The 115,343-nt window shown below is 71.7% G+C and carries 93 protein-coding genes (1 of these 93 running past the window's edge); 63 read left to right on the top strand and 30 right to left on the bottom strand.

The genetic code is table 11. The features are described 5' to 3' along the window. A protein-coding gene (locus AWX74_RS06630; protein WP_226930852.1) for a FadD3 family acyl-CoA ligase crosses the window boundary here: on the top strand, nt 1–114 show its final stretch. Its footprint begins 1,647 nt before the window's first position; the window shows 114 of its 1,761 coding nt (coding positions 1,648–1,761); its start codon lies beyond the left edge, outside the window; its stop codon occupies nt 112–114. 16 nt (nt 115–130) lie between these two features. Here the strand turns inward: AWX74_RS06630 and AWX74_RS06625 are convergent, their stop codons facing one another. Further along, nucleotides 131–694 carry a P-loop NTPase family protein gene (locus tag AWX74_RS06625; protein ID WP_091272683.1) on the bottom strand — a complete coding sequence of 188 codons (564 nt, stop codon included), beginning with the start codon at nt 692–694 and terminating at the stop codon, nt 131–133. A 74-nt stretch (nt 695–768) separates the two neighbouring features. Beyond that, entirely contained in the window at nt 769–1,095 is a 327-nt protein-coding gene (locus AWX74_RS06620) for a hypothetical protein (RefSeq protein WP_091272682.1), read from the bottom strand. Between the two features lie 363 nt (nt 1,096–1,458). Here AWX74_RS06620 and AWX74_RS06615 point away from each other — a divergent pair, with 363 nt between their 5' ends. Continuing rightward, on the top strand, nt 1,459–2,880 hold the full coding sequence (locus AWX74_RS06615; protein ID WP_091272680.1) for a type I glutamate--ammonia ligase: 1,422 nt from the start codon (nt 1,459–1,461) through the stop codon (nt 2,878–2,880). 45 nt (nt 2,881–2,925) lie between these two features. Here the strand turns inward: AWX74_RS06615 and AWX74_RS06610 are convergent, their stop codons facing one another. The 4 genes from AWX74_RS06610 to AWX74_RS06595 all read right to left on the bottom strand — a co-directional run bounded on the left by AWX74_RS06610 (nt 2,926) and on the right by AWX74_RS06595 (nt 7,160). After that, nucleotides 2,926–4,122 (bottom strand): acyl-CoA dehydrogenase family protein, encoded by a 1,197-nt coding sequence (locus AWX74_RS06610; RefSeq protein WP_091272679.1) that lies wholly within the window; start codon nt 4,120–4,122, stop codon nt 2,926–2,928. A 63-nt stretch (nt 4,123–4,185) separates the two neighbouring features. Next, nucleotides 4,186–4,755, bottom strand: a complete 570-nt coding sequence (locus AWX74_RS06605; RefSeq protein ID WP_091272677.1) for a cysteine hydrolase family protein — start codon at nt 4,753–4,755, stop codon at nt 4,186–4,188. Between the two features lie 58 nt (nt 4,756–4,813). After that, on the bottom strand, nt 4,814–5,635 hold the full coding sequence (locus AWX74_RS06600; protein WP_091272675.1) for an SDR family oxidoreductase: 822 nt from the start codon (nt 5,633–5,635) through the stop codon (nt 4,814–4,816). Then, the gene (locus AWX74_RS06595; protein ID WP_165615489.1) at nt 5,613–7,160 is read right to left on the bottom strand and encodes an MFS transporter; all 1,548 of its coding nucleotides are present in this window, start codon (nt 7,158–7,160) and stop codon (nt 5,613–5,615) included. Before AWX74_RS06595 ends, AWX74_RS06600 begins: the two co-directional genes overlap by 23 nt. A gap of 160 nt (nt 7,161–7,320) precedes the next feature. Here AWX74_RS06595 and AWX74_RS06590 point away from each other — a divergent pair, with 160 nt between their 5' ends. Both AWX74_RS06590 and AWX74_RS06585 read left to right on the top strand, forming a co-directional pair. Next, complete coding sequence (locus AWX74_RS06590) at nt 7,321–7,935, top strand: TetR/AcrR family transcriptional regulator (RefSeq protein ID WP_091272671.1); 615 nt, start codon at nt 7,321–7,323, stop codon at nt 7,933–7,935. Nucleotides 7,936–8,185: 250 nt separating this feature from the next. Further along, nucleotides 8,186–9,232 (top strand): type 1 periplasmic-binding domain-containing protein, encoded by a 1,047-nt coding sequence (locus AWX74_RS06585; RefSeq protein ID WP_091272669.1) that lies wholly within the window; start codon nt 8,186–8,188, stop codon nt 9,230–9,232. On the opposite strand, the gene AWX74_RS06580 is transcribed toward AWX74_RS06585, so the two are convergent. Continuing rightward, the gene (locus AWX74_RS06580; RefSeq protein ID WP_091272668.1) at nt 9,233–10,021 is read right to left on the bottom strand and encodes a TetR/AcrR family transcriptional regulator; all 789 of its coding nucleotides are present in this window, start codon (nt 10,019–10,021) and stop codon (nt 9,233–9,235) included. It abuts the gene before it with no gap. Next, nucleotides 10,018–11,640 carry an MFS transporter gene (locus AWX74_RS06575; protein ID WP_226930853.1) on the bottom strand — a complete coding sequence of 541 codons (1,623 nt, stop codon included), beginning with the start codon at nt 11,638–11,640 and terminating at the stop codon, nt 10,018–10,020. Before AWX74_RS06575 ends, AWX74_RS06580 begins: the two co-directional genes overlap by 4 nt. 218 nt (nt 11,641–11,858) lie before the next feature. Here AWX74_RS06575 and AWX74_RS06570 point away from each other — a divergent pair, with 218 nt between their 5' ends. Together AWX74_RS06570 and AWX74_RS06565 are read left to right on the top strand one after the other, a co-directional pair. Continuing rightward, nucleotides 11,859–13,046 carry an ABC transporter substrate-binding protein gene (locus AWX74_RS06570; RefSeq protein WP_226930854.1) on the top strand — a complete coding sequence of 396 codons (1,188 nt, stop codon included), beginning with the start codon at nt 11,859–11,861 and terminating at the stop codon, nt 13,044–13,046. A gap of 39 nt (nt 13,047–13,085) precedes the next feature. Beyond that, entirely contained in the window at nt 13,086–13,988 is a 903-nt protein-coding gene (locus AWX74_RS06565; protein WP_091272662.1) for an LLM class flavin-dependent oxidoreductase, read from the top strand. A 61-nt stretch (nt 13,989–14,049) separates the two neighbouring features. Here the strand turns inward: AWX74_RS06565 and fxsT are convergent, their stop codons facing one another. Continuing rightward, the gene (fxsT, locus tag AWX74_RS06560; RefSeq protein ID WP_114476365.1) at nt 14,050–16,938 is read right to left on the bottom strand and encodes an FxSxx-COOH system tetratricopeptide repeat protein; all 2,889 of its coding nucleotides are present in this window, start codon (nt 16,936–16,938) and stop codon (nt 14,050–14,052) included. A gap of 176 nt (nt 16,939–17,114) precedes the next feature. Here fxsT and AWX74_RS39845 point away from each other — a divergent pair, with 176 nt between their 5' ends. Next, nucleotides 17,115–17,282 carry a hypothetical protein gene (locus AWX74_RS39845; RefSeq protein WP_165615488.1) on the top strand — a complete coding sequence of 56 codons (168 nt, stop codon included), beginning with the start codon at nt 17,115–17,117 and terminating at the stop codon, nt 17,280–17,282. Between the two features lie 67 nt (nt 17,283–17,349). Here the strand turns inward: AWX74_RS39845 and AWX74_RS06550 are convergent, their stop codons facing one another. Both AWX74_RS06550 and AWX74_RS06545 read right to left on the bottom strand, forming a co-directional pair. Continuing rightward, on the bottom strand, nt 17,350–18,915 hold the full coding sequence (locus tag AWX74_RS06550; protein ID WP_091272659.1) for a class I adenylate-forming enzyme family protein: 1,566 nt from the start codon (nt 18,913–18,915) through the stop codon (nt 17,350–17,352). After that, nucleotides 18,912–20,186: an amidohydrolase family protein gene (locus AWX74_RS06545; RefSeq protein WP_091272657.1), complete on the bottom strand. Its 1,275-nt coding sequence runs from the start codon at nt 20,184–20,186 to the stop codon at nt 18,912–18,914. The genes AWX74_RS06550 and AWX74_RS06545 overlap by 4 nt, the downstream gene beginning before the upstream one ends. A 181-nt stretch (nt 20,187–20,367) precedes the next feature. Between AWX74_RS06545 and AWX74_RS06540 the strand changes: the two genes are divergently transcribed. The 12 genes from AWX74_RS06540 (at nt 20,368) to AWX74_RS06485 (ending at nt 33,170) form a co-directional block, all read left to right on the top strand. After that, complete coding sequence (locus tag AWX74_RS06540; RefSeq protein WP_091272655.1) at nt 20,368–22,548, top strand: acetate--CoA ligase family protein; 2,181 nt, start codon at nt 20,368–20,370, stop codon at nt 22,546–22,548. A 98-nt stretch (nt 22,549–22,646) separates the two neighbouring features. Continuing rightward, a complete protein-coding gene (locus AWX74_RS06535; RefSeq protein ID WP_091272653.1) occupies nt 22,647–23,075 on the top strand; it encodes a MaoC family dehydratase in 429 nt (142 codons plus the stop codon). Beyond that, nucleotides 23,072–23,479, top strand: coding sequence for a Zn-ribbon domain-containing OB-fold protein (locus AWX74_RS06530; protein ID WP_091272652.1), 408 nt, complete (start codon nt 23,072–23,074; stop codon nt 23,477–23,479). Before AWX74_RS06535 ends, AWX74_RS06530 begins: the two co-directional genes overlap by 4 nt. A gap of 32 nt (nt 23,480–23,511) precedes the next feature. Beyond that, nucleotides 23,512–24,000, top strand: a complete 489-nt coding sequence (locus tag AWX74_RS06525) for an FAS1-like dehydratase domain-containing protein (protein WP_091272651.1) — start codon at nt 23,512–23,514, stop codon at nt 23,998–24,000. 94 nt (nt 24,001–24,094) lie between these two features. Continuing rightward, nucleotides 24,095–25,480 (top strand): ABC transporter substrate-binding protein, encoded by a 1,386-nt coding sequence (locus AWX74_RS06520; RefSeq protein ID WP_091272648.1) that lies wholly within the window; start codon nt 24,095–24,097, stop codon nt 25,478–25,480. Nucleotides 25,481–25,580: 100 nt separating this feature from the next. Next, entirely contained in the window at nt 25,581–26,270 is a 690-nt protein-coding gene (locus AWX74_RS06515; protein WP_091272646.1) for a TetR/AcrR family transcriptional regulator, read from the top strand. Between the two features lie 254 nt (nt 26,271–26,524). After that, nucleotides 26,525–27,886, top strand: coding sequence for a hotdog family protein (locus tag AWX74_RS06510; RefSeq protein WP_207550263.1), 1,362 nt, complete (start codon nt 26,525–26,527; stop codon nt 27,884–27,886). Further along, nucleotides 27,883–28,728, top strand: coding sequence for an enoyl-CoA hydratase/isomerase family protein (locus tag AWX74_RS06505; RefSeq protein ID WP_091272644.1), 846 nt, complete (start codon nt 27,883–27,885; stop codon nt 28,726–28,728). Before AWX74_RS06510 ends, AWX74_RS06505 begins: the two co-directional genes overlap by 4 nt. Before the next feature lie 106 nt (nt 28,729–28,834). Next, nucleotides 28,835–30,217 carry an acyl-CoA dehydrogenase family protein gene (locus AWX74_RS06500; RefSeq protein WP_207550261.1) on the top strand — a complete coding sequence of 461 codons (1,383 nt, stop codon included), beginning with the start codon at nt 28,835–28,837 and terminating at the stop codon, nt 30,215–30,217. 3 nt (nt 30,218–30,220) lie between these two features. Then, a complete protein-coding gene (locus AWX74_RS06495; protein ID WP_091272641.1) occupies nt 30,221–31,039 on the top strand; it encodes an enoyl-CoA hydratase/isomerase family protein in 819 nt (272 codons plus the stop codon). After that, entirely contained in the window at nt 31,036–31,863 is an 828-nt protein-coding gene (locus AWX74_RS06490) for an enoyl-CoA hydratase/isomerase family protein (protein ID WP_091272638.1), read from the top strand. The genes AWX74_RS06495 and AWX74_RS06490 overlap by 4 nt, the downstream gene beginning before the upstream one ends. A gap of 92 nt (nt 31,864–31,955) precedes the next feature. Next, the gene (locus AWX74_RS06485) at nt 31,956–33,170 is read left to right on the top strand and encodes an acetyl-CoA C-acetyltransferase (RefSeq protein ID WP_091272636.1); all 1,215 of its coding nucleotides are present in this window, start codon (nt 31,956–31,958) and stop codon (nt 33,168–33,170) included. A gap of 168 nt (nt 33,171–33,338) precedes the next feature. On the opposite strand, the gene AWX74_RS06480 is transcribed toward AWX74_RS06485, so the two are convergent. Continuing rightward, the gene (locus AWX74_RS06480; RefSeq protein ID WP_091272634.1) at nt 33,339–34,484 is read right to left on the bottom strand and encodes an acyl-CoA dehydrogenase family protein; all 1,146 of its coding nucleotides are present in this window, start codon (nt 34,482–34,484) and stop codon (nt 33,339–33,341) included. A gap of 155 nt (nt 34,485–34,639) precedes the next feature. Between AWX74_RS06480 and AWX74_RS06475 the strand changes: the two genes are divergently transcribed. Further along, complete coding sequence (locus AWX74_RS06475; protein WP_091272631.1) at nt 34,640–35,383, top strand: NIPSNAP family protein; 744 nt, start codon at nt 34,640–34,642, stop codon at nt 35,381–35,383. A gap of 125 nt (nt 35,384–35,508) precedes the next feature. Further along, on the top strand, nt 35,509–36,939 hold the full coding sequence (locus tag AWX74_RS06470; protein ID WP_091272628.1) for a hypothetical protein: 1,431 nt from the start codon (nt 35,509–35,511) through the stop codon (nt 36,937–36,939). Nucleotides 36,940–37,139: 200 nt separating this feature from the next. On the opposite strand, the gene AWX74_RS42410 is transcribed toward AWX74_RS06470, so the two are convergent. Continuing rightward, nucleotides 37,140–37,277 (bottom strand): MYXO-CTERM sorting domain-containing protein, encoded by a 138-nt coding sequence (locus AWX74_RS42410; RefSeq protein ID WP_397313019.1) that lies wholly within the window; start codon nt 37,275–37,277, stop codon nt 37,140–37,142. Here AWX74_RS42410 and AWX74_RS06465 point away from each other — a divergent pair. After that, the gene (locus tag AWX74_RS06465; RefSeq protein WP_091272954.1) at nt 37,237–37,896 is read left to right on the top strand and encodes a GntR family transcriptional regulator; all 660 of its coding nucleotides are present in this window, start codon (nt 37,237–37,239) and stop codon (nt 37,894–37,896) included. The two genes, AWX74_RS42410 and AWX74_RS06465, sit on opposite strands and share 41 nt — an antisense overlap. Nucleotides 37,897–37,981: 85 nt before the next feature. Here the strand turns inward: AWX74_RS06465 and AWX74_RS06460 are convergent, their stop codons facing one another. Then, nucleotides 37,982–38,767 (bottom strand): FadR/GntR family transcriptional regulator, encoded by a 786-nt coding sequence (locus AWX74_RS06460; RefSeq protein ID WP_054567526.1) that lies wholly within the window; start codon nt 38,765–38,767, stop codon nt 37,982–37,984. A 673-nt stretch (nt 38,768–39,440) separates the two neighbouring features. Between AWX74_RS06460 and AWX74_RS06455 the strand changes: the two genes are divergently transcribed. After that, nucleotides 39,441–40,445 (top strand): zinc-binding dehydrogenase, encoded by a 1,005-nt coding sequence (locus AWX74_RS06455; RefSeq protein ID WP_226931703.1) that lies wholly within the window; start codon nt 39,441–39,443, stop codon nt 40,443–40,445. A gap of 70 nt (nt 40,446–40,515) precedes the next feature. Here the strand turns inward: AWX74_RS06455 and AWX74_RS06450 are convergent, their stop codons facing one another. Then, nucleotides 40,516–43,476, bottom strand: coding sequence for an ATP-binding SpoIIE family protein phosphatase (locus AWX74_RS06450; RefSeq protein WP_226930857.1), 2,961 nt, complete (start codon nt 43,474–43,476; stop codon nt 40,516–40,518). A 285-nt stretch (nt 43,477–43,761) separates the two neighbouring features. Between AWX74_RS06450 and AWX74_RS06445 the strand changes: the two genes are divergently transcribed. The 16 genes from AWX74_RS06445 to AWX74_RS06370 all read left to right on the top strand — a co-directional run bounded on the left by AWX74_RS06445 (nt 43,762) and on the right by AWX74_RS06370 (nt 64,874). After that, on the top strand, nt 43,762–44,340 hold the full coding sequence (locus AWX74_RS06445; protein ID WP_091272622.1) for a VOC family protein: 579 nt from the start codon (nt 43,762–43,764) through the stop codon (nt 44,338–44,340). Nucleotides 44,341–44,387: 47 nt separating this feature from the next. Next, a complete protein-coding gene (locus tag AWX74_RS06440; RefSeq protein WP_207550260.1) occupies nt 44,388–44,849 on the top strand; it encodes a nuclear transport factor 2 family protein in 462 nt (153 codons plus the stop codon). A 149-nt stretch (nt 44,850–44,998) separates the two neighbouring features. Next, the gene (locus tag AWX74_RS06435) at nt 44,999–46,390 is read left to right on the top strand and encodes a PucR family transcriptional regulator (RefSeq protein ID WP_091272620.1); all 1,392 of its coding nucleotides are present in this window, start codon (nt 44,999–45,001) and stop codon (nt 46,388–46,390) included. A gap of 162 nt (nt 46,391–46,552) precedes the next feature. Then, nucleotides 46,553–47,128: a DUF1003 domain-containing protein gene (locus tag AWX74_RS06430; protein WP_091272617.1), complete on the top strand. Its 576-nt coding sequence runs from the start codon at nt 46,553–46,555 to the stop codon at nt 47,126–47,128. Nucleotides 47,129–47,418: 290 nt separating this feature from the next. Beyond that, complete coding sequence (locus AWX74_RS06425) at nt 47,419–47,703, top strand: hypothetical protein (RefSeq protein WP_091272950.1); 285 nt, start codon at nt 47,419–47,421, stop codon at nt 47,701–47,703. A 383-nt stretch (nt 47,704–48,086) separates the two neighbouring features. Further along, a complete protein-coding gene (locus AWX74_RS06420) occupies nt 48,087–49,130 on the top strand; it encodes an alcohol dehydrogenase catalytic domain-containing protein (RefSeq protein ID WP_091272614.1) in 1,044 nt (347 codons plus the stop codon). Continuing rightward, complete coding sequence (locus AWX74_RS06415; RefSeq protein ID WP_091272611.1) at nt 49,127–50,215, top strand: class I SAM-dependent methyltransferase; 1,089 nt, start codon at nt 49,127–49,129, stop codon at nt 50,213–50,215. Before AWX74_RS06420 ends, AWX74_RS06415 begins: the two co-directional genes overlap by 4 nt. Nucleotides 50,216–50,250: 35 nt before the next feature. Next, nucleotides 50,251–51,708, top strand: coding sequence for an amidohydrolase family protein (locus tag AWX74_RS06410; RefSeq protein WP_091272948.1), 1,458 nt, complete (start codon nt 50,251–50,253; stop codon nt 51,706–51,708). A gap of 49 nt (nt 51,709–51,757) precedes the next feature. Next, nucleotides 51,758–52,981, top strand: coding sequence for an aromatic ring-hydroxylating oxygenase subunit alpha (locus AWX74_RS06405; protein ID WP_226930859.1), 1,224 nt, complete (start codon nt 51,758–51,760; stop codon nt 52,979–52,981). Beyond that, entirely contained in the window at nt 52,978–54,108 is a 1,131-nt protein-coding gene (locus AWX74_RS06400) for an acetamidase/formamidase family protein (RefSeq protein ID WP_091272608.1), read from the top strand. Before AWX74_RS06405 ends, AWX74_RS06400 begins: the two co-directional genes overlap by 4 nt. A gap of 180 nt (nt 54,109–54,288) precedes the next feature. Next, entirely contained in the window at nt 54,289–55,395 is a 1,107-nt protein-coding gene (locus AWX74_RS06395) for a class I SAM-dependent methyltransferase (protein WP_242666108.1), read from the top strand. Nucleotides 55,396–55,445: 50 nt separating this feature from the next. Next, entirely contained in the window at nt 55,446–56,705 is a 1,260-nt protein-coding gene (locus AWX74_RS06390; protein ID WP_091272602.1) for a CdaR family protein, read from the top strand. A gap of 140 nt (nt 56,706–56,845) precedes the next feature. Further along, nucleotides 56,846–57,853, top strand: a complete 1,008-nt coding sequence (locus AWX74_RS06385) for a helix-turn-helix domain-containing protein (protein WP_165615487.1) — start codon at nt 56,846–56,848, stop codon at nt 57,851–57,853. A gap of 226 nt (nt 57,854–58,079) precedes the next feature. After that, nucleotides 58,080–60,044 carry a hypothetical protein gene (locus AWX74_RS06380; protein ID WP_091272599.1) on the top strand — a complete coding sequence of 655 codons (1,965 nt, stop codon included), beginning with the start codon at nt 58,080–58,082 and terminating at the stop codon, nt 60,042–60,044. A 9-nt stretch (nt 60,045–60,053) separates the two neighbouring features. Further along, complete coding sequence (locus AWX74_RS06375) at nt 60,054–63,074, top strand: helicase HerA domain-containing protein (RefSeq protein ID WP_091272597.1); 3,021 nt, start codon at nt 60,054–60,056, stop codon at nt 63,072–63,074. Between the two features lie 3 nt (nt 63,075–63,077). Then, nucleotides 63,078–64,874, top strand: coding sequence for a hypothetical protein (locus tag AWX74_RS06370; RefSeq protein ID WP_131799413.1), 1,797 nt, complete (start codon nt 63,078–63,080; stop codon nt 64,872–64,874). Nucleotides 64,875–65,336: 462 nt separating this feature from the next. Here the strand turns inward: AWX74_RS06370 and AWX74_RS06365 are convergent, their stop codons facing one another. Both AWX74_RS06365 and AWX74_RS06360 read right to left on the bottom strand, forming a co-directional pair. Further along, on the bottom strand, nt 65,337–66,977 hold the full coding sequence (locus AWX74_RS06365; RefSeq protein WP_242666107.1) for a GGDEF domain-containing protein: 1,641 nt from the start codon (nt 66,975–66,977) through the stop codon (nt 65,337–65,339). Between the two features lie 268 nt (nt 66,978–67,245). Then, entirely contained in the window at nt 67,246–67,788 is a 543-nt protein-coding gene (locus tag AWX74_RS06360; RefSeq protein WP_091272592.1) for a MarR family winged helix-turn-helix transcriptional regulator, read from the bottom strand. 183 nt (nt 67,789–67,971) lie between these two features. On the opposite strand from AWX74_RS06360, the gene AWX74_RS06355 reads away from it, so the two are divergent. Both AWX74_RS06355 and AWX74_RS06350 read left to right on the top strand, forming a co-directional pair. Beyond that, complete coding sequence (locus AWX74_RS06355) at nt 67,972–69,042, top strand: alkene reductase (protein ID WP_091272591.1); 1,071 nt, start codon at nt 67,972–67,974, stop codon at nt 69,040–69,042. Between the two features lie 104 nt (nt 69,043–69,146). Beyond that, on the top strand, nt 69,147–69,845 hold the full coding sequence (locus AWX74_RS06350) for a TIGR00266 family protein (RefSeq protein WP_091272588.1): 699 nt from the start codon (nt 69,147–69,149) through the stop codon (nt 69,843–69,845). A 76-nt stretch (nt 69,846–69,921) separates the two neighbouring features. Here the strand turns inward: AWX74_RS06350 and AWX74_RS06345 are convergent, their stop codons facing one another. From AWX74_RS06345 to AWX74_RS06315, 7 genes are all read right to left on the bottom strand, one after another. After that, nucleotides 69,922–70,914, bottom strand: coding sequence for an LLM class flavin-dependent oxidoreductase (locus AWX74_RS06345; RefSeq protein ID WP_091272585.1), 993 nt, complete (start codon nt 70,912–70,914; stop codon nt 69,922–69,924). Beyond that, nucleotides 70,914–71,762 (bottom strand): mycofactocin-coupled SDR family oxidoreductase, encoded by an 849-nt coding sequence (locus AWX74_RS06340; protein ID WP_091272583.1) that lies wholly within the window; start codon nt 71,760–71,762, stop codon nt 70,914–70,916. The genes AWX74_RS06345 and AWX74_RS06340 overlap by 1 nt, the downstream gene beginning before the upstream one ends. Nucleotides 71,763–71,838: 76 nt before the next feature. Then, nucleotides 71,839–72,732, bottom strand: a complete 894-nt coding sequence (locus tag AWX74_RS06335) for an SDR family oxidoreductase (RefSeq protein WP_091272581.1) — start codon at nt 72,730–72,732, stop codon at nt 71,839–71,841. Continuing rightward, nucleotides 72,733–73,938: a cytochrome P450 gene (locus AWX74_RS06330; RefSeq protein WP_091272579.1), complete on the bottom strand. Its 1,206-nt coding sequence runs from the start codon at nt 73,936–73,938 to the stop codon at nt 72,733–72,735. A 120-nt stretch (nt 73,939–74,058) separates the two neighbouring features. Continuing rightward, entirely contained in the window at nt 74,059–75,414 is a 1,356-nt protein-coding gene (locus AWX74_RS06325) for an ABC transporter substrate-binding protein (protein ID WP_091272576.1), read from the bottom strand. Between the two features lie 740 nt (nt 75,415–76,154). Next, nucleotides 76,155–76,997: a TetR/AcrR family transcriptional regulator gene (locus AWX74_RS06320; RefSeq protein ID WP_242666106.1), complete on the bottom strand. Its 843-nt coding sequence runs from the start codon at nt 76,995–76,997 to the stop codon at nt 76,155–76,157. 79 nt (nt 76,998–77,076) lie between these two features. Further along, a complete protein-coding gene (locus AWX74_RS06315; RefSeq protein WP_091272572.1) occupies nt 77,077–77,436 on the bottom strand; it encodes a winged helix-turn-helix transcriptional regulator in 360 nt (119 codons plus the stop codon). 141 nt (nt 77,437–77,577) lie between these two features. Here AWX74_RS06315 and AWX74_RS06310 point away from each other — a divergent pair, with 141 nt between their 5' ends. From AWX74_RS06310 to AWX74_RS06235, 16 genes are all read left to right on the top strand, one after another. After that, the gene (locus tag AWX74_RS06310; protein ID WP_091272570.1) at nt 77,578–78,471 is read left to right on the top strand and encodes an NAD(P)-dependent oxidoreductase; all 894 of its coding nucleotides are present in this window, start codon (nt 77,578–77,580) and stop codon (nt 78,469–78,471) included. Nucleotides 78,472–78,551: 80 nt separating this feature from the next. Then, nucleotides 78,552–79,517 (top strand): acyl-CoA thioesterase, encoded by a 966-nt coding sequence (locus AWX74_RS06305; protein WP_091272568.1) that lies wholly within the window; start codon nt 78,552–78,554, stop codon nt 79,515–79,517. Then, nucleotides 79,514–80,119, top strand: a complete 606-nt coding sequence (locus AWX74_RS06300; RefSeq protein ID WP_091272566.1) for a VOC family protein — start codon at nt 79,514–79,516, stop codon at nt 80,117–80,119. Before AWX74_RS06305 ends, AWX74_RS06300 begins: the two co-directional genes overlap by 4 nt. A 10-nt stretch (nt 80,120–80,129) precedes the next feature. Then, nucleotides 80,130–81,077, top strand: coding sequence for a LysR family transcriptional regulator (locus AWX74_RS06295; RefSeq protein ID WP_091272565.1), 948 nt, complete (start codon nt 80,130–80,132; stop codon nt 81,075–81,077). A 178-nt stretch (nt 81,078–81,255) separates the two neighbouring features. Then, on the top strand, nt 81,256–82,641 hold the full coding sequence (locus tag AWX74_RS06290; protein ID WP_242666105.1) for an amidohydrolase family protein: 1,386 nt from the start codon (nt 81,256–81,258) through the stop codon (nt 82,639–82,641). Nucleotides 82,642–82,723: 82 nt separating this feature from the next. Continuing rightward, a complete protein-coding gene (locus AWX74_RS06285) occupies nt 82,724–83,806 on the top strand; it encodes a TauD/TfdA family dioxygenase (protein ID WP_091272561.1) in 1,083 nt (360 codons plus the stop codon). A 486-nt stretch (nt 83,807–84,292) separates the two neighbouring features. After that, a complete protein-coding gene (locus tag AWX74_RS06280; RefSeq protein WP_091272559.1) occupies nt 84,293–85,402 on the top strand; it encodes a BMP family ABC transporter substrate-binding protein in 1,110 nt (369 codons plus the stop codon). A gap of 60 nt (nt 85,403–85,462) precedes the next feature. Beyond that, complete coding sequence (locus AWX74_RS06275) at nt 85,463–87,388, top strand: ABC transporter ATP-binding protein (RefSeq protein WP_091272557.1); 1,926 nt, start codon at nt 85,463–85,465, stop codon at nt 87,386–87,388. Next, nucleotides 87,385–88,674 carry an ABC transporter permease gene (locus AWX74_RS06270; protein WP_091272555.1) on the top strand — a complete coding sequence of 430 codons (1,290 nt, stop codon included), beginning with the start codon at nt 87,385–87,387 and terminating at the stop codon, nt 88,672–88,674. The genes AWX74_RS06275 and AWX74_RS06270 overlap by 4 nt, the downstream gene beginning before the upstream one ends. Beyond that, nucleotides 88,671–89,582: an ABC transporter permease gene (locus tag AWX74_RS06265; RefSeq protein ID WP_054567495.1), complete on the top strand. Its 912-nt coding sequence runs from the start codon at nt 88,671–88,673 to the stop codon at nt 89,580–89,582. Before AWX74_RS06270 ends, AWX74_RS06265 begins: the two co-directional genes overlap by 4 nt. A 445-nt stretch (nt 89,583–90,027) precedes the next feature. Next, nucleotides 90,028–92,052, top strand: a complete 2,025-nt coding sequence (locus tag AWX74_RS06260) for a fatty acyl-AMP ligase (RefSeq protein ID WP_165615486.1) — start codon at nt 90,028–90,030, stop codon at nt 92,050–92,052. Continuing rightward, a complete protein-coding gene (locus tag AWX74_RS06255; RefSeq protein WP_091272552.1) occupies nt 92,049–99,932 on the top strand; it encodes a type I polyketide synthase in 7,884 nt (2,627 codons plus the stop codon). The genes AWX74_RS06260 and AWX74_RS06255 overlap by 4 nt, the downstream gene beginning before the upstream one ends. Continuing rightward, a complete protein-coding gene (locus AWX74_RS06250; protein WP_091272551.1) occupies nt 99,929–101,536 on the top strand; it encodes an acyl-CoA carboxylase subunit beta in 1,608 nt (535 codons plus the stop codon). Before AWX74_RS06255 ends, AWX74_RS06250 begins: the two co-directional genes overlap by 4 nt. Nucleotides 101,537–101,710: 174 nt before the next feature. Continuing rightward, a complete protein-coding gene (locus tag AWX74_RS06245) occupies nt 101,711–102,982 on the top strand; it encodes an alpha/beta hydrolase (protein ID WP_226930861.1) in 1,272 nt (423 codons plus the stop codon). Nucleotides 102,983–103,205: 223 nt separating this feature from the next. Next, entirely contained in the window at nt 103,206–104,714 is a 1,509-nt protein-coding gene (locus AWX74_RS06240; protein WP_242666104.1) for an MFS transporter, read from the top strand. Between the two features lie 282 nt (nt 104,715–104,996). Then, nucleotides 104,997–106,199 carry an ABC transporter substrate-binding protein gene (locus tag AWX74_RS06235; protein ID WP_091272549.1) on the top strand — a complete coding sequence of 401 codons (1,203 nt, stop codon included), beginning with the start codon at nt 104,997–104,999 and terminating at the stop codon, nt 106,197–106,199. A 66-nt stretch (nt 106,200–106,265) separates the two neighbouring features. On the opposite strand, the gene AWX74_RS06230 is transcribed toward AWX74_RS06235, so the two are convergent. From AWX74_RS06230 to AWX74_RS06210, 5 genes are all read right to left on the bottom strand, one after another. Then, entirely contained in the window at nt 106,266–107,264 is a 999-nt protein-coding gene (locus AWX74_RS06230) for an SMP-30/gluconolactonase/LRE family protein (RefSeq protein ID WP_091272548.1), read from the bottom strand. Nucleotides 107,265–107,287: 23 nt separating this feature from the next. After that, the gene (locus AWX74_RS06225) at nt 107,288–108,619 is read right to left on the bottom strand and encodes a PucR family transcriptional regulator (protein ID WP_091272547.1); all 1,332 of its coding nucleotides are present in this window, start codon (nt 108,617–108,619) and stop codon (nt 107,288–107,290) included. Then, entirely contained in the window at nt 108,603–108,782 is a 180-nt protein-coding gene (locus tag AWX74_RS42815; RefSeq protein WP_091272546.1) for a hypothetical protein, read from the bottom strand. Before AWX74_RS42815 ends, AWX74_RS06225 begins: the two co-directional genes overlap by 17 nt. 158 nt (nt 108,783–108,940) lie before the next feature. Next, nucleotides 108,941–109,441 (bottom strand): GNAT family N-acetyltransferase, encoded by a 501-nt coding sequence (locus AWX74_RS06215; protein ID WP_091272545.1) that lies wholly within the window; start codon nt 109,439–109,441, stop codon nt 108,941–108,943. Further along, the gene (locus AWX74_RS06210) at nt 109,438–110,043 is read right to left on the bottom strand and encodes an SRPBCC domain-containing protein (RefSeq protein WP_242666103.1); all 606 of its coding nucleotides are present in this window, start codon (nt 110,041–110,043) and stop codon (nt 109,438–109,440) included. Before AWX74_RS06210 ends, AWX74_RS06215 begins: the two co-directional genes overlap by 4 nt. Nucleotides 110,044–110,262: 219 nt before the next feature. Between AWX74_RS06210 and AWX74_RS06205 the strand changes: the two genes are divergently transcribed. From AWX74_RS06205 to AWX74_RS06180, 6 genes are all read left to right on the top strand, one after another. Beyond that, nucleotides 110,263–110,799: a hypothetical protein gene (locus tag AWX74_RS06205; RefSeq protein ID WP_091272543.1), complete on the top strand. Its 537-nt coding sequence runs from the start codon at nt 110,263–110,265 to the stop codon at nt 110,797–110,799. Nucleotides 110,800–110,924: 125 nt separating this feature from the next. Then, nucleotides 110,925–111,440, top strand: coding sequence for a GNAT family N-acetyltransferase (locus AWX74_RS06200; protein WP_091272541.1), 516 nt, complete (start codon nt 110,925–110,927; stop codon nt 111,438–111,440). Between the two features lie 304 nt (nt 111,441–111,744). Further along, nucleotides 111,745–112,431, top strand: a complete 687-nt coding sequence (locus AWX74_RS06195; protein ID WP_242666102.1) for a hypothetical protein — start codon at nt 111,745–111,747, stop codon at nt 112,429–112,431. A 125-nt stretch (nt 112,432–112,556) separates the two neighbouring features. Beyond that, nucleotides 112,557–113,354 carry a hypothetical protein gene (locus tag AWX74_RS06190; protein ID WP_091272937.1) on the top strand — a complete coding sequence of 266 codons (798 nt, stop codon included), beginning with the start codon at nt 112,557–112,559 and terminating at the stop codon, nt 113,352–113,354. A gap of 210 nt (nt 113,355–113,564) precedes the next feature. After that, nucleotides 113,565–114,134, top strand: coding sequence for a DUF6232 family protein (locus AWX74_RS06185; protein WP_091272535.1), 570 nt, complete (start codon nt 113,565–113,567; stop codon nt 114,132–114,134). Between the two features lie 36 nt (nt 114,135–114,170). Beyond that, on the top strand, nt 114,171–114,524 hold the full coding sequence (locus tag AWX74_RS06180; protein ID WP_165615485.1) for a hypothetical protein: 354 nt from the start codon (nt 114,171–114,173) through the stop codon (nt 114,522–114,524). A 64-nt stretch (nt 114,525–114,588) separates the two neighbouring features. Here AWX74_RS06180 and AWX74_RS06175 read toward each other — a convergent pair whose 3' ends face one another. Then, a complete protein-coding gene (locus tag AWX74_RS06175) occupies nt 114,589–115,260 on the bottom strand; it encodes a copper resistance CopC family protein (RefSeq protein ID WP_165615484.1) in 672 nt (223 codons plus the stop codon). Between the last annotated feature and the right edge of the window lie 83 nt (nt 115,261–115,343).

Here is a 115,343-nt window from a genome sequence, read left to right as displayed (position 1 = left end):
GTCGAGGTCGTGGACGCCCTCCCGCTGAACGCCACCGGCAAGATCGTCAAATACGAGCTGCGTGACCGGGTCCGCGCGGCGGAGCAGCAGGCCGGGGCCGATCAGGTCGGCTAGATCGGCGCCGCGCGGGTCAACGCCGGTCCTGGCGGTCCTGGCGGTCCTGGCGGTCCTGGCGGTCCTGTTGGGCCTCCAGCGCCAGCCACCGGCGCACCTGGCGTGGGCTGCGCAGCCGGACCACGCGTGACCAGACGTCAGCCTCGGTGATCGCGGTGACGAGGCGGACCCGTCCGCTTCGGGGGTAGGTCCACAGCCAGGCCAGGAACTCCCCGGTGACGTGCTCGGGGCAGCCTGGCCGCACGTCCGGGCGAGTCCGGCCGTGCCATCTGATCCGCCGCCACATAACCCGTGGGACGGTGACGCGACGTGGCAGGTCGAGGAAGAGAATCAGGTCGGCGGCGGGGAGCCGGAGGTCCAGCGTGCCGGCGTAGTTGCCGTCCATGATCCACTGTGGTGCGCCGAGGAGCCGCGTGACGACCTCGCGCCAGGCGTCGTCGGGCATCTCGACCCATCCCGGGCTCCAGAAATGCTGGTCGAGATGGACCACTGGAAGCTCCCAGAGCTCACCGAGCCGTCGGCTCAGTGTGCTCTTTCCCGCCCCGCCGCTACCGACAACCAGAACCCGCTGGGCGTCCATTCGGCAATGGTCCCGCCTGGAGCCGGCGACCGGGTGTGGAATCCCCCGATGGCCGGCAGGGGATCCGGCGAGATCTACGTCCGGTTCCGCCGGTCCCACTCCCGCATGCGTCGGGGATAGCCGACAACCGACGCGTCGTACACGGGCAGCGCGAGATCGCGGGCGAGCCGGCGGGCGACGGCAGGCCCGCCCACCCGGCGCCGGATCCAGGCGCCGTCACTGTCGACGGCCACGACGGTCGCGTCGGTGGCGGTCGTCTCCGGTTCCGCGTAGAACTCGACTCCGAGCCGCTCGCATGCGAAGCGGCGCAGGTCCGCGAGGTCACCGATGGTCGCCTCGCGATCCAGGACGGTTCGCCGTTCGGCGTGCCGCCACAGCAGCCAACGGTCCCTGATACCCACACCGGCTCCTGTCCCCGCATGGCCGCCGAGCGACCGTCGTCCCCGTCGTCCCAGCAAAGGCCCGCACCCCTAACGGGAGCTTAAGGAACATGCAGAAGAACCTGGGAAACGCGGATAAGCCTGCTGCCTGCCGTGGTTCGGCCCGCGCAGCCGGTGCTCCGGATCGCCGAGGCCGAGACTGCCCACCATCTGTCCAGAAATCGGGCACGGAAGTCCGCCGGCAGTCGGGTCCGGCCGTGACATGGTTCGGAGCAGGCAAAGAACACTCGGCGTCACGGTAGGATCACCGGATCCCGTCGCCGCCTTGTGTCAGCCGCGGGATGCGGAATCTGGATTCGCGCCACGACCTGGGCTGGAGGCGATGTGCGGTCGGAATCTGGGCGTCCGGGTGGGCTGGCCGATCCGGTTCCGGGCGGCCGCCCCGGCGACGTCGAACTCGCCGAAGAACTGTCCGCCCGGCTGGCCGGTGCCGGCGTAAAAGGGATCGCCTTCTGCTATGTCGACACCGCGGGAATAACCCGGGTGAAAGGGGTTGCCACGGCCGCGCTGGCAGCGGCGGCGAAGTGGGGTGTCGGCATGTCCCCGATCTTCGACATCATGCTCGCGGACGGGTCGATCCCGCCGGCGGATCGCCTTGGTGGGCCGGTCGGGGATCTCCGGCTCTATCCGGACCTCGGCCAGCTCACTGCGCTGGCAGGCCAGCCGGGATGGGCGTGGGCTCCCCTCGACCGGATCGAGCAGGGCGGCTCCGTTCATCCCGGGTGCAGCCGAACGCTGCTGCGGCACCTCCAGTCCCGCCTGCAGGACGAAGGCCTGGACTTCCAGGCCGCCATCGAGATCGAGTTCGTGCTCGCCCGCGGCGACACGCCGGCCGACGAATTCGTCCCCGCCTGTGGCGGACCCGCGTACGGAATGACGCGGATGATCGAGATGACCGCGTTCACCGAGGACCTGTTGGCCGCCCTCGCCACGCAGGGAACAGAGGTGCACCAGCTGCACCCGGAATATGCACCGGGGCAGTTCGAACTGTCGGTGGGAGCACTCGACCCGGTGCGCGCCGCGGATCGCAGCGTCCTCGTCCGGCAGACTGTCCGGGCCATCGCCGGCCGGCATGCGCTGCGTGTTTCCTTCGCTCCGTCGGTGGTGGCCGGTGAGGTCGGAAACGGCGGGCATGTTCACCTCTCCGCGTGGCGCGACGGGGTCAACCTGTTCGCGGGCGGAAGCGGCAGGTACGGCCTGACCGGCGCGGGGGAAGGAATGGCCGCGGGTGTTCTCGAGGCATTGCCGGCGCTGGCCGTTCTCGCCACGCCGAGCCCGTCCAGCTTTCTGCGCCTGGGCCCCACCCGCTGGTCGGGCGCCTACGGCTGTTGGGGCTATGAGAACCGGGAGGCCGCGCTCCGCCTGGTCCGCGGGAGCATCGGGCAGCAGGCCGACGCGGCGAACATCGAGGTGAAGTGCGCCGATCTCGCGGCCAATCCGTATCTGCTGCTGGCGGGGCTGCTGTTCGCCGCCCGCGACGGCCTGACCCGAGGACTGAACCTGCCGGCGGAGGTCACCGTCGACCCTGCCAGCCTGAGTCACGAAGAGCTGGCCCGCGACGAGATCCGCCGCCTTCCGACCACGATGACGCAGGCGCTGGACGAGTTCGCCCGCCGCCCCGACCTGCAGGCCTGCCTCGGCCCGACTCTGACCGAGGCGATCATCGCGGTCCGCCGCGGCGAGGCGGCCCGGATGGCGGACGCCGAACCCGCCGCGGTGGCAGCGGCCTACAGATGGGTCTACTGAGGCGCGACGGGTTCGCCGAACCGTGGGAGACGGCCCGCCGTCCGCTCAGCGGAGCTGGTAGTCCTTGAGCAGGGCGCGGCCGATGATCATCTTCTGGATGTCGCTGGTGCCCTCGCCGATGAGCATGAACTTGACCTCGCGCATGAGACGCTCGATCTCGTACTCCTTGGAGTAGCCGTAGCCGCCGTGGATCCGGAAGGAGTCCTCGACGACCTCGTTGGCGTACTCCGAGGCCACCATCTTCGCCATTCCGGCCTCGACGTCCATGCGCCGGCCGGTCTCCTTCAGCCGCGCGGCGCGCACCATCATCGTGTGCGCGGTCTCGACCTTGGTGGCCATGTCCGCGATCCGGAACAACACCGCCTGATGGTCGGCGATGACCTTGCCGAACGTCCTGCGCTGCTGGGCGTAGGCGACGGCCAGCTCGAAACCGCGCCAGGCCAGGCCGCAGGCCCGGGCGGCCACGTTGACCCGGCCGACCTCGACCCCGTCCATCACGTGGAAGAAGCCCTTGCCGGGCTGCCCGCCCAGGATCTGCTCGGCCGCGATCTGGTGGCCATCCAGGAGGAGCTCGGTCGTCTCGACGCCCTTGTAGCCCATCTTGTCGATCTTGCCGGGCACGGTGACGCCCTGCGCGGTCTCGCCGAACCCGGCCTCCTTCTCGAGGAGGAACGTCGTCATGTTCTTGTAGACCGACTCCGCGCCCTCGTCGGTCTTGCACAGCAACGCCACCAGCGTCGAGGTGGCGCCGTTGGTCAGCCACATCTTCTGGCCGGTGATCGAGTACGACCCGTCGGCCTGCTTCGTCGCCTTGGTCGAGACCGCCGACACGTCGGAGCCCAGGCCCGGCTCGGACATCGAGAAGGCACCGCGGACCTCGCCGGTCGCCATCCGCGGGAGGTACTTCTGCTTCTGCTCCGGGGTGCCGTGCTGCATGAGCATGTAGGCCATGATGAAGTGGGTGTTGATCACGCCCGACACGCTCATCCAGCCGCGCGCGATCTCCTCCACACACAGCGCGTAGGTCAGCAGTGACTCACCCAGGCCGCCGTACTCCTCGGGGATCATCAGCCCGAACACGCCGAGCTCCTTGAGCCCGTCGACGATCTCCTGCGGGTACTCGTCCGCGTGCTCCAGCTCCTGGGCGACCGGGATGATCTGCTCGTCCACGAAGGTCCGCACGGTCTTCAGGATCTCGATCTGGTCCTCGGTGAGTCCCTCGGTCTGGCACAGTCGCGACATCGCTTCCCTCTCTGGTGGCGTCGAAGGCTAATAATGCTGGAGAACGCCTGGCGCGGGTGGTCGTCAGCCGGTGCGGGCCCAGTCGTCGACCGTGGTGACCAGGGCCTGCGGGGGGAAGACCTTCTCGGTCAGGAAGCCGTGCACCTGCGGGTCGGGGTCCGCGCAGGCATCGGCGAGGACGACCAGCCGGTAGTCGAGGTCGGCGGCCTGGCGCACGGTGGAGAGGACCACGCCGCTGGTGGAAATGCCGGCCAGGACCAGCGTGTCGGCCTTGGCGGCGCGCAGCAGTACGTCGAGGTCGCTCCCGCTGAACGCACTCACCCGGCGCTTGGTGACGACCGGCTCGTCGGGTCCGGGTGCGAGCGAGGTGTGGATCTGGGCGCCGGGCTGGTCCTCGACCGGCGCTCCGCCAGCCCGGCGCAGCGTGTTGAATCTCGCATTGGTTTCGGCGATCTCGGGAAAGCCGGCGCGGAAGGCCACCCGGACGAAGATGACCGGAATCCCCCGGCCCCGGGCGGCACCGACCGCGCGCCCGGCGGCCTCGAGCACGGGCGATGCACCCGCCGCGCCCAGGCGCTCGACGATGCCGTGCTGGAAGTCCATGACGAGCAGAACGGGCCGGGACCCGGACATGTTTGCCTCCCGAACAGGCTGAGCTGACGTCAGCGGACGTAGGCCGTGTACGGCGGGGTCAGCGTAGGCCGTGGCGGCGGGCGACGGCCTTCTCGACCACGGCGCGGGGCAGCAGGCGACGCAGCGCGAAGACCAGTGGGGCGTTGCTGCCGACGGCGTACAGCGGCCTGGGATGGCGCGCCTCGATCGCCCGGAGCACGGTGCGGGCGACCTCGGCGGCCGAGATCCCGCCCGCCTCGTTCGCGTCGAGGGCGGCGAGCATCGTGTGGTACTCCGCCGTGAAGGGGGAGCCCGCGGCCAGGTACTGGGTGCGCCGCTGGCTGATCCCGGTGTTGATCGAGCCCGGTTCGACCGTGCTGATCCTGACCCCGTAGGGGGCGACCTCGCGGCGGGCGGCGTTCGCGAATCCCTTGATGGCCGCCTTGGATGCCACATAGGAAGAGCGGTACGCCAGCGGGAAGCTCGCGAGCATCGAACCAACCATGATCACACAGCCGGAGCCGCGCTCGCGCATGCCGGGGAGCACGAGCTGGGTAAGCCGGATGGCGCCGAAGACGTTGAGCTCGAAAAGGCGCCTGACCGCCTCGATCGGAAGCTCCTCCAACGGGCCGCTCTGGCTTTCGCCCGCGTTGTTCACCAGGACGTCGACCCGCCCCACCGCGGCGGCGCAGCGCTCGATGGACGCCTCGTCGGTGAGGTCGAGCGCGACGAGCTCCACCCCCGCGGGCGGGCTGCCGACCGCCGCCGGGTCACGGCTGGTGCCGACAACGCGCAGTCCCCGCCTGACCAGAGCTTCGGCGACGGCCGCGCCGATGCCGGAGGACGCCCCCGTGACCAGGGCGACCCTGGCGTTCTGGCTATTCCGCGGAGGACTGGCCATGTGCGTCCCTCATCAGGTGTGTCCTTGGATGAGCTCGTTGGCGGGCGGGCAGGTAGCGCGCCACCAGGGGAATCGCGCAGGCGACGACGATGCCGGCGGTGAGGGCGGCCGCGTGCAGGCCGCTCAGCGAAGGTGCGCGCGCCACGGTCGTCACCGACTCGTCGTTCGTCGGGCGGCTGCTGAGGATCGTACCGAGCACCGCGACGCCCAGCGCGCCGCCGACCTGTCGGGTGGTGTCGTTCATCGCCGAACCGACGCCGGCCCGCTCGCGGGGCACGGACGACATGATCGACGAGGTCGCCGGGCCGAGGGTCAGTCCCATTCCCACCCCCACCCCGCAGGTGATCGCGATGACGACGCCGAGTGACGTCCCGCTGTCGCAGAGCGCGAGCGCGGCGAAGAAGACGGAGAGTGTGCCGAGACCGGCGGTGATGACCGCGCGGGCGCCGGCCCGCTCGGCCAGCGGCGTAGCGACCCGGGTGGCGACCAGGAAGAAGACGACGGCCTGCGGTGCCACCAGCGCGCCGGCACCGAGCGGGGTGAGGCCGAGAACATCTTGTAGGTACTGCGTCAGGATGAACGACGTCCCGTACATGCCGAAGAACGTCAGCGCGATCGCGAGGCTCGCGACGCTGAATCGCGGATCGCGGAAGAAGCCCAGGTCGAGCATGGGAGCTCCGGTGCGGAACTCCCAGGCTATGAACACGGCGAGTAGAACGGCGCTGACAGCGAAGGCGGCGAGGACGGCGGGGGAGAGCCAGCCGTGGGTCGGTGCCTCGATGATCGCGAAGAGCAGGGCGACCAGGGTGAGTATCGAGAGCGCGGCTCCGAAGGGATCCAGCGGTCGGGCCGCCGGGTCCCGCGATTCGGGGACGTACAGAAACACCAGCACCAGGACCACGGCGACGATCGGCAGGTTGACCAGGAAGACCGAGCCCCACCAGAAGCGGGACAGCAGGAGCCCGCCGATGAGCGGCCCGCTCACCGAGCCGATCGCCGAGACCCCCGACCAGATTCCGACCGCCACCCGGCGTTCCCGGTCGTCGGTGAAGACGTTCGACAGGATCGACAGCGTGGCGGGCATGATGAGCGCGGCACCGAGACCCATCACGCACCGGCCCGCGACCAGCTGGTCAGGCGACGAGGCCAGCGCCGACAGCAGCGAGCCCGCGGCGAAGGCGGCGAGGCCGCAGGTGAGAAGGCGTGCCCTTCCGAAGCGGTCGCCAAGGCTGCCGGTGGTCAGCAGGAGCCCGGCGAAGACGATGATGTAGCCCTCGTTGATCCATTGAAGCTGGCGCACCGAAGCGGAAAGACCACCATCGGCGCCGGGAGCGCGCAGGGTCGGTAACGCCACGTTCAGAATCGTGGCGTCCAGCGCGATCAGCGCGAGGTTCGCGCACAGCACCACGAGCACCAGCCAGCGCACCCGCTGGATGTGTTCTGGCCGGCCGAGATCCGCACGGTGGCCCGCCGCCCGGCGAACGAACGACGGTGCTGGATGAACGAACGGCAGAGCTGGACGCATGTGTGCCTCACTACGCCGATGGTCGAGGCGGGCGCCGCTCGCCCGCCTCGCATCAGACCCTCGGGTGGCGCCGCCCGGTGACGAGTCCGTCATCGGCCACTGCGCCGTTGGAACAGGGCCGGCCGTTGGAGCAGCGCCACCAGATGGATAAAATATTTTCGTGGCACAATCTAACGTAAATCCCGGTGCCGCCGCTGGCGGCGGGCCGGATCCGTCCAGGGGGCGGCCACGCGACCCTCAGGTCGACGAGCGGATCCGGGAGGCGACGCTCGAACTGCTGAGCGAGAGGGGCTTCGCCGAGACCACGATCGCGGCGGTCGCCCGGCGCGCGGGCGTGGGGGCACCCGCCATCTACCGGCGCTGGCCGTCAAGAATCGCCATGATCGAGAACGCGGTCTTCCCCGGGTTCGACAGCGTCGCCGTGCGAGCCACCGGCGATCTGAGGCGGGACCTCCAACGCTACGTGGACGCCTTCCTCGCGACCTTCGATCAGCCCGCGGCGCGCGCGGCGTTTCCCGCTCTGCTCAGCGTCTACCAGTCCGACCCGGAGAACAACGCCCTCGCCGGCCGGGTGGGCAGCGGTGTCCGCGAGTCGTTCCGCGAGATGCTCGCCGCCGCGGCGGGAAGCACGGCCGTGGATGTCAGCGGTGACGACGTACTCGACATGCTGATGGGCACGGTTCTGTTCCACGTGTTCGTGCGCCGTTTCTCCGGCCGGGACATGTCCAGCGACTACATCGCCGGTCTGCTGAACCGCGCGGTCACCGGCGGCTAGAACCGGTGGATCCACGGCCCACCCGGGGCCCCCGAGGATCTCCGCACGGGTAAGCGGCGGCAGCTCCCGCCGACTTCTCCAGCAACTGGCGCTACAAACTGATCGCGCGGCTCGCGGACCTGATCGCCACGGAGAAACCGTCGCGTCGACGAGGATCTCAATCCGGATGGGAAGCGGACCGTGGTGAAGGTCGTCGTGGCGACCCAGCTGAGTACCAACCAGGACAATCCCCGCTTCGACCTCGCGGGCGATGGAAGCGCTCAGCCAGGCCGACATCCCGATGGTGTCCTCGGCGCAGTCCGGTGATGACCGGGGCGAGCTCACGAACTACTTCCGGATCTCGCCGGCGAACTGGCTCCAGGCGCAGCTCGGCGCGGACTGGATAGCACAGAAGCATCCCGGTGCCCGGACCTCACTGGTCCTCTCCGCCGACGACGACTACAGCACGGGACTGGCCGGTGACTACCGGCGGCTGCTGGCCGGTACCGCGCAGGCGATCGGGGATGACGACTCGTCGGTGATTCGCTTCGACGCGAACGACACCGGTCTCACCGGGTTCTTCGCGGAGAAGGTCAGGCAGCTGTGCGAGTCCGACCCGGACCCCGGCCGGCACCATGTGCTCATCTACACCGGTCGTGCCAACGAGGCGATCCCGCTCGTGTCCGTGCTCGGCTCGCGCAACCTCGACGCAGACTGCGCTGCACGGATCACCGTGGTTGGCGGCGACGACATCACGCAGACCGAGGAGGTGGAGATGGCCAGGGCCCTCGAGGAAAGCGGAGCGCACGTGTACTTCACGACCTTCGGTACGACCGCCACGGCCAGGGGGATCCTGTCGGACAACTCCCAGGAGGCCTGGAATCGCTTCGGCTGTGACTACCAGGCGCTGAAGAGTGCCGAGCTTGATCACCACGCGGTCGAGCCGGGCGGGCACATCCAGGTCGCCTACGACGTCTTCGGACTTCTCGCCGCCGTCACCCGCCAGCTTGACAGGGAGGACGTGCCGGTCACCCGGGACGCGGTCCGCGAGAAGCTCCCGCGCACCAGGTACGAGGGTATGACCGGCGAGATCGACCTCCGGGCGCGGGAGTTCGTCACCCCGCCCTGGCGTGCGGGCGTCGCGACCGGGGACGTACGGGTGGGCCGATCCCGACTGGTGGTGCTGCAGGAGCTGGAACAGCGCCCCGGCGCGGGCGGGACGGTGGTCACCCAGCCCGTCGGGTACCTGTCGAACGGCGGGTTGTCCGAGATCAAGGGCAGTGGGGGCCTGAAGTGCCGCGACGTGGTGACACGGTGATCACGTCTGCGGGGCGTCCGCGAGGTTGAGGGCAGCGGCGAGCACGGCGATGAGTGGTTCGCGCAGCTCGTCGGCGGAGGCGGTGGACAGCCGGGGGAGCGTGCCGGCGTCCCTGGCGACGCCGACGCCGAACAGCAGCGCCACGGCGAGCTCGGCCGCAAGCTCCGGATCGGGGCCGGTGATCGTGTCGCGCAGCGGCAGGAGCACGGTGTCGAGCCGTTCGCGGGTCGCCTGGCGCGCGGCGGCATCCACCTCGCGGCGGAACACGTTCTGGGCCGCGGCGCTCACACCGGTGGACGTCCACCTGGTGATCGCCCGGTCCACCAGGGCGCTCACCGCGGCCAGGGGCTCCGCCGGCTCCGCATCGTGCGGCTCCGCCGAACCGGCCGCGCCAGCCGTTTCTCCTGTGCTGGGGGTTCCGGCCGCGTTGGCTGTGCCGCCTGCGCCAGCGGTCCCGGTCGCGCCGGTCGCGGTGTCGCTGGCCTGGGCGACGGATCCCGCGGCGGATGCGCTGGTGGCATCCCCCGGCTGAGCCGGGGATGGGGCGTCCGCCGGGCCAGGGTGATCCCCGGCGCTCTGGCCAAGGAGCGGATCGGCCGCGAGGACGGCCTGGTACAGCCCCTCCTTGCCGCCGAAGTAGCGGGCGATCAGGGCCGGGTCGACGCCGGCCCGATCCCCGACCGACCGGATGGCGGTGCCCGCATAGCCGCGCTCGGCGAACAGGTCTGCCGCCGCGGAGAGCAGAGCCTGACGGCTACGCGCCGCGTCGCGCCGTCGGGTGGTGTTCATGGTTCGACATCATCGGCCATGACGAGTCCGGAGGCGGCGGCGTCCGCCGCCTCCTCCTGCAGAGTCTCCAGCTCCGCCTGCCGGGAGGCGGGCACCGCGGGCTCGCCGGCACGCGGGGAGCTGGGCAGAGCCAGTGCGGCGAGCATCGCCAGCACGCCGACGCCGCCGGCGATGACGAACGCCACCGTGTAGCCGCTGTTGCTGGGTTCGGTGGCACCGGCCGGGGTGTGGGCAGCGAGCATCGCCGCTCCCAGCGCGCTGCCGACCGAGCCGCCGACGGTGCGCAGCACCTGGTTGAAGCTGGTGGCGCTGCCCGTCTCATGCGGCGGGACGGAGCCGATGATGAGGCCGGGCATCGCCGCGAAGGCGAGCCCGATACCCACTCCGAACAGGAAGGTGGCCCCGCCCAGCTCGACGAGATGGTCGTGCCGGACGGCCAGGCCGAACTCGGCGAGGGCGACCGCGAACAGCCCGACCAGCAGCAGGCCGCGGCCGCCGCCGGTGCGTGGGCCCAACCAACGTGACCACCGGCTGGCCAGCACCGTCCCGACCGCCAGCGGCAGGATCACCAGGCCGAGCACGGCCGGTGACGCGCCGAACCCGTAGCCGGTCGACGTCGGGGCCTGCGCGAGCCGGTTGATCAAGGTCATCGCGTTGAACATGCCGAACCCGGCGAGAATCGCGCAGACGTCGGCGATGAGGACCGGCCGGGCGGCAAGGTACTTCAGTTCGACCAGCGGGTGCGCGCTGTGCAGCTCCAGCATGATCCACGCGACGAGGCAGACGATTCCGGAGCCGAACAGTGCGATGATCCGCGGCGACGTCCAGCCCCACGATTCGCCCTCGCTCAGCGCGACCAGCAGCGGGCTGAGCCCGGCGGCGAACAGCAGCGCGCCCACCAGGTCGACCGGTCCGCGGGCGGCTCGGGTGCTGGCCCTGCCCGGCACGACGGCGAGCACCGCGGCCATCGCTGCCGCCGTGAGCACGGCCGCCACCCAGAACCCGGCGTGGTAGTCGAACGATTCCGCGATCAGCCCGCTGAGCGGGTAGCCGAGGCCCGCGCCGGTCGCGACCGTGATCGACAGTGCGCCGATGCCCGCGGCCAGCTGTCGGGGTGGCAGCAGGTCGCGCGCGATCGCCAGCGCCAGCGGCATCAGGCCCACACCGACGCCCATGAGGCCGCGCCCGACCAGAAGCTGCGTGAATCCGTTCGCGGTGGCGGCGAGGAGGGAGCCCGCCGCGACGGTGCCGAGCCCGGCGAGCAGCACGGTGCGCCGGTGCGGCCCGTCGCCAAGCCGGCCGAGCAGGGGAGTGGAGGCCGCGCCGGTCAGCAGGGTCAGGGTGAGCAGCCACTGGGCGTCGGAAAGCGAGACGTGCTGGGCGTCCGCGATCAGCGGGATCAGTGGGGTGCCCAGCGTGCCGATGACCGCGATCACGAGTCCGCAGTAGATGAGGACCCCGAGCAGCAGGCCGGGGTGGGGGTGGGTGTGGGCGACCGCACCCGGCTGCTGGTGGGCTCCGGACCGCTCGTCGGGGCGTGTGCGGTTGGTTCGTGCTGGTCGGGCGGGGTTCGGCTTCGTGTGCACGTAGCGTCCCAACGTCTGAAGCAAGTTTGTCATCGCATGATGTCATCACTTGAAGACATGTGTGAAGGGGTGGCGCCCGCAACCCTGTCGCCGGGACTTCTCGTGGAGGTGAGACACTCGCCTTCTTCTGTTTCACCATGGGACGTGTGGAGTGATTTGGTGTGAGTCAGCCTTCGCGTCGATGCGCCCCACCCGACGATTCGTCGCCCCCGCCGCGCGGTACCCGGGTACGCGATCGTCTGCTGCGACGGATGTCGCTGGGGTCGGCCTCCGTGCTGGTCCTCGCCGCCGCCGCGGGGTGTTCCGGGTCCGGATCAGGCGGCGTCGAGGCGAACGCCTGCACCAGTCCCGGGGTGACCAGCACCCAGGTGCGGCTCGGGCTCGTCCTCTCCGACTCCGGCCCGTCCGGTGACGTCTTCTCCGCGGCCCGGTCCGGGGTTGAGGCGAGGCTGGGCCTGGCCAACGCCGAGGGCGGCGTGCACGGCCGTCAGGTCGTCTACGAGTGGCGCGACGACGAGGACCTGCAGAGCCGCAACGTGCTGGTGACCAGGGAACTCGTCGGGTCGAGACAGGTGATCGGCCTGGTGACCGTCACCACGGCACTCGAGGAGTCGACGGACGCGCTCACCGAGCAGGATGTGCCTGTCGTGGGCCTCGCCGGGAGCCCGGACTGGGCCGAGCACCCGAACATGTTCTCCTACGCCTATGACGCGTCGCCGGTGACGATCGGGCGTTACATCCAGGCCAGTTCAGGTAGGAAAGTCGCCCTGGTGCTCTCCGGGATCGCGGGCAACACCACCGGAGCCGCCGATCGCTACACCCAGGCACTGCAGTCGGTGGGACTGAAGGTGGTGGGAGCGGTCTCCTACGCACGCCTGGCCGACAGCCCCGCGCAGATCGCCCACAAGATCGCCGCCCTGGGTGCGGACTCCATCGTCGGCCTGACCACGGCGGAGGACCTCGCCGAGATCCTGCCGGCCATCCGAACCACGGTGCCACGCCTCGTGGTCACCGTCGCGTTGAGCGGGTACGACCACGCGCGGCTGGCCAGGCTGGGGCCGGCGCTCGCCGGTGTGTCGTTTCCCGTCTACTTCCGGCCGTTCGAGGCCGGCGGTCCCGCCATCGACCGCTATCGCGACGCGATGAGCCGCTTCGCTCCGCAGGCCGTCCGGGCCGAGCAGGAGTACTCGATGAACGCCTACATCTACACCGACCTGTTCCTGCAGGGGCTGGAGAGGGCCGGGGCCTGCCCGACCCGCGCCGGTGTCGTCAGCGCACTACGCGATCTCACCGGCTACGACGCCGGCGGCCTGGTCAGCCCGGTGAACATGCGGAACAACTCCGATGTCCTGCAGGAGTGCTACGCGTTCGTACAGGTGAACCCGACGGGCGACGCGTTCCAGCCCGTTCGGGAGCGTATGTGCGCCAACGGAGAATGACTGCGATCATCTGGCCGATGAAATGAGGTGATCCGCAGGATGGCCGAACCTGTCCGGATGGGGTTTCTGGCGCCGACGTCCCGAGAGGAGGTCGCGGAGCTGGAGGCCCTGGGCGCGCATTCGCTGTGGGTGGGTGGGCACGTCGCGTCGCTGAACCCGACTCGGGAGCCCCTGGTCTGGCTGGCGAGGCTGGTCGAGCAGACCCGCACCGTCCGCATCGGCACCGCCACCCTGATCCTGCCGCTGTATCCACCTGGCCTGCTCGCCAAGCAGCTCGCCGACCTGGACGAGGCATCGGCCGGGCGGCTCACGGTCGGAGTGGGAGTCGGTGGGGAGTACCCGTCCGACTTCGATGCCTGCGGGGTTCCGCGGGAGGAGCGTGGCAGCCGCGCCAACGAGGCGATCGGGCTGTTGCGTGCCTTCTGGACCGCTGAACCGGTCACGCATGCCGGCCGCCACCACCGTCACGACCAGGTCCGGATCCACCCCGCTCCCGCCCAGCCGGGTGGACCGCCGATCGTGGTGACGGGCCGGCGTGACCCGGCGATGCGCCGCGCGGCCCAGCTCGGCGACGGATGGATGCCCTACCTGTACTCGCCGGAGCGTTACGCGGCCTCGGTGACCGAGATCCGGGCCCAGGCCGAACGCGCCGGCCGCGATCTGCGCGACTTCGGCTGGTACGCATACGTCTTCGTCAGTCTGGACGACGACGAGGCGCAGGCCCGAGCGGAGGCGGAACAGTTCCTCGGCGGCACCTATCGGGGTGACTTCTCGGCCATGCTGCAGCGCGTCGCCTGCGTCGGCACGGTGGAGCAGGTGACCGCACGGCTGCGCGCGTTCGTCGACGCCGGCGCCGAGCACCTCGTCCTGGTGCCCTGTGCCCGTGCGCCGCAGACCCGCCGCCGGCTGCTGGCCGAGGTGCTGCCGGCCCTGACCCGCTGACCCGCGCAATCGCGTGTCGGCTGAGCCCGGTTCCATCCGGTCCGGCCGCGGAGGCCTGCCCTCACCGTCGCCCGGCACCACTTCCTGCCGCGCCCTCGGCGTGCTGTCGCCAACCAGCGAGGTTGTGCTCGGTGCCCCGGGTGAGCGGGTGGCCGGCACCGAGGACCCGTTGCTGCTCGGTGAGAACGGCCTCGAAGGCCCGCATGCCCTGGGTCGGATCCTCCGGGCAGCAGAGCAGTTCGTTGAGCGTGACGTGGAGGTGAGGGTGGTCCGGCCCCAGGACCCGGAGCTGGTCACTGTGTAGCTGGACGAGTGCCTCCACTGCGCCGGAGCGGTCCCCGGCCTGACCGCGCCAGTACGCGAGGTTGTGCCGGTTGAGGAGGGTGTCGGGGTGGTCGGGGCCGAGGACGCGCAGCCGGTCGGCCAGCAGTTCTCCAAAGGCGTCCACCGCCCTGGACGGATCGCCCGCCACACCCAGCCCGGAGGCGAGGTTGTGCCTGGTGGTGAGCGTCTCCGGGTGGTCCGGACCGAGGACCCGCGTCTGGTCGGCCAGCAGCTCACGGAAGGCCTCGACCGAGCCGGCAGGGTCCCCCGCCGCGCCACGCCACAGGGCGAGCTCGTTGCGGGTGACGAGGGTGTCGGGGTGGTCGGGGCCGAGGACGCGCAGCCGGTCGGCCAGCAGTTCCCCGAGGGCGGCGGCCGCACCTGTCGCATCCCCAGCCTGACCACGCCAGCTGGCGAGGTCGTTGCGGATGAGGAGGGTGTCGGGGTGGTCGGGGCCGAGGACGCGCAGCCGGTCGGCCAGCAGCTGCTCGGAGGCGGCGACCGCACCCGCCGGATCGCCCGCCCGGCCGTGCCAGTAGGCGAGGTTGTTCCTGGTCGCGAGGGTCAGCCGGTCGTCGGGGCCGAGAATCCGCGTCACGTCGGTCAGCAGTTCGCCGAAGGCGGCGACGGCACCGGCGAGGTCACCGGCCTGCCCCCGCCAGTAGGCGAGGTTGTTGCGGGTGGGAAGGGTGTCAGGGTGGTCGGGGCCGAGGACACGGACCTGGTCGGCGAGGAGCTCTGCGTTGGAGGCGGCGGCGCCGGCGGAGTCACCGGACCGGCCCTGCCAGTGCGCGAGGTTGTTCCGGGCGTTCATGCCCAGCGGGTGGTCGGGGCCGAGATGCGTCCGAATCTGCCGGCAGAGCTGCTGGTAGTGGTCGATCGCCGTGCTGAGCAGGCCGATGTTCCCCATGCAGTTACCTGCGTGGAAAAGCACATCATGCGGCTCCGGACGGTGAAGATGATCACCGGAGGTCGATCGCAGCGCGGCCGTGTTCGCGAGCAGCGCCTGGGTGAGCACTCCTGGCCGATCGACGGTGGGCCAGGCAGCCAACACCGAGTCGGCCGCGAACCGCGCCAGAAGGAACGCCCGCTGCGGCCGCAGCGGCTCGCGCACGGCCCGTTGGACCAGCGCGTGGACACGCAGGGTCCGCTCCCCGTCGCCGGGGGCGTAGTCGGCGAGGCTGAGCAGCCGGAGGACGGCGAGGGCGTCGCGAGCGTCGTCCGCGGTCACCGGTGACCGCTTGCGAGACGACGCGGCCACGGAGTCCGGCTCACCGTCGCCCGGCCGCTGGTCCCCCGAGCCCGCGAGGTTCCCTCCGTCGGCCGGCTGTGCGCGGTGGGCGGCGAGGTAGGCCAGCGCCGGAGGGCTGGTGAGGACCGCCTCGGGTATGCCGTTGGGATCGAGCACCGCGGCGAGTTCGAGCATCGGTCTGGCCAGGCCGATCGGACGGCATCGGTCGGCTCGATCGATGGACAGCGACCAGGCCGCGTGCACGGCGTCGCGCTGCTCGTCCGGCCGGGCGTGCGGAGCCAGGTCCGCCAGGGTGCTGGCGCGGTCGGCCAACCGGCGCCGGTAGGCGGCACAGTCAAGGTGGGGCGAGTCGACGATGTAGGCGGCGGCCTGAGCCACGGCGAGTGGGAGACACCCCAGGTCGGCGGCGACGCCGGCGATCTGGTCCGGATCGTCGGATCGGCCGTGTGCGACGAGCACGGCGGCGAGGTAGCCGGCGGCCTCGTCCGAGGTGAAGAGGCCGACGTCGACGCGGCGGCGCCCGGGGCCGACGAGGGCGGCATCCTGGCGGCGGGTGGTGACCAGCACGCGCCCGTGCCGCTGCCGAGGTGGCCACAGACCGGAGAGATCGGCGGGGTCCGCGAGATCGTCGATGACGATCAGCCACCGTACGTCGGTGGTGGCCAGCCACTCCAACAGCCGCTCGGCGGCCAGCGCCGGATCGGCCGGATCGGCGCCGATGATCCGCGTGGCCGCGTTCGCATAGGCGACCTGGATCTGTTCGCGGCTCACCGCGGTCACCCAGATCAGGACGTCCACCGCGCCCGCGGACCACAGCTGGTGGGCGTGGTTGGCCGCGAGCTGGGTCTTGCCGACCCCACCCATACCGGACAGCACCTGACACAGCTCGCCCGCCACGCCGTCGGCGACCGGGCGCCCGAGTTCGTCGGCGGCACGGCGGTGCCGGAAGTGGTCCGCGACCCGAGGCGGCAGGCCGACCCGGAACCGCTCAGCGTCAACCGGTGTACCGGGCGCCGGCGACGCCGCCTGGGCGGACGGCGGCTGGGGGGACAGCGCCGGCGGTGGTTCGTGACGGCCCTCGTGACGGCTTTCCCGGGCCCGGCGGCGCATGTTGCGGTGCTCCGCGGCGAGCTCGCGGAACTCCTGGAGAACAGCGGCGGCCTCGCCGTCGGTGGCGCCGCAGGCGAGGATCCAGGCCTCCGCGAGCGCCTCGTCGGGTGGTGTGGTGATCTCGCCGTTCCGGATCTTGTACAGGTGGGACTTGCTGTACTCGGTCTTCTCGACCAGGTCCTTGATGGACAGCCCCGCACGGGCCCGCAGCCGTTCGAGGCCGGCACAGATCTCCGCGACCGGGCCCCGGGACGCGTCCGCCATCCTGCCTCCCCGTTTCCACCGGCTTCCACCACGCTGGCCGTGGAACGCCGGGCCGGGACGGCTGATCCGGTCCCGGATTCCATTCTCGTCCACGATCGCGGCTCGCGGTCATATCGGCACGCAAGGTGGTCCTCGCGCCGCCCGGCGCGGCTGTCGTTTCGACCCGAGGGGACCTGATGACAACGACCAACGCGAGCGGCCAGCAGCCTCCGGCGGGCCCGGACGGTCCTTCGGGCCCGCCGGACGCGTGCCGGTGCCGGCGCGGGAACCCGGCCTCGACGGTGCTCACGGTGCTGCTGTCCGCCGTGGCCCGCGCCGCCCTCGGCTGGCTGTTCGATCACTGACCTACGCAGTGCTGAAAGCGGCGGAAACGCATGGGCCCACGGAGGGAGCCCACGCCAGCCGGCGAGCTCAGGTCCGGTGCGCGCCGGCGTCGACGGTCGTCTCGGCCGCCGCCTGTTCGGCGGCGCGCACCAGGTCACCAGCCCTGACCTTGCCGACCTCGGTGCGGGGGAGCTCGTCCAGCGGCACGAACCGGACGGGGACCTTGTAGGGCAGCAGCCGCTCGCGGGCGGCGGCGCGCAGCGCGTCGGGGTCCAACGCCGCGCCGGGGCGGGGCACGACGAACGCCCACGGCACCTCGCCGAGGCGGTCGTCGGGCACGCCGACGACCGCGCAGTCGGCCACCTCCGGCACCAGCCGCAGTACCTCCTCCACCTCGCCGGGGAAGACCTTGAGCCCGCCCCGGTTGATCATGTCGGAGACCCGGCCCTCGATCCAGATGAAGCCGTCCGGGTCGATACGGGCGATGTCACCGGTGCGGAACCAGCCGTCGGCGGTGATCCGGTCGCCGAGCGCCGAGCCGTCGGCGTAGCCGGCCGACACCGCGGGGGTGCGCACATGCAGCTCACCGGGCTCGTCAACGGGAAGCTCCGCACCGTCCGCCCCGACGATCCGCGGGATGACACCGGCGTGGGGGCGGCCGATCGAACCGAGCTTGGACTCGCCGAACTCGCGGGAGTCGGCGGCGTTCCAGCCGATGATCTCCCCGCCGATCTCGGTCTGGCCGTAGCAGTTGAGCACCATGACGCCGAAGCGGTCCCGGAACATCCGGGCCCGCAGCGGGGACAGCGGGGCGGTGATGCCGCGCACGTACCGCAACGGCGCCAGCGAGGTGATCGCCGGGTCGTCGGTCAGCATGTTCATCGCCGCCGGCGGCAGCACCGTGGAGCGGATCCCGTGCCGGGCCACGGCCGCGGCGAAGGCCGCCGTCGTGAACGTCGGCATGATCACGACCGGCGCACCGACCCGGAACGCGAACAGCACGTTGTAAATGCCGGCCGACAGTGACATCGACGTGGGGATGAGGTTCGGCATCGGCGCCTTGCGCCGCGCGAGGTCGCCGGCCGCGGCGTCCCCGACCAGCTTGCGCAGCACCGGCTCCAGCAGCGCCAGATAGCCGGAGTGCCGCAGCAGAACGGGCTTGGGCCGCCCGGTCGTCCCGGAGGTGAACTGCACGAGTGCGATGTCGGCCTCGTGGGCGGGCACGTCCGGAGCCTGGAGCGTGCCCGTCCCGTTACGCCATCCGATCGTGCCGGTGGCCTCGTCGTCGACGGCCACGATCACCGGCCGGGTGGTGTCCTGGAGCCGGTCGGCCCAGGGCGCCAGGGTGACGACGGCCGCCGGCTGGACGGCATCCACCAGATGGCCGATCTCCGCGTCGGAGCTGCGCGGGTTGAGCGGCACGTACACCGCCTCGGCCGACCACACGCCGAACATCGCGGCGACCACCTCGGCGGTGTTCGGCAGCATCACCGCGACCGGGTGGCCCGGTCGCACCCCGACCGCGCGCAGGCGCTCGGCCAACTGGTCCGAACCTGCGCGCAGCGCCGCCCGGGTGACCACCTGCTCCTCGACGAAGACCGCGGGTGTGGTCTCGTCGTCCGGCCGTGGTTCGAGCAGGTCGACCAGCCTCATGGGCGGGTACCGCCGGTGGTCTCGGGCCCGGGAATGGTCAGGCCGAGCAGCCCGGCCGCGTTCCCCCGCGAGATCTTGTGGATGTCGGTCGCCGACAGGTGGCCGAACTGGCTGGCCGCCGCCTCGCGGGACCGCGGCCAGGTGCCGTCCTGGTGCGGGTAGTCGGTCTCGAAGACCACGTTGTCGATGCCGATCCGGTCGATCAGGCCGACCCCGACCGGGTCCTTGAAGAAGCAGCTGTAGACCTGCCGGCGGTAGTACGTCGACGGCGGCTCGGGGCAGTTCTGCTGGCCGTGCGCCCAGCCGCGGTGGGTGAGCCAGACGTCGTCGGCGCGGTCGAGCACGTAGGGGATCCAACCGATCTGCGCCTCGGCGTACATCAGCTTCAGCGCCGGGTGGCGGTGCAGCACCCCGGAGAACAGGAAGTCGACCAGGCTGGCCGCGCTGTTGCCGAACAGGATGGTGGCCGCGACGGCCTCGGGTGCGTCCGCCGAGGTCTGCGGGGTCTTCGTGCCCGAGCCGATGTGCATCGACACGACCGTGCCGGTCTCGGCGCAGGCGGCGAAGAACGGGTCCCAGTACCGGGAGTGCAGGCTCGGCAGGTCCAGGTAGGCGGGCAGCTCACTGAACGCGACGGCGCGCACCCCGCGGGCGGCGTTGCGACGCACCTCGGCGACGGCCAGGTCGACGTCCCACAGCGGCACGATGCACAGCGGGATGAGCCGGCCGCCCGACGTGCCGCACCACTCCTCGACCATCCAGTCGTTGTAGGCCTGGACGGACAGCAGCGCCAGCTCCCTGTCCTTGCCCCACAGGAACATCTGCCCGCAGAACCGCGGGTAGTTCGGGAAGCTGAGCTGTGCCTCGACGCCGTTGAGGTCCATGTCGGCCACCCGGTCGGGAACCTTCCAGCAGCCGGGGCGCATCTCGTCGAAGGTGATGCCGTCCATGGTCACCTCGTCGGCCGGGACGCCGGCGGCCGCGATGTAGCGCTTGAGGCTGGTGTGGCGGCCCTCGTAGACCCACCAGGCCACGTCCGGGCCTTCGGTGCCGGGTGCCTCGATGTAGCTCGACCCGACCAGCTTCACCTCGCCGGCCGGTGCGTGGACGACGTGCGGGCCGGCCTCGCGGTAGCGCTGCGGAAGCCGGGAGCTCCACACGTCGGGGGGCTCGACGACATGTGCGTCCATGTCGATGAGCCGCGGAATGCGGGCCACCAACGTCTCGTCGACCGGCTCGTGGGCCGGGGCCTGCGTCAGGTCATGCGTCATCTGATCCGTCAAGATCGCCTCGCCATGTCGACCGGTTCGCCTGCTGCTGCCTGTGCCGGGCCGGCGAAATCAGGAATCGCCTCGGCTGCAGAGAGGATAATGTATATGATATCGATAGCCAACTGTCGCAGGTCAGGCGGTCTGGCCGCAGCGTTCGAGTGCGGATTCGAGGAGGTCGGCCTTGCCGGAACCAGACGTGGACTCGGCCTCACCCGCGGCGGCGGAGCAGGCGCCGGCGCTGCGGCAGATCGACTGGTCGCGGCTGTTCTCCCCGCGGGTCGTCGCCGTCGTCGGCGCGACGGACACCGAGGGTAGCCCGCAGCGGGCCCAGTGGACGCAGGTCCGCGAGCGCCTCGGCGCGCTCGGTGCCGACGTCGTCCCGGTGCATCCGAAGAAGAGCGACATCCTCGGCGTGCGGGCCTATCCGTCCGTTGCCGAGCTGCCCGCGGACCCGGACGTGGTGGTCGTGCTCGTCCGTGACCCGCTGCCGGCCGTCGAGGAGGCGGTGGCCCGCGGGGCCGGCTTCGTCATCGTCTTCTCCGCCGGCTTCTCCGAGCTCGGCACCGCCGAGGGCGACGCGGCCGAGGCCCGGCTGCGTGAGCTGGCCGCCGGCTCCACCCGCATCATCGGCCCCAACACCAACCTCAACATCTTCGAGCCCTGGCAGCAGGGTTTACCTGGTCGGAAGCTCGCGATCATCACGCAGTCCGGCTACCAGGGGCGGCCGATCACCCAGGGCCAGGTGCTCGGGATCGGCATCGAGATGTGGGCGACCCTGGGCAACGAGACCGACATCGAATGGGCCGACGTCGCCGGCCATCTCGCCACCCGGCCCGGTGTCGGCGCGATCGCGACCTACGTCGAGGGCTTCCAGGACGGGCGGGCGTTCATGCTGGCCGCCGACGCCTGTGTGCGGGCCGGCATCCCCGTCATCGCCATCAAGGTCGGGCGCAGCGAGGAGGGCCGGGCCATGGCCGCCGCCCACACCGGCCACCTGACCGGGCCGGACGCCGTGCACGACGCCGTGTTCGACCAGTACGGCGTGATCCGGGTCGACGACATCGACGAGGTCATCGAGATCTCCGGCCTGTTCTGCCACGCCGGCCTGCTCCCGGGGGCCGGTGGGGTCGCCGTCTACGCGATGTCCGGTGGCACGGCGTCGCACGTCGCGGACCTGTGCGGGCTGGCGGGCGTGCCGGTGCCGCACTTCACGCCCGAGACGGTCGCCGCCCTCGGCGAGTACATCCCCTGGTACCTCAAGCGCGACAACCCCGTCGACTCCGGCGGTGTGATCACCGCGCGCCCGGAGAACCGCCGGGTGCTCGAGATCATGCTCGACGACCCGAACGTGGACGTGCTGTTCGCGCCGATCACCGGGGTGTTCCCGGGCATGAGCGACGCGCTGGCCCGCGACCTGATCGCGCTGCACGAGCGCGCGCAGGCCGGGCAGGGCAAGCCGGTGGTCGCCGCCTGGACGTCGCCGATCCGCGACGATGACGCGTACCGCGCGCTGTGCGCGGCCGGCGTGCCGCTGTTCCACTCGTTCGGCGCCGCGGTGCGCGGGCTCGGCGAGCTCGGGCGCTTCTCCCGGCTCGTCCGTGAGTACCGCAGCCCGTTCGCCCTGGAGGCCGAGAGCAGCGCGCCGCGGGCGTCCGTGGAAGCCACCGCGCGGGCGCGGGCGCTGCTGGCGACCCGCTCCGGCGCGCTCAACGAGGTCGACTCCAAGCAGCTGCTGGCGGCCTACGACATCCCGGTGGTGACGGAGCGGCTCATCACCTCACCGGACGAGGCGGTCGCGACCGCGACGGAGCTGGGCTTCCCGGTCGTGCTGAAGATCGCCTCCGCCGACATCGCGCACAAGTCCGACCTTGGCCTGGTGGCCGTGGGTGTCCGGGACGCGGACGACGTGCGGGCGGCCTACGCCCGGCTGACGTCCACCGCCCTCACCGCGGCCCCGGACGCCCGGATCGACGGGGTCGTCGTCGCCGAGATGGTGACCGACGCGGTCGCCGAGGTGATCCTGGGCCTGTCGCACCAGCCGCCCTTCGGCCCGACGATCACCTTCGGGCTCGGCGGTGTGTTCACCGAGGTGTTCGCCGATGTCGCCTTCGCGGTGCCGCCGTTCGACGCGGACCGGGCCCGGGCGGTCATCGAGTCCACCCGGGGTGTGCGGCTGCTGCGGGGCGCCCGCGGCCGCCCGGCTGGCGACATCGACGCGCTCGTCGAGACGATCATGCGGCTGCAGGCCCTCGCCGTCGAGCTCGGCGACCAGATCGCCGAGCTCGACATCAACCCGATCATGGTGCGGCCGGCCGGCCGGGGCGCCGTCGCGGTCGACGCGCTCGTGATCCCGCGCGGGTAGCCGGCCGGTCCGCCAGACTGTATTTACTATCCAATCCTTCGCTCGTCGGACCGGGCCTGATCCGTGCCGGGGCCGGTGGAGCGCCGTCAGGAGAGCACATGGACGAAGGTGGAGTCTTCTTCGAGGATCTCGGGGAGGGCGAGCAGGCGCCGGCGCGCAGCCATCGGCTCAGCCGCACCGACCTGGTGCGGTACGCGGGTGCGTCGCACGACTTCAACCCGATGCACCACGACGAGGTCAAGGCCCAGGCCGCCGGCATGCGCTCGGTGTTCGCCCACGGGATGTTCACCGCGGGCTTCCTGGCCACCGCGCTCACCGACTTCGTCGGCATCGGCAACCTGCGCGGCTACAAGGTCCGCTTCACCGAGCAGGCCTGGCCGGACGACACCCTGACCACCGAGATCACGGTGCGCGGCAAGGACGAGGCCACCCACCTCGTCGAGCTCGACTGCCGGGTGGTCACCGAGAAGGGCGCCGTCGTCCTCACCGGCTCGGCGGTCGCGGCACCGCGGCGGCGGTCGGCATGAGCGGCGGAGCACGATACGACCTGCCGACGATCGAGGCGGAGACCGCGCCGTGGTGGGAGGCGGCGCGCCGCGGCGAGCTGCTGGTGCGCCGGTGCGGCGGCTGCGGGCGGGCGCACCTGTACCCGCGGCCGTTCTGCCCGACCTGCTGGAGCGAGGACGTCAGCTGGGAGCAGGCCGCGGGCACCGGGACGCTCTACACCTGGTCGCAGGTGCACGCCAACGACCTGCCGCCCTTCCGGGACCGGGTTCCCTACCTTGCCGCCATCGTCGACCTCGACGAGGGACCGCGGCTGGAGACCACCATCGTCGGCGCCACCGAGGCCGACCTGACCATCGGCATGCGGCTCAAGGTCGACTTCTCCGACGTCGGCGAGGTGACCCTGCCGGTGTTCCGGCCCGCCTGAACCGCGCCTCGCCTTCCCCTGGAGTTCTGCTCATGAGTACAACTGACGTGACCGGCCGCGCGCTGCGGTCGGCGACGGTCGTGGTGGAACGCGGGCAGGTCGCCGCGTTCGCCACCGCGGTCACCGACACCTCGCCCGTCTACCAGCGCCCGGACGTGGCGGCCGAGGCCGGCTTCGCCGGCATTCCCGCGCCCCCCACGTTCACCTTCGCCGCCCGCCTGCTCGCCGCCTACGAGGAGCTGAGCCCGGAGCAGCCGCCGGGCGCGGTGGATCTCACCGAGCTGATCGGCGAGCTGCGCGCGGGCGGTGGGCTGATCCTGCACGCGGAGCAGGAGTTCACCTACCACGCGCCGGTGCTCGTCGGCGCGGTCCTGACCCTCACCGGCGTGGTCGAGGACGTCCAGGTGAAGACCGGTCGCGACGACCGGCGCCGGACGTTCGTCCGGGTCCGCTCGGAGTTCCGCGACGAGGCCGGCGCGCTCGTCGTGACCGAGGTGATGACCTTGCTCCACCGGTCCTGACCTGCTGCTGTGTCGATCCTGAGCTGCTCCGAGCCCTTTCGGATATGAAGATCTGGTCCGTCCCGGCGGGCCTTGGAAATAGGGAGTCGCGCTGATGAGCGAGGAAAAGCCCGTGCAGTACGCGCACCGGATGTTCCCGGCGCCGATCGACCATGGGATCGCCCGGCCCGACCGCGCGGTGTCGACGGTGGAGCGCGGGACGGACGCGGTCACCTACAACGACCCGCAGGGCCGCTGGTACGAGGGCGGCGGCCAGGTCGGGGAGAAGGCGGTCGAGTCGATCGTCGTGTACCCGCCGACCCGTGGGGTGGTCGGCCAGGGGGACCCGTTCGAACCCGTCAAGATCGGCATCCTGGTCGACATGGACCTCGGCCAGTTGCTGTCGGACTGGATCGACTCGACCATCCTGGCGATCGAGGACGCGCTGAACGAGGGGGTCTACGACCGGCCGGTCGAGATCATCACGGTCGACGCGCGCGGCCTGCCGCGGGAGAACTACCGCAAGGTCCGGCAGGGCTACCTGAAGCTGGTCGAGCTCGGCTGCGTCGTGGTGCTCGGCCCGATGATCTCCGACAACTCGCTGAACCTGCAGGACGTCGTCAACGCCACCGGCGTGGCCTGCATCGGCTGGACCGGCAGCGTGAAGTTCGCGGGGGACTACTGCTTCACGGTCGCCAACGGGGACATCCCGACCGAGTCGGTGATGGGCGCCAACTGGTGCGCGCAGCAGGGCTACACCAAGGTCGGGTTCTTCTGGGAGAAGGGCTCCTCCGGGGACCACTACTCGGACTACTTCCGGCTCGCCGCGCAGAACGTCGGCGTGGAGATCGTCAAGGAGGTCAGCCTCGGGCCGAACCCGCGTGGCTTCCAGGAGAAGCTCGCGACGATGCGCGAGCAGGGCGCCGAGGCCATCGTCTACATGGGCTACGGCTACTCGACGTTCCACTTCGCGGCCGCGTTCAAAGCCCTCGACTGGGATCCGCCCCGCTTCATGGGCACCGCGTTCATGTTCTACTCCAACTCCAACGCCTGGGCGGAGGGCCTGGAGGGCTGGCACGGCGTCGACCAGCTCGGTGAGGACGGCGCGAACCCGAACTACGAGGCGATGGTCCGGCGGTTCGAGGCGAGGTTCGGGCGGGTGACCCGCAACGTCGTCGTCGCGCTGGGCTACGACACGGCCCGCGCCGGCATCCACGGCATCGCGAACGCGATGATCCCCATCCCGAGCGAGGTCCGGCTCGGCCTCGAGAAGATCAAGTGGATGCCGTGCACGAACGGTGGCCCGGGCGCCTACATCACGTTCGCGCCGTACGACCACCGCGGCTACAAGGGCGACTTTCTGACGATCCGTGAGCTGCGCGGTGGCGAGCTGCACTTCCGCGGCTACTACCGGCCGCAGTGGCCGTCGAACACCCACTCGCCGTTGCTGACCGCCGAGCCGAAGCCCGCCGACCCGGCTGACGCGGCGGCGGCCGAGTAACCCCGGTCGAGCAGTGGCGGCCGGCCGAGTGACGCCGGCCAAGCAGCGCAGGCTGAGGCGGCGCCGCGCGATAGGCTCGCCGGAGCCTGGGAGGAGACGGGTGGAACCCGCGCACGAGACCGAGTCCAAGACCGAGACCCAGGCCGCCGCCGGCACACGGCGCGCGCCCTGGTCCGGCCGTGCGCCCGGTCCCGTCGACCACTCCGCGTCGCCGGCGGACCGGTCCGTCCCGGCCCGGGAGAAGATTCTCGACGCCACGGTGGCGTGTATCCGCCGCCGTGGCGTCGAGCGGACGTCGATCAGCGCGGTCGCGACGATCGCGGGGGTGTCCCGCCCGACTGTCTACGCCTACTTCGACACCCGCGAGGCGTTGGTCTCGGCGGCACTGGGCCGGGTCGGCGCGCAGATCGCCGAGCGGGTCGCCGTCACCGCACGCAGTCGTGCCACGACGGCGGGCGAGTTCGCGGTCGAGGCGCTGGTCGCCGTCCGCCGGGAGTTCCGCGCGGAGCCGGCGCTGCGGCCGATCATGGGGATCGGCCCGGCGTGGGACGCGACCGACGCGCTGTCCGTGGAGGCGCTGGCGATCGCCAGGCCGATCATCGCGCCGGTGGTGGACTACGACCCCCGGCTCGAGCAGCATCTGGACGAGATCGTGGAGACGATCGTGCGCTGGCTGCTGTCCCTGCTCATGTTCGACAGCGGCCGGACCGGGTCGGAGCCGGTGCTGCGCGACTACCTGCGGCGGGCCGTGGTGCCGGTCATCGAGTCCATGGCGGCTGCCGAGGGCTGACCGGGTGGGGCGGCCCCGGTGGGTGGCGGCCCGGCGGACCCGCGGTGAACCGCCGTCGACCTTCGCGTGCCGTGTTCCGGATGGTCGCGCAACGCGAAGCCTTGATATATACAATATCCATCATCCTTGGATGGCTGCCGGGCGGCGCTCGGCCCGTTCCCGCTGTGCCGGTCCCCGTGGCCGGCAGGTGCCTGCGGGGTGAGCCGGTGATCCGACGAACGGAGGCAGCCCAGGTGAGTGCGAGGTCTTGGCAGATGGCGACCAGTACCAGCTCCGAATCCGAGCCCCAGGCCGATCCCCAGGCTGAGCCCCGGGCCGACGCCGAGGCCGCCGCCGCAACCGGCGCCGCCCCGCCGGAGCCGGCGCCGCGGCGCCCGCGCGGGGTGATCACCGACGAGGGCGTCGCTCGCCTGCGCGCGCGTATCGGCGTGCCCGAGCCGAACCCGAGGCCGCCGCACTACCGGCTGCCCGGCGCGGACGCCTTCCGGCACGTCGCCACTGCGTACGGCGACGACAACCCGCTCTACGCCGAGGAGGACTACGCCGCCGGCACCCGCTGGCAGGGCCTGATCGCCCCGCCGCCCCTGGTCGGCGGGGACACGCTGATCGGTGAGGACGAGGTCGCCGAGGTGCCCGCCGACCGGCGCGACCTGATGAAGGGCGACCCGCTGCGCGGCGTCCACGCCTTCTACTCCGCCAGTGTGCGCGAATGGTGGGCTCCGTTGCGGCCCGGCACCCGGGTGCGTCGGCGCAACGCCCTGGTCGGCGTGCACGACAAGGTCAGCGAGTTCGCCGGGCGGGCCATCCACGAGTGGACCGGCCAGGTCTTCGCCGACGCCGCGGGCGGGCCGCTGTCGGGGCAGTACAAGATGATGATCCGTACCGAGCGCTCGAAGGCCCGCGCGCGTGGCAAGTACACCGCGATCGAGCCGGCGCCCTACACCGACGAGCAGATCGCCGAGATCGAGCAGGCCGCCGCCGCCGAGACCCGCCGCGGGGCGCTGCCGCGCTACTGGGAGGACGTCGCCGTCGGGGACGAGCTCGGCCCCATGGTGAAGGGCCCGCTCACCGTCACCGACATCGTCTGCTGGCACGTCGGCATGGGCATGGGCCTCTACGGGGTGGTCCCGCTGCGGCTCGCGGTGGAGAACCGCAGGCGCATCCCGGGCTTCTACCACCGCGACGAGCTGAACATCCCCGACGTGCTGCAGCGCGTCCACTGGGATCCCGAGTACGCCCGGCGCTCCGGCAACCCGACCACCTTCGACTACGGCCGGATGCGCGAGACCTGGCTCATCCACCTGTGCACGGACTGGATGGGCGACGACGCCTGGCTGTGGAAGCTGCGCTGCGAGTTCCGGGCGTTCAACTACGTCGGCGACACCCAGTGGCTGCGCGGGACGGTGACCCGGCGCTATCTCGCCGAGGGCGACCGCCCCGCCGTCGACGTCGAGCTGACCGCGACCAACCAGCGCGGCGCCGTGACGACCCCGGGGTCGGCGACCATCCTGCTGCCCAGCCGTGAGCGCGGGCCGGTCGTCCTGCCCGACCCACCCGGCGGCGCCACCACGCTCACCGAGACGCTCGACGCCATCATCGACCGGTTCGCCGAATGAGTGACACCGCCGGCGGGCTCGTGGTCAGCGCCGAGGGCGGGGTGCTGCGCCTGCGGCTGAACCGGCCGGACAAGCGCAACGCGATCGACGACGCCATGATGCGCCAGCTCATCGACGAGATCGAGGCGGCCGGCCAGGACGAGTCCGTGCGGGTGATCGTGCTGTCCGGCGCCGGGGATCACTTCTGCGGCGGCGCGGACATCATCGCCCGCAACGCGAAGCCCAGCGCCAACGGCAGCGGCAGCGCCAACGGCAACGGTGGTGCTGCGGTCCGGCCGCGGGCGGGCAGCATCCAGCGGCGGCTGCCGACCACCGCCCACCGGCTCATCCCGCTGGTCCAGACGGTGCAGACGCCGGTCGTATGCGCGGTGCGGGGCTGGGCCGCCGGGATCGGCCTGGCTCTCGCCCTCGCCGCGGATATCACCGTGACCACGGCCGACGCCACCTTCTGGGCGCCGTTCGCGGATCGTGGCTTCACCCCCGACAGCGGCCTGAGCTGGCTGCTGCAGCGCCGCGTCGGGGAGGTCCGGGCCCGGCGGATGCTGCTGCTCGGCGAGAAGGTCACCGGCGCGGACGCGGCGCAGTGGGGCCTGGTCGACCGGGCCGTCCCGGCCACCGACCTGGACGGCGCCGTCGAGGAGATCGTGGCGGAGCTCGCGGGAGCCGCGACGGTCGCGGTCGGGCTCACCAAGTGGCTGCTGGCCGCCGGTGCCACCGCCGAGCTGGACGACCAGCTGCGCAACGAGGCGTTCGCGCTGGAGCTGTCGTCACGCAGCGAGGACTTCCGGGAGGGGCTCGGCGCCTTCCGGGAGAAGCGGCGCCCACGCTTCAGCGGCCGCTAGGCACCGGACCGGACCGGACCCAGGCACCTGAGCAGCAGGCACCTGAGCAGCCGGGCACCTGAACACCTGAGCACCCGAGCATTTACCGATGGTGAAGGAGCACGAGATGGTGGAGGGCCCGCGGACGTCCACGGGCGCGGACGGGCGGCTGGAGCTCCCGCCGTCGCCGGACGCGGAGCAGGTCCGCGCCGCCGTCCAGGCGTGGGTGGCCGAGCATGTCCCGGCCGCCTGGCAGGAGGCCGGGCGCCGCGGCGGCGCCGCGGCGATCCGGCTGGTGCGCTCGCGGGACGAGTACGAGCGGTGGTACCCGGTGTTCGGCCGGTCCGGGCTGGTCGCGCCGACCTGGGAGCCGGCCTACGGCGGGCTGGGCCTGGCGCCCGACCTCGCCCGCGTCGTCGACGCGGAGCTGCGTCCGTTCAACCTGGGCCGGCTCAACCCGCTCGGCCTGTCGAACGCGGCACCGGCCCTGTTCGCGCACGGCACCGAGGAGCAGCGGCTGCGTTTCCTGCCCCCGATCGTGCGCAACGAGGAGTTCTGGTGCCAGCTGTTCTCCGAGCCCGGCGCCGGCTCCGATCTCGCGTCGCTCGCGACCAGGGCGGTCCGCGAGGGTGACTCGTGGATCATCACCGGCCAGAAGGTGTGGACGACCTGGGGCTTCCGTGCCGACTACGGCGTGCTGCTGGCCCGCACCGATCCGGACGTCCCCAAGCGGGCCGGGATCACCTACTTCCTGCTGGACATGCACCAGCCGGGGGTGGACGTCCGCCCGCTGCGGCACATCACCGGCGAGGTCGACTTCTGCGAGGTCTTCCTGGACGAGGCCGTCGTCCCCGACAGCCAGCGGATCGGCCGGGTCGGCGACGGCTGGCGGGTGGCGGGCGCGACGCTGTCCGGTGAGCGGCAGATGGTGTCGGGCGCGGGGTCGGGCGGCGTGGACCGCATCGGCGGCTCGGGTATCGCCAGCCTGATCCGGCTGGCGCGCAAGGTCAGCGCGCAGGGCCTGCCGGGTGGCTGGGACGACCCGGTGATGCGCCAGGAGATCGTGAAGCTCTACACCGAGGAACGGATCCGGGGCTGGACGAACGAGCGGGTGCGCCAGCGGCTGCGGGCCGGCCTGGCGCCGGGGCCGGAGAGCTCGATCGGCAAGGTGCAGCAGGGCACGCTCAACCAGCGCATGCAGGCGCTCGCCGTCGAGATCCTCGGGGCGTCCGGCGCGGCCTGGGAGAGCCCGGCCGTCCAGGCGGGGCCCGCCGCCAGTGCCGACGGCGGCGCCGGAGCTGGTGCTGGCACCGATGCCGACGCGGTCGCGGCCCAGTACGCGGAGTCGCTCATCCACGAGGTGCGGGGCATGCTCCGCAGCCGCGCGAACACCATCGAGGGAGGCACCACCGAGGTGAACAAGAACATCCTCGCCGAGCGTGTGCTCGGCCTGCCCCGCGAGCCCGACCCGTACCAGGGCAAGCCCTGGCGCGACGTCCCCCGGAGCTGACGGGTGTCATCGGGGCTGCTGGTGGAACGGCACGGGCCGGTGGGCTGGCTCGTGTTCGACCGGCCCGAGGTCGGCAACGCCATGGACGCCGCCATGCTCTCGGCGCTGCCGGCGGCCTGGGCCGAGCTGGACGCGGATCCCGCGGTCCGAGTCATCGTCAACACCGGGGCCGGTGAGCGCTTCCAGACCGGGCTGGACGTGGTCCAGCTGAGCCGTGACCCGGCGGCGCTGCGGGAGCACTCGCGGCAGACCCGCCGAGCCGAGCTGAAGATCACCGCGTGGCACACGAAGGTCGCGAAGCCCGTCATCGCCGCGGTGAACGGGCTGTGCGCCGGCGGCGGCCTGCACTTCGTCGCCGACGCCGACATCGTGATCGCCGCCTCGGACGCCGAGTTCACCGACCCGCATGTGTCGGTCGGGCAGGCGACGGCGTTCGAGGGGATCGCGCTGAGCCGGCGGATGGCCGCGGAGACCATCGCCCGGATGGCGCTGGCCGGCCGGCACGAGCGGATCGGTGCCGCCCGCGCCTACCAGCTCGGCATGATCAGCGAGATCGTCGATCCGCCCGAGCGGCTGCGGGAGCGGGCGCAGGAGCTCGCCGAGACCATCGCCCGCAACTCGCCGGCCGCGATGGCGGCGACGAAACGGGCGCTGTGGGGCGCGCTGGAGTCCGGCCTGTCGGACGCCTGCGTCACCGGCGCGGCCGAGCTGATGGGCATGTGGGGCCATCCCGACCAGCTGGAAGGCCCAGCGGCCTTCGCCGAGCGACGTGAGCCGCGGTGGGCCGAGCCCGGACCGCCCGTGAGAGAGGCACATCGGTGAGCTATTCGTCCTACGAGACCCTGATTGTGGAGCGCCGGGGGCCGGTCGGCTGGTTGATCAACAACCGGCCGCGCCAGCTGAACGCGATGAGCAGCCGGATGCGGGACGAGTTCGCCACCGCCTGGACCGAGCTCGACTCCGACCCGGCGGTCAAGGTGATCGTCCACACCGGTGAGGGACGGGCGTTCCAGACCGGCGTGGACATGACCGAGCTCGCCACCGACGGGCTGGGCATGGAGCGCTACCGCGAGTCCGTCGAGAAGCTGGACCTGCACTTCACCGCCTGGCACCAGAAGGTGCGCAAGCCGGTGATCGCCGCCGTGAACGGCCTGTGCGCCGGGGGCGGGTTCCACTTCGTGGCGGACGCCGACATCGTGCTGGCGTCGTCCGACGCGCAGTTCTTCGACCCGCACGTGTCAGCCGGCCAGGTGGTGGCGTTCGAGAACATCGCGCTGCTGCGCAAGATGCCGTTCGAGCCGGTGATGCGGATGGCGCTGGTCGGCCGGTTCGAGCGGATGTCGGCGCAGCGGGCCTACGAGCTCGGCATGGTCAGCGAGCTCGTCGAGCCCGAGCGGCTGCGGGAACGCGCAGGGGAGCTCGCCAAGACGATCGCGCGCAACTCGCCGGCCGCGATGGCGGCGACGAAGCGGGCGCTGTGGGGCGCGCTGGAGAGCGGCCTGACCGACGCCTGCCGCAACGGCGCCGACGAACTGGTCTCCGTATGGGGACATCCGGACCAGACGGAGGGCCCGCAGGCCTTCGTGGAGAAGCGCGAGCCGCGCTGGGTGGAACTCGCGCCGCAGACCCCGCCCGTGGGTGAATAGCCCGGACGGCCCGCGAACGCGCCCCGGGCGCGGGCATACGGGCGGGCAGGTCAGCGGATGGACGGCGGCGTGAGTGATCGGGATGGTGTGTGATGCGTGAAGCGGTGATCTGCGAGCCGGTTCGAACCGCGGTCGGCCGCTACGGCGGGGCACTGCAGCCGCTGAGTGCGCACGCGCTCGGCGCGGCGGTCGTGCGCGGGCTGCTGGAGCGGACGGGTCTGGGCTCGGCGGACGTCGACGACGTGGTGTTCGGCTCCTGCTACCCGACGATGGAGGCCCCGGCACTGGGCCGTGTCGTCGCGCTGGACGCCGGCCTGGACATCACCGTCCCCGGCCTGCAGCTCGACCGCAGGTGCGGATCGGGGGTCCAGGCGATGGCCCTGGCCGCGATGCAGGTGCAGACCGGCGTCGCCGAGGTGGTCATCGCCGGCGGTGCGGAGAGCATGAGCAACGCGGCCTTCTACTCCACCGAGCTGCGGTGGGGGGCGCGCGGCGGCAACCTGACCCTGCACGACGCGCTCGCCCGCGGGCGGGTCACCGCCGGTGGCGAGAACCACCCGGTACCCGGCGGGATGATCGAGACGGCGGAGAACCTGCGGCGCGAGTACGGGATCCCGCGTGCCGAGCAGGACGAGTTCGCGTTGCGCTCGCACCAGCGGGCCGTCGCCGCGCAGGCCGCGGGCCGGTTCGCCGAGGAGATCATCCCCGTCTCCGTGCCGAAGCGCGGCGGAGCGACGGTGGTGGACACCGACGAGCATCCTCGCGCGGACACCACCCTCGAGTCACTGGCCCGGCTGCGGCCGGTGATGGGCCGCACCGACCCGGAGTCGACCGTCACCGCCGGGAACTCCAGCGGGCAGAACGACGGGGCGTCGGCGTGTGTGGTGACGCATCCGGAGGCGGCGCAGCGGCTTGGGCTGCGTCCGCTGGCCCGTCTGGTGAGCTGGGCCGCCGCCGGCGTGGAGCCGTCGCGGATGGGCATCGGACCGGTGCCGGCGACCGCCAAGGCGCTGGAGCGCGCCGGCCTGAAGCTCTCGGACATCGATCTGATCGAGCTGAACGAGGCCTTCGCGGCGCAGGTGCTGGCCTGCACCCGCGAGTGGGGGTTCGGCGCCGCGGACTGGGACCGTTTCAACGTGAACGGCTCCGGGATCTCGCTCGGCCACCCGGTCGCCGCGACCGGCGGGCGGATCCTCGCGACGCTGCTGCACGAGATGCACCGCCGTGAGGTCCGCTACGGGCTGGAAACCCTGTGCATCGGCGGCGGGCAGGGCATCACCGCGATCTTCGAGCGCATCCCCGCATAGCTGCCGCCTGGCGTCTGGCGCGGCGCCGCTGCTGCCGAGAAAGATCTGAGGATTCTGGTTGCTGGAACGACCGAGATCCTCAGATCTTCGCGCTCGCCCGGTCGAAACCAGGGGTTCTGCCGCGTTGGTGGGGCGCGAGCTTCACCAACGCGGCGGCGTGCCGTCCGCTCACTCGGGGATGAGCTGGGCGACCCGCTCCCGGTGGTAGGCCGGGTCCCCGAACATCAACCGCGCACTGGACGCCCGCTTGAAGTACAGGTGGGCCGGGTGCTCCCAGGTGAAGCCGATGCCCCCGTGGATCTGGATGTTCTCCGACGCGGCGTGCAGGTGGGCCTCCGTGCAGTAGGCGGCCGCGAGGCTCGCCAGCAGCGGCAGCTCCGGGTCGTCGGTCGCGGCGGCCGCCGCGGCCGCGTAGGCGGCCGAACGGGCCGACTCGACCTCGATCAGGACGTCCGCGCACTTGTGCTTGATCGACTGGAAGGAGCCGACGGGCCGGCCGAACTGGAACCGGGAGCGGGCGTAGTCCACCGCCATCTCCAGGGCCCGGGCCGCGCCGCCGACCTGCTCCGCCGCGAGCGCGACCAGAACACGCTGGTAGGTGCCCTCGACCGCGGCCCACCCGGCTCCCTCGGCGCCGATCAGCCGGGCCTCGACACCGTCGAGGTCGATGCGGGCCTGCTTCCGGGTCTGGTCGAGGGTCGCCAGCGGGGTGCGCCGCAACCCAACGGCTGTGCCAGCGGTCGCGGCGTCGACGGCGAACAGGCCGACACCGCGGTCGGTGCGCGCGGCGACGAGGATCAGGTCCGCGGCGCAGCCGTCGAGCACGAACATCTTGGTGCCGTCGAGGCGCCAGCCGGCTCCGCCGGCATCGGCACCGTCACCGGTGCGGGTCGCGCGGGTCTGGACGGAGGCCTCCTCCCACCGCCCGTCGCGCTCGGCGACGGCGACGGTGGCCACGGTCTGGCCGGAGGCGATCGCGGGCAGTAGGTCCGCGCTGGCCGCGGCGTCCCCGATGAGCAGGATTGCCTGGCCCGCCGCGACGGTGGCCAGGAACGGGCCGCCGTACAGGGCCCGGCCCATCTCCTCGAACACCACCGCCAGTTCGGTGAATCCGTGGTCGGCGCCGCCGTACTCCTCCGGAATGGCGAGCCCGAGCAGGCCGAGCTGCTCGGCCAGGACCGACCACGCGGTGCGGTCGAATTCCTCGGCGGCGCCCAGGTACGCCCGGACCGCGTTCTCCCCGGTGGTGTCGTCGAGGAACGACCGGACCGCTGAGCGTAGTTCTTCGAGTTCCGTGCTGAACGACGAGGTCATCGAACCTCCCGAATGTTCGGTGTCGCCGGACGGCCAAGGTGGCCGGTGGTTATCGCGAAAACGGTACTAGCCATCAGAACAGGACACCAGTTATTCTGTCGGAACCGTCTGATGCATGCTTTGGCCCCGTTCGGGAGGCCGGGAGGGCGTGATCCGTGAATACCAAGGTCTACACGCACGAGTTCATTGATATCAAGGGTTCGAACAGGGCCCGTTACGTCCACCACATGACGGCGAACTGGAGCCCGATCGCGCAGGAGGAGCGTAATCAGCTCTGCTACGGGGTCTGGGGCGTCGTCGGCACGACGGGCCGGTGGCCGCAGGTCGTGAACCTGTGGGAGGAGGACGGCTTCGACGGGCTGGCCGCCGGCCTGCAGCATGAGACGTCCAGCGCCACGTTCCAGGACCCGAAGCTCGAGAAATGGTGGCTGGAGGCGGCCGAGTACCGCAGCGGCGGATTCGACCGGATCCTCGTTCCGGCCCCCTGGACCCGCACCGTTTCCGAGCTCTGTGCCGACGGTGTGCGCGGTGAGCTGTACGCGCATGAAATGATCAGGGTGCCGCGGGGCACTGCACCGGAATTCCTCTCCGTGGTCGCGGACGAGGCGATTCCGTGTTATACCGAACATGGGTGGCAGCTGGTCGGCGCATTCCACACCGCCATGGCGGATGATGCCGAATGCTTGCTGCTCTGGGCTATTCCGAGCTGGGCGGAGTGGGCCGACCTCGAAAAGGCCACGCTGGACCGGAGCTCGGGCGCGGGCCAGTGGCACCGCCGGCTGCTGGATGCCAGCGAGTCGCGACACAGGTTCCTCATGCGGGATGCTCCGCTGTCACCGCTGCGGATCGGTCGGCAGCCGAGCCGGGCGGATCGGGAGGAAGGATGGCAGGATCTGTGACGTCTTGTTGATCGTGGTTCCTCCCCTGGCTGGAGCTCGCCGGCGCCCGCCCGGCGTCCTGGACTGGGTGTGCCGTCGGCACTGATTTTGTATAAATTATCCTAGCAGCGATCGGTGGAGGTGGCATGGCACTGATGGATCTGCTCGCACGGCTGGGTGTCGGTGTCCTGGCCTGCACGCCTGGCGGGCCGCCGCTCGGGGGCGGCGGCGAGGCCGGGGTCGCATGCCTGGATGCCTCCGATCTGCCGAGCGCGCTGCTCGTCGCGGAGGCCGAGGGCACGATGGGCGGCGGCCTCGGGGCGGTGCTCGACGGCGATGTGCTCACCCTGGTGTCGCGCCCCGTCACGGCGGCGGCGCGGCCCACGCCGGTCTCCTCACCGGCGGATGTCGTCGCCGAGGTTACCGAGGCCCGCCGGCGAGGCCTGGGCGTGATCGCCGTCCGGCTCGGATTCGACCCGGCCGCGCCACCACAGCCGCTCGTATCACCCGCAGGGGCCGTACTACCAGCGTCGGCCGCGTCATCCGCGACGGGCGGCGCGCTTGCGGACCAGCCCGGCGTGCCGCGGCTGTGGGCCGACCCCGGCCTCGCGGCCCGTTTCCCGGCCGGTGCGAGCGCCGTCACCCCCGACGACACGGGCGCTGTCCCGCCGGTCGATCTCATCCTCGCGGGCCGGGGCGTGATCCGGTCCGGTGCCGTCGAGCAGTTGCGGGCGTTCGCCGAGCGCACCGGCCTGGGTGTGCTGAACACCTTCACGGCCAAAGGCCTGTTCCGCTGGGACAGCCCCTTCCACCTGGGGACCGGTGGCCTGCAGGAACTCGACCTGGCGCTCGCCGGCGCCAGCGGGTCCGGGCTCGTCGTCGCCGTGGGGCTCGACGCCGACGAGTGGCCGACAGACCTGCTGCGGGCCGCGGGCGTGCGGCCGGATCAGATCCTCGAGCTGGCACCGGAGGAGCTGATGGGCGCCCCGGCCGCGCTGCGCCCACGCGGCGGGGCCGGTGTCCAGGCCGGCGGCGAGCGTCCGCGGCTCTACCGGGAGCTGGCCGCGGTCGTGCAGCCGCTTTACCAGCAGACCGCCGGGCCGCTGAACCCCGCGCGGGCCGCCGCCGACATCGCCGAGATGCTGCCGGACGGCGCCGCCGTCTGGACGCAGCCCGGCCATGCCGCGCTCTGGGTCGCCCGGGCGCTGCCGACGACCCGGCTCGGCAGTGTCCGGGTGCCACCGGTCGGCTCGGCGGGCGTGGCGCTGGCCGGTGCGCTCGGCGCGGCGTCCCGGCCGGGCGGGTCCGCCGTGGCCGTGGTCGACGCCCTGCCCACGACCGGCGTGACCGGCACACTGCTTGACCGGGCGGCTGGTGCCCCAGGAACGATCGTGGTCGAGATCTGGGGTGATGACGGCGATCTGCGTTCGGCGCAGGAACACCGTGATCGGCTCGCGGCGGCGCTGGCGAAGCCCGGCGTGCATGTGATCGAGGTTCCGGTCGACTTCTCGGCGACCGCGGAGCTGGTTGGTGTGGCCGGCCCGCCGCTCGCCTGGCCCGGCCGGTTACCCGGGTGACCGGCCGGTCGGGGACCCTACCACCCTTTCCAGCCTCACCGGATCTTCCGGTGTCCGTCTGTGTCTCAGCTTTGTCTCCGACCGGTGCGGATCGGCGCTGACCAGCGCGGGCCTGGGCCGGTGCGGTGCGTAGCTTGGATACGATTGGCAGGCTGTCTCAGTCTTGCGCTGGGCGGCGTGGAGAGATCCGGTGCCTGGCGTCAGCGCCGGATGACGAGAAGGAGCCCCCCGATACCTGCCCATGGCCGAGTCCCGTCGGCGCCCGTCGCGGAACATGCGTCCGGCCGCCGCCCGGCGATTGATCGCCGCAGCAGCGGTACCCAGGTCGCGGAGCACATCCGCAACCTGATTTTCTCGGGCGTGCTGCGCCAGGGTGATCATGTGCGCCAGGACGAGATCGCCGAGGAGCTCGGCGTGAGCCGGATTCCGGTGCGGGAGGCGATCATCGTCCTCGACCGTGAGGGCTGGGTGACCAACGAGCTGCACCGCGGCGCCTTCGTGCACGGTCTGGACGAGAACTCGGTCCGTGACCACTACGGCATCCTCGGCATGCTCTACGGTTTCGCGGCGGCGCGTGCGACCGAGCGTGGCGATGACGAGGGCATCGGCCGGTTGCGGGCGGCGGAGCGTACGCTGCACGCGGCGACCGACCCGGAGGTCGTGCTCGACGCGAACGAGGTGTTTCTCCGGCAGATCTTCGCGCTGGCGGCCTCGCCCCGGCTCAAGGCGATGAGCCGCCTGATGATGGGCATCGTGCCGGGGAACTTCTTCGCGCTCGTCCCGGGCACGATCACGCCGCAGAAGAAGGGCATCTCCGCTGTCTACCGGGCGGTGAAGGCTCGGGACGGCGCGAGTGCCGAAGCGGCGTTCGTCGCGTTGCTCGAACAGCACGGAGAACGTGTCGTCACCATGCTGAGGACCCGTAACATCCTCTGGGCCCCCGACGGCACGTCGTAGCGTTCTCGACCGCGATCGTGCTCGGCCGCGCGAACGGCCGTGGCCACCGACCCGGCACTCGCTGAGCCTTCTCCGCGGAGAAGGCTCAGTACTCGTGCTGCATCAGGTCGATCACGGTCTTCGCGCGGTGGGCCAGCAGGACCCGCCCGACGACCGCCATGTGCTCCGCCCAGTGCCTCTCGGCCGCCGAGGCGTCGCCGGCCTCGACGAGTGCCGCGAGACGGGCCTGGGAACGAAGGCCGCGCAGGCGCGTCTCCTCCGACTCCAGCGGGTCCCCACCGTCCTCCGGGTGGCTCACCGCGGCGACGGCGCGTGCGACGATCTCGTTGAGCATCTCCGCGACGATGCCCAGCGTCTGGTTCCCGGCCAGTTCGACCAGCCGGGCATGGAACCGCGAGTTGGCCTGACCGAACCGCTCCGGATCGTCGATGACCTCGAGCTGCTCGGCCGTCAGCCGGCGCAGCTCGGTGGCGGCTTCCTGATGGCTGTCGGAGCCGGCGACGATCTGGGCGGCGAAGCGTTCGAGCGTGCTGCGCGCCTCGTACACGTCCGCCAGCGGGACGTCGCGTGCCTGCAGGACCAGGGCGGCCGTGCGGGCGGTCATCCGATGGTTGGGCCGGTGCGCCACGATGCCGCCGAGGACACCGCGCTTGACCGAGATCAGGCCCTCGGCCTCGAGGATGCGCAGTGCCTCGCGCAGTGACGGGCGGGAGACACCGAAACGGGCGACCAGGTCTGGTTCGTGCCCGAGGGACTCGCCGTCCGCCAGCTCGCCCTGGATGATGAGCCGCCGCAGCTCGTCGGCGATGCGCTGCGGCTTCTCCCGCGGCACCACCCGCTCGCGGTTGCGTGCTCTCCTCGGCTCGTCCACCCTCGTCGACCTTCTCTGCGTCGGCCGCTTCGGCGGCCGAGGTGGTCCATCCGCACGGTGCGCGATCAACGCGTACGGTGCGCGATCAACGCACCGCTGTGGTCCGGCACCACGAGGCGGGCGAGTTCTTGCAGTTGATAACCCTACCTGCCGGCGGTACCCAACCCTGCCCGGTGGGCGGCGACGCCGCCCGGCCGGTGTGACCGAGGCGCCCGGGGGGTGGTCTGGGCCGCCGCGGACCGGGACATGCCGCCAGTGTGGCCAGGCGACGTCCGGACAGGGAAACAGTGGATTAAATCGGGTGAAACGGACAAGTTGGACGATGGTCCACGGCTGCGCCCCGGGATTGCGGGACAATGCGACGAGAATGCCCGGGGCCGGTCGTCGCAGCTGATCCGGAGAAAAGGGTTCGGTGCGTTGATGCACACCGCCGGGCCGGACGGGGACCTGCGCGCCCGGCGTGGCGGCGGAGATGAAATCATCCAGGTACCTGGTCCCACGAAGGGCCGATGGCCTGTTGCCGCACTGCGTCCTGTTGGGGAATTGTCGTCTGTTGAGAGGGTGCGATTCATGCGTTCGCCGCAGTGAACGACCCCTGGCGAACGGACTCGGCCGGCGACGGCGCATACCTGCCACCTCGACGAAGATTCGGAGGAAGATATCCGTGGACCTGATGCGGGCGGCCCGCCTCCACGTCCCCAGCCGCACCCTGACGATCGAGGACGTCCCCAGGCCGGTGCCCGGGCCCTGGCAGGTGCTGGTGAAGGTCGCGGCGGCCGGGGTGTGCATGTCGGACGTCCACCTCATCGACGGATCGCTCGGCCGGCCGCGGCATCTCGCCGAGGACACCGTCACGATCGGGCACGAGGTCGCGGGCACGATCGCGGAGCTCGGGCCCGAGGTCGGCGGATGGTCCATCGGCCAGCGGGTCGTCCTGCAGGCCGGCGAGATCAGGGACGGCGAGACCTACACCCGCGGCGTCGACTACGACGGAGGCTGGGCCGACTACGCGCTGGCCAGCGTCGACTCGATCTTCGCCCTGCCGGACTCGATCCCCTTCGAGCAGGCCGCCATCATTCCGGACGCCGTCTCCACCCCCTGGAGCGCGATCGTCAACACCGCGCAGGTTCGCCCTGGCGAGGCGGCCGGCGTGTGGGGTGTGGGCGGTCTGGGCTCGCACGCGATCCAGCTGCTCCGGGCCGTGTGCGCCTATCCGCTCGTGGCGGTCGATCCGGTGCCCGGCGCGCGGGCACGGGCACTGGAGCTCGGCGCCGATCTCGCCCTCGATCCCCGCGACCCGACGCTCAAGGACCAGATCCTCTTCCTCACCGAGGGCGCCGGGCTGAACGCGGCCTTCGACTTCGCCGGGGTCGCCTCGGTCTACGACCAGGTGCTGGGCGTGCTCGCGGAGGAGGGCCGCCTGGTGGTCGTCGGGCTGTCCGGCCGGCCCCTGACACTGCGGGACAGCACGACCTTCAGCTACCGCAAGCACCGGATCATGGGGCATTTCGGTTCGGGTGACGACGTCGTGCCGCGGCTGGTCGACCTGGTCGACCACGGCCGGCTCGACTTCTCCCGCTCCATCACCGACGTCCTGCCGCTGGGCAAGGCGAGCGTCGCGGTCCGGCGCATGCACACCAAGGAGGGAAACCCGCTGCGCCTGATCCTGGCTCCCTGAGGCGAAGCCGCGGCCAGCCTGCGGACCGGTCGGTCCGTGGCTGGCCGCTCCGTGGCTGGCCGGTCAGCGGTCAGTCGGCGTCCGTCAGGCTGACGGCGAGCATCGCCACGTCGTCCTCGTTGCCGTGGGTCCGGTCGAGGGTGGCGAGCAGGCCGTCGCAGAGCCGTTCGGGCGACAGCCCGGGCGCCGCGTGGCGGCGGAGCAGCTCCAGGCCCTGGTCGATGGGCCGGGAACGGTCCTCGACGAGCCCGTCGGTGAACAGCACCACGGTGCTTCCGGGTTCCAGCGGCACCTCCAGCTCCGGGTAGTCCGCGACGCCGGCACCCAACGGCGGCCCCGGCTCCACGGGCGGGAACCAGGGCCGCCGCCGACGCGGGATCAGCAACGGCGGGAGGTGGCCGGCCGAGGCCACGGTGAGCACCCGGCGGCGCGGGTCGAGGACGGCCGTCGTCACGGTGCTGATGCTCGCCTGCTCCAGGCGGTTCATCGCGGCGTCGAGCGCGGTGAGGATGGCGGCGGGCCGGAAGCTGTCCAGGGCGTAGGCCCGCGCGGTCGCGCGCAGCTGCCCCATGGTCGCGGCGGCGTGCAGCCCGTGCCCCATGACGTCGCCGATGATGAGCGCGGCCCGGCCACCCTCCAGGGCGAGAACGTCGTACCAGTCGCCGCCGACCAGCGCACCCGCGCTGCCCGGCAGGTAGCGCCAGGCGAAGGTGAGCCCGGCGACGCGCGGCAGCCGTCGGGGCAGCAGGCTGCGCTGCAGCGTCACCGCGATCTCGCGCTCGCGCTCGAACTGGAGCGCGTTCCCGAACGCACCGCTCGCACGGCGGATGAGCTCCTCGACCAGCGCCTCGTCCTCGGAAGCGGTGTCTGCCACGGCGGTGCCCGCGAAGGCGGTGTCCGGGAAGGCGGTGCCCGGGAAAGCGGTGTCTGGGAAAGCGGTGGCTGCGAAGGTGGTGCCTCCGGGAAGCCTGGCGGGTGCGCGGTCGGGCCGGCTGGCGTCGTCCGCCGTGCTGCCCGCCGCGTCGTCGGCTGTGCCGTCCGCGGCGCCGCCTGCCGAGCCGTCCGCGAAGCCGGCGCGGCCCAACGCGACGACGGCGGCGGTGCGCCCGGCGACGATGAGCGGGAAGGCCACCGTGCCCGTGGTCGGCTCACGGACGACCGTGCCACGCCCGGCCGCCGCCACCACCGGGCCCGGTGGTGGGACGCCCTGCGTCCGGACGACGTCCGCCCCGCCGGTGGCGGCCGTGACGACGGTGGCGTCGAGCGGGACCGACGCCGAGATGCCGTGCGGTGGGATCCGCCAGCTGGCCGCCGCCACGGAATGCCGCGGTACCAGCAGCCGCAGGAGGCGTTCGAGGATCCGGCCGGAGTCGAGCGTCGAGGCGAACAGGTCGCTCGCGGCGGTGAGGAACGCGGCCCGCTCCCTGGCGTGGCGCTCGGCGGTGAACAGGCGGGCTCGTTCCAGCGCCAGCGCGGTCTGCGCGGCCAGCGCCTCGATGAAGTTCCGCTCGTCGGCGTCGAACAGGCGCGAATGGTCGAACGAGAAGCGCAGCGCGCCGAGCACCTGCCTGGTGACCACCAGCGGCAGGCAGCACATGGCCACCACCGACGGCTCCAGTCGGGCCAGATCCGGATAGCGCAGATAGCACTCGGCGCGGGACTCCAGCCAGATCGCCCGACCGTTGCGCAGCGCGTCCACGGCGGGCAGCCGGTCGTCGAGGCGCTCGGCACGCAGCTGGGCCATCAGCTCCTCGCCGTACCCGACCGCGCCCGGGATCAGCACCTGACCGCCGCGCTGCCCGGCGTGGCCGGGATCCGCCGGCACGAGCAGGACGCCGCCCGACGCGGCCAGGGCGGTCACACTTTCGGAGACGACGACGTCCGCGACCTGCTCCGCGGTTGTCGCGCTGGCCAGCGCGGCGGTGACCCGCTGCAGCCGTGCCGCGCGTTCGGTTGCGCGGCCGGCGAGGACCTCCGCGTCGAGGGTGTTGAGCAGGTACTGCTCGAAGCTCGGTGTCGTGATCGGGCCGCCGCCGCCCTCCAGCGCCCGCAGCTGGTCGACCAGCGCGCGGACGTACCAGCGGCGGAAGGCGACATGCTGCGGCGGTGACTGCAGGGTCAGCAGCCGGGCCGCGCGGGCGTAGCTCTCGATCTCCTCCAGCGCCGCGAGGTAGGCCTCGCCCGCGACCGCGGAACGGGGCGACAGGGCGAGGTCCAGGGTGGTGCGCGGGAGGCCGGCCGCCGCGGCGGCCAGCGCCTGGCGTTTGATCGCCTTGCGGGGCTCGGAGAAGCGGGTGGTCACGATCCGCAGCAGTTCGGCCAGCCTTGTGGGCAGCGGCCCGCTCGACCCGGCCTGCGCACCTGTGGTGGCCAGGGTGAACTCCCGGACCAGCCCGTCGACGTGGTTCTTCGCCGCGAGCAGGAGATCCGTCGGGACGTCCCCGAGCCTGACGTTGAAGCTGGTCCGCCCGGCCGTGGAAGGGTCGGCGTCGATGGAGGTGTCGATGATCGGCGCGGTGCCCGAGTCGGCGCACCCGCGGGCCAGCTCCGCCCAGACGACCTTGCCGCTGGCGCCGGCGCCGTCGACCCCCCACCGGGTGGCGAGGGCGGCGACCAGCCCGAGGCCGCGGCCGGTCAGCCCCTGCCCACCGACCGGCGGGCACACCGGGGGAGTGGGGCTGCCGTCACTGATCTCGATGCGCACGGCCTCATGGGCGGCGAAAAGCCGGGCCTCGACGGGTGGCTGGCCATGCAGCCAGGCGTTCGCCGTCAGCTCGCTCGCGATGAGGGCGACGTCGGGCCGAAGATCGTCAGCCCACGAGTCCCCGGCCAGCGCGGCCTTGATCAGCCGGCGGACCATCGCCGGGGCCGAAGGCTCGCTGGCCAGGATCCAGCGGCCTCGCAGCAGCCAGCCGTCAGCGGCCCGCGCCGCCGCTACCGGCTCCGCCGCTGGCCACGGGTCCGGCGCGGCCGAGCCGTTGTCCACTGCCCATGTATACCCGGGATCGGCGAAAAGCACCTCTTCAGACATTCGGGGATGCCTAGCCGGCCAGACCGGTCGCGGCCGCGACCGGAACGTGTAACGCGGACCCGGCGCACCGGGCTGGTAGCCCGGATCTTTTGTGCTTCTGGCACATCGGTGCGGGTACCGGGCCGTTCCTAGCATCTCGGCACGACGCTGGGTGCCCGGCGGACGTGGCACCGGCGGCCGAACCGGGTAGGAGTTCCAGACGGCCGGGCGGGGAGCGACAGCGACAGGCGGACCACGTGGACGCACCATCTCGCCACGTGGGCGGAGCATGAGGAGTGACGTCGGGTGACGATCGAAGCGACAACAGCAGCGCGGCCTGAGACGACATCGCGGCCTGAGAGCGTGCGGCCTGAGAGCGTGCGGCCCGAGAGCCCGCGGTCTGAGAGTGACAGTGCCGCCGCGGTCACGGGCGGGCCGGGGCTCGCGCAGCCGCGCTGGACCCACATCGCCCTTCCGTCGGGTGACCTGGACGCGTCCGTCGCCTTCTACACGAGCATGACTCCGCTGGTCGTGGTGGCCGAGCGGGAGGACGCCGACGGCCGCAACGCCTGGCTGTCCAACCCCGGCCAGTGGGAGACGCCGTTCGTGCTGGTCCTCGCCGCGTTCAACAACGCGCGCGGCAGCCAGCAGGGGATCATGAAGCCGTTCGCGCACATCGGCATCGAGCTGCCCACCCGCGCGGACGTCGACAAGGCCGCCGACCGGGCCCGGGACGCCGGCTGCCTGCACTGGGAGCCCCGGGACATGCCCGACCCGATCGGCTACATCTGCGCCGTCACCGACCCGGACGGCAACGTGATCGAGTTCAGCCACAACCAGCGGGTTTTCTCGACCGTCCGCGAACTGTGGGGCCCGAAGTCGTGACCTTTGCACCACCCACGGACGGAACCTCGGCACTCGGCGGAGAGCAGGTGCGCGGAGAGCAGGCACTCGGCGGAGAGCAGGCGACGTGGACCGGCCTGCCCCGGCCGGCCGCGGCCTACATCGCGGCGCTGAACGCCGGTGATCCGGATGCTGTCGCGGCCTGTGTGACCGAGGACTTCCGCAACGAGCACGCCTCGCCGGCGGGCCGGGGCTGTGTGGGGCGGGCTGCCTACCGGGAGCGCCTGCCAGGCTTCCTCGCGGCGTTCCCGGGGCTGCGGTACGTCCCGGACGCCGACCCGGTCGCGGCCGGTGATCGGGTCGCTGTGCCGTATCTGATGACGGCGTCGATGCCCGAGGGGGCGCTGCGGATTCGCGGTCTGTGGCTGCTTACCCTGCGGGCTGGACTGGTCGCGCACCGCGTTGACTACTGGGACAGCGGGGCGGTTCCCGCCGGGTCGCGGCCCGCCGACGGCGCGGCGACGCCGGAGGGGACTGCCGCGGCGGACTGATCCGGCGCGCTCCGGCGCATCGTCGCGGGATCTGCGCACGTCGGTTCCGAGCTGCCGCCGCGTTGTGTAATCCTGCCCGGTGGACCTGCGAACCCGCAGGTGGGAAGCCCGCAACCGCTGACACAGGCTCGAGAGGACGTGACGCCAGGGTGTCATCCAGCAACCGCGTCGCGACGACTGTGGCGCCGCAGGGACCCACCGAGCTCCAGGGCGGTCCGTGGCCTGCGCCGGACATCACCCGGCCCGCGCCGGACATCGCCGCGCTGGCCCGGGAGCTGACCGAGCTCGCGCTGTCGGGCAGCGACTGGCGCCCGGTCGTCCGCCGGCTCGCGGCCGCGGCCGGTCGTCCGGTCCGGCTGCTGGGCGTGCACGGCGACGTCGTCGCGGCGAACCCGCCGGGCCCGGCGGGAACGACCGGCTGGGCAGGCCCGGCGGGAACGGCCGGGTCAGCCGGATCGACCGGGGCAGCGGCCGGAGTGAGCGGCGGACTGACCGCGTTGCTGACCCGGCCCGGATACACCGAGGTGACCTGTGAGGACGGCTGGCGCGGCCGGGGTGCGACCGTCCAGGCCGGCTCGCGCTACGTCGGGCTGCTCCTGATCGGCGTCGGCCCGCCGGCCCCGGAAACGGAAGCCGGCAGCGCTGGCCAGGATGCCGCCGATGATGATCGGGATGGCCTCGACGCACTGGTCAACGCCGCGCGGACCGCACTGGCGATCGTCGCGGTGCGGCGGGACGCGGAGGCCGCCGCGCGGGCGGAAAGCGCCAGCCGCCTGGCGAACGAGCTCCGTTTCGGATCACCGCGAGGCCACGAGGAGATGCTGCGCTCCGCCGCGCGCTTCGGTCTCGACCTGGCCGTTCCGCACGCCGCCGCCCTGTTCTTCTACGACGGCCGGCATGGGCGGGCCTGGGGCACCGGCCTCACCTGGATCGAGTCGCCCACCGCGCGGGACGGTGAGCTGGGCTGGACGGTGCTCACCGGCGACATCGAGCGCGAGCTCGGCCGCATCCGGGACCGTCTGCAGGGCATGGTCGGGCCGGACCGCCCCGTCCTCGCGGCCGCCGGCCCGGTCGTCACCGACAACGGCTTCGACCTCGCCGAGACGACATCCTCGTTCAGCGAGGCGGAGGCGGTGCTGGCCCTGCTGCGCCATCGCGGCGACGGGATGACGCTGGTGCACTCGGAGCTGGGTCTGGCCGGCCTGCTGCTCGCGGTGCCGCGCAGCCGTCTGGAGGCGTTCACCCGCGCCGAGCTCGGCCCGCTGCTCGAACGGCCCGACCTGTTCGTCACCCTGGCGGCCTGGTTGGAGACCAACGGCAGCCGGGCCGCGGTGGCCGAACGCATCCACGTCCACCGCAACTCGGTCGGCTACCGGATGAACCGGGTCAGGGAACTGCTCGGTCTGCAGGACGACGAACCGACCCGCATGTGGCGCCTGCACGCCGCGGTGGTGGCCCGCGAGGTCCTCCAGGCACTGTCGGCGGCGCCCACGGCTTCCGCCGACGAGTCGGTCACCGAGCGTCGGCCGGTTCCGACGTAGCCTCCCGGCCTCCCGGGCCGCCAGGGCACCAGGTCCGGTACCGCCCGGATGAGCCCGCAGATGTGGCCAGCTTGGGCCGTCCGCGGGCAACGCCGTTGCCGATGGCCTTGCGAGAATGGTGAGCGCCGGGAGGCCGACAGGCCGGGCAGGAGGAGACGCGTCGTGACCCTTACGCCGGGGCAGCGGGGCGCAGGCGACGCCAACGTGCCGTCGCCTGCGGACAGCGTCACCGCCACGCCGCACCGCTCGATGGTCACGTTGCCCCACGAGCGGGAGACCTTCGCCCGCATGCGCGGGACCGAGGAGCGGGTCGCGGACGCGATCACCAGGTCCGCGGGAAGGATGCGCTTCGCCTATCTGCACGCGGTGTGGTTCGCCGGATGGATCCTGGTCAACCTGGGCGTGTTCGGCAAGGCGGCGGTCTTCGACCCGTACCCGTTCGGTCTGCTCACGATGGTCGTCAGCCTGGAGGCGATCTTCCTGTCGACCTTCGTCATGGTGAGCCAGAATCGCCAGGCTGCCCGGGACAACATCCGTGCCGACATCGACTTCGAGACGAATCTGCGTTCCGAGGTCTGGTCAGCCCACATAGGCCGGTCGCTGGGGCTTGACGCGGAGCAGGTCGAGCTGGAGGTCCAGCGGCTTGTCGCGCAGAGCCGGGCCCGGCTCGACGGCAGTCCGGCGGATCCGCCCGGGGGCCTTCCAGGTACGCCGGAACCCGCCAGCCTGCCGAAGTGAGCGTGATCGAACACCGCGGGTGATTCGCCCTCGCCCACCTTTCGTGTCTGCCGATGGTTCCGGATCTCGGGCTGTTCCGGCGGCCGATGGCTGGTCAGCGGCGTGCGGCTGACCGGTGGCCCACCCCATAACGGGCTCAGCGCGGTTCCCGATGGTCTGCTACGTAACCTGGCCGCCGTGAGTTCGCCTGAACTCACGTTGTTGTCGCGCATTCTGAAAGTCGCTCGTTCGGCGGTTCAGGAGCGGGGCGTCGGCACCTGGAAATATCGTGAATGCGGAGGGTGGGTTCGGTGCGAAGTAACGTGAGCTGGCTCGTCTGCAAGGTCGGATGCATTGAATGCGGAATCATCGAGGAGCCGGTGTTGAGGATCATCGGTGTGTACGCGGATGAGGAGGAGGCGATCACCTCCGCGCGTGCCGAAGCTCACACGATCGCGAGGCGGTGGGGAATGACGAATCCGGAGGAGCCGTACCCGGTGCGCGCGGCCGACGTGCTGGGCTCCCGGTTGGGCGCCGGCTGGATGTGGACACCCGCCGACCACGAGCAGGTCTACGCGGTACAGGTCCCGTCCTGAGGCCCAGTCCTGGTCCGTCCTGAGGTCGCGTCCTGATCCGTTCTGACCGCACGACGGCCGTGGACGGCCGGCACCTCGCCCCTCCTCGGCATCCCCTATCCCCTGGCCACGCCGGGCGACTGATCATGTCGCCCGGCGTGCTCCGTTTCGGGAGTGCTACGTCCGCTGTCCTGGCAGTTCCGGTGACCGTCGCCGAGCGGGCGGGTCCGACCAGCGTTTGTGCGCCCGGCACATCGGGCCTGACGCCGCCGGGACCTAGCGTCGGTGCCGGCGCGGGAAACGGCTCCGCCGAATCCCCGCCCGGCCGGCTCACCAGGGAAATGACCTGCACCGGCTCTGGTCGGCGGTGGCATGGACAACTGCCAGAACTACAGGAGGCGTGAGTGCGGGCGGTCGTACAGCACGGGTTCGGTGGCGTGGAGGTGCTCGCGGTCGAGACTGTTCCCGACCCTGTTCCGGGGGCCGGCGAGGTCGTCGTCCAGGTCGCGGCCTGCGGTCTGAACCACCTGGACGTCATGCAGCGCCGCGGTCCGGCGAAGATACCCGGGTTCGCGTCCCCGCATATCGCGGGAATGGATATCGCCGGCACGGTCGTGGCGGTCGGCCCGGCGGCCGGTGAGCTGCGCGAGGGCGACCGGGTGGTGGTCAATCCGGCGGTGCCGTGCTGGAAGTGCGAGACCTGCCTGCGGGGCAACGACGGTTTCTGCCCGGACACGCGGGTGCTCGGCGGCAACGCTCCCGGCGGCTACGCCGAATATGTGCTGGTCCCCGCGTTGAACGCACATCTCGTTCCCGATCATGTACCGCTGGCGGAGGCGGCGCTGCTGCCGACGATCTGGACGACGGCCTGGCACGCGCTGAGCCCGGTCGGTGGGCTTCGCGAAGGCGAGACGCTGCTGGTGCACGCCGCGGCCAGCGGGGTGAGCCTCGCCGCGGTGCAGCTCGCCAAGCAGCTCGGAGCGACCGTCATCGCGACCGCGAGCAGCGCCGACAAGCTGGCGTTCGCCGGCGGCATCGGCGCCGACCATCTGATCCTCGCCGGGGCGGACACACCATCCGAGCAGGTGGTGGGCGCGGTACGGGAGGCGACCGACGGCCGCGGTGTGGACATGGTGCTCGACCATGTCGGCCCGGCGACGTGGCCGGCGTCCCTGTTCAGCCTGGCGCCCCGCGGGCGGCTGGTGTTCGTCGGCGACACCTCCGGCGCCGAGGCGACGGTGCCGCTGGAATACAGCTTCCACTTCGGCCTGAAGCTGCTCGGCTCCGACCCGTACCCGGCCCGCGAGTTCGGCGAGGTGCTGGAGCGTTACTGGCGTGGCGGTCTGGTGACGCCGGTGGACGAGGAGTTCCCGCTCGCCGACGCCGCCGCGGCGCAGTCCCGCCTGGAGGAGCGCCGGGCCGTCGGCAAGGTGCTTCTCCGCCCATGACTGTCGAGCTGAGCGACCCGAGTGATCTGCGCGACCCGAGCTCGTCGACGGAGCTGGCCGCGGAGCCGGTCGTGCCCGGCCCGGCACCGGTCTGGGAGGTGATCCACGGCTTCACCCGGTACTGGGCGGTCGTCGCCGCGCTGGACCTGGGCCTGTTCGAACAACTGGCCGCAGGCCCGCAGCCGGCGTCCGCGCTGGCCGCCGCGGTGGACGTGGACGAGCACCGGACGGCGCTGCTCGCCGACACCCTGGTGGCACTCGGCCTGCTCACCCACGAGCCCGCCATCGGCTATCAGCTCGGTGCGGTCGCGGCCACATATCTGCTCGCCGGTGCGCCACGGACGATGGTGGCGCTCGTCCGCGGCGCACCAGGGCCTCACGAACGGTGGCCGGAGCTCGCCCAGACGCTGCGTCGCGGCGCGCCGGCGGTGCGGATCGAGGACGACCCGGGCGGCTTCTACCCGGCGTTGGCCAGGGCCACCGCTCCTGTGCAACGGCAGGTCGCCCGCGCGGTCGTCGACACGCTGAGCCCGATCGGGGCCGACCCGCTGGTGATCGATCTGGGCGCCGGCGCCGCACCGTGGACGCTGGCGTTCCTGACGGCGTGGCCGCGGGCCCACGCGCTCGCGGTGGAGCTGCCCGAGGTCGTCGCCGTGACCGAAGGGGCGATCGCCGTGGTGGGTGATGCCGCGGTCGACGCTGTGCGGGCCGGTGCCCGGGTGCGGGTGGTGGCGGGCGACTACCACCAGGTGGAGCTTCCGGACGCCGCCGCCGACGTCGTCGTCCTCGGCCATGTGCTGCGGGCCGAGTCCGTCGCGGGAGCGCGCCGGCTGGTGGCGCGGGCCGCGGCGGCGCTGCGGCCGGGCGGCACGCTGGTCGTCGCCGACTACCCGCGGCCGGAGGTGCCCGCCGCACCGTCCGCTCCGGCCCTGCTCATGGGCCTCACCATGCTCGCGTCAACCGGCGGCGACGGCGTTTTCCGGGTCGCCGACCTGCACGGCTGGATGCGGGCGGCGGGCCTGGAACCGGCCGCGACGCTCCAGCCGCTGCCCGGCCAGACCGTGATGACCGCCCGCCGCCCCTGACATCCCTCATCCACACCCAGGAACCGGAAGTGACGATGCCTCCCGAGGACCTCTCCCCAGCTGACTCCCCACCCGACTCCGTGCCCGCGGCGGCGCCGGCCGGCGCGCCTGTGCCGGTCGACACGATCATCGCCGGAGCGGTCGTGGTCACCATGGACGACGATCGCCGGGTCCTGCGGGACGGCGCGGTCGCGATCGCCGGTGACACGATCGCCGCCGTCGGTCCGACCGCCGAGATCCTCGCCGGGTACCGGGCCGCCGAGACCGTCGACGGACGTCGGTTCGTGCTGACGCCGGGCCTGGTGAACACGCACATCCACATCACCGGCGAGCCGCTGACCCGCGGCTACGTCCCGGATGACACGCCCTTCGAGGAGAACGTCTTCGCCTGGCTCTGCCCGCTCTACGCCGCCTACAACGAGCCGGAGGAGCGGCTGTCCGGCCAGCTCGCCGCCCTGGAGATGCTGCGCAGCGGCACCACCAGCTTCCTGGAGGCGGGCACGATCCGCTTCCTCGACGCCGTCGTCGACGGGCTCGCCGAGACCGGCATCCGTGGCCGGGTCGGCCGCTGGACCTGGGACCTGCCACCGGAGCCGGACGTCTACCGGCAGAACACCGACGACGCCATCAAGGGGCTGGTCGACGAGCTCGACCGGTTCGCCTCCGCCGCCGACGGGCGGATCGCCGCCTGGCCGATCCTCGTCGGCCACAACACCTGCAGCGACGAGCTGTGGCAGGCGGCGGCCGGGCTCGCCCGCGAGCGGGGCACCGGGCTGTCGTTCCACATGTCGCCGGCCGAGGTCGACCCGGCGTACTTCCTCGCCACCTACGGGCGCCGCCCGATGGAGCACCTCGCCGACCTCGGCGTGCTCGGGGACAACGTCATCCTCACCCATGCGGTGCACGTCGACGACGCCGAGATCGACCTGCTCGCGCGGACGGGGACGTCCGTCGCGCACTGCCCGACGACGGCGCTGAAGGTCTCCTACGGCGTGACGCGGATCGGGAGGTTCCCCGAGATGGCCGCCCGCGGGGTCAACGTCGCCATCGGCACCGACGGCAACAACGCCAGCAACTACTCCGACCTGATGCGCGCGACCTACCTGGTCGCCGGGCTGTTCAAGGACGGCCGCCAGGACCCGACGATGTTCCCCGCCGAGGAGGCGTTCGCGATGGCGACCGTCGGCGGTGCCCGCGGCCTCGGCCTGGCCGACGAGATCGGCGTGCTGGCGCCCGGACGCAGGGCCGACCTCGTCGCGCACGACACCGACCGCCCCGAATGGCGCCCGCTGCTCAACGTCGCCAACCAGCTGGTGTGGTCCGCCGACGGCCGCGGTGTGCACAGCGTGTGGGTCGACGGCCGCCGCGTGGTCGAGAACTACCACCACACGGTGATCGACGAGGAGGCGCTCTACGCCGCCGCGCAGGCGGCCGGAGAGGCGATCACGGCCCGCTCCGGACTGCCCGCGAAATCCCGCTGGACGCTGGTCTGACCGCCCGCCAGCAGCTCCGCCTCTGCATTCCGCCTATCAGGAAGACGCCATGACGGTACTCACCCCGCAGCTGCTGGAATCCTTCGCCGACTCCGTGCGGCCGACCGCACAGGCGGTCACGCTGCCACCTTCCGTCTATACCGACGCGGAGTTCTTCGCCTTTGAGAAGGATGCCGTCTTCGGCCAGGAATGGCTCTGCCTCGGCCGGGCGTCCGACGTGGCGAACCCGGGCGACTTCGTCAACGTCGACATCATCGGTGAACGGCTCACCATGGTCCACGGGCAGGACGGGCGGATCCGGGTGCTCTCCCCGGTCTGCCAGCACCGCGGAATGCTGGTGAGCGAGGGCAGCGGAAACTGCCGCGCCTTCAAATGCGCCTACCACCACTGGACGTACGGCCTCGACGGCAGGTTGGTCGGCGCCCGCGAGATGGGCCGCACGGAGGGCTTCGACCGTTCCCGGCACGGCCTGCCGTCACTGCCCGTCGAGCTGTGGCAGGGCTTCGTCTTCACCAGCCTGCGGGCCGACCCGTTGCCGCTGGCACCGAGGCTGGCGAAGCTCGACGCGCTGCTGGCGAACTTCGAACTCGAGCGGTGCGTCGCCCGGAACTCCTTCTCCAGTCCTTCCATGCCCTGGAACTGGAAGGTGATGTTCGAGAACTTCAACGACGGCTACCACGCGAGCCGGCTGCATGCCGGCGTGCACGACTTCTGCCCGAGTGACCGTTCGGAGTTCCTGCCCTACGACGACGATGACGCGGCGATCGCCCGTACGAACGGTTTTCTTCACCCCGACGGCGGTTTCAACGCGCTGCAGCGTGCGCTGCTGCCGGTCTTCCCGGGAATCACCGAGGAGGAGCGCTCCCGCGCGGCCTTCGCGCTCGTCCCGCCGACGCTGTGCATCGGTGTCGCGCCGGACCAGGCGTTCTATTTTCTGATCCGTCCGGTCGACGCCGGGCACATCGCGGTGGATGTGAACTACCTGTTCCATCCGGACGCGTTGCGCGACCGGCTCTTCGAGGAGAAGTACGAGCTTTCCAACGCCGGGGTCAACGGCATCGTCGCCCAGGACGTCGAGGCGACGACCGGCGTCCAGCAGGGGCTGACCAGCCGGTTCGCCCCGCGCGGGCGCTACTCGTACCTGGAGGAGGCGCAGGCGCAGTTCAACCGCTGGCTGGTCCGCCGCTACACCGCGCACTGGCCGGGCGCCGACCGTGCCCCGGTTCCCACGGCGGCATCCGCCGCGGCGAACAAGATCGAGGTGGCGGCATGACGACCCTGAGCACGGGCCCGGCGGCCGCGGGCATCGACGGCGCCGCGTACCTGCCCTCGACGCCGGACACCGTCCGCTGGGGCTGGCTGCCCAATGCCGAATCGGCGCCTGTCCTGAGGGTCGCGCCGGGAAGCGCGGTCATCATCGACACGGTCAGCCATGAGGGGATCATGGAGGACCAGGGCCGGGACCCGCTGGCGTATTTCGGCGCGCACGGCGCGCGGCCGGACGAGGTGCCAGCCGACCAGGTGGCGATCGCCGCGTCCGGTATCGTGCACGACTTCGACGCCGGGCCACATGTCGTGACCGGCCCCATCCAGGTCGACGGGGCGGTGGCCGGGGACCTGCTGCGGGTCCGGGTGGTCGGCCTCGACCTGCGCGCCCCGTTCGGTGTGATCAGCAACCGGCATGGGCTCGGCTGCCTGGCCGGCGAGTTCCCGGAGGGCACCGTCCGCCACCCGGACGCCGACGTGGCCCATCCCGACCGCTACGGCTCGGTGTGCACGTTCGTCCGGACCCGTCGCTCCGGCGGCCTCGACTACGGGGTGCTGCCGTTCGGCAACCCGGGCCTGCCCGGCGCGGAGGCGGTGTTCCCGCTGGCCCCGTTCCTCGGCGTGATGGGAGTCGCGCCGAACGTCACCGAACCGGTGCCGTCGGTGCCGCCGGGCGGTCACGGGGGCAACGTCGACGTGGCGATGCTCGGCGCCGGCAGTACGTTCTACCTGCCCGTCCAGGTCGACGGTGGGCTGTTCTACGTCGGTGACCCGCACTACGCGCAGGGCGACGGCGAGGTCGCGCTCACCGCGCTGGAGGCGCCGCTGCGCGCCACGGTGGTGCTGGACGTCCTGCGCGGCGCCGAGGCCGACCGGGTCGTCGGTGTGCTGCGCGAGCCCTTCGGTGAGACGGACGCCTACTGGCTGCCGCTCGGCATGGACCGCGACCTCGACGAAGCGATGCGCAAGGCGACCCGGGCCGCTGTCGCGTTCCTGTCGACGCGGATGGGGATGAGCCGCGCCGCCGCGATGGCGTATCTGTCCGCCGCCGGGGACTTCGCGGTCAGCCAGGTCGTCGACGACGTCAAGGGCGTCCACTGCAAGATCCGTAAGAGCGACTTCCCGGCGGTGTGAGCTTCTGCCCGAAGCCGTGGCCGGCGCGGCCGCAGCCTCCGCCGCGGCCGGGCGGCTGTTTTCGCCGCCGCCGCGGGCTGCGGCGGAAACGGTTCGATCCCGTGCATACGATGCCTGGGCTGTCGTTCCCGCCGTGCCGCCCGCGGGTGAATCCGGCCTGACCAGGTCCGGCGAGGCCTGGTGGTGACCCCCGGAGGGCATGTGGTGGAGCAGGTGGGAGCGCACGCGGCGTGGGCCGAGGCCGGCCCGGACCTGGAGGGGACGCTCTTCCCCGCCGGCCCGCCGCTGCCGATCTGGGAGGTCATCGCCGGCTACACCCGCTACTGGGCGGTCGTCGCCGCGCTCGACCTGGGTGTCTTCGAGGCGCTCGCGGACGGGCCCGGCGGGGTGGACGAGCTCGCGGCGCGCACCGAGGTCGCGCCGACGCGGCTCGTCGTCGTCCTGGACTACCTGGTCGCCGCCGGCCTGCTGGAGGCCGCCGGGGAGCGTCGTTTCGCGCTCACCCCGGCGGCGCGGTGCTTCCTGCTGCGCGGCTCCGACCTGTCCATGGCCGACATGCTGCGCTTCTCGCCCGGTCCGACGTCCGCCTGGCCGGAACTGTCGGCCACCCTGCGGCGCGGCCGGCCGACCCGCACCGTCGAGGACGACGCCGGCCTGTTCTACGGGAGGCTCGCCCAGGCGAGCGCACCCACCCAGCGGGCGGTCGCCGCCGCCGTCGCCGCCGACCTGCCCGATCCCGGCCCGGACGCGCTGGTGCTCGACCTCGGCGCCGGCGCCGCTCCGTGGGCGATCGGAATGCTGCAGGTCTGGCCGCGGGCGCGCGCTCTGGCCGTCGACCTGCCGTCGATCATTCCGTTCGCGCAGGCCGCGGCAGCCACCCACGGCGTGGCCGACCGTCTCGAGGTGCAGGCCGGCAGCTATCTGGACGCCGTCCTGCCCGTCGGGGAGGCGGCCGTGGTGACCATCGGGCACGTCCTCGGGCTGCAGTCCGCCGACCTGGCCAAGGCGCTGTTGCTGCGGGCCAGGGGAGCGATGCGCCCCGGCGGCTTCGTCGTGATCTCCGACTACTACCGCCCGGCGCGGCCTCCGACCGGCCGCGACCTTGAGGCCGCGCTGCCGCAGTCGATGGCGTTGACCCTGCTGGCGAACACCTGGGAGGCCGAGGTGATCGAGCTGCCGGTGCTGATGTCGTGGCTGGCCGAGGTGGGCCTGGTGCCCTGGGCTGTCCGTTCGCTGCTGCCCGGCCAACTGGCCGTCATCGCCACCGAGCCACCGGGGGCATGGTAGCCGTGCCCCCGGCGGCTTCCGTGCATACAGCATCCGTGCATACAGCATCCGTGCATACAGCTTCCGTGCATGCGGCTCCGGATCTGGCCGGGCTGGAAGCCGACCTCGTCGAGGCGGCCTTCGACGGCGCGGGATGGGGCACCCTGCTCGGCCTGCTCGCCACCGCCACAGGCCGGGAGTTCCGGCTGCTCGACCTGACCGGAGCGCTGCTGGCCGCCTCCGAGCCGTCGACCCCGCGGGGGCCGACCGCGGGCAGCTCCGCCGTCGCACTGGCCGCCCTGCTGGTCCGTCCCGCGCTCGGCCCGGCCGCCGTCAGGTGCCGGGACGGCTGGTGCGGGCACGGCGGCCCGGTGCGCATCGGACAGCGCTACCTGGGCGCGCTCCTGCTCGACGCCGACCAGGCGTACGCCGATCGGCTGGTCGAGGCCGCCGCCACGGCGCTTGCCATCGTGGCGCTGCGGCGCGACGCCCACGCCGCCGGCCTCGCCCGCGGGGTCGATGTGGTGATCGACGACCTGCGGCATGGCGCGATCGGGCCGGCAGCCGAGTTCGTCCGCGTCGCGGAGAGCGCCGGGCTGGACGTCCGCATCCCCCACGCGGGTGCGGCACTGTGGCACCGCGGCAGTGACCAGGACGCCTGGGCGAAGGCCTGTGAGGTGATCGGCTTCCCGGTGCTGCGCGACCGTGACCGGGCATGGACGCTGCTGTCCGGTGACGTGCCGGCCGAGCTCGGCCGGCTGACGCGGCACCTCGCCTTCCAGCTCGGCTCACCGGGCGCGGTTCTCGCCGCCGCGGGACCGGTGGTGCCGGGCGACCCGGTCGACCCGTCGGAGACCGCCACCTCCTTCGGCGCGGCGGACGCGGTCCTGGCCCTGCTGCGAGCCGGCCACGCGCAGGCCGGCGACCCCGTACGGGACGGCACCCCAGCGCGGGGCGGCGCCTCAGCGCCGGACGACCGTTCGCGTACCGGCGACCCCGAGCGGACGTCGTTGCTCTTCGACGACCTGGGCCTGGAACGGCTGCTCGTCGGCATCCCGCCGCAGCGCCTGAGGGCTTTCGCCGAGCGGACACTGGCCGGCCTGGCCCCCGCGGATGTCGATCTGCTGCACGCGTGGCTGGAGACGGACGGCAGCGTCGACGCCACCGCCGCGCGCCTGGGAGCTTCACCTGCCCGGATGCGCCGCCGCCTGCCCGCGCTGGTGGCGGGCCTGGCCGGCCCGGTCGCGGCGATCGCGGTCGGGCGCCTGACCGATCTGCACGCGGCCACCCTCGCCCGCCGGTTCGTCGCATTGTCCAGCGCTGGGAGCTGATCCGATCCACCGGCAGCCGTCCATACCTTACATCACCGGCTGCGCCGTACTTCCGCGTCCAAACGGGCTTCAGCCGTAAGATCGTACGAACTGTCTGTCATACTTCGTCTTTGCGGATCGGTAAACGAGTGTCTGAACCTGTGTCCCAGAATCTGCCCCTGGTGCGGGACCCCGTAACGACCCTGTCCACTGACATCGTTCCGACCCGGGAACGGTTCGAGTGGTGGATGCATCGAATGTGTCAGGATATCATGCCCACCGCGGCGACCAGTGATTATGCTGATTGTTTCCGCGGGAAAATCAACGTGTTCGATCTGGCTGGTGGAGCCGTAACGACACTCACGTTCTCGCCGCTGTCGGGCCGTCGGAGCCCCGCCCTCATCCGGAGCTACGACCCGGAGGACTACTACCTGTTCATGGTCCACGGCAGCCCAATCAGAGTGGAACAATCCGGCAATGTCACATGTCTCGAGTCCGGAGGCATCGCACTGTTCGACACGTCCCACCCCCTGGCGGCCGATTTCCTGGACCACGGTCGCCAGAAACGTGTGACGCTGATGCGGCTGCCCAGAGCCTCCCTGCCGTTGTCGGGCGACGCGGCGGACCGGCTGCTGGGCAGTGCTCTCCTCGTGCGGAGCCAGACGGGAGCGCTGCTAGGCCAGTTCCTGTCCGGCTTCCGGGAGGAGACCGCCGCGCCTGGCTCGACTGAACTGCATCGGTTGGGCCGCATCGGCTTCGATCTGGCCAGCACCTTCCTCGCGAGTCACCTGGGCGCGCAGCGCACGCTGCCGGTGGAAACCCGTGAGCAGGTGCTGCGGGCACGCATCGACACCTTCATCGACCACAACCTCGGTGACCGAGAACTGCGGCCAGCCACCATTGCCGCAGCCCATCACATATCCGTGCGCACGCTGCACCAGCTGTTCCAGGGGCAGCCCGAGACGGTCGGCGCGATGGTTCGACGCCGCCGCCTCGAGCGCTGCAAAGATGATCTTCTGAATCCCCGGTTGGGACACCTCACAATCGGCGATATCTCCGCCCGGTGGGGATTCCGCCATCCCGCGGACTTCAGCCGCGCCTTCCGGGCCGCCTACGGCGCCCCACCCAGGGATCTCAGGCGCGCGGAATCTCGCGACCTGGACGCCTGAGCCGTGCGCTGTTTCCCAAACTTCTCCGCGCTCTGTGCCAACGACTCGGGGACGTGAGGCGTGGAACAGTGAACGCTCGGTAGGGGCCACCGGGGCTCCACCGGGGTGGAGGAACGGTTGGCATCGCTGACGCGAGCACGGCCTGCGTGGCCACGGCATTCCGACCGCCAGCACGGATCCGCCCCATACCGACATCGGCAGCCCCGGTGAGGCCGACGGTGGCGACGTGAACACGGCGACCGAGCTTGTCCGGTTGCTGTTCATCCCGCGCGAGCGCTGGGGCTGGGAGTTCGTGCCGCCGGCACCGCCCGCGCCGGCCCCGGAGCTGCACCGCCCGCCGATCTGGCAGCCGCCTTCGCCGCCGGACGTGTCCGACCTCCAACGCACGCAGGAGCAGACATCCTTCGGCCCCTGGATGCTGATAGGTGGTCTCTTCGGGCTGTGGTCGCTCGCCGGTTTCTACGAGCGTGATCAGGCTCCCGCCGTTCTCCTTCTGACCATCGGCGTCTTCATCGCCTCAATCCCGTTCATCCGGGTTTCGATCCTCCATCGCCGCGTCATCGATGCGAACGCACAGGCGTCTGCGGAGTTCATGCACTATGAGCGCTCCTACCAGGTCCTGACGGTGCAGTGGCGGCAACGCCTGTACGCACATGACCAGGCCGAGGCGGAGCGGATCGAGCGGGCGACGCTGTACTTCCCCCTCGACGCCGTCGGAGCCCCGAGAATCGACGTCCTTGGTGGAACAACGGCGGGTTGGAGCAGTCTTCTCGCCACCTGTGGTGCGTCCCTTCTGGGGTCGGGTCGCGGTATCCTGCTGATCGACCTGACCGAGCGAGGCGTGGCCGACGAGCTCGTCTCGCTGGCCGGCCACGCGGGTGTTCCGGCGGACGTCCACGAACTTCCCGCCGCGTTGGAGCAGGTCGGGACGCTCGACGGTCTCGATGCCAACGAGGTCGCCGATCTGATCGCGGACGCCATCGACGCCGAGCGCCGCGACGGCGGTGAGCCGACGCTTCGGGTCATCGACGCCGACATCCTCAGGACCGTCACCACAAGGCTCGCGCCGCCTTTCTCCTTCGCGCGTCTCGCCGCCGCGCTGCGCGTGCTGGACAACCACGAGGACGCACTCCACACGGGGCTGCTCGCCACCGCGGAGATCGCCGCGCTGCAGCAGCGCATGCACGGTCTCGCCCAGCGGGACCGGGTCGCCGATCAGATCCGCTTCCTGCGCACCGAGCTCGACCACTTCGCGGAACAGCCGACCCCTGGCCCGGCGCCCCGGCGTCCGGCAGGTGACCCGGGCTGGTGGCCCGACCGGCATCTGCGGGTGCTCGCCACCTCGAGCCGTGGGGTGTCGGCCCGTCACAAGTCGCTCGTCGACCGGATCGTTGTCCAGGCGGTTCTCGCGCGGATGCGTCAACGGTCATCTATGACCAGCCGCCCGGTCCTCGTCGTCGCCGGCGCCGACCGTGTCGGCCGCACCGCCCTCGACGCACTCGTCCGGCATGCCGAGCTGACCCAGGTCCGTCTGGTCCTGATGTTCGAGCGGCTCGCCGACGACGCCGAACGCCTGCTCGGCACCCACGGGGGGGCTGCCGTGATCATGCGTCTCGGTAACGCGCGGGAGGCCGGCGTCGCGGCCGACTTCATCGGCAGGGGCTACCGGTTCACGCTCTCCCAGCTCACCGAGCAGATCGGCCGCAGCCTTGCCGACGGTGTGAGCTCCAGCCACGGAGAGCAGGTCGGAGAGTCGGTGTCGGAAGGCCGCAGCTCGGGCTACGGACTGCACTCGACGGACAGCCGGAACTCCTCGGTGAGCAGTTCGTTCTCCGAAACCTGGCAGCGTACGCGGAGCTTCACCGAGACGACTTCTCGTAACGACGGTTCCACCTACCAGCGGGTGCACGAGTACACCGTCGAACCGACCGTGCTGCAGAGCCTGCCTGCGACGGCGTTCGTCCTCGTCGGAACCGTGGACGGCCCGGGCCGGGTACGCAGCGGAGACTGCAATCCGGGCACCGTGCTGCTCCCCAAGGTCGCGGACGTGAACCGCGTGCCCGAGGGCGCGCCAGGACCAGCTGTGCCGGGACACGGCGGGCCCGGGCGCGCTTACCCTCCGCCGCACGCCTACCCGCTTCCATCCGCGCAACCGGCGTGGCAGGGGCAGCCGCCCGGGTATGCCGGCTGAGGCGATGCGATGAACGCGGTGGACCTGCACGGTCTCCGATTCCACCGGCTGATCTCGGTACCCCGCCCACCGGAGGACGGCCAGCCTGACGAGACACCGACACAGCTGTGCGCGGCGCTCGTCGCGGCGCACGCCGCGCTGGTCGCCGGGGCGGCGCCAGGGGCGATGATCGCGGTGGCGTGGCTACGCCGGCCCGGCGACCCACACACCTGGTTCCTCGTCGGCGGATACCCGGGGTTCCCACCCGCCGCGCGCGGAACGTCCACGGCCGGGTCGCCAGAGCGGACCACCGGTGAGCCGGAACCCGTGCTCTATCCGCCTGGTGGCAAGGCCGTCGCGATCGAGACAGCCGCGGTCGTCACCGCGCTCGGCGCTTTCCCGGTGTGGCAGCGTTGCACCGGCATCTCGGACGCGCTGTGGTCGCGGCCCGCGCATGCCCCCGCGGCGAGCGGAAGGGCGCAGCGTCGCGGCTCGTTCGACGACCACGTCGCACACCTGCCGGGCGCCTACGCCTGGCTGGTTCTCGCCACGCCCGTGTCACCGAGGTCCGTCGAGGCCGAGAGCGCGGACCTGCTCCGATCGATCCCCTTCCTGCAGCAGCGGGACCGGGACGCGCAGGCCCGCGTGGAACTCGAACGCAGCGACGCCCGCTACCGCGAGCTGACCCGCGCGGCCGCGAGCGGCATGTGGGAGGTGCGGGTACTCGCCGGCGGCGCGGACCCGGTCGACGCCCGCCTGACCGCGGCGCTTCTGTGCGGCACGAGCGACCTCGACGACCTGCCGTACGTGCTGACTCCGTCACCGGAGCCGCCGGAACCGCTCACCGTCGCGCTCGAGGCTCAGACCGCCCCTCGGTATCCGTTCCGGGCAAGTGCGGAGCTGCTCGCGGCGATCGCGCGGCCACCCCGGCGGGAGCTTCCCGGTATCACTCTGGTCGCCCCGCACACGTTCGACGTCACGCCCGAGGGCGCCCTTCGGCACCTCGCCGCAGCCGAACCGCCGAACCGCACGGACGACTCCGCGGGTGGCGACATCCACCTCGGCGAGGTGCTCGACGCCGGATGGACGCCCGCCGGGCCGCTGGCCGTCAGCCGGGCGACGTTGAACCGGCATGCCTTCGTCTGCGGGGCGACCGGCTCGGGGAAATCCCAGACGGTTCGCTCCCTGCTGGAGGCCCTCTCCACCGCACCCGACCCGGTTCCGTGGATGGTGCTCGAACCGGCGAAGGCGGAGTACGCGCGGATGGCCGGACGGCTCACGGGCCACGACGTGCTGGTGATCCGGCCAGGCCGGATCGACGCGGCACCCGCGGCGCTCAACCCCCTGGAGCCCGAGCCCGGGTTCCCGCTGCAGAGCCACATCGACCTGGTCCGGGCACTCTTCCTGGCGGCGTTCGAGTCTCACGAGCCATTCCCGCAGGTGCTGGCGCGGGCGTTGACCGTCTGCTACTCCGATGCCGGTTGGGACCTGGTCGCCAGCCGGATGCGTCCAGCTCACCGGCCGCGAATGTACGACGACGAGGAGCTGCGGCCCGCCCGGCCGCGCTACCCGACGCTCGGCGACCTGCAGCGCACCGCGTCGCGGGTGGTCGAGCGGATCGGTTACGGAACGCAGGTCACCGCGGACGTCCGGGGCTTCGTCGACGTCCGGATCGGCTCGCTGCGGGAGGGAACACCCGGTCGGTTCTTCGAGGGCGGGCACCCGCTGGACATCGGCGCGCTCCTCACCCGCAACGTGGTCTTCGAACTGGAGGACATCACCAACGACCAGGACAAGGCGTTCCTGCTCGGCGCCGTGCTGGTCCGCATCGTCGAGCATCTGCGTGTCCGGCACGCCGGCGGCGCGGCGGCCGGCGATGAGGCGGACCGGCTGCGGCACCTGCTGGTCGTCGAGGAGGCCCACCGCCTGCTGCGCAATGTCGACCACGGGCCTGCCGCAGCTGCCGTCGAGCTCTTCGCGTCACTGCTCGCCGAGATCCGTGCCTACGGCGAGGGCGTCCTGGTCGTCGAGCAGATTCCCGCCAAGATCGTCCCGGACGTGCTGAAGAACACCGCGCTGAAGGTCATGCACCGGCTCCCGTCGGCCGATGACCGCGCCGCCGTCGGCGCGACCATGAACCTCCAGCGCCCCCAGTCGGAGCTGGTCGTCGCGCTGCCGGCCGGCGTGGCCGCCGTCACCGTGGACGGGATGGACCGGCCGGTGCTCACCCGGATGACGCCCGGCTCCGACCGGGAATCCGCCGCGGGCGCACGCCACGACGGCGTCCCGCTGGCGGGTCGGCGCAGCCAGCTGTGTGGAGCTGACTGCCGCCAGCGGGCCTGCACCCTCGCGGAAGTGAACGACGCGGCACACCTCGCAGCCGAACCCGACCTGCTCATCTGGGTCGAAGCCGTCGCGGCCCACCAGATGATCGGGCTCGCGCACCTCCTGAAACTCCCTGCACCCGCCCCGTCGGCGGAGCTGCGCACCCGGCTGGCGTCGCTGCCACCCCGAAGCCTCGACTGTGCGCTGGCCCATGCGGTGGACCGCGCCGTCTCGGCCCGCGCGAGCGCGCTGCGACCGTTCGTCGACCCGGACGACACAGCCGACCGCCTCTCGGACACCCTGCACCGACTCTCCGCAGGTCTCCCTGCCGTCACCGGGGACACGCGCCAGTGGACCGCGGGGAAGTACCGCTGGCAGGACGTGCGACGCGCGCTTGTCCGCGCCTCCAGCGAGCCCTGGGCGACCACCAGACCACATCCCGACACGCCTGACTGGCGCCGCCGCGGCCTCCTGCTCGTCGGCGCGACGGTCGTCGAGCAGCTGAGGGAACTCCAGGAACATCCTGCCAACGCCGCAGGCCAGGACGCCGTCAGCCTCGGCGACATCGAGGTCAGCGGACTCCTCCCAGCGTTACGACAGCTCGTCGGCGGCACCACACCCCACCACCTACGCGCCGCACTGCGCTCGGCATGCGCGGGACCGGGGCTCGCGAAACTCGGCAACCAGATCGCTGACCTGGTGGAACGGCAGAACAGGAGCACCTGACCCATGCCCGTCGATGGAGCAGCCGATTCTGCTGATATCCCTCCACCGCCCCCACCGCCCACCGATTCCGCCGCCGAAGCCAAGGCCCAAGACCTCGACGGCAACGAACCCGCATCCGCCGACCTCACCCCATCATCCGGCGCCTCAAATCTCGAAGGGCCGTCGGATGGTGTTGCTGCGGATAAGTTCGATGATTTGGATCGCGAAACTGACGGGCCTGACGAGTTCGATGACGGCTCTGGTTCGAACGGGCCGTCGGATCGTGATACTGCGGATAAGCTCGACGATCTGGACCGCGAAACTGACGAGCCTGACGAAGCCAACCCGCTAGGTGAATCCGACCAGGTCACCGAAGCGGACAACGCATCGTCCGTCGAAGCGGACAGTGCTCAGGCCGCTGATTCTGGTGACGCCATGCCACCATCGGACGGCTCGCGCGACGACCGCTCGACACAGGACGCGACCGAACACAAGGCCGCCGCCCTCAACGACGAACCGTCGCTGAACGAGGACGACGAGATTCCGCGGCAGCCCGATGACGAGGGGAGCCATGCGGACAGCGAGATCCCAGACCGCCAACCGGGCGACGCAGACCACCACGAGTCGGATCATCTCGACGAGATTCCGGACCGGACAGCCGCTCCTGACGTGAGCAGGACGCCGGAACGCCTGGCGGAGGAGCGCTTGGGCGAGGAGGATCCTGCGCGGGAAGAACTGCCTCCCGAGGCTGAGCAGGGGGAAGCGGACACCGTCGCCGACCCGCTGGAGACCCAAAGCGCCGAACCAGTCAGCGCGGACACCGACCTCGACAGGACCGACCAGAACCCCGTCAGAGGCGACGACGAGAAGACCGTCGACAACAACGAGATCGCCAATCACGCGGAACCGACAGACACCGACATCTCGGACCCGGCTACCGATGCGCTGGGAATCGGGGAGCCGGCTACCGAGCCATCCAGCGAAGCCGCCGACGGCTCCGCCGCCAGGGACGTCACTGAAGAGCTGGCCGAGACGATCATCAGTGCGGCAGAAATGCTCCTCGAAGGGGCCGAGACGATCTCCAGTGCGGCAGGCGCCTTCTTCGACGGCCCCGCCGTAACACCAGCCGAGACACCAACTGAAACGACGCCTGATATCCCCGCCCAGTCGATACCCGGCGCAGCGCTGGTCGATGGAGGCGCGCGCGGCGGTCAGGGTGGAGACGCTCGGGAAGAAGCGGACACCACTGGGCAGGCCGGCCCGGGTACCGAGCACGGCGACGTCCCCTCGGGAACTGGCAGCGACGAGGGAAACGCCCCCTCCGAAAGCACGGCGCACTCCCGGACTGACGCGGTTGGGTCAGGTGCCAACGACGACGGCGAATCCGACCCCGCAGGCGACGGTGACCCTGTCGATCCTGGTGACAGCAACAACGGACCGGACGATGACGGGGCGCCAGTACGAGAAGGTGAGGAGTCAGCGCGGGACCGAACGCCGGACGGCGACCGTCAGGAACGACCGGACGTGGACGAGAACCGCCAAGATGATCACTCTTCCCACCGGAGAGATGGATCTGACGATGACGACGGAGGTTCCGGTACAGACGCCGATTCTGTGGATGGCCTTTCGGACGACGAAATCGAGCTGGATGTGGCACGCGCCGATCGCAACCGTACCGCCGCTGAACTTGCCGCTGAGCTTGGCACGGCTATGAGCCGGTTCGACGGGCTCCCCCTCGCTAGTTTGATCAAAGAAGCCATGAATCATGGACCCTACTTTGAAGCGTTGGCGATCCGGTTGAAGAACTGGTTCGGGAGATAGGTATCGGATGTGCGCGCCGACGTCGGCGAGATCCAAGGTAAACGAGCTGGTTGGCGACGGAAAGCCGGACGGTGAGTTCCGCAGTTGTAGCTACCACCCCCACGATTAGCACCAGTTACTTTCTCTGCGCATAGCCACTGGAACAGCGCTGGTTTCCGGTGGGCGTGGCAGTATGTAGTGCCACCCGGAACCGCCGCGACGGCCGCCCGACGCTTCAGGCCGGAGAGTTCGGTAGGGCGGCGAAACGCGGACGCGTTGTTCGCGGCATTCAGCTCCTTCCGTTCGGCGATTCCACCAGGTCGGCGAGCAGGTCGAGCCCGGGCCCCGAGCACGCCGCGTGCGGTGCGCGGGTGAGAGGGTGTGGTGCCGCTGGCCAGGCTGATGTCCCGCGGAGACAGCTCCACCGGCCGGCGGGAAGGCCCGGATGCCGCGTCCCCCCGAAACAAACGTGCCATCCGACGGTCAGTTGGGCGTCCAGTGGATCTGCGGCGGGTCGCGGCCGGGGTGGACTCCCAGGCGGCCGTTGTAGATGACGAGTTTGGTGGTGTCGGCGCGTTTCGCCGCGTACATCGCGAGGTCGGCCTGGTGGAGCAGGCTGTCGGGGGTCATCGGCCTGGTGTCGGGGTCGAGGGTGACGAGCCCGAGGCTGGCGCGTGGCTGGAACGTCTGGCCCGCGAGCTGGCATGGTGTCTGCACCGTGGCCGCGAGTCGCTGGGCCACGCGGACCGGATCGTCTGGGCCGGAGCCGTCGAGGATGACGGCGAACTCGTCGCCGCCGAGCCGGGCGACCAGGTCGTTCGCGCGGGTTCCGGCCCTCAGTCTGCCTGCGGTGATCTTGAGGAGTTCGTCGCCGATGGCGTGCCCGAAGGTGTCGTTGACCCGCTTGAACTGGTCCAGGTCGACGAACAGGACGGACACGGCGGCCTGTCCGCCGGTGGCCGTGTCGTCGCCGCGCGGCTCGACGCCGGGGTCGACCTCGTGCCGCAGGCGTCGGGCGAACAGCGCCCGGTTGGCCAGTCCGGTCAGGGGGTCGTGGAACGCCTGATAGTTCAGCTGTTTCTCCCGTTCTCTCACCTCTACGAGGAGACGGGTGTTCTCGGCGAGAGTGATCATCTGGCGGGTGAACGCCAGGACCAGCAGTGACACCGCGCCATATGCCTCGACCGGGTCGAGCGGACCGCCCGCGACCAGCTTGCCGACAGGCACCAGGCCGGCCGCCGCGAGCACGGCGTACGGCAGGGCGGTATGCACCCACATCGCCCGCGGACCGGGCTCGGCGGTGGTGTTCCGATCCACAGCCGCGCTGGCCGGTGCCAGCGCGGCGAGGGTAATCAGCTGGAGCGAGACGATGAGCGGCAGCAGGCTCCACGCTGGCAGGTCGTAGTCACCGTGGGCGTAGCGGTAGACGTAGATGCTGTTCGTGAGGGCGTACCCGAGCAGGCCGCCGCCGAGCAGCGCCAGGGTCGCCGGGGACCGTGGCCGGCGGAAGGCGGCGATGAGCAGCACGGCAGTCACGAGGACGAGCACCGTCAGCTGGTGGACGAGCGCGGCGAGAAGCTGGGCGGGGTCGGGCGCGCTTGCCCGGACGATCGCCGCCAGCGACGTCCCCCATTCGAACAGGAGGGCCGAACCGACGATCAGGAGGCTGTCCAGCACGACGATCACATGCCATCGGTCCAGGCCACCGTCTCGCCCGCGCGCGCTCCGGCCCTCGACCGGATCGGCGGGCAGGTACAGCAGCCCGGCCAGTGCCAGTCCGTAGAAGACGATCAGGCCGAGAAGCGTCGAGGTCGTGGCGGACCTGATCGTGTCGCCATTCAGGAAGGTCACCGCGGTCAGGAGGGCACCTCCCGCGAGACCGGCCGCGAACATGCCGATGAGCACCCGCCATCGCCGATCGTCCGCCGCGGCGTGCCGGGCACTCCGGAAGCAGGCCGACGCGGCGGTGATCTCGGAGACGAACGCGATGATCGTCGTGGCGATCTGTGCCGGCCTCGGGGCCACCATTGCCGCGGACAGGGCCGCCAGCCCGACGAGCAGCGTGCAGCCCACCAGCGCGTGGCGAAAAGGCGGGGGTAGGCCGGACCATCTGGCCGAGCGCACAGGATCCGACGGGGCACCCCGGACTGCTCGGAGCCCCGCCACCACCACTACCTCCACGCCATCTCGACGAGCCACTCGGCTGCGCGCTGGTCGACGCGGCAGGCCGCGAGCGTCCCGCCCTCGACGGACGGCGGCGCCACCCGTTGGCCTGCCCGGCTCCTGTCGCCGACACACAATGATCAGAGGGGATCGCGTCGCTGGTGGTGTCGCCCGGGTCGAGGGGCGGCGTGCCCCCGATGCACTCCAGGGGCGGTTGTGGGTGGGCCTGTCAGTCGTCGCCCCGGCATTCGCCGGGCAGGTGACGCGCGGCCGTTGGGGTGGGCAGGCAGTCGATCTCGGACGGAACGCAGGTGGCGTCTCGGCGGGGGAGGGGCTGGTAGCCGTCCACAGCGTCGTCGAGGAGGCGTTCGAGGAGCGGGGCGAGGGCCGCGCGCTCGGAGTCCGTCAGGCGACGGAGGATGATGTTGCGCTCGGCGACGGCGGTGGCGATCTGGTTGCGTAGTGCCAGGCCGGCGTCGGTCAGCGCGAGCAGCTTGACGCGCCGGTCCTCGCCGGGGACCCGGGTGACGAGTCCGCGCTCCTCCAGCTGGTCGGCCAGGCTGGTGATGTAGGAGCGGTCGCACCCCAGCTGGTCGGCGAGGTCCCGCATGGGGGCGGGGCTGGTGAGGCCGACGATCGCGCGGGCGAGATGCGCGGGCAGGCCGAACGAGGCCACCGTGCAGGCGAAGTCGGCCTTCGCGCGCTCGCCGATGTCGACAAGCATCTGCGCCAGGCGGCCTGCCTCGGCGAAGCGGGCCTCTCGATCAGTCACGCCCCCAGATTACTCGGCCGACTCCATGGTTGACCCAGTCATGCATTGGGGTACAGTGGCGGCGCAATACATGAGTGACTCAACGATCTGGTGGTGCGCGTATTCGTTGCGGCGCTGCCCGGCCGTGCATCACATGCGTAGCCCGTGGGTGACTCGACCCGAATCCGATGAGGAGCTCTTGCGATGGCCACCGCGTTCGACCCCTACCGCCTCGGCCGCATCGTCCTGTCCAACCGGATCGCCATGGCGCCGATGACGCGAAGCCGGGCGTTCGGCCCCGGCGGAACCCCGACCGAGCTGATGGCCACCTACTACGCACAGCGTGCGAGCGCCGGGCTGATCATCACCGAGGGTGTCCAGCCCTCGATCGTCGGCCAGGGCTATCCGGACACCCCGGGACTGCACTCGGATGAGCAGGTCGAGGCGTGGCGCACCGTCACCGACCGGGTCCACGAGGCCGGCGGGGCGATCTTCGCGCAGCTCATGCACGCCGGCCGCGTCGGCGACGCCACGCTGCTGCCCGGTGAGCTGACCCCGGTGGCGCCGTCGGCGGTCACGGCCACGGGGGAGATGTACACCCGCGAGGGGTTCAAGCCGTTCGGGACGCCGCGCGCACTGACCGAGACCGAGATCGTGCAGACGATCGAGGACTTCGCCCAGGCCGCCCGCAACGCGATCGCCGCCGGGTTCGACGGCGTCGAGCTGCACGGGGCCAACGGCTACCTGATCCACCAGTTCCTCTCCACCAACGCCAACCAGCGCACCGACGGCTGGGGCGGCTCGATCGAGGGGCGGATCCGTTTCGCGGTCGAGGTCACCGCCGCGGCCGTCGACGCGATCGGCGCCGACCGGGTCGGCCTGCGGATCTCGCCGGGGAACCCGCTGCACGACATCGCCGAGGACGACCTGGACCTGACCTACAAGAGCCTGGTGAGCGCCGTCGCCGGTCTGGGTGCGGTCTACCTGCACGTCATGGAGACCGCCGGGCAGCGCGATCTCACCACGAGCCTGCGCGCGCAGTGGCCCGGAACGTTCATCCTCAACCCGAACACCCTCCCGGAGTCGACCGGCCCGGCCGAGCTGGACCTCGTCCAGGACGGAACCGCGGATGTGATCTCCTACGGTGCCCTCTTCCTGGCGAACCCGGACCTGCCGGCGCGGCTGATTGCCGGCGGCCCGTTCAACGACCCGGACCGGAGCGGCTTCTTCGGTGGTGACCACCGCGGCTACACCGACTACCCGGCGATGACCTGACAGGGGCGTGCCCGGTACAGGCCCATTGCGTCACTTATATATTCGGCGGAGTAGCTGGTCGGTAAATACTGTTAATCGTATTTTCGAGGTCAGGTGGTGGCCGCATGCAGGTCGACATCCGGCACAGCCCGTCCTTCGCGGTCGCGCGCCTGGGCATGGCGCCCGGCGAGACGGTGCGGGCCGAGTCGGGCGCGATGATGGCCGTCGCGGACGCCGTCACCGTCGAATCGAGCACGGACGGCGGGCTGCTGAAAGGCCTCAGGCGCAGCGTGCTGGGCGGCGAGTCGCTTTTCATCACCCGGTTCACCGCCGGCGCGGAAGGCGGGTGGGTCGACGTTGCGGCGAACCTGCCCGGTGACGTCTGCGTCATCGACCTGGGCGATTCGGATACCGGTGCCGCCGGAGCGGTCAATCTGGCGCGTGGCGCGTGGCTGTCGTCGTCCGACGGCGTCGAGCTCGAGACGGCCTGGGGCGGATTCAAGAACCTGGCCGGCGGCGAGGGTGGCTTCCTTGTCCGGGCGACGGGTGCCGGAAAGATAGTCGCCTCATGCTACGGCGCGATCGACATCGTCGACCTCGCCGCCGGCACGCGGTTCGTTCTCGACTCGGGCCACCTGGTTGCGTTCGGCGACAGCGTCTTCTACACCACCCGTAAGATCAGTTCCAGTCTGATCCAGTCGCTCAAGTCCGGCGAGCGTCTCGTGTTCGAGTTCACCGGACCGGGACGGGTGTGGACGCAGTCGCGCAACCCGAAGGAACTGGTCGGTTGGCTGACCGCCAAGCTGCCGTTCAGCCGGAAATGACCGCACCGCCGCCGAAGGCGGTGCGGCCCGTGACAGCGCTGTCGGCGGGGGCCCGGACGCCGGGTCCGCGGTGGCGTCAGGCCGATGCGGCCGGGGGCCGGGCGGCCGGCAGGACCTGCTCGGCCACGGTCCGCAGATAGCGCCAGCCGACGTCGGGCGGCAGGCCGCCGACCAACGGGTGCAGCTGCAGGATGCCGCCGGCCCGGACCCGGTTCACGGCCTCGTCGACGGTCAGGATCTGGTGGCTGCGCCGCTCCGCCCGCAGCTCGTCCGCCGTCCGCGCGGACGAGAGGCTGGCCGTGGCGGTGTCGCCGCCGTTCCAGGCGGCGTAGCTGCGCACATCGTGCATGAGATAGGGCCCCAGCTCGTCCCAGGCCTCGTCGACGTCCTCGGCCACGAAGACGGTGTTGGGCTCGTCAGGGGGGTTCAGGATGCACATGCCGGGTTCATGGCCGGCCGTGCGTGCCGCAGCCTCGTAGATGACCTGCAGCTCCTTCTCGCCGCTCTGGGCGAAGAAGCCGATGCCGTGCCGACCGGCGCGGCGTGCGGCGGCGGGGCTGCCGCCGCCCCAGGCGACCATCGGGCCGCCAGGAGTGAGCGGGGCCGGGGTGACGCGGATGCGCCGGCCATCGTGCTCGAAGGATTCGCCGGTCTTCGCGCGCAGCAGGAGCGTGAGCTTCTCATCGGCGATCCGTCCACGGCGGTGGAAGTCGATCCCGTACATCTCGTATTCGGCCGGCCGGTAGCCGATGCCGGCGACGTAGGTCATCCGCCCGCCGCTGACGATGTCGAGCACCGCCATCTCCTCCGCGAGGCGGATCGGGTCGTATAAGGGCAGCACGAGTGCGGCGATGGTGATCATCACGGTCGAGGTCCGCGCCGCCATCGCCCCGGCGAGGATCATGGGTGACGGAAGGTAGCCGTCCTCCGACATGTGATGCTCACAGAGCAGCACGCTCACGCACCCGCGCGTCTCGGCCCACGCCGCGATGTCGGTCGCCGCCGAGTACAGCTCCCGCGCCGGCGCCCCCGTCTCGGGCGCGCGCATGTCGAATCTCAGCGTGTACATCAGACGGGGGACGCCTTCAGCATCGCCCCGGCGTCGATCCGCAGATTGAGCCCGGTGATGTAGCGGGACTCGTCACTGGCGAGGAACGAGACCAGCGCGGAGACGTCGCTCGGGTCGATGTAGGGGATCGGCATCGCCTGCATCGCGGGGAAGGCGAGCTCGGCGTCCTCCCGCGTCGGATGCTCCAGGTCCGGGCGGAAGGCCTTGTAGATGGTCTCGTTGTGCAGCAGGTGGGTGTCGACGTTGGTCGGGTGGATCGCGTTCAGCCGGACCATCGCCGGCGCCAGCTGCAGGGCCAGCACCTCGACATACCGGGCGATCATCTGCTTGGCGAGGGAGTAGCCGACACCGCCGGTGTTGCCCATCCGCTCCGTGGTGCCCTCGATCATCCCAGCGGTGGAGCCGGTGACGATGATCGAGGCGCCGGAGCCGAGGTGCGGCAGGCTGATCGCGACGGTGTTCATCACCCCGATCAGGTCGACGTCCATGCCGTCGACGAAACCCGCCGCCAGTGTCGCGTCGACGGCCGGGCAGACGCCCGCGTTCGCGCAGACGACGTCGAGCCGGCCGAACTGCGCCAGCCCCTCGTCGAGCGCGGCCCGCAGCGCCGGGCGGTCACGGACGTCCGCCTGGACGCCGACGATCGCGCCGCCGAGGTTCTCGACGCTCTTGACCGTCTCCGCCAGATCGTCCGGGGTCGCCAGCGGGTAGGGCACGCTGTCGATCTGCGCGCAGATGTCGACGGCGATGATGCTGGCGCCCTCGCCGGCCAGCCTGATGGCGTGGCTGCGTCCCTGGCCCCGGGCCGCGCCGGTGATGAAGACGACCTTTCCGTCCAGCTTTCCCACGGCTGTCCTTCCCTGTGTCGTGTCCGCGGGATCTCCGACCCCGCGGACAGGTTCATGTCGGTGCATGGCTCGAGTGCTATGCGCGGGCGTGCCCGTGCTCTTCGGCCGCACGTTCCGCCCGGCGGTCGGCCTGGACCTTGCCCAGCGCGTTGTCCGCCGCGCCCTCGGGCAGGGAGCCGTCGGCCTGGGCGGCGGTCGCGGCGACCGCGGCGGCTGTCATGATCTTGAGTGGTGGCTTGAGGACGAGGTCCTCGACGACGACCGCGGGGTGCGCGAGGATCCAGGCCGCCGCTTCGGCGACGACCTGCCCGACCTCGTCGACCGCCAGGTAGTTGACCTCCAGGAGGCCGTGCTCGACCCACCGCGGGGTGACCTTGTTGACGAGTTCCCAGTCGTAGTCGCGATAGAAGTCCGTCGGCAGGGTGGGCCCGACCACGATGCGCAGAAAACGGACGTCGCTGTGCTCAAGACGCCAGGTGAGAATCGAGTGTTCGAGCGCGGCCTTGCTCGCGCCGTAGGCACCCAGGCCGTGCATGGGTTTTGCGGCGCTGATCGAGGACACGTAGCCGATGAATCCACCCTCTGCCAGAACCGGGACGACGTGGCGGGTCACCAGGGTCGGCGCGGTCACGTTGGTGGCGAAGGTCCTGTTCCACATGTCGGCGTCGGCGTCGGCGAGCAGGCCCACCGAGGACCAGGCGAAGGGCAGCAGCGCGGCGTCGACGCCGCCCATACCGGCCACGGCCTCGGCGACCGCCCGCTTCGCCGACGCGTCGTCGCTGACGTCCGCGACAATGGGGATGCCGCCGCCGGCCTCCTTGACCAGGTCGTCCAGCAGGTTCTCCCGCCGGCCGACGACGGCGATCCGGGCGCCCGCCGCCGCGGCTGACAACGCGATCGCCCTGCCGATTCCGGAGGAGGCACCGACCACCAGGACCCGGCGGCCGGAAAGATCAGCATTGACGCTCATTCACGCTCCCGCCGGGACCGATGCGCCAGCCGGGTCGACGATGAAGGGAAGGCCGCTGACCCCGCGCACGTTGGTGGAGACCTGCCACTCGGCGCGGTCGAGGTCGAGATGGAACTCCGGATAGCGGGCGAAGATCTCCTCGAACGCGATCTTTATCTCCAGGCGGGCCAGATGCGCGCCGAGGCATCGGTGGATACCGAAACCGAAGAACAGCGTCGACGGATGGTGCTGGCGCGTGAGATCGAAGACGTCGGGGCGGTCGTAGACGGTCTCGTCGCGCAGCGCCGAGCCGGTGACCAGCATGACCTTCGCACCGGCGGGAATCGTGACGCCGTGCAGGGTGACGTCCCTGGTGGTCGTGCGGCCCTGTAGCTGCGACGGTGGGTCGAGACGCAGCGTCTCCTCGACGGCCTTCGTCGCCAGCGACGGGTCGTCGCGCAGCATCCGGGCCTGGTCAGGGAAGCGGGTCATCGCCATGAGCCCGTTGGGAATCGCCCTGGCGACGGTTTCGTGGCCGGCCGTGCCCAGCTCGAGGAACCGGAAGGCGATCTCCTCATCCGACAGGCGTCGGGTGCGGCCGTCCTCGTCGTCCGTCACCTCCGTCTGTATGATCATGGAGATGACGTCGTCCTGTGGCTTCCGGCGCCGTTCCACGACCAGTTCCAGGTAGAGAGCCAGCAGGCCACCGATGGCTTCGGCGAACTGGTTCGGGTCGGTGTCCGGTCCGCGTTCGGTGAGCAGGTCCGACAGCCGGTTCACGGTCATGCGGTGCTCGACGGGGATGCCCAACAGCTCGCTGATGATCTCCAGCGGCAGCGGGAGCGCGAACTCGCCGACGATGTCGAACTCGGTGGCGTCCCGCTGGGCGTCGAGGAGCTCCCTGGCCTGGCGGCGGATGAACGGCTCCAGCTCCGACATCCGCCGTGGTGTGAACACCTTGCTGACGATTCTGCGGTGCCAGTGATGGTCCGGCGGATCCTTCACGACCAGCATGGGGAAATCCTTCTCGATCCCCTCGATCGTGACCCCGCCCGCGCTGGAGTAGGTCTCCCAGTCGTTGTGCGCCGCCAGCACGTCGGCATGCCGTGACAACGCCCAGAACCGCAGGTCGTCATTCCGGTAGACGGGCGCCTCGGCGCGTAGCGCGGCGTAGGTCGGGTAGGGATCCGCCCAGGTCCCGGCATCGTAGGGATTGAAATCGACCATCAGGTCCTCCGTTTACAGCTGATGGCGGCGCCGGCGACGAGCACCGGCTGGATGGGTTACCAGAAATCGGTGCACGGTCGTTTCCGAAATCCATTGCGTGGCATGTCGCCGCAATGACCACTATTTCTTGAGGACCTGTCCGCAGGAAAGCTTGCTGGTGATGTCGTACTTGGTCCCGTTCAGCTGCACGAGCGATCCGCAGGGGGCGTTGACGACATGGTTGAGCGGGTACCGGGTCTGTGGCACCGCGCCGTCGACGTAGTAGCTGTAGTCGCTGTTCAGCGTCTTCAGGAAGCTGTCGACCGTCAGGTCTCGACCGGTCTTCGTCGCGGCGTCGACGAACAGGTCGGCGGCCCAGTAGCCGGCCATGGCGGGCAGGCTGATCGCCTCCTGGGGCGCGTACTTCCTGAAGTCGGCGATGAGCTGCCGCACGCCGTCCGACGACGCGTCCTCGGTCGGCGACCACTGCAGCAGCGTGTACGACTTCTGGAGCCCGGCGAAGTTCGCCGCGGCCAGCCGCGGGTCATAGCCGAGGGGGCTGAGCTGCCCGCCGCTGAAACCGGCCGAGGTCAGCGCCTGGATGAGCTTCGTGGTCGAGGTGAAGTCGGTGGTGTAGACCACCGCCTGCGGAGGAGCGCCGTCGGCGGACGTCATGATCTTGCTGACGATCGGGGTGGCGTCGGCGAGGCCGGCGTACGGAACCGGGGCCTCGGCGTAGACGACCCTCGCCCCGACGGATTCGATCTGCAGCTTGACGTCGGCCAGGCCGGTGCGGGAGGAGTCGCCGTCGTTGCCGATCACCGCGACGGTCGCACCCTTGGCGTCACCACCGAGCATCGACTGCACCATGATCCCGTAGAGGGACGACGTGGTCTTCGGCAGGTCGGTGAGGCATCCGGTGATGCCGAAGCCGATCGTGTTGCCGCAGTAGCCGGCGTTGAATCCCCAGCCGAAGAAGGGCACGCCCTCGCTGCAGAAGGTGTCCAGGTAGCTGGCGTGGGCTGTCATCTCGGGGACGACGGCGAACACCTTTTCCTGGTCCGCGAGGACCTTGGCCTGGCTCACGTTGCGGGCGGAGTCGTTGCCGTCGTCGAGGGTCCCGATGTAGTCGATCGTGCGGCCGTTGATGCCGCCGGCGTCGTTCTCGCGTTGGAAGCGCACCTTGGCGCCGGCCTCGGTCCCCGCCATGGTGCTGCCGCTGGGGCTGGTCAGGTAGGCCAGGCCGCCGACCTTGATGGAGGTGTCGGTGATGCCGCGGGTCGGATCGGACGCGGTCAGCCCGCACTTCAGCTCGCTTGCGTCGACCGTGACTCCGCCGTCGCTCCAGCCGTTCGGCGGCCCGGCCTTGATGGCGGCGTCGGTGACGGTCGGCCCGCTGGCCGGTGTGCCGGAATCACCGTCGCCGCCGCAGGCCGCGGCTCCGGTCACCAGCGCTGTCGCGGCCGCGAGCATGACGACTAATCGTGAGACACCCATCGGATACTCCCTCGCAGGTGCCACGGCCCCCCCAGGTGACACGTGGCGGAATGTGCGAACGCTGCGCCGAGGTGCCACGTGGCGCAGTGGCTCCCGGCCGGGCTCACCTGCCCAAGCAGGAGCGCCAGGAAAATATTGAATATTTGATGTAGCGATCGACGATTGCGGGAGCGTTCGGACCGGCTTCGTCGACCTCTGGCCAGCAGCGGGCCGCAGCGCGCGTGGCGCTCGATCAGGAGGGCCGGCCGCTGGGGACTGCGCTGTCCAGTGGGGTGACCATAAGGTAGATACAGTGTCTAGTCAATGGCTTCTGTGTCTGCCTAGTTCCCTCGGTTGAACGCCTGGCCTCGCCCTGCGAGCCCGGTGGCTCGATGCATGGGGCAGCCCTCGGCCACTCCCGGCCCTCGGTCCTGTCCGGCGATCAGGAAGGCCGGGCGTCTCGTCGAATCGGACGGCGTCGCCGCTGGTCCTGGTCCGTCCGAAGCCCGTCCCGCCGGCTCGGAGATGTGGGGTCATCGTGACGTCCGAACGGGCCCACCGGTAACGCGTCGAGAGCCAGCTGCGCGCGGATCGACCCGGGATTGCCCACCCCACCCCACCCGACCCCAGCCCAGCCTGGACCGGACCCGGCCGTCGAGACGGCCAAGCCCGGTCGGAGCTTCGGGCTTCGGACTTCGGGCGTCGTGCGGAGTCCGCCCGGTCGACGGGCGCGGCGTCGTGGTGTTGATCTGGCTACGCCGTCACCGACCCGGCACCTTGATGATCGCCATCCAGGCGGCCGCGACCAGCGTGATCATCCGCTCGGTGTCCGTCAGTCGTCCGTGCATGTAGCGGTCGTAGAAGTTCATCAGTGGATTCAGCAGGATGATGGCGGCGAGCTCGGCGTCCTCCGGTTTGACGTCCTCGCGGTCTGCGAACAGCGCTTGGGCGAGAGACTGGATGTGATACTCGTAGCCCTGCTCGACGAGCGCCCTTATCTCAGGCTCAATGACCGCGCCTTCGGCCAGCGGGACGGCGTAATGCCGGACCTGTGCCCACCGTTCGACATCCAGCCGGAGCCAGGCCCGGATGCCGTCCAGTGTCGGATCGCATCCGAGGCCGTCGAGGTCGGCGTAGATGCCTTCGAACACGGCCATCACCCGGTCGTACAGCTCGCGGAGAATATCCGCCTTACTCCGGAAATGAAGATAGAAGGTGGCTCGCGTCGTGCCGGCTCTGGCAAGGATGTCGTCGACCGTGGTGCGTGCGTACCCGCGCTCGGTGAACTCGACGACGGCCGAGTCGATGAACCTCGCATGGGTGAACGCCCGCTGGGCGGCCCGCAGGCCACCCTTCGGCCGGCCGCTGGCGGTGACCGGGGCCGAGTCGTCGTCGGCCGACGGCTCGCGGACGGATCCGGTGCCCTCCGTGCCGGCGGCCGAAGCCCCGCCTCGGTCACCGGCCGGCCGGCCCGACGGCCTCTGCCTAGGCACAGTCCACACCTTCCATCCGTGTCTGAATCTGACTGGACACCACACATACCAACGTATGGCGAACAGCGCACGCCGTTGTGGCGCGACCGGAGACCCTCCCGTGCCCGTCACGCTGCCGGCGTCACCGATCGCTCCGGGCGGTGGACAGGCAGGCCACGGCTGGTGCCGCCGCGCCGGGGTGATCTTCGTGTCATGCGGGCGTGGGCGCATCCTCGGCGTCGAGGCGCTCACAGCGTCGCATCCCCCACTCACCCAGCGAGCGGAGGGCCTCGTTGAGGGATGTGCCGTGCTCGGTGAGGGAGTACTCGACCCGGGGCGGGACCTCGCGGTACACCTCGCGGTGAACCAGGTCGTCCTCCTCCATCTCGCGAAGATGCTGGATGAGCATCTTCTCGCTGACGCCGGGAAGGCCGCGCCGCAGCTCTCCGAAGCGCCGGGTTCCGTGGTTGTTCAGCTCCCAGAGGATCAGGGACTTCCACTTCCCCGACACCACGTCCATACCGGCGTCGATGCCACAGACGTACGGACCGCGCCGCGCGCTCGTCGCCATCAGACCGCACCCTCTCCTCGGCTGTCACTTACTTCCTGGTGAGTATTGAACAAAAACGTAGGTACTTGCCGGGAGGAAGGCGGGGATAGAGGGTCTGAACAGCACGCCATTCAGACCACCAATGAGCGCGAAGGACGGTCCATGACGACCCGTATCACCTTGCTGGGCCTCGGCCCGATGGGGCGCGCGACCGCCGCGTCCCTGCTGCGGTCCGGCCATCCGGTGACGGTGTGGAACCGCACCGCCGGGCGCGCCGACGACCTTGTCGCAGCGGGTGCCGTACTGGCGCCGACGCCGCACGCGGCGGTCGCCGCCAGTGAGCTGATCATCCTCAGTCTCACCGACTACCAGGCGATGTACGACATCCTCGGCCCGGTCGTGGAAGGCGCGCCGCGCCCCGGAGCTCTCGACGGGAAAGTGCTGGTCAATCTCAGTTCGGACACCCCCGACGCCTCCCGGGAAGCGGCGGAATGGGCGGCCGGGCACGGCGCGAGCTTCATCACGGGCGGCGTGATGGTGCCCGCTCCCGCCGTCGGCGGCCCGGGGGCATACGTGTTCTACAGTGGGCCGCGCGCCGTGTTCGACGCGCACGAGCCGACGCTCCGGCTGATCGGCGAGCCCAGATACCTGGGGTCGGACCAGGGCCTTGCCCAGCTCTACTACCAGGCACATCTGGACGTCTTTCTCACCGCCCTGTCAAGCCTGCTCCACGCCACCGCGCTCGTCACCGCCGCCGGTGTCGCGGCCGGCGACTTCCTGCCCGGCGCGCTGGACTTCGTCAGCGGCATCCCGGCGATGGTCGGGGATGGGCATGACCTCGCGCGGCTCCTGGAGGGCGGCGAGCACCCCGGCGACCTGAGCACCGCGCGGATGATGGGCGCCACCGCGAACCACATCGTCTGGACGAGTGAGAAGGCCGGTATCGACACCCAGCTGCCCAGAGCCGTCAAAGCGCACTACGACCAGGCCGTCGCGGCGGGTCGCGGCACCGAGAACTGGACCGTTCTCTACGAGATGATCAGAGGCGGCGGCTGAGGGACGCGCCGCGGCCCACGAACACGGGTCCAGCGGACGGATCTTTGATCCAAGCCGCACGTGTGTTGGATAGTGGGCGCATGTCCCCGCCCGCTGGCAGTCTCCACGAACCGGCAGTTCTCGGCTCGCTCGACGGACTTCTCCAGGCCCTGGAGCTGGACCCGGTCGGCGACGACAGGTTTCGGGCCGGGTCCGCGCCCGGCCAGTTTCCAGGTCGGATCTTCGGCGGTCAGCTGCTCGCGCAGGCGCTGGCCGCGGCGAGCGCGACCGCGCCGGGGACGACCGTGCAGTCCCTGCACGCGGCGTTCGTGGAGGCCGGCGTCCCGGAACACCCGATCGACATCGAGGTCGAGCGGGTACGAGACGGACGCTCGTCGGCGACGCGGCGGGTCACCCTGCTGCAGGGCGGTCGCCCCCTCCTCGAAGCCCTCGCGAGCTTCCGAGCGGGCACCGTGACGGCTGACGCGGCGCTGCCGCCCGTGGCCGGGTCCGGGTCCGGGGTGCCTGGCGGACCTGACGGGTCGATCACCGATCCGGGACGCCCCGAGGACCTGCCATCCATCCAGGAGTGGGCACAGAAGGTTCCCGCGGGTCCGGGCGCGGCCAGCCGCTCCTGGATCGAGCGGCCGCCGGCGGTCGAGATCCGGATGGGGGAGCCACCGACCTTCCTCGGCGGGGCGCCGGCGCAGGGTTCCCGGTCGCACTGGATGCGGCTGCCGCGCGCCGTCGGTGACGACCCGGCGCTGCACGCAGCACTGCTCGCCTATGCCAGCGACTACTTCCTCATGGATATCGTGTTCCGCTCCTACCCTGACCTCGCCGCGGTGGGCAGGCTGGGCGGGTTCAGCCTGGATCACGCCCTGTGGCTGCACCGGCCCTGTCGATTCGACCGGTGGCATGTGCACACCCAGGACGCGCTCGCGGTCAGTGGCGGCCGGGGCCTGGCGCGAGGCACGATCCGCGACGAGAACGGGCAGCTTGTGGCGACCGTCGTGCAGGATGTGCTCGTGCGCCCGGCGGTGACTCAGGAAGGAAGGGCGTCATGAGCCGGCCGGAACATTCACTGTTCGAACAGGACTGGCCGGTCAGTGATCCCGGTGGTGGGCCGGCCGGCGAGTTCCGGTTCTTCCAGCTCGGCTTCCTGGTCGACGATCTGCTGGAGGCCGCGGCGAGGTGGGCCCGGGTCTTCGGGGTGGGGCCGTTCCATGTCATGCCGGTCGTCGACCAGCAGGCGACCTACCGCGGCGAGCCGGCCACCGTGACGATCCAGATCGCGGTGGCGCAGGCCGGGCCGGTGCAGATCGAGCTCGTGAAGCAGCTCTGCGACCGCCCCGGGATCTACCGGGAATGGCGGCGCGGCCGGGTGTCGGCGCTGCATCAGCTCTGCACGGTGACGCCGGACTACGAGGGCAGGAAGGCGCACTACGCGCAGCTGGGTTACGAACTCGCCTGCGAAAGCGTCAGCGGCTCCTTCCGGGTGGCCTATTTCGACACCAGCGCGGACTTCGGCTTCTACACCGAGGTGGTGGAACAGACGCCGAATTTTCTCGTGCAGCTGGACCGGATCTCGCGGACCTGCGCGGAATGGGACGGCAGCGACCCGGTCCGCCTGATCACCCGCGGCGGCTACCAGGTGCCGCGGGCATGACCCCCTAGGCATGGACACCCACCGGCTCGGCTACTTCCTGCGCGTCGCGGACGAAGGTTCCATCAGCCGCGCCGCCAGCGTTCTCGGGATCGCCCAGCCGGCGCTCAGCCGGCACATTCGGCTGCTGGAGGAGGATCTGGGCGTCACGCTCTTCCTGCGGACCGCTCGCGGCGTTCAGCTGACCGAGGAGGGTGAGCGGCTGCGTGCCACCACGGCCGCACCGCTGCGCCAGCTCGAGCTCGCGATGCTCTATGTCGGATCCCCGCTCGCGCGCATCGAGCGGGGCCTGCATATCGGGCTGCCGACGACCGCCGCCGGAGTGCTGGCCGTGCCGCTGCTGGAAAGCCTGGGGGCCGCATTTCCCAAGGTGCATTTCCAGATAACCGTCGCGGGTACCGAGGAGCTCGTCGAGGGAATCCTCAAAGGCGTCGTTGACATTGCGATGATAGGTCCCCTCTCGGATGGGAGGCTTTTCTACGAGGATCTGCTGGAGGACGACCTTCTCGTGGTCGGGGCCGGCTCCGCCGACCTGCGGCCGGACCGCGCTGTCAGCTTCGCCGAGCTGACAGCACACCCGCTGGTGCTGCCGGCGAGCGCGACCGGCGTGCGCACCAGCGTCGAGAACACGGCGCTGCGGCTCAAGCTGAGGATCACCGCACGGTTCGTCACCGATTCGCTGCAGGTGATGAAGGACCTCATCGGCGCGGGCTACGGCTGGGGTGTTCTCCCGCTTTCGGCCTGCGGGCCCGAGATCGACGCCGGTGTCCTGCGGGCGGCTCCGTTGCGCGACCCGTCACTCGCCACCCGGTTCGGTATCGCCGTGACCACACACCTCGAACTGCCGACCGGCTTCGCCACCAGGGTCATCGAGATCATCAAGAGCGAGGCCGCCAGGCTGATCGGAACCGGAGCGTGGGCCGCGCGACTGCTTCCACACCCACCGGCCGACGGATCCTGACGGGCGAATCAGCAGCCGCCGCGGCCGGTGAACGGCGGGTGTGCGGGATCAGCGTCCGGCGCCGTTCGCCCGAAACCGCGTGGACGGTTCTTGTGTCAGCAGCACATACGGAGGCCGCCGGCCTGTTCCTAGCATCCGGACCATGACATCCACCGGGTCGACGTCGAAGGATCAGGTCATGCCAGCCGGCATGGCCGGCCCCGCGGACCTCCTGGTCATCGGCGGCCAGGTGGTCACGATGGACACCGGGCGACGCGTCCTCGACGGCGGCGCGGTCGCTGTGCGTGACGGGCGGATCGTGGGCGTCGGCCCGACCGACGAGATCAGGGCCGCGTTCCCCGGCAGCACCGAGCTGGATGCGACCGGCTGTGTGGTCACACCAGGCCTGATCAACGCCCACCAGCACACCACCGGAGATCCGCTGGTACGCAGCGTCATCCCGGACGACATCGACTCCCAGGCGTCGATCTTCGAGTGGGCGATGCCCCTGCACGCCGCGCACCTGCCCGCGGACGACGAGATCTCGGCGCTGCTCACCGCGGTCGAGGCGTTGCGGGCCGGGGTGACCACGATCGTCGAGCCGGGCACTGTGGCCCACCCGGAGCGGGTCGGTGCGGCGCTGCGCCGCGCCGGGATCCGGGCGACGCTGGGCACCTGGGGCTGGGACGCGCCGGGGCTGCCCTACTCCGGTCCGGTCGAGGAGGTGCTCGCCCGGCAGTCCGAGGTCGTCCGGGCGTTCCCGCCCGGCGGGCTGGTCAGCGGGTGGGTCACTCTCGTGGGCCACGACCTCGCCAGCGACGAGCTGCTCGTCGGCGCCGCCGGGCTCGCCCAGGAGCTGGACACCGGCTTCACCCTGCACCTGGCGCCGAGTGTCGACGACGTCCACGCCTACCGGCGGCGCAGCGGGCGTGGGCCGGTGGAGCATCTGGCCGCGCTCGGCGTGCTCGGCCCCCGGCTGCTGCTCGGCCACGGAGTGTGGCTGTCAGAAGAGGAGATCGAGATCCTCGCCGCGACCGGCACTGCTGTCGCCTGCTGCCCGTGGGCGTACCTGCGGCTCGGGCAGGGACTGACCAGGGCAGGACGGCACGTCCCGTTCTGGCGGGCCGGTGGCCGGCTGGCGCTGGGGTGCGACTCGCACAACGCCGGTGACCGGGTCGACGTCCTGGACGCGGCGCGGTTGCTGGCCGGGCTGTCGCGGGACGCCCCCGCCGACGGTGTCGCCCCGCTGCGGGCGGGGGAGGCGTTCGCGCTGGCCACCGTCGACGGCGCGGCCGCGATCGGCTTCGGCGGGGTGACCGGAGCGCTGGCCGAGGGCCTGGAGGCGGACATCGTCGTCTTCCGCACCGACGACCCGGCGTGGGTGCCGGTCGGCGACCTGGCCCGCCAGCTGGTGTGGAACGCGCCGACCCACACGGTGCGTGACGTGCTTGTCGCCGGCCGCCAGGTGGTGCGGGGCGGTCGGGTCACGACAGTGGACTCCGACGCGCTGTGGGCGGCGGCCCGCGACCGTGCGGCGGCCCTGCTCGACCGGGCAGACCTGCGGATACCCCGCTCCTGGGCATAGCGAGGCTCCCGGGCGGCGAGGCTCCCGGGCATAGCGAGGCTCCCGGGCATAGGAAGAGGACAGGGAAAGGAACAGCACACCCATGACCATCACCACCACGCTGGAGCCGGTCACCGGGCCGTTCGTCTGGCGCGGCGACGAACTGTCCCGCACCGACGACTGGATCTTCCGGCTCGGCCCGGACCAGGTGGCCGAGCTGGAGGAGGTCGGGCGGCGGTTCATCGCCGACGACCCGGACCTGCGGACCGTCAGCGCCGCGCAGTACCCGCTCACGGCCGCCGCCGAGGCGATCCGCCGGTTCGGCGCCGACATGGACTCCGGCCGGGGCTTCGTCCTCATCCGCGGGCTGCGGATGGAGGAGTACGACGACACCCTCGCCGCGGCGATCTTCTACCTGATCGGCCTGCACCTGGGTGAACCGATCCGCCAGAACGAGCTCGGTGACCTCATCGACCACATCGTGGGCGTGTCGGACAAGGCCTACGAGGAGGGCGGCCTGCCGTCGCGGACCCGGGACAAGCTGCCCTACCACTCCGACAGCTCCGACGCGGTGGCGCTGATGTGCCTGCGTCCACCGGCGTCCGGTGGCCTGAGCAGCCTGGTCAGCGGCGCGACGGTCTTCAACGAGCTGCTCGCGCGCCGCCCCGACCTGGCTCCGCTGCTGTTGGAACCCTGGCACTACGACTGGCGGCGGCAGGACCCGGACGCACCGGCGGACACCTACACCTCGCCGATCGTCAGCTGGACCCAGGGCTGCTTCAGCATGTACGCGGGCGCCGACATGATCGAGTCGGCACATCGCTACCCGGGCGTGCCGCCGCTCACCGGGCCGCAGCGGGAGGCGCTCGCGCTGATCGAGGAGATCACCTACTCCGACGGTGTCGCGCTCGACATGGACTTCCAGCCCGGCGACATCCAGTGGCTTCTCAACTACGCGGCGCTGCATTCGCGTACCGAGTTCGTCAACGGCGCCGACTTCGCCCACACCCGCCACCTGCTGCGCCTGTGGCTGCGCCGGGATGTCGGCCGCCCGCTGGTGGAGAACTTCGGCAAGCACGTGGTGGTGGACCGGTCCAGCACCCGGACCGAGGACGCCGTCAGGGACACCCAGGGACACTTCCGCATCCGTGAGGCGGCGGCGGTGCGCACCGACTGGGGCGACTGACGCCCGCCCCCACCCTTCCTGATCGCTGTCCGAGATGTCGGGCGTGTGGCGCCCGGAACAGCTGACTGTAACGAACGAATCCCGGGCCGGAAGCCGTGCGGCGGGTTGGTGCCCAAGGCACAGCGAAGCCCCCGGACCGCTCGACTAACGTGCATCGCAGAGGGTTTTGCCTGGTCAGGACGTATCCGGGCCGCTTGCGGTCGGGAGGAGCGAGGGCGGCATCGGTGCCGGCCGGCCGGGCACCGGCGCGAGGTCGGGACCACCATCGCGCCGTGATCCGCGCCGAAGCGTCGCGCGGACGCCCCGGAGGGTCGTGCCGACGTGCCGAAGCGTCGTGCGGACAGGCCGAGGCGTCACGGCCGGCTCCCTCTCCGCTTGGCAGTACCCACCTCCGTGCGGCTCCCCACCACGGAGGCGGCTCTACAGCGTCGTAGGCCGCGAGCCACCTGAACTTCGCCTGTACTCCCTGTCGCGGAAGGTACGACGTTGACTGCTAGGTTCTCGCTCCACCGCGCTATCCCACGCCTGACCGCCGTCTCGGCGGCCGCGCTGTCGCTGGCACTCGTGGCCGCCTGCGGTGACAACTCCACGAGCGCGACCTCGGCCGAGAACGGCGCGTCGGCCGCCCCGGCCGCGGGCACCGTCCCGGCCGGCGAGCCGGACGTGAACGGTGACGGCAAGATCGTCATCGGCATCCTCAGCCCCGGTGACACCAACGACAACGGCTACTACGAGAGCTTCGTGGCCTCGGCGAAGACGTTCGCGGCCGACCAGGGCTGGCAGATCATCACCCAGGACAAGATCAACCCGGCCGACGCGGTGTCGGCCGCCCGCAACGTCTGCCGGCAGGGTGTCGACCTGGTCGCCGTCGGTGCCAGCGAGCTCAAGGACGCGCTGCCCGTCGCCCAGGAGGCCGTCTGCGCGAAGACGGCCTGGTACGTCGCCGCCGGTCAGGGCGTCGAGCTCACCCCCTACATCTCGACCTCCCAGGACGACGTCAACGAGAGCCTGCTCGCGGCCGGATACGCCGCCGGCCTGCTGATGAAGGAGAACGGGGACACCAAGGCCGGCTATGTCACCGGGCCGGAGGCGGACTTCTCCGTCCTCGCCTACAAGGCGTTCAAGGCCGGCATCCGCGAGGTGATCCCGGACGCGGAGGTTCTCGCCACCTACACCGGTTCGTTCGACGACGCGGCCAAGGGGCAGGAAGCCGCCCAGGCGCAGATCAACCAGGGCGTCAAGATGTTCTACCCGTACCTGGGCGGCGCGACCGACGCCGCGGCGAAGATCGCGAGCGATGCGGGTGTGCCGACGCTGACCCCCGGTACCGACCGCTGCTCCGACCCGACCGCGAAGTTCGCCATCTCAGCGATCTTCAGCCCCGGTGACTACTTCGCGGCCGCGCTGAAGGACTTCTCCGCCGGCACGCTGAAGATGGGCGTCACCAGGCACTGGAAGATGGGCGTCGACGCGGTGCCGACCGTGAAGGTCTGCGCCGGCACGGACGAGCAGACCGCCGCGGTCAACAAGTTCATCTCGGACATCGGTTCGGGTGCCATCGTCCCGGCCGACGAGGTCGCGAAGCTCGGCGGCTGAGCCCCCTCGGCGGCCGCAGACCTTTCGCCGAACCGAGGACATCCGAGGAGCTGACCGCGCATGACCGATACCTCCCGGCCCACCGCGACCGCGACCGTTCGCATCCCGGCGCCCGCTCCCGGCCCGGACCACACCCACCACGTCCCGCGTCAGGCCCACCACGCCCCGGACCACGTCTCGGTGGCTGCCCCGGCCATCGAGCTGCGGGGCATCACCAAGCGGTACGGCCAGGTCGTCGCCTGCGACGGCATCGACCTGGCCGTGCGCCGCGGGGAGATCCACGGGCTGCTCGGCGAGAACGGGGCCGGCAAGTCGACCCTGATGAAGGTGCTCAGCGGGCTGATCCGGCCGGATGCCGGCATGATCCTGCGGGACGGCGAACCGATCGACGTCACGGACCCGCGGGCCGCGGCCGGTATCGGTGTCGGCATGGTTCACCAGCACTTCAGCCTGGTCGGCGCCCTGACCGTCTGGGAGAACGTCATTCTTGGGGACGCGACGGCCGGTCTCGCCGGGCTGCCCGCCAGCCAGGGCGCCGGTCGCGGACGGGACGGCGGTGATCGGCTGCCGGGCGACGGGCGGTGGGCCGGGCGGATGCGGGCCGGGCGGCGCTGGGCCGGAGGTGGTCGACTGCGGCGGGAGGAGGCCTGCGCCCAGACGGTGCGGATCGGCGAGCGGTACGGCATCGCCGTGGATCCGCTCGCCCGGGTCGACACGCTGTCCGCCGGGCAGCGCCAGCGCGTCGAGATCATCAAGTGCCTGCGCCGGGACCCTGATGTGATCATTCTCGACGAGCCCACCTCGGTTCTGTCGTTGGCCGAATCGCGGGACCTGTTCGCCGTGCTGCGCCGTGCGGTCACCGGCGACGGCCCGCCGGCTGCGGCTGCCTGTCCAGAAGCGGGAGTGGGAGCTGGCGCGGGGGCGGGGGCGGGAGCGGCAAAGGCGGTCGTCCTGATCAGCCACAAGCTGACCGAGATCCTCACCGCCACCGACCGGGTCACCGTGCTGCGCCGGGGCCGGGTGGTCGCGCGACGGGAGACGTCCGGTACCGACGCGGCCACGCTCGCCCGCGAGATGGTCGGCCGGGAGGTGGCGCTCGGCGAGGAGGCCGCCGCCCTCGGCCTGACGCCGGCGACAGCCGCGGCGACGGCGCCGGCCACGGCACGCAGCGTCCCGCCGGCCCCCGCCACCGCCGGGACGCGGACCAGCCAGCCGGCCGCCGACGAGGCGGCCGCGCTTGAGCTGGACGGCGTGCTGGTGCGTTCACCTGCCGGGAGCGCCCTGCTGGACGCCTTCACGCTCAGCCTGCGTCCCGGCGAGATCGTCGGCCTCTACGGGGTGGAGGGCAACGGGCAGCACACCCTCGGCGATCTGATGTCCGGCCTGATCATCCCGGCTGCCGGCGAGGTGCGGGTCGGGGGCCGGCCCATCGACCTGCGTCGCCCCGGTGCCCTGCACGCTGCCGGAGTCGGGGTGATCTCCGAGGACCGCCACCGCTCCGGCTGCGTGCTGGACATGAGCGTCGCAGACAACCTGGTGCTCACCGATCTCGCGCCGGTCAGCGGCCGGATGCTGGTCAGCCGGCGCCGGCAGCTGCGGCACGCCGCCGAGCTCGCCGAACGGTTCGCCATCTCCTGCCCCTCGCTGGACGCGCCGCTGCGGACGCTGTCCGGCGGCAACCAGCAGCGGGTCGTGCTCGCCCGCGAGCTGGCGGGACGACCGTCGGTGCTGGTCGCGGCCCAGCCCACCCGTGGGCTGGACGTCGGTGCCATCGAGTCGATGTACGTCGAGCTGCGGGCAGCGGCGGCCCGCGGGGTCGCGGTCCTGCTCGTGTCGACCGAACTGGAGGAGGTGATGGCCTTGTCGGACCGGATCGCGGTGATCTCCGCCGGCCGGATGGCCGGCGAGCTCGCCCCCGAGGACGCCGACGCCGAAAGCCTGGGCCTGCTCGTCGGCGGTGCCGCGCTCACCGGGCCGGCGCGATGAGCGTCCACGCTCCGGCCCGCCCGCCGTCCGCGCCCGGCACCGGCACCGGCACCGGCACTGGCACTGGCACTGGCACCGGCATCGGCACCGGCGACCACGGGCTGCGCGGGTCGGTGGACCGGGCCGCGCGGGCCCTGCTCAGACCGTCCAGCACGGGCGTCTCGCCGCTGCTCGTCGCCGTGTGCACGATGGCATCGGTGGCCGTGGCGCTCGGTGTGACCGCGCTGCTGGTCACCACGACGGGCGGCTCACCGTCCGAGGTGTTCTCCTCGATGCTGGACGGAAGTGTCGGGAGCCCCGGTGCGATCAGCCAGACACTGGTCGAGATGACCCCGTTGCTGCTGGTGGCCGTGGGTGCGTGCATCAGCAGCCGCGCGGGCGTGTTCAACATCGGCCAGGAGGGCCAGCTCCTCGTCGGCGCGATGGTCGGTGCGTTCGTCGGGCTGCGTACCCAGGGGCCGCCGGCGCTGGTGCTGACGCTGACCCTGCTCGGCTCGGCGCTGGGCGGCGCGGCCTGGGCGGCGGTGCCCGCGGTGATGCACTACCGCCGCGGGGTGGACGTCGTCGTCAGCACGATGCTCATGATCTTCGTGGCGCAGCAGCTGGTGAGCTACGTCGTGAGCAGCCCGTCGCTGCTGCAGGAGACCCGCCGGCCGGGCGCGATCGTGGCGGCGCAGTCCGACGCGCTCGCCCCGTCCTTCCGGCTGCCGTCGATCGGGCAGTATCCCGATCTCAGTATCGGGGCGGGCGCGATCATCGCGGTGGTGCTCGCGGTCGTCACCGGCGTCGCGCTGGCCCGCAGCCGGTGGGGTTTCAAGGTTCGGATGCTGGGACTCAACCCGCTCGCCGCGCGGCACGCCGGGGTACGTGCGGCCACCTTCGGCGGGCTCGCGCTGGCGATCTCCGGAGGGTTCTCCGGCCTGGCCGGCGGCGCGGTGCTCGCGGGCGAGGTCTACCGGCTCCAGCCGGCGATGTCGGACAACTACGGCTGGGACGGTCTGCTGGTCGCACTGGTCGCCCGCAACAGCCCGGTCGCCTCGGTCGCCACCGCGCTGGTGTTCGGTGCGCTGCGGTCCGGCGGCGGGGTGCTCGCCTCGACCGGCGTGCCCGCCTATCTGATCGACGTCACCCAGGCGCTGCTCGTGCTCGCCTTCGTGCTGCCCCCGGCCGTGCTGGCGCTGCTGCGCGCCGCCGCCGACCGCCGCCGCGGACGGGCCGCGGCGGGCACCGCGGGCCGTCCGGCCGTGGCCGCGAACTCCGAATCGACGATGGCGAGGGCCCGATGATCCTGGACGACGGCGCCACGATCCTGTCCAGCGCGATCCGGCTCGCGGCACCGCTGGGGTTCGCCGCCTGCGGTGAGTACCTCGCGGAGCGGGCCGGCACCATGAACATCTCCATCGAGGCGATGATGATCACAGGTGCGTTCACCGCGGTCGCAGCCTCGTCGGCGACCGGCTCGGCGACGCTCGGGCTGGTGGTGGGCGCGCTTGCGGGCCTGCTGCTCGGCCTGATCCACGGCAACATGTCGCACCGGCTGGTCGTGAACACGTTCATCGTGGGGCTCACCCTCAACGTGCTGGCCCTCGGCGCGACCAGCTTCTTCAACGAGAGCCTCGAGCTCACCGGGCACCAGGTCGCCCAGGTGAGCATCCCGGTGCTGCGTGACATCCCGCTGGTCGGCGAGCCGCTGTTCGTCCAGCGCTGGCCGGTGTACCTGCTGCTCGGGCTCGTCCCGCTGACGTGGTGGCTCGTCGAGCGGACCAGGTGGGGCCTGGAACTGCGCGCGGTCGGTGAGAACCCGCAGGGAGCGGACGTCACCGGCATCGCGGTGAACCTGCGCCGGCGGCAGGCGCTGCTGTGGTGCGGGCTGTTCGCGGGCCTGGGCGGGGCACACCTCGCGGTCGGGGCGGTCGGTTCGTTCAACGACAACATGACCGCGGGGCGGGGCTACCTGGTGATCGCGGCCGTGATCTTCGGTGCGTGGCGGCTGCGCGGCACGATCGTCGGGGTGGCGCTGTTCGGCCTCGCGGACGCGCTGCGGCTGGCATTGCCGGCGGTCGGCGTCCAGCTCAACAGCCAGCTGCTGATCGTCGCCCCGTACCTGCTGGCCCTGCTGGCGATGGTGCTCGTCCTGCGACGCACCCGCCAGCCCGTGGCGCTCGGCACACCTTTCGTCCGGGGAATTGTATAAAGCGTGGCGCGGGTTGGGTGTCGCCTGCGGGCGAATTATCGAGACCCGTCCGTGTTGTGGATTAGTTGGGTGAATGTTTTTCGGGGCCCTTGTTTGGCTCGACTGGAGGCCGGCCACATAGGGCAGTCGCCAAAATTGGAGGGTCGCACCGAGGATTAAAAGGGCAGAGTCGGACATTCTGGGTGGCGCGTCACCGAATGACGCCCTGCCGTGGCAGTTGCTCGTGTAGGTGCGGCTGCGGTTGTCGGGTGGGAGTATCGCCGAAGAATGTCCGGACTGTGTGGATAACGGCGTGAATTCGGTCCACTGAATTTGCGTGCCACACGATTCCGTGCTGGAGAAAATGGGGCACAGTATGGGGTCGAAACCTGACAGCTCTTTATCCTCCGCGGGGCGGGCCCAGCCGTCGTCCGCAGCCTCCGAAAGACGGCCCGGTCCGGCCACGGTGCCCGGCGACGAAGGCACGCTGGACGCAGCCGGGGCGCTGATCTGCGCGCGGACCCTGGACGAGCATCTGTCGGAGCAGGCGGCGGCCCGCCCCGACGACATCGCGATGAGCTTCGTGGACTACGGCACCGACCGGTCGGGAGTGGAGACGTCCACCACCTTCGGGCAGCTCGACGCCGCGGTGAGCGCCGCCGCCTGGCAGATAGCCCAGGCGGTGCCGGCCGGCGGCCGGATGGTCATCCTCTCCCCGCAGGGGCTCGGCTACGTCATCGCCTTCCTCGGCGCGTTGCGGGCCGGGGTCGTCGCCGTGCCGCTGTTCCCACCGGACCTGATCGGCCACAGTGACCGGCTGACCGCCGTCTTCGACGACTGCGTACCCAACTGCGTGGCCACGACGACGTCCGTCCTGCCGTCCGTTCGCGCGTACCTCGAGACACGTGCGCAGGCGGTGGCGATCTGCGTCATCGACGGCCCAGGTGCCCCCTCCGCCGGACCCGGCGAGCCCGCCGCGGCTGCCGCACCCGCCGAGCCGGCCGCTTCGCCGGTGCTGCCGGTGCCGCCCGGCTGGGCACCGGCAGGCCCGCGGCCCCGCCTGGACGACGTCGCCTACATCCAGTACACCTCCGGTTCGACACGGACCCCGTCCGGCGTGCTCGTCACCCACGGCAACATCGTGGCGAACACCGCGCAGGCGATGGCCGGCTACCGCTGCCATCCGGCTCGGAACACGGTGGTGAGCTGGCTGCCGCTGTTCCACGACATGGGCCTCGTGCTGGTCGTCGGCGGGACCGTGGCCGGCGGTGTCCGGTCGGTCCTGCTCGACCCGGTGGCCTTCCTGCAGCGCCCGGGCCGGTGGCTGCGTCATCTCGCCGAGAACCGCGGCGCGGTGGCCATGGCGCCGAACTTCGCGTTCGACTTCGCGGTCGACCGGGTCCGCCCGAAGGAGCGGGAAGGGCTGCGGCTGGACGACGTCTGGGTCCTGGGCAACGGGTCGGAGCCGGTCCGGCCCGCCACGCTCGAACGCTTCCTGGCGACCTTCGGCCCGCTGGGGCTGCGGCCAGAGGCGCTGTGCCCCTCGTACGGCCTCGCCGAGGCGACCGTCTACGTGTGCGGGGGTGCCAGCGGGCGCCCGCAGCGACCGGTGTGGTTCGACGCGGAGATGCTCGCCGCCGGGCGTGCCCTGCCGGTGGACGAGTCCGAGCGGCCGGCGCAGCCGGGCATCCCCCAGCAGCAGGGGCCGCGGCGGCAGCAGACGGCCCGGCCCGGCCCAGGCCGGGAGCCGGGGCAGGACCCGGAAAGACGTCCGGAACAAGGCCCGGAACAGGGCGCCCCGCAGCGGCGGCTCATCCCGTTGCTGTCCTGCGGCGTGCCGGCCGGGCAACGGGTCGCCGTGGTCGACCCGCAGGCGGGCCGGCTCTGCCCACCCGATGTCGTCGGCGAGATCTGGGTCCGCGGGCCGAACGTCGCCCGGGGCTACTTCAACCAGCCGGCCCGCACCGAGGCGACCTTCGGGCAGCGGCTCGCGGCGCCGGCCGGTGAGCGCACGGCGGCGCTGCCGGCAGGCTGGTCGCCCGACGGCTGGCAGGACGACGGCTGGTTACGCACCGGTGATCTCGGGATGCTCCACGAGGGTGCCCTGTACGTCACCGGTCGGTTGAAGGACCTGATCGTCATCGACGGGCGCAACCACTACCCGCAGGACATCGAGGCGACGGTGGAAGCCGCCCACGAGGCGGTGCGGCCCAACCGCTCGGCCGCGTTCACCGTCAGCACCGACCACGGCGAGGCCGTCGTGGTGGCCGCGGAGATCACCGCGGAGGTCGCCGGCCAGCCGGCCGAGGTGACCAGAATGGCCGGGGTGATCCGCGGCGCGGTCGCCGTGAGCCACGGGGTGGCGGTACGCGAGGTCGTACTGACCCGCCCGGGCACGATCCCGCTCACGAGCAGCGGCAAGATTGCCCGGCACGCCTGCCGGGAGCGCTACCTGGCCGGCGCGTTCGCCGTCACCGGTGCGTCCCGGTGACCGACGCGCCCGGGGACGGCACGAGCCCCGCCACATCCCTGAGCGAAGCCGACCTGCTGCGCTGGCTTTCCGACCAGGTCGCCGCGAGCCTCGGGCTCGATCCGGCCGAGATCGACATCGACCAGCCGCTGGTGGACCTCGGGCTGTCGTCACGGGACGCGGTCGCGATGACCAGCGACCTGGAGGATCTGCTCGACACCGCGCTCGAGCCGACGCTGCTCTGGCAGCATCCGACGCTCGCCGCGCTGGCACGACGGCTGGCCGCCCCCGCCCCGGGAGCCGGCACCGCAGCTGACTCCGACCCGGTGAACGCGGACTCCGACCTGGTGGACCCGGACCGGGCGCACTCGGACCCGGCCGGCACCGACCTCGGCTCCCGCGATTCCGTGGGTGCCGCGGATTCCGATGATCCGGTCGGGGATGACGCGCTGGCCATCATCGGGGTCGGGTTCCGGTTCCCGGGCGGTCCGCGGCATCCCGACGGGGTGACGCGGCCGGGTGAGCTGTGGGAGCTGCTGGCCCAGGGCACCGACGCCGTCTCGACGGTGCCGCCGGGGCGCTGGGACGAGGCCGACAGCGGCGTGCTCGGCACTCCCGGCCTCGCCGCGGGCGCTGTCGTGCGAACCGTCGCCGGCGCCGCTGACGACGCCGACGCGGACGTCAGCCAGGCGGTGCGCCGCGGCGGGTTCATCGGCGACGTGGCGGGCTTCGACGCCGAGTTCTTCGGTATCAGTCCCGCGGAGGCGGCGCTGATGGACCCGCGGCAACGCCTGCTGCTGGAGATCTCCTGGGAGGCGCTGCAGCATGCCGGGCTGCCGCCGTCCTCGCTGCGAGGCAGCGCCACCGGAGTCTTCGTCGGTGTCTCCAGCTCGGAGTACGCCCATCTGACCTTCGCCGACCCCCAGCGGGTCGAGGGCTGGACCTCGACCGGCGCGGCGACGTCGATCATCGCGGGCCGGCTGTCCTACCTGCTGGACCTGTGGGGACCGAGCCTGACGATCGACACCGCCTGCTCGTCCTCTCTGGTGGCCCTGCACGCGGCGCGCACCAGCCTGCTCTCCGGCGAGTCGTCGCTCGCACTCGTCGCAGGGGTGAGCCTGCTGTTGTCCCCGGCGGTGAGCGTCGCGTTCGGCGCGGGCGGCGCGCTGTCCGCCGACGGGCGGTGCAAGGCCTTCGCGGCCGCGGCCGACGGGATCGTGCGCGGCGAGGGCTGCGGAGTCGTCGTGCTCAAGCGGTTGCGTGACGCCGAGCGTGATGGCGACCGGGTGCTGGCGGTGGTGCGCGGAAGCGCGGTCAACGCCGACGGCCGTTCGAACGGGCTGACCGCGCCGAACCCGGCGGCACAGGAGGCGCTGCTGCGGGCGGCCTACGCGCCGACCGGCATCACGCCGACCTCGGTCGACTATGTCGAGGCGCACGGGACCGGCACGCCGCTGGGCGACCCGATCGAGGCGACGGCACTGCGGGCCGTGCTCGGCGCGGGTGCGGGCCGTGACCCGCGCGAGCCGCTGCTGCTCGGTTCGGTCAAGACGAATCTCGGGCATCTTGAGGCCACCGCGGGCATCGCCGGGGTCATCAAGGTCGCGCTGGCGCTGGACCGTGGAGTGATCCCGCCCTCCGTCCACTTCGCGGCGCCGAACCCGCGCATTCCGTTCGAGGCGTCCGCGCTGCGGGTGGTGACCGAGCCGGTGCCCTGGCCGCGTTACGGCGGCCGGGCCCGCGCCGGTGTGTCCGCGTTCGGTTTCAGCGGCACGAACGCCCACGTGATCCTCGAGGAGCACGGCGACCGTGACGGCGGCACCCGCGACGGATCCGACAGCGGCGCCGATCTCCGTTCCGACCTCCGTCTCGAGCGGGGTGCCGAGCGGCGCGCGGGCAGCGGAGCCCGCCGCGGCCCGTGGACGTTGGCGCTCTCAGCGGCGTCCGCCGACCGGCTCGCCGGCACCGCGGCGGCACTGGCCGACTGGCTCACCACGGTGGATGGACAGGCCGCCGACCTGGACGACGTCGCGTTCACGCTGGCACGGCGCTTCGACGTGGCGGCTCCCGCCCGCGCGGCCGTCGCCGGCCGGGACGGCGACGAACTGGCCGCCCGGCTGAGGGTGGTCGCCGCCGAATCCGACGCCCCCGGCACGACCAGGCTCACACGGCCGGCCCGCGGCCACCAACCCGCCGGGCTGGCCCTGCCCACTCAACCGGCCCTGCCCACCAGACCGGATCTGCCCGCGCGGCCGGACCTGTCCACGGGGTCGGTCTGGGTCTTCAGCGGATACGGCTCGCAGTGGGCGGGCATGGGCCGGCGACTGCTGACCGACGAACCGGCCTTCGCCGCGGCCGTCGAGGACCTCGACAAGCCGTTCGTGGCGCGGACCGGTCTGTCCCTGCGCGGCCTGCTCGAACGCGGCGACGCGGTCGACGGCGTCGAGTCCGGGCAGATCATCCTGTTCGGGGTGCAGCTGGCGCTCGCCCAGCTGTGGCGTTCGGCGGGTCTGCGGCCGGCCGCGGTCATCGGCTTCTCCATGGGCGAGGTCGCGGCCTCGGTCGTCGCCGGCGCACTGGACGTCGAAAGCGGCCTGGAGGTCATCGCGACCCGGGCTCGGCTGCTGGGCTCGGTGGCGGCGGCCGGCGCCGGCGCCATGGCGGTCGTCGAGCTCACCGAGACCGAGTTCGGGCAGCTGGCGGCCGACCTGCCCGGCGTCCACATCGCGATGCACTCCTCGCCGCGCCAATGCACGGTCGCCGGCGACGCCGACCAGGTGACCCGGCTGGTCGCGGCGGTCGAGGCACGGGGGCGGACGGCGCTGCCGATGAAGGTGAGCGGTGCCGGGCACTCGCCGGCGGTGGATCCCATCCTCGACGAGCTGCGGTCACGGCTGGCGTGGGTCCGCGGCACGCCGACCGCCGTCCCCTGGTACGGGTCGGTGCTGGACGATCCGCGCGAGGTGCCGTCCTGCGATGCCGACTACTGGGCGGCCAACGCCCGGCGCCCGGTCCGGGCGGTCCACGCGGTGCGGGCGGCCCTCGAGGACGGGGCGACCCGCTTCCTGGAAGTCTCCCCGCACCCGATCGCCGGGCGCGCCCTGCGCGAGACGGCCGGTAACGGTGTCCACGTCGCCTCGAGCCTGCGGCGTGACCGTGACGACACGGTCGAGTTCCGCGTGAACCTGGCCGCGCTCGCGCTCGGCGGCGACGGCGACGCGCTGAAAGCCCTGCTCACCCCGGCGACAGATGCCGCGCCGACTGGCTCGGTGTCGGCTGGGACGGCGTCGGCCGGGACGGTGACGCCCAGGCTGGTGGATGTCCCGGCCGCGCCGTGGCGGCACCGCCGGCACTGGGCCGCGCCGGTCCCGGTGTCCTCACGGACCGCGCCGGGACACCCGTTGCTGGGGGCGCACATCGAGATCCCCGAGTCGGGCCGGCACGTGTGGCGGGCCGACATCGGGACGGAGGCGCTGCCGTGGCTCGCGGACCACACGGTCCACGGGGTGGCCGTGCTGCCGGGTGCGGCCTTCGCGGAGATGGCCCTGTCGGCCGCGGCGGTGCTCGGGCGCGGCCGGCCGGTCGTCACCGACCTCGAACTGCTCGAACTGCTGCCCCTGGGCCCGCACACCGACGTCACCACGTCCGTGGTGGAGGACGGCCCCGGCGCCGCCTCGGGAACGATCGAGATCTTCTCCCGGCGGACGGCGGGCGGCGGTCGCTGGGTGCGCCACGCCACCGCCCGGATCCGGGTGGAGCCAGCGGAACATGCCCCGGACCAGGTCGCGGAGCACGCCGCCAGCACGGGCCTCGCCGGCAGCGCTGGCGACGCCGGCCGTTCCGAGGACGTCGTCGACGAGGCGGGCGCCGGCAGGTCCGTCGACCTCTACGGGGCGCTGCAGGCGGCCGGCCACCGGTACGGCCCCGCGTTCGTCGGCGTCACAGACGCACGCGTGACGTCCGGCCCGGTGACCTCCCCAGGGGAAGGGACGGCCCCGCCGGACCCGGTGGGCCCACCGGCCGGAGCACCGGTGTCGGCGTCGGCGTCGGCGCGGGTCAGTCTGCCGGCGCCCGCGCAGCCTCATACGCACTACCGGATCCACCCGGCGCTGGGCGACCTCTGCCTGCAGACCCTGGGCGTCGCCGCCGTCGGCCTGTGGCCCGAGGCCACCGCCGGTGGCGTGCCGCTGCACCTGCCGGTGCGTATCGGCGAGCTGACCGTGCTCGACCCGCGCTCAGGCGGGCCGCAGGGCCGGCCGATCACGAGCGGGCACGCCACGGCGCTGCTCACCCCGGCCGCCGCGGGCGGCGACGACGAGGACGGCCTGATCGGCCAGGTACGGCTGTCGGCGGACGACGGAACGCCGTTGCTCGTCGCCCGGGACGTGGTCCTGCGCCCGGTGGAGGCGAGCGCCGTTCCGGTCCCGGTGTCCGCGCTGCTCTATGAGGCAGGCTGGACGCAGGCTCCGCTTCCGCCGCTGCCGGTGCAGGGCGAGCCGGCGCTGCCGGGCCAGTCCGTCCAGTCCGCTCAGCCGGACCGGCCGGACCAGCCGTCGGCGACCGCTTCCCAGCCGCGTCTGCTGGTTCTCTCCGCGCCCAGGCCAGGCACCGACGACTCCGGGGACCGGGACGCGGTGGCTGCGCTCCTCGACCGGCGCAGCGGCTCACCAGGCGGGGTTGTCGCGCTCAGCACGACCGATGAGGGACGCATCGCCACCCTGGTCGGCTCCGGGCAGGTGCGGGGAGTCGTGCTGGTCGTCGCGCCGGCGCCGGCCTCCGGCGACGACGAGGCCTCCCTCGGGGGGCGCCCGGAACCCGCGCCGGTGGGCCTTCCCGCCGGAACGGACCCGATGGCCGGCGCCGAGCTGACCGCGGCCGTGGCCGCGTTGGCGAGGACGCTGGTCCGCCACGGCACCCAGCATCCGCCCCGGCTGTGGATCGTCACCCGTGGGGCGGCCGCGGTCGCCGACGGGGACCTGCCCGTGCCCTCCCAGGCGGCGCTGCGTGGCCTGGTCCGTGTGCTGGCGCTGGAGCATCCGTTCCTGCGGACGACGCTGCTCGACCTCGATCTCGCCGCCGGCACAGCCCCCGGCACCGCCGCCGGCACCGGGGAGGACGACGAGGCCGCGGCGCTCGCGCCGGTCGCGGTGGAGATCATCTCCGACGCGGCCGACGACGAGGTGGCCTGGCGTGACGGGCGCCGGTTCGCCGCCCGGCTGACACGCGTCGCCGAGGAGCCAGGCGGCTCCGCGTCCCCTGCTGGGCCGGTGGAGGCGGCCGCGGTGCCGCTGGTGCGGCCGGGTTCCTACATCGTCACGGGTGGGCTCGGCGGGCTGGGCCTGCTGCTGGCCCGTCGGCTGGTGGACGGCGGGGCCTCCAGGGTCGTTCTGAACGGGCGGACTCTGCCCCGGGAACAGGATCAGGCCGGCGCGGCACCGCCCGGATGGCGGATGATCCCGGGCCTCGGGCTGGCCCGGGTCGCGAACGACGCCGGGCCCGTTCCGCAGCCCGCCACCGCCGCCGGCGAACTCGCCGAACCTGCCGAAGCCGCCGCGTCCGGCACGTCTGGCACGTCCGGCACGTCTGGCACGTCCGGCACGTCCGGCACGTCTGGCACGTCCGGGGAGATCACCGGCGGCGGTGGGTGCGACATCGTCATCGTCACCGGTGACATCGCGCTGCCGGAGACCGCGGCACGGCTGCTGACCGAGGCCACGGCCGGTGATCTGGTGCTGCGGGGCGTCGCGCACGCGGCGGGAGCCCTGGCGGACCAGTCGGTCCTGGACCTGGATCCGGCCGCGCTGGCCGCCGTCTGGCGTCCGAAGGTCGTCGGCGGCTGGAACCTGCACGTGGCCACCGCGCGGCTGGCCGCGCAGACCGGTACGGAACTGGACTGGTGGCTGGTCTACTCCTCGGCGGCGGCGCTGCTCGGCTCGCCCGGGCAGGCCTCGTACGCGACCGCGAACGCCTGGCTCGACGCGCTGGTCGCACTGCGCCGCCGGAGCGGCCTGCCGGCGACGAGCATCAACTGGGGTGCCTGGGCCCAGGTCGGGGGCGCCGCCGGGGTCACGAACGCGCTGCTCGAACCGCTGGTGCCGACGACGGCGATGGAGGCCCTGGAGACGGTGGTCGCCACCGGCCGGGCCCACACCGGGGTGGTGCGGCTCTCGCCGGCCCGTGCGCTGGCGTTGCTGCCCGGCCTCGCTGATCTCGCCTTCTTCGCCGACGTGCTCGGCGCCGATCCGGGTGCGCAGGACGACTCCTGGCCCGGCGTCACGGCGCTGGCGGACCTGCCGCCGGCGCGGGCCCGGGCCGTGATCGCGGATCGGCTGCGCAGCCGCGTCGCGGGGATCATGGGTCTGGAACCGCAGCAGGTGGATGCCGACGTCCCGCTGACGGAGCTCGGGTTCGACTCGCTGATGGCGATGCGGGCACGCAACGCCGTCGAGCACGACTTCGGCCTGCCGCTTCCGGTCCGTCTGCTGCTGCGCGGCGCCAGCCTCGGTGATCTCCAGGCACACCTGGTGGAGGCCCTCGGCCTGGCGTCGGACTCCGCGCCCGATGGGAGGTCGCCGACAGGATCCACGCAGGCGCGGCCCGGTTCGGCGGGGGCCGTGCCGGCGGCGGGAGCGGTGCCGGCGGCGGGAGCGGTGCCGGCGCAGACCGCCGCGGTTACCGGGGAGGTCTCGGGCCGGGGAATGCCGATGGCTGCCCGGGAGCCGGCGGAGCGGTGGCTGGTGGCGTTGCTCGCGGCGACGGTCACGACGGAGCCGATCGGGGTGACCGACGATCTGGCCACGGTTCTCGGCCCGGTCGAGACCGAACGCTTCCTCGGGCTGGTCGCCGAACGTCTCGGTGACGGGGCCACCCGTGCCGACGCGCGGGAGCGCGCGGAGCTTGCGGGGGCGCGCACGATCGAAGCTCTCGCCGAGGTGATCCGGGACCGTCTGATGGGCAACGCGGGGGCCGGCGTGCGCGTGCTGCGCGGTGCCGGTTCGCAGCCGCCGCTGTTCCTGTTCCATCCGGCGGGCGGTCCGACCGCCGTGTACGAGCCGCTCGTGCGGCTGCTGGATCCGCGGGTGCCCGTGTTCGGCCTGGAGCGGCTCGACGACATCGGGCAGGTGGAGCGCAAGGCCGCCGCCTATCATTCCATGATCCGGAAGATCGCTCCCGCGGGGCCGTACCGGCTGGGTGGGTGGTCCTTCGGTGGCCTGCTCGCGCAGGAGGTCGCGCACCAGATCGTCGCGGCGGGCGGCGAGGTCGAGGTCGTCCTGATGATCGACACGATTCTGCCGTTGCCGGCACCGGCCGGGCTGTCCGCCACGGATCAGCTCCTGACCCGCTTCGGGCGGTTCGTCGACTACCTGCGCGAGGTCTACGGCGTGGACCTCGACCTGCCCTACGACGAGCTGGCCGGTGCCGACGACGCCGAGCAGGTCGAACGGATCTTCGAGATCCTCGCCGCCTCCGACATCGCCATGACCCCCGGTGTGCTGCACCACCAGCGCACCTCCTACCTCGACGCGCGGATCGCCGAGAACTACCAGCCGCGCCGCTACGACGGACGCACGGTGCTCTACCGAGCGGCCTCGCCCCACCAGGTGACGGTCGCGCTCGACCCCCGCTACCTGCGTGACGACGCCGACCTGGGCTGGGCGGCGACGGTGCCGAACCTGGAGATCGTCACGGTTCCCGGTGACCACACCTCACTGATCGACCGCCCGAACGTCGACGTGATCGCCCGGCACCTGTCGCGGCTGCTCGCCCCAACCCCAACCCCAACCCCGGCTCCGGTGCCGGACGGGGCGGGCGGGCCTGGCGGGACGGACAGGGCTGATCCACGAGGGCCTGGCGGGGCGTTCGGTTCGGCGTCCGTGCCGGAGCAGCGGGGCACCCGGTGACGCGGGCGACGGCCGTGAGCGGCAAGGAGCTCGACCGCCGGCTGGCGCTCGCCGCCGCCGGCGGGTCGCCCCGCACCCTCGCCCGGCGGCGGGCCGAGGGCCGGATGAGCGCACGGGAGCGCATCGAGGCCCTGTGTGATCCGGGCACCTTCACCGAGCTCGACACCCTCGTCCGCAGCCGGGCTGACGGCGGCGGCGGCAGCGGTGGCGGTGCCGGCGCGGAGGCCGCCCGCCCGTACGGCGACGGGCTGGTCTGCGGCCACGGCCAGATCGGTGGCCGGCCGGTGTGCGTGTTCTCCCAGGACGTCAGTGTCTTCGGCGGCAGCCTGGGCGAGGCGTTCGGCGAGAAGATCATCAAGGTGATGGAGCTGGCGATGCGGGTCGGCTGCCCGATCATCGGCATCAACGACTCCGGCGGGGCGCGCATCCAGGAGGGTGTCACGGCGCTGGCGCGGTACGCGGAGTACGGCCGGCTCAACATCCAGGCCTCGGGGGTCATCCCGCAGATCTCGATGATCATGGGCTCGTGCGCGGGTGGTGCGGCCTACTCACCCGCTCTCACCGACGTGACGGTGATGGTGGACGAGACGTCCCACATGTTCGTCACGGGGCCGGACGTCGTGCGTTCGGTGACCGGGGAGGACGTCACCCTCGAGGAGCTCGGCGGGGCGCGCCACAACGCCGCCGCCGGGACGGCGCACTACGTGGCGACCGACGAGGCCGACGCCCTCGACTGGGTGCAGTGCCTGCTGGGCTTCCTGCCGGACAACGCGCTGAGCACGCCGCCCTCCTACCCCCGCTCCGGCGGCTCTGGCAGGTCCGGCCGGGACGACCTGACCGACGCGGACCGTGCCCTCGACCGGCTGGTCCCCGACTCCGCCGGTGGGCTCCTGGACGTCCGCAAGGTTCTCGACGTGGTGCTGGACGACGGTGACCTGCTGGAGTTCCAGGAGCTGTTCGCCGGGAACATCGTGTGCGGACTCGGCCGGGTCGACGGAGAGTCGGTCGGGGTGGTCGCGAACCAGTCGGCGGTGAGCGCGGGTGTCCTCGACATCGACGCCTCCGAGAAGGCCGCCCGTTTCGTCCGTTTCTGCGACGCGTTCAACATTCCGATCCTGACGTTCGTCGACGTCCCCGGCTACCTGCCCGGGCTCGACCAGGAGCGGCGCGGCATCATCCGTCGCGGCGCCAAGCTCCTGTTCGCCTACGGTGAGGCGACCGTGCCGATGGTCACCGTCGTGCTGCGCAAGGCCTACGGCGGCGGCTACGCGGTGATGGGGTCCAAGCACCTCGGCGCGGACATCAACCTGGCCTGGCCGAGCGCCGAGATCGCGGTGATGGGTGCCACCGGTGCGGTGGAGGTCCTGCACCGCAGGGAGCTGCGGGCCGCCGGGACCGGCCCGGAGGCGGATCAACTGCGTGCTCGGCTGACCGCCGACTACGAGCGCACCGCGCTGTCACCCTATGCGGCCGCCGAGCGCGGGTTCATCGACGCCGTCATCCAGCCCTGTGAGACCCGGGCGCGGATCCGTGCGGGGCTGCGGTCCCTGCGGGGTAAACGCTCGGTCCAGCAGGTCGGAAAACACAACAACATGCCCCTGTAGCGGGCCGTGGGAGAAAGCAACGAGATGGACACGACACCGGTGGCAGGGCCCGAGACAACCGGGACCAGCCCGACAGAGCACACCGACGGCAACCGCCCGACGGACCCGCCCCGCGACCGCCGCCGGCGGCGATTAACGTCGCCGAGAAGGAGCTCGGACGGGCCGGGATCGCCGATGCGGCACCCGGACGGTACAGGCGCGTCGGGACGACGATCGGGCGGCGGACGCCTTGGCATCCCGACCCGGCTGCTCGCCGGTTTCCTGGTGCTGGCCGCGGGCGGCCTGGCTCTCGGGCTGCCCGCCGTCGGGCCGGCCGGGCAGACCGGGCCGGGAGCGGAAACGGTCGCGCTCTCGACGCGGGCGTCCACCACCCGCGTCAGCGCGGCCAGCCTGGCCGCACGGGTGCCGGGATCGGCCGTGGCGCCGCTGACCCAGGTGAACCGCAGCGTGAACGGCGGCCTCAACACGCTCACCAACCTGGTGCCCGCGACCGCCACCCTGGGCGTTCCGAACGCGGGAACCGTCCCGGTCGTCGGTTCGGTGGCGGCGATGGCGGACGACGGTGCGTACGTCGCCTACGAGTCACGGGTGGACGACCGCACCGTCGACCTCATGATCGTCTCGCCGGCGCTGAACGGTGCGGCCCCGGTGCGGGTGATCCTGCCCGCCGGCTGGGCGGGCAGCCCGGCGCAGACCTGGCCGTCCCTGTATCTCATCCACGGCTGCTGCGAGAAGGCGGACTACCAGTCCTGGTCGGTGTTCACCAACATCCGCTCCTTCGCCGCGGACAAGCAGGCGCTGGTCGTCATGCCCAGCGACGGCTCCGCCGGCTTCGGGACGAACTGGCTCAACATCGGCGTGCTGCGCAAGGGCTGGGGCTACGACACCTTCCTGGCCACCGAGCTCCCGCAGATCCTCCAGCGGGGCTACCGCGCCTCCGGCCGGGCCGCCATCGCCGGCGCGTCGGTCGGCGGGTACGCGGCGTTCGCGCTCTCCGCGCTGCACCCCGGGGCCTACGGTGCCGCCGCGTCCTACAGCGGTGTGCTCGACAGCATCGGTTTCCTCTCCTCGGGGCTGATCCAGGGCCTGCTGGTGCGGGAAGGGCAGCTCTCCTGGGCCATGTGGGGGGATCCGGTGCTGTTCCTGGCGGTCTGGGCGAGGCGAAACCCCGCCGACCTGATCACCAGGCTGCGCGGGATCAACCTCTACGTCTCCTCCGGCAACGGCACCCCAGGCCCACTGGACTACGCCGGCGCGGACTCGGACCCCTTCGAGATGGCCACCAACAACAACGGCCAGGCGTTCATGCGAGCCGCGAACGCGGGGCGACTGCCGGTGGTGACGGACTTCTACGGCAACGGCACGCACAGCTGGAAGTACTGGGACCGCCAGCTCGTCCGGTCATGGCCGACGCTGGCCGCAGGCCTCGGCCTGCCCGCGGCCTAGCGCCGCGTCAGCGAACGATGGTTGGTGAGCACCGGTGACCAGCACTGACGTGATGACCGTCCGGGCGGACGAAGCGACCGCCGTCCGGACGGACAAGGGGTCAGCCGGCCGGACGGCTCTGCCGGCAGCCCCCGGGGCCATTCAACCCGGGGGTCAGCCGGCGGCTCCTCCGGAGGTTCGGCGCCCGGCGCGCCGAGCGGGGCGCCGGCGACGGCAGCGGACCGTGCGCGGCGGCCTGGCCGGCCGCAGGGCGATCGCGCCGATCGGGCTCGCGGCGTTCATCACCGCGCTGGACAACACGGTCGTGAACGTCGCGCTGCCGTCCATGCAGCGCGACTTCGCGCTGTCCGCGGCTGGGCTGGAATGGGTGGCGACGAGCTACATCCTCGCCTTCTCCAGCCTGCTGCTGCTGGGCGGACGTCTCACCGACCTGTTCGGCCGCTGGCGGGTCCTCCTGCTGGGGCTGGCGGTCTTCGCGGTGTTCTCCGGTGTCGCCGGCGCCGCGGACACCTCCCTCGCGCTGATCCTCGCGCGGCTCGCGCAGGGGGCGGGTGGAGCGCTGGCGCTGCCGGCGGCGCTGGCGATCCTCGCCGCCGACCTGGACGAGCGGGATCGCCATCTCGGCGCCGGTGTCCTCACCGCCGCCATCGCGGTCGCGCTCGCCCTCGGCCCCGCCGTCGGTGGGACGATCACCCAGTACGCCCACTGGAGCTGGATCTTCTACCTGAACCTGCCGGTGTGCGCCCTCGCCATGCTCCTGGCAGCGCGGGCGAGCCGCGGTCAGCCGTGGGGACCCGAGCACGCCGGCCGACGGCCGCGGCTCGATCTGCCCGGTGTCGTGCTGTCCGGGCTCGCGCTGCTGGCCCTCACGTATGCGCTGGTCGAAGGCAACACGCTGGGATTCGGGTCGGCCCGCATCCTGCTGTCCTTCGCTGTCGCGGCGGTGGCCGGCAGCCTGTTCCTGGTGATCGAGGGACGGGCCAGGGAGCCCATGGTGGCCCTGAACCTGTTCCGGCTGCGGGCGTTCAGCGGCGGAATCGTGGCCCAGGTCCTGTGGGGGCTGGGGGTGAACGGGGTCTTCTTCTTCACCGCCCTGTTTCTGCAGCTTGTGCTGGGCTACAGCCCCACCCGGGCGGGCCTGGCCTTTGTTCCGCTCGCGCTGGCCCTGATCGTGATGGTTCCCCCGGCCGGTCTGCTGGCCCGCAGGTGTGGCGCGCACTGGACGGTGGCCGGTGGGCTGCTGATGGTGGCCGGCGGGCTGTTGATCATCGCCTGGATTCCGGTGGACGCCACCTTCGTCGAGCTCCTGCCGGGCCTGCTCGTCATCGGGGCGGGCTCAGCCCTGACGACGCCGATGACGTCCCGGATCCTGGAAGTTCTCCCGGCCTCGACCGAGGGCATGGCCTCAGCTGTGCTCAGTTCCGCCCGTGAGGTGTCGGGCGTGCTGGGGGTAGCGTTGACCGGCGCGATTCTGCTTTCCCGGCAACGCGCACTGATGGCGGATGGCGCGGCCTTCCCGGAGGCATTCGTCGCCGGCTACGCCCGCGGGTTGGAGGTGTCGGCCGCACTGGTCGCCGCCGGAGCGGTTGTCAGCCTGCTTACTTTACGGCGAGCTCCTCGGCATCGACGGCGCGGGGGAGCGCACCGCCTCGCCGGAGCCGCCGTTATAATTCCTCACGCGCAATTCGCCGGCCCGGTTTCGACCGGGCGGCCGCGGCGCCGCGTCCGATGATTTCGTGGGAGACTTCTCACATCGCAATCGCTATGCTCGCCTCAATGGGACTTCTCCATCTCACGGTGCATGGTCAGGGCCGCCGTGCACGAGTCGACGATGGAAAAGGCTCACTTCTGGGGGTGACAGCGTTCAGTGGAATTACGGATATCCGCCGGTTCCCGGCGCGGTGCTGCACAATCTGGCCGCGGGGCCTCGGCGCGGCCGGCCCGATGTCGCCCGGGCAGGCGCGCACGGGGGCCGCGGCGGGTCGCGGGAACCTCCGGCGCGGCGCTGGGACTGGTGCTGCTGCTCGTGCTGGCGGCCTGTGGCAGGGCCAGGAGCGACGCGTCGCCGCCGGTACCGGCGTGCACGACGCCGGGTTTCTCCGGCAGCACGGTGCGCGTCGGTCTGGTCTACCCGGACACCGGCCCGCTCGCCCTCCCGTTCAGTCTGGCGCGTAGCGGTTTCGAGGCCAGGATCGCGCTGGCGAACGAGGCGGGTGGCGTGCACGGGCGCCGCATCGAGGCGGTGCCGGCCGACGACGCCGCGCAGAAGGAGACAAACCTGGCCGTGGCGCAGCGGCTGATCGAGCGGGAGAACATCTTCGTGCTCGCGGAGTTCACGACGGCGGCGTCGGGGTCGGCGGACCTGCTGGCGGCCAACGGAATCCCGGTGCTCGGCGTCGCGGCCGAGCAGGCCTGGAGCAACTACGAGAACATGTTCGCGGCGACCTACATCTACGCCTCAGAGGACTCGGTCACCACGTTCGGTGTCTTCGCCCGGGCGCAGGGCGTGACGCGGGCTGCCGTGGTGGAGGACCCGGTCTCGGACTCCGCGCAGGTCCTCGGGGATCAGATGGTCGCGAGCATGCGGTCGCAGGGTGTTGACGTGGTCTCCCGCATCCCGTACCGCCTGGGCGCGACCTCGGCGGCGCGGACGGTGAAGGCCATCCGGGAAAGCGGTGCCGACGGCCTGATCGTCTCCATGGAGCTCGCCGGCCTGCGGGAGCTTCTGGTCGCCGCCCAGGAGGCGGGGGTCGGTTTCAAGATGGTGCTTTCACCGCTCGCCTACGACCGGAGCGTGCTCGCCGCCGACGGCCAGCACTTCGCCGGGGTGTCCGCGTACTTCGTCCAGATCCCGTGGGAGTCGAAGGATCCCGCGCTGAAGACCTATCGAGACGCGATGGGCCGTTTCGCGCCCCAGGTGTCCGACCCGGACCAGAACCTCGTGCTGAACTCCTACATCACCGCCGACATGCTGCTTCGTGGCCTGGAGCTCGCCGGCCCCTGCCCGACCCGGGCCTCGTTCCAGAAAACCCTGCGCGGGCTCACCGACTACGATGCCGCCGGGCTCATTCCCGGGGGAGTGGACTTCAGCACCAACCGGACCAGCCTTTCCCTGTGCTACCGCTTTGCCACGGTGAACGAGAAAGGCACCGCCTTCGAGAGCCGGCGCGCCGCCGACGGCACCGAGCGGTGGTGCGGCACGCGCCTCACCGACTGACGGCCCGGCCCGGCCCGGCTCCGGTCGACTCGTCGTCCCCGCCGGCCGGGCCGGGCCGCCGTGCGCTCACCCGGCTGGCGGTGCCAGCTCGTAGACGTCGCCGGTATGGCTGGTGACGTACAGCCGGTCGGCGCGGAACCCGCGCCCGTCCCCGGCCCGGACGGACGAGGCCTGCGCGAGGCCACGGGCGAGGACACACGTCGTCCCCGTGGCCGGATCGATACGGACCACCTCGCCGGCGAGATACCGGGTGGTGATCAGCCCTTCCGCGGTGACCGTCAGATCATCGGGGAAGGCCAGCAGCGGATGTGTGGCGACCTTGACGGCGTGCGCGGGGTTCGCGACGTCGACACGCCAGGTCTCCCCGGCGAGGGAACGGTTCACATACAGCCATTCGCCGCTGGGGTCGAGCGCGACGCCGTTGGTTCCGTCCAGGGCTGACCAACGCGGGGTGAGCACCCCCTGCGGGCTCACGTGGGCGACGGCTGACGAGGAGCCGAGCCCGAGGTCGATGGTCCGGGTCACCACGAGGGCTCCGTCGGGCAGGCGCGCCAGGCCGTTCGGCGCGACCAGCCCGGTCGCGACGGTGGCGCGGTCACCGCCGTCGACGCGGAGCCGGACGATCGTCCCGTCGGCGGTTCCGAGCAGGCCGGACAGCGCACTGGCGCCGGTGGCGACGTATACCCACTGCCCGTCGCGGGCCAGCCCGCCGGCGTAGGGCAGGTCGGTGGCGAGCGGGGTCACGGCGCCGTCGGGGCTGAGCCGAAGCAGTTTGCCGGCACTGTCGTTGGTGCTCACCAACAGACCGCCCTGACCATCCGGGACGAGGTTCTCGGCGGTCCCGAGCCCGCTGGCCACCACCCGGGACGTCCACGTGGCACAGGCCGGACCGGTCTGACCGGTCTGACCAGCCGGCTCGGTCGAGGTCGAGGTCGAGGGCGAGGCGTGCGCGGGCACGGCCAGGAAGGCAGCCATGACAGCGCCCGCGGCCGTGACGGCCAGCGCTCGGGCGGCGGCTGGGCGCCGGGTCGGTCTGGTCGAGGTCTGCACGGCTGCCGTCCGCACGGCGTCCTCCTGGAGGAGTCGGGCTACGGGAGAAGCACCGACGGGGTCGTGCCGGTGCGGGCGAGGGCGAAGGCGATCCGCAGCGCGCTGGCGTCCCGGTACCGGCGTGGATCTCGCCCGGTCAGGCTGACGATCTTCGTGATGCGGTAGCGCAGGGTGTTGACGTGCACCGGCAGGCTGCGGGCGGCGGCCTCGGGGGAGCCGTCGCAGCGCAGCATCGCGTCCACCGTCTCCACCAGCCCGTGGCCGGCGCTGACGAGCGGGTCCACGCAGGTCGCCACCAGCTGCCGGGCGGCCTGGGTGTCCCCGCACAGCACGCGCTCGACGAGCAGATCCTCGGTGCTGACCACCGCCGGGTTCCCCGGCCACGCGGCGAGCGCCCGCAGTCCGGACAGCACCGCCGCCGTCGCGGGGCCCGCCCGGGCCACCGACGCGACCGGCTCGCTGATGACGATCCCCGGGCCGGCGGGGCCGTCGACCAGCCCGCGTAGCCCGGAGACCAGGTCGACCGGAGCGCCGCCCTCCATGGTCGTGCCCGCACCGCCGCGGCTCCCGCCTCCGGTGCCGGTGCCGGTGCCGGCAGCGACCGCGGCATCCGCCGGGTCCGCGGCGAACACCGTGGGCCCGCCGCCGGTCGCGGCCGTCGCCGAGGAGGGTCCCTGGACGGCGATCACGACCACGGCCTTCCCGCGGGCCGCGGCGCAGGAGACCAGCCCGAGACGGCCGGCAATCCGGGCGATCTCGTCGAGCAGCGGGTCGGCCGCGCCCTCGGGCGGGGTCATCCCGAGGATGCGTACCGGGAGCCCGAGCGGAACCACGTCGGCGGCCCGCGCCGCGATCTGGTCCTCACGCCCGTCGACGAGCGCCTCGAGCAGCAGCGCGCGTCGACCGGCTACCGCACGGCCCCGGTGCTCGGCAGCCTTCGCGTAGACGGTCGCCGCCTGGAACGCGACCTCGCGGCCGTAACGTTCCAGCTCGGCGCGCAGCACCGCGGACGTGGCGGGGTCAAGGGCCTCGTCCGCCTCCGCGTTCGCCACGCGCAGGACGACGTCGACGGTGACCTGGAGCAGCTCGACGGTCTGGTCGAACGAGATCTGCCGGGCCACCTCCGCGGGCACTCCGGAGAAGATGTTCTGCAGCGAGGGCGCCCGCGCCGCCACCAGGCTCTGCGCCATCGTGGCGATCTCCTGGTGCGCGATGAGCCGGACCCAGGACCGGCTGTGCGCGGACAGCCGGGTATACCACGGCAGGCCGCCGAACGCGGCGACCACCGTGTCGGACAGCCGCCCCACCGACTCGTAGAGCCACGCGGACGCGGACGCGCCCGGAGCCGCCGCATCACTGCCCGGCGTCACCGGCGACCTCGACCAGTGCGCTCGTGACCGCCGCCGGCTTGGTGATCACCAGGTCGTGCCCGGTGTCGATGGACCACCGCCCGGCGCCGCGTAACCTCCGGGCGACGGGCTGGCAGCACCAACCGCCACGCCCGCCCCCGTGCACCAGGACGTACGTCGCCATGACGGTGTCTCCTCGGATCCGGACCCGGTCGAGGAGCCACCTGGTCCACGGCCAGCAACGTGATTTTCCAGACAAACATAGTACGGAGGCATTGTCTGGCGGGCCCGCATCGTCCCAGGCGCCACCGGCGGGCGGGGGCGACCGGTGAACCGGGTTGCTCAACCGGCGGAGCCGGGCGGGGAATCCGGTGCCCAGGGGTCGGGCGCGTACGCGGAGCCGATGTCGCGTCGCCACTGCATCCACCGCTGGAATCTGGCCAGGGGCGTGAAGCCGGCAGCGGCATAGTGGGTATGGGCATCGTCCGTCACCAGCGTGAACTGCGGGATTTCGCGTAACAGTCGGTGCTGGAGCAGCCCGCAGACCAGCCAGCGCCCGACTCCTTTCCCACGATGGTCCGCATCGACGAAGACGTCGTCGATGAATCCGACGGCCACCCGGTCGGTCACGCAACGGGCGACTCCCCGCTGCAGACCGGCCGAATCGTAGACGCCCACGGTGAGGGAAAGGTCAAGGGCGGTGTTCACGGCCTCCGGGCTGCGGCCATGCGCCCACGGAGCCTCCAGCGACAACCATCTCCACACCCGGGGGCGGTCCAGGAGCTCGGGGTCGTCCGACAACTGCCAACCTGCGGCCCGCAACGGCTGCCAGGGCGGGGTCACCGGATCCTCGACGTGGCCGGCCCGCCGGGCGTACCGGCCTCGACGAGTGCCCGCAGGCGGTCCAGGGCCATGCGGGTGCCGGTCTCGTTGTCCGCGGCGGGGATGGCATCCGGGATGCCGTCGTGGACGAGGACGACGAGGGTGCCGCCGTCGTCGGTGTCGGAGAGCGTCGTGGTCATCGTCATCGGGGCGCCCAGGGCCGGGTCGGCGGTCTCGAACGCGAGCACCTCGACGACCTGCTCGTCGGGAACGAGCCGCACGAAGTGGCCGTGGTACGTGTCGGTGTTGCCGGCGGTCTTTCCGGCCACGTCGGGGCGGTCGTAGGTGAGCGAGATCCGGAAGGCGCCGCCCTCGCGGGCGTCGAACTCGTGCAGCCGTGCGCTCATCCCGTCCGGGAACCGCCACCGGACGATTGCCGCCGGGTCGATCAGTGCCCGGTACACCGTGGCGCGTGGAGCGGCGAGCGGACAGCTCAGTCGCAGCGAATACACGGTCCCGAAGGTAGTGGCGGTCGCCGCGGGTGGGCCAGTGCCGCCGGCGGATGACGTTCTCGGCGCGCCGCCGAGGGATTCGGATCCGGCATAGGTCGATCTGGCAGGCACGTTCGAGCCATGCCTGAAACATGGCCGCGAAACCCTGCGGTCAGTGGGCCCGGGGGCCCGAAGCCCGCCTGGTCCCCCGGTGCAGGGACCTGCGGCATCCGACAACGGTGCTCTTCGCCGTGGGCCGGTGCTCACCGCCCGCGTAGCTTGGATGACCGGCCGGCTTCCCGCCCGTCGCACCAGGCATCTGACCGCGCCATCCGGAAGGGAAAGATCGCAGTGATCATAGCGCTCATCCTGGTGTTTCCTTTCGCGCTGATGGCGATGATGCTGGGCATGCACGCCATCGAGGCGGCGCTGACGCGGGTTGCCGCTCCGGCCCGGCTACCAGCCGGCGAACGCGGCCCCGCCGCGGTGGTGCGTCCGTCCGCCGGTCGCCTGTCCGTGGTGCCCACACAACCCGCCAGGGCTCGAGGCGACCGTCCGTCGACCGCCTTCGTGCCGGATGCCCCCACCTCCGTGCGCCTTTCGCTGGTCACCGCGGCGCCGGATCGCCCTTTGACAGCCGGTTCGCCGGATGCTTCCGCACCCGCCGAGCCGTCGGGCACCGACTGGGCCGAGACCGCGGGGCCCGCGGCGCTGACACTGGCGGAGCCCAAGCCCAAGCCCAAGCCCAAGCCCGCGACCGTGGATGCGGCGACGCCCAGAACCCCGACGCCCAGAACCCCGACGGCCAAACTCCCGCTGTCGAAGCCCGCGGTGCCGCGGCAGGTCGTGCTGTCGGTCGTCCCGTCGGTGCTGCCCACGGGCGGTTAGGACGCGGCCACGCGTATCGCGTGCCGTGCAGGCGGACGGGCTGGCCGAGACCGTGTGGGCCGGTTGTTGCCTGTGTCGCGGGGCGATGCCAGGAAGCGACGGGGCGTCGGTTAGCGTTCGCTGGCGTGGAGGATTCCCAGCGCCTGCGCGGCAGTGGGTCGCGCGCGCGGGCGGCGGCGGTGCGCTTCGAGGCCGTCGACCCGACATCACCGGCGGCGGTGTGGGCTGTCGGCCGTTACTTCGCGGAGATCGGGCGGCGGTTCGGCTTCGATCCGTCCACCGAGCCGGATGACGGTGCGGCGTCGCTGGCGGCACCCGGGGGCTGTTTCGTCCTGGCTGTCAGTGATGGGGCCGCGGTGGCGTGCGGTGGTGTGCGGACGATCGAGGACGGTGTCGGCGAGATCAAGCGCATGTGGGTGGATGACGCCTGGCGCGGCGCGGGCCTGGGTTCCCGACTTCTGCTCCACCTGGAGCAGACCGCGCACGCCCTCGGTCACCACACCGTTCGGCTCGACTCCCACGAGTCCCTGACCGAGGCCATCGCGCTGTACGGGAAGGCCGGCTACCGTCCGATCGGCCGGTACAACGACAACCCGCACGCCACCCACTTCTTCGAACGGGTGCCCCGGCCTCGCCCCTGACCCGCCGGCCGGCCCTGCCACCCCGGCCGGCCCTGCCACCCCGGACCCGCCGCGGGACACCGTGGCCGGCCTGCCCCGGGGTGTTTACCAGCTGACAAACGGACGATTTTCGGGCCGCGTGAACGATAGATACTCCGCTGTGGTTGAAAACCGGAGCAACCGGAATGACCGGCACCCGTACGCTGGCAGCACGGCTGCTCCGCGGTCTCCTCATCCAGGGCCGCCGCGGGCCCCTGCCCGGCGCGACGAGCCCGACGGCCTTGTCTATGACCTGATTCGCTGGCCGGCGCGGCTGATCGCGCTGGTGATCGTCGTTCCGCTCCAGCTGCTGTGGCAGGGGCTCGTGCTGGTCGGCCGCGGGCTGCGCACGCTGCTGTGGACGTGGTTCCTGCGCCCGCTCCTGCTGGGCCTGAAACGGCTCCTCTGGGACTGGTTCCTGACCCCGCTCGGACGCCTGCTGTGGCGATGGGTGATCAATCCGGTCCGGCTGGCCGTGTTGTTCGTCTTCCGCTACGCCATCGCGATCCCGCTGCGTTTTCTCGTCACCTGGCTGGTGATCATGCCGGCGCAGTGGCTGTGGCAGACCGTGCTGCGACCCGTGGCGCATGCGTTCGCCGGTGTCCTGCGGCTGGCCGGGAGGATCGCGGCGGCGGTGCTGACGGCGCTGGTGGTGGCGCCGGCGCGCTGGGTGTGGCGGGCCGTGGTCGTACCTGTGGGGCGGATCGTCGCCGAGGCCTGCCGGTTCGCGATGCGGGTGGCGACCGCGATCGGGCGTGGGATCGCCGCCGTCTTCCGGGTGCTCGTGGTGGTCCCGACCGCCTTCGTGTGGCGAACGGTGGTCGTCCCGGTGGCGCGGGCGGCCGCCGCGGTGTGGCGCGTGATGGTGGTCGTGCCCGTCCGCTGGGTGAACCGGGTCCTCTGGCAGCCGGTGGCCAGAGCCGGCCGTGAGATCCGCGGTGCGCTGTTCGGTGGTCCGGCCGTCCGCCGGTGACCTGACGGCGACGAGCCGGGCCCGATCCGGATTACCCAAAGGCGGAGATCTGCCGGGTTGTCCGGCGATAGGCTGCCGCGTGCCGACGTCGGCGTGTGAACGGCCGGGCTGGGGGGCAGGCAGACGTGGACGCGGGAATTGTCGCCGCCCTCATCTCCTCCGTTGTCAGTGCCCTGGTGGCGGTGGCTGCGACGGTGTGGACCCATCGCCAGGGCGTCGAGATGGAACGCATCCGTTTCGAGCTGGACCGTTCCACCAGGGACAGCGAGAAACGCTCGGCGGCGAAGACCGAGCTGGACCGATACCGGGAGCCGCTGCTCGTCGCGGCCTTCGACCTCGGCACCCGTATCCACAGCATTCGGAAGAAGGAGTTCCTGTCGTATCTGAAACCCACCTCGAAGGAGCCGGATCGTCGTAGTCGGCTCGCGCTGCTGGCCACGCTGTTCTGCATCGCGCGCTACTTCGGAACCCTGGAGATCGTGTACTCGCGGCTCGCGTTGCTGCGGTTCGAGAGCGCCGAGGACACCCGCGTCGTCGCCGCGCTGCTCGCCGACATCGGCGGGGCGTTCAGCAGCGACGAGTACGACCGCGTCGACACCTACCACTCCTCCCGGTTCATGCTGTGGCGGGAGGAGCAGCGGGCGATCGGCGAGCTGATGCGTGGCGGGCCGGGCAGTGCGTCCAACGAGTGCCTGGGATTCGCCTACTTCCATGACAACTACGAAGCCGTCTTCGCCGAATGGTTCGATGCCTTCGCCGAGGCGTTGCAGTCGCCGGCGGCCATCACCAGCGCCCGGCTCGCCCGGGTGCAGACCCTGCTCGCCCTGCTCGTCGGTCTTCTCGACGAGGAGGGTGCGTTCACCCTCACGGTCGGCGGTGAGCGGATCGCGCCGGACTGGGTCACCCCCACCGGCCTCGCCTGATCCAGTCAGGGGATAACCGGCCACGCCCGGATTTCTTCATTTCACGATGTGTGGTACGTTCTGCGCGGATCCGGTGACCGGGTACCTGTCGTCGCTGATCCCGACGTTTATCGGCCTCGTGCTCGTCAGTCGACGTTCCGGATGTCAGCTCACGATGCGTTCGCCGATCGGCGTCCGCGTTATCAATAAGCCAGTACAGGCGGGGGCTGTATGGCAAAAAAGAATCAGATCTTCGAGATCGTGGTCGGCAAGCGGGCGCTCACGATCGGGCACGAGGTGTACCCGCTCGCCAACATCTCCCGGATTCAGACCCGGGAGCTGAAGTGGTTCGGGAAGTACAGCACCTTCTACCCGCTCCGGCGGATGGCGTCACTCGCGGGAGGCGTCGCCCTGCTCGTGGTGGCGGTGATCGTGGGCCCACGCTACGCCGACCCTGACGGGGAGTACGCCCTCGAGGACATCGGCCGGCAGTTCGCGGTTCTCGTGCTCGTTCTGGCCGGCGCGGCCACTCTCTGGCTGAGCGGTGTCCTGATCTACCGGGTGTTCTTTCGGCGCACCTACTACCTGCTCCTGCTCGAAACCGCCGGCGCGCAGGCAGCCCTGCTGAACGGAACGGATCTCAAGGAGATCATGCGCATCCGGAACGCGCTCGTCGCCGCCATCGAGGATCCACCGGCATCCGCGTACAACATCGAGGTCCACGGCGATGTTTTTGCTGGCGACAAATTCACCGGGCGGGGCTACAACGTCAACAAGAGTGGCCGAGGTGCCGGCCAGTGACAGGCGGCCGGCCCGGTCCGGGCACAGGGCGGGGGAATGATGGGTGACGTCTTCTCCGGTGACAAGTTCACCGGCCAGGGCTACACGGTCAACAAGGCCGGTCGTGACATCAACCAGGTGGTCAGCAGTCACCAGGTCGGCTCCGCCGCACAGCTCGACGCGGCGGTGGGCGAGCTGCGCGCCCTCATCGACCAGCTGATCCGGGACAGGGCGGTCACTCCGGACGGGGAGGCCGTCGCCGACCCGGCGGCGGTCATCGCGGCGGTGCGGGACAACCCGAGCCGGCTTCAGGAGCTCGGCGTCGCCGTGGCGGGCGGGGCGAAGGACGCGGTTCTGTCGATCGTCCAGGGCGGCGTGGCCGCGATGGTGGTCGCGCTGCTCGGCCGGTAACGGATCCGGGGGCCCGCACCCGCCGCGCCCGGCCTCGGGTCGACCCGAGGCCGGGCGCGGCCGGTCAGCGTGCGGTGCCGCGGCGGCGGATCAGCTGGACGGCGGCGACGGCGGCCAGAAGCAGCACCGCGACGGAGATCACGGCGATGATCCACCACACCGCGTTGCTGTCGGACGACGACGGCGGCGCGGACGGCTCGATCCGCACCGTGGGTGTGGGGGACGCGGCTGCCGGAGCGGCCGGGGACGAGCTGCCGGCGGCCTGCGCCGGGCCGGCCAGCGGCGACGCGGAGGTGGGCGAGGGACTGGGCGCGGCCACCGTGAAGGGGAACTGCCCGTTGATCGCATGGCCGTCGGCGGAGACCACGGTCCAGACCACCTGGTAGCCGCCGCCGGTGAGCCCGGAGACCGGCACCGTCACGGTCTTGTCCACGGCGGACAGGGCACCGACGGCAGCCGGTGCCCCACCGTCGCCGGTCACGGAGATGCTGGAACCGTCGCCTCGGACAGTCCCGCTGAAGGTCAGTGAGATCGCGCCGGGTGCGGCGTCGAGGGTCGCTCCCGCGGCCGGATCGGACGAGGTCAGCGCGGTGTGGGCGGACGCCGGCGAGCCCAGCAGAGCCACCAGAACCGCGGTCAGGGCGACGACCGGGGCCGCTCGGCGCAGGGCCTGCCCGCGCGGGACCGTCCCGCGCGGGGAGGCGCCGGGCAGGGGCAGATTCGATCTTCTGTGCACCGCTCGCATGCTATGGGCCCGCGTCGGCGACGCCGCGGGGTTCCGCCCTGGCGGGTCGTCGCGCTCTCCCGGGGAATCCGCAC

This window comes from Parafrankia irregularis (assembly GCF_001536285.1).
In the GTDB taxonomy this organism is placed as follows: Bacteria; Actinomycetota; Actinomycetes; order Frankiales; family Frankiaceae; genus Parafrankia; species Parafrankia irregularis.
Note: the sequence above shows the minus strand (reverse complement) of the source record. Positions and strands in the feature narration are given on the sequence as shown.

What these genes read in the sequence shown, in the direction of transcription:
- AWX74_RS06625 (WP_091272683.1), bottom strand. Translation starts at nt 694, where the DNA reads ATGGACGCCCAGCGGGTTCTGGTTGTCGGTAGCGGCGGGGCGGGAAAG.
- AWX74_RS06610 (WP_091272679.1), bottom strand. Translation starts at nt 4,122, where the DNA reads ATGTCGCGACTGTGCCAGACCGAGGGACTCACCGAGGACCAGATCGAG.
- AWX74_RS06605 (WP_091272677.1), bottom strand. Translation starts at nt 4,755, where the DNA reads ATGTCCGGGTCCCGGCCCGTTCTGCTCGTCATGGACTTCCAGCACGGC.
- AWX74_RS06600 (WP_091272675.1), bottom strand. Translation starts at nt 5,635, where the DNA reads ATGGCCAGTCCTCCGCGGAATAGCCAGAACGCCAGGGTCGCCCTGGTC.
- AWX74_RS06595 (WP_165615489.1), bottom strand. Translation starts at nt 7,160, where the DNA reads ATGCGTCCAGCTCTGCCGTTCGTTCATCCAGCACCGTCGTTCGTTCGC.
- AWX74_RS06585 (WP_091272669.1), top strand. Translation starts at nt 8,186, where the DNA reads ATGGAAGCGCTCAGCCAGGCCGACATCCCGATGGTGTCCTCGGCGCAG.
- AWX74_RS06580 (WP_091272668.1), bottom strand. Translation starts at nt 10,021, where the DNA reads ATGAACACCACCCGACGGCGCGACGCGGCGCGTAGCCGTCAGGCTCTG.
- AWX74_RS06575 (WP_226930853.1), bottom strand. Translation starts at nt 11,640, where the DNA reads ATGACAAACTTGCTTCAGACGTTGGGACGCTACGTGCACACGAAGCCG.
- AWX74_RS06570 (WP_226930854.1), top strand. Translation starts at nt 11,859, where the DNA reads ATGTCGCTGGGGTCGGCCTCCGTGCTGGTCCTCGCCGCCGCCGCGGGG.
- AWX74_RS06565 (WP_091272662.1), top strand. Translation starts at nt 13,086, where the DNA reads ATGGCCGAACCTGTCCGGATGGGGTTTCTGGCGCCGACGTCCCGAGAG.
- fxsT (WP_114476365.1), bottom strand. Translation starts at nt 16,938, where the DNA reads ATGGCGGACGCGTCCCGGGGCCCGGTCGCGGAGATCTGTGCCGGCCTC.
- AWX74_RS39845 (WP_165615488.1), top strand. Translation starts at nt 17,115, where the DNA reads ATGACAACGACCAACGCGAGCGGCCAGCAGCCTCCGGCGGGCCCGGAC.
- AWX74_RS06550 (WP_091272659.1), bottom strand. Translation starts at nt 18,915, where the DNA reads ATGAGGCTGGTCGACCTGCTCGAACCACGGCCGGACGACGAGACCACA.
- AWX74_RS06545 (WP_091272657.1), bottom strand. Translation starts at nt 20,186, where the DNA reads ATGACGCATGACCTGACGCAGGCCCCGGCCCACGAGCCGGTCGACGAG.
- AWX74_RS06535 (WP_091272653.1), top strand. Translation starts at nt 22,647, where the DNA reads ATGGACGAAGGTGGAGTCTTCTTCGAGGATCTCGGGGAGGGCGAGCAG.
- AWX74_RS06530 (WP_091272652.1), top strand. Translation starts at nt 23,072, where the DNA reads ATGAGCGGCGGAGCACGATACGACCTGCCGACGATCGAGGCGGAGACC.
- AWX74_RS06525 (WP_091272651.1), top strand. Translation starts at nt 23,512, where the DNA reads ATGAGTACAACTGACGTGACCGGCCGCGCGCTGCGGTCGGCGACGGTC.
- AWX74_RS06520 (WP_091272648.1), top strand. Translation starts at nt 24,095, where the DNA reads ATGAGCGAGGAAAAGCCCGTGCAGTACGCGCACCGGATGTTCCCGGCG.
- AWX74_RS06510 (WP_207550263.1), top strand. Translation starts at nt 26,525, where the DNA reads ATGGCGACCAGTACCAGCTCCGAATCCGAGCCCCAGGCCGATCCCCAG.
- AWX74_RS06505 (WP_091272644.1), top strand. Translation starts at nt 27,883, where the DNA reads ATGAGTGACACCGCCGGCGGGCTCGTGGTCAGCGCCGAGGGCGGGGTG.
- AWX74_RS06500 (WP_207550261.1), top strand. Translation starts at nt 28,835, where the DNA reads ATGGTGGAGGGCCCGCGGACGTCCACGGGCGCGGACGGGCGGCTGGAG.
- AWX74_RS06485 (WP_091272636.1), top strand. Translation starts at nt 31,956, where the DNA reads ATGCGTGAAGCGGTGATCTGCGAGCCGGTTCGAACCGCGGTCGGCCGC.
- AWX74_RS06480 (WP_091272634.1), bottom strand. Translation starts at nt 34,484, where the DNA reads ATGACCTCGTCGTTCAGCACGGAACTCGAAGAACTACGCTCAGCGGTC.
- AWX74_RS06470 (WP_091272628.1), top strand. Translation starts at nt 35,509, where the DNA reads ATGGCACTGATGGATCTGCTCGCACGGCTGGGTGTCGGTGTCCTGGCC.
- AWX74_RS42410 (WP_397313019.1), bottom strand. Translation starts at nt 37,277, where the DNA reads ATGTGCTCCGCGACCTGGGTACCGCTGCTGCGGCGATCAATCGCCGGG.
- AWX74_RS06455 (WP_226931703.1), top strand. Translation starts at nt 39,441, where the DNA reads ATGCGGGCGGCCCGCCTCCACGTCCCCAGCCGCACCCTGACGATCGAG.
- AWX74_RS06450 (WP_226930857.1), bottom strand. Translation starts at nt 43,476, where the DNA reads ATGTCTGAAGAGGTGCTTTTCGCCGATCCCGGGTATACATGGGCAGTG.
- AWX74_RS06415 (WP_091272611.1), top strand. Translation starts at nt 49,127, where the DNA reads ATGACTGTCGAGCTGAGCGACCCGAGTGATCTGCGCGACCCGAGCTCG.
- AWX74_RS06410 (WP_091272948.1), top strand. Translation starts at nt 50,251, where the DNA reads ATGCCTCCCGAGGACCTCTCCCCAGCTGACTCCCCACCCGACTCCGTG.
- AWX74_RS06405 (WP_226930859.1), top strand. Translation starts at nt 51,758, where the DNA reads ATGACGGTACTCACCCCGCAGCTGCTGGAATCCTTCGCCGACTCCGTG.
- AWX74_RS06400 (WP_091272608.1), top strand. Translation starts at nt 52,978, where the DNA reads ATGACGACCCTGAGCACGGGCCCGGCGGCCGCGGGCATCGACGGCGCC.
- AWX74_RS06375 (WP_091272597.1), top strand. Translation starts at nt 60,054, where the DNA reads ATGAACGCGGTGGACCTGCACGGTCTCCGATTCCACCGGCTGATCTCG.
- AWX74_RS06370 (WP_131799413.1), top strand. Translation starts at nt 63,078, where the DNA reads ATGCCCGTCGATGGAGCAGCCGATTCTGCTGATATCCCTCCACCGCCC.
- AWX74_RS06355 (WP_091272591.1), top strand. Translation starts at nt 67,972, where the DNA reads ATGGCCACCGCGTTCGACCCCTACCGCCTCGGCCGCATCGTCCTGTCC.
- AWX74_RS06350 (WP_091272588.1), top strand. Translation starts at nt 69,147, where the DNA reads ATGCAGGTCGACATCCGGCACAGCCCGTCCTTCGCGGTCGCGCGCCTG.
- AWX74_RS06345 (WP_091272585.1), bottom strand. Translation starts at nt 70,914, where the DNA reads ATGTACACGCTGAGATTCGACATGCGCGCGCCCGAGACGGGGGCGCCG.
- AWX74_RS06335 (WP_091272581.1), bottom strand. Translation starts at nt 72,732, where the DNA reads ATGAGCGTCAATGCTGATCTTTCCGGCCGCCGGGTCCTGGTGGTCGGT.
- AWX74_RS06330 (WP_091272579.1), bottom strand. Translation starts at nt 73,938, where the DNA reads ATGGTCGATTTCAATCCCTACGATGCCGGGACCTGGGCGGATCCCTAC.
- AWX74_RS06325 (WP_091272576.1), bottom strand. Translation starts at nt 75,414, where the DNA reads ATGGGTGTCTCACGATTAGTCGTCATGCTCGCGGCCGCGACAGCGCTG.
- AWX74_RS06315 (WP_091272572.1), bottom strand. Translation starts at nt 77,436, where the DNA reads ATGGCGACGAGCGCGCGGCGCGGTCCGTACGTCTGTGGCATCGACGCC.
- AWX74_RS06310 (WP_091272570.1), top strand. Translation starts at nt 77,578, where the DNA reads ATGACGACCCGTATCACCTTGCTGGGCCTCGGCCCGATGGGGCGCGCG.
- AWX74_RS06305 (WP_091272568.1), top strand. Translation starts at nt 78,552, where the DNA reads ATGTCCCCGCCCGCTGGCAGTCTCCACGAACCGGCAGTTCTCGGCTCG.
- AWX74_RS06300 (WP_091272566.1), top strand. Translation starts at nt 79,514, where the DNA reads ATGAGCCGGCCGGAACATTCACTGTTCGAACAGGACTGGCCGGTCAGT.
- AWX74_RS06295 (WP_091272565.1), top strand. Translation starts at nt 80,130, where the DNA reads ATGGACACCCACCGGCTCGGCTACTTCCTGCGCGTCGCGGACGAAGGT.
- AWX74_RS06290 (WP_242666105.1), top strand. Translation starts at nt 81,256, where the DNA reads ATGCCAGCCGGCATGGCCGGCCCCGCGGACCTCCTGGTCATCGGCGGC.
- AWX74_RS06285 (WP_091272561.1), top strand. Translation starts at nt 82,724, where the DNA reads ATGACCATCACCACCACGCTGGAGCCGGTCACCGGGCCGTTCGTCTGG.
- AWX74_RS06275 (WP_091272557.1), top strand. Translation starts at nt 85,463, where the DNA reads ATGACCGATACCTCCCGGCCCACCGCGACCGCGACCGTTCGCATCCCG.
- AWX74_RS06270 (WP_091272555.1), top strand. Translation starts at nt 87,385, where the DNA reads ATGAGCGTCCACGCTCCGGCCCGCCCGCCGTCCGCGCCCGGCACCGGC.
- AWX74_RS06265 (WP_054567495.1), top strand. Translation starts at nt 88,671, where the DNA reads ATGATCCTGGACGACGGCGCCACGATCCTGTCCAGCGCGATCCGGCTC.
- AWX74_RS06245 (WP_226930861.1), top strand. Translation starts at nt 101,711, where the DNA reads ATGCGGCACCCGGACGGTACAGGCGCGTCGGGACGACGATCGGGCGGC.
- AWX74_RS42815 (WP_091272546.1), bottom strand. Translation starts at nt 108,782, where the DNA reads ATGGCGACGTACGTCCTGGTGCACGGGGGCGGGCGTGGCGGTTGGTGC.
- AWX74_RS06185 (WP_091272535.1), top strand. Translation starts at nt 113,565, where the DNA reads ATGGCAAAAAAGAATCAGATCTTCGAGATCGTGGTCGGCAAGCGGGCG.
- AWX74_RS06180 (WP_165615485.1), top strand. Translation starts at nt 114,171, where the DNA reads ATGATGGGTGACGTCTTCTCCGGTGACAAGTTCACCGGCCAGGGCTAC.